The following is an 86,377-nucleotide window of genomic DNA, read 5'->3' on the forward strand; positions in this document are numbered from 1 at the left end:
GGCCGGCTCCCGGCCGCCGCCCCCCCCCCGCCCCCCCCGCCCCCGCGGCCGCGGGGGCGCCGCCCCCCCCCCCCCCCCCGCTTCCGCAAACGCAAGGCCAGTGGCGACGCCCCACCCCAACCCCTCCCCTGAAGGGGAGGGGCTTGCTCGGGATACCCCCATGTCATCTTTCAACCGCTCTATGACCTCGGCCAAGCACCGCCTCCTCATCCTCCTCGCCGTGGCGATCCTCGCCCGCGTGGCCACCTTCGGCAATCCGGTGGTCCATGTGGACGAGGAGTTCTACTTCTTCACCGGCCATTCCATGTGGCAGGGCGCTTGGCCCTTCGTCGATGTGTGGGACCGCAAGCCGATCGGGCTGTTCCTGCTCTATGCCGTGCCCGCCGCATTCGGGTTTCCGGCGGGCATCTGGGCCTATCAGGCGATGGCGCTGGCCAGCGTGGTCGCGACCGGATGGCTGGTCGCGCGGATGGCGGAGCGACTCGGCTGGGGCGCGGGCGCGACGGCGGCGGGCATCGCCTATATCCTGTGGCTCGGCCTGCTCGGCGGACAGGGCGGGCAGGCGCCGGTCTTCTACAATCTGCTGATGATGGGCGCGGCCTGGGCGATCCTGGAATCGGATCGGCGGGGGGTGCGCAGCCTGGGGCTGGCCGCGATGGCGCTGGTCGGATTGGTCCTCCAGATCAAATATTCGGCGCTGTTCGAGGGGATGGTCTTCGGCCTCTGGCTGCTGGGCGGCGAGTGGCGGCGGAGCCGGAGCCCGGTCGCGCTGGTCCTGTACGGCGCGGCGCTGGCCCTGGTGTCGCTGGTCCCGACCGCGCTGGCGGCGGGCGTCTATGCCGCGATCGGCCAGTGGGACGCGTTCCTCTACGCCAATTTCCTGTCGATCTTCCACCGCAACCCCGATCCCCTGCCCGAGCTGGCGGGCAATCTGGCACAGATGGTCCTGATCCTGTCGCCGGTCGTGACGCTGGCGGTGCTGGGCCTCAAGCGCGCGACGCATAATCGGGAGCATGGCTTCCTGGCGGTCTGGCTGGCGGCCGCGATCGTCGGCGTGCTGCTGTTCCGGCCCTGGTTCGACCATTATGGCCTGCCCATCCTGCTGCCCGCCTGCACCGCCGCCGCCGCGATGCTGGGGCGCGAGGACTGGCGGCGGCGCTACACGCCCGCGCTGCTGCTCACCGCCGCGCTGGCCGGGCAGATCGTGCTGGTCGCGCTGCGCCACGAGCGGGGCGGCCTAGCCGAGTTCGCCGCACTGTCCCAGGCGGTCGGCAAGGGGCCGGGATGCCTCTATGTCTATTCGGGCAGCACCATGCTCTATGTCGCGACCGAGCGCTGTACCCTGTCGCGCTATATCGTGCCCGCGCATCTCAGCCGGGCGCGCGAAGCGGGCGCGACCGGCGTCGACCAGGATGCCGAGATCACCCGGATCCTCGCCCGGCACCCCGCCGTGGTCGTGATGCGCCCGCCCTATAATGGCGAGCGTCCCGCCGCCCATGCCCGCATCATGGCGGCGATGGCGGACGGATACCGGCTGGCGGCGAAACTGCCGATGGGCAATGAGATGATCAGCGTCTATAAATCCACGCGATGAAACGCCTTCTCGCCTCGATCCATGACGTGTCCCCCCGGTTCGAGGGGGCGGTCGATGCGCTGTTCAACCGGCTGTCGGGCCATCTCGGCGGGCCGCGCCTGGCCATGCTGGTCATCCCCGACCATTGGAACAGCGCGCCGATCGCGCCTGGCACCCCCTTTGCCACGCGCCTGCGCGACTGGGCGGACATGGGGATCGAGATGTTCGTCCATGGCTGGTCGCACAAGGACGACATGGTCCACACCGATCAGAAGACCGCGCTGAAGGCCAAGCACATGACCGCGGGCGAAGGCGAGTTCGTCGGCTTGCCCCACGCCGAGGCGCTGCGCCGGATGAAGCGCGGCACCGCGCTGATCGAGGACATTATCGGCCGCCGCGCGACCGGCTTCATCGCGCCCGCCTGGCTCTATTCGGATGAGGCGCGGGCGGCGCTGGGCGATGCGGGCTTCGGTCTGGCGGAGGATCATTTCCGCGTCTGGACGCCCGCTGATGGCCGGATCGTCGCGCGTGGGCCGGTCGTCACCTGGGCGAGTCGCTCGCGCGGGCGGCAACTGAGTTCACTCGCCGCCGCCGCCGTACTGCGCCACGGCCTGCGCCCGACGCCCGTCGCACGAGTTGCGGTCCATCCCGGCGACAATGGCGTGCCCGCGCTGCTCGACAGTATCGACAAGACCTATTCGCGGCTGGCGAAGACCCATACACCGTCGCGCTATGCGGATTTGCTGGCGGCCTGACGCCACCAGCCCCCAACCTCCGTTCACGCTGAGCGAAGTCGAAGCGCACGCCCGGCGCTTGCACATAGGGATTCCCGTGGCCTTCGACTACGCTCAGGCTGAACGGGGGTGGGAAAGCGAGCCTCAGGCCGCTGCCCGCTCGCCCATTTCCCCGTCGAGCAGCCGCTGGTAGCGCGCGATCAGCGCCTCGGCATGGTCGCGGTCGCTGAACACCTTGCCCGCCGCGACGCGCGCGGCGTTGCGCAGGACGCGCTGGTCGCGCGACAGGAGCCGCTCGATCGCCTCGGCGCAGGCCGCGCCGTCGCGGGCGCGGAAGGTCTCGGCGAACAGCGGATTGGCGACCTCGGCGCACCCGCCATAATCGGGCACCACCAGCGGCAGGCCCGAAGCCAGCGCCTCCGACGCCACCAGGCCGAACGTCTCGGTCTCGCACCCATGGACCAGCGCGTCGCAGCTGGCCATGATCCGCGCCAGGCGCGGGCGGTCATAGACCGGGCGGAACAGGCGGATATGCGGGCTGCCCGCGATCCGCTTCTCCAGCGCGCGGCTGGCGACGCCGCCGCCGATCAGGACCAGCCCGACCGGACGGCTGGAGGCCACCCGCTCGACCGCGTCGATCACCATTGTCCAGCGCTTTTCGGGGTGATGCCGCCCCAGCCCCAGCAGCAGATGCGCATCCTCGGGCAGCGCGCACTGCGCCAGCAGCGCCGCACGCAGCCGTTCGTCGCGGTGGTCGGGCGAGAAGAAATGCCGCTCGATGCCCAGCGGGATCCCCTCGTCCACCCGCACGCCGCGCTTGCCGAGTCGCTTGACCAGCGCCGGGCCGTTGGACAGCACCAGGTCGTAATGGTCGAGGAAGCGGTTCATGTAGCGGCTGTACCAGCTGAACCAGTCCTCCACCCGCTCCTGCGCGACGATGCCGTCCAGCCAGCGGACCGGATAGGTGCCGACATTGTCGTTGTGCATGAAGAAGACCTTCTTCGCGCGCCCCTGCCAGTTGGCGACGAACCAGGCGGGCTTGGCGGGCGACGACACCTCGACGATGTCGGGGTCCAGCTCGTCGAGCAGGCGGCACACCGGCGCGCCGTCCCAGAACATGCCGTAATTGGTGTCCAGGATCAGGCGCGGCGCCTTGATATAGATGATCTTGCCGCCGCCGGGACGCTCCTCGACCATGTCCTCGGTGCCGGGGGCCAGGACGATCAGTTCATGGCCCATCTCGGCCAGGATCGACATCTTGCGGTCGATATAGGTCCGCACCCCCCCGCCGGTGGGCGAGTAGAATTCGTTGACGTCGACGATACGCATCGTCTTCCCCTTATTCGACCGGGCCGAAGCCGCTCAGGCCCCGCAGATATTGGGCGCGAATGGTCACCGTCGCCACCCCCGACGGCACGTCGATCAGCGCCGATTCGAGCGGCGGCTTGCGGCGGCCCAGCTTGGTGTTGGCCGGGAAGCCCGCGCCGTCGCTCCAGAAGTTGAACTTGTTCTTGCCATCGCGGTCATGCGTGAACAACAGCGCATAGCGGCCCGGGCGCGGCACCCGGATGCACATCGCGATCGGCCCGCCGCCCGTCGGCGTCGGCACCTGGACGCGGCGGAACGTCTTGCCCGCGCGGACCAGCACGCCGTCGTCCGCCAGGAAATCCTCCTCGTTCGCCGGATAGAGTTCGAGCTTCAGATTGCCCTTGCGGTCCTTCAGCCCCTCGATCCGGGCCAGGATCGCCGGGCCGCCGCCGCCGGTGCAGGCCGCCGCATCGCTGCCCAGCACCTGCGCGCCCGCCGCCTGCGGCATCGCCGCCAGCACGACCACCGTCACCGCCATCATCTTCATCACGCGAATCATGCGCGCACCTTCCGAACCAACGCCGTCAAACCGAACCCGGCGATCAGCACGACATGGACCAACAAAGTTAGCGCCGCGGTGAACGCGATCAGTTCGCTCAATTCCTGATCCTGCCCGATCAACAGGATCGCGAAATTGGCGAAAAGAAGGTCCTTGTTGGGCACCAGCGGCAGGCGCGAGACGAGCAGCCGCGCCGCCGACAGGAACAGCCACATGCCGAGCGACACGCTGGGCATCCCGTAATGCCAGGCGAGCGCCACCAGCAGCGAATTGGCGATCAGGCGGACGCAATGGACCATGAAGACCCACCAGAGCGTCCTGCGATCGAGCGAGAAGACCCGGCGCGAGAAGATCAGGAAGGGCAAGGAGGTCGCCATGACGATCGCGATCGATCCCCAGACCAGCCGCAACTGGTCGGCGGTCAGCAATTCGCGCCCGACCGGCAGCGCCAGCCCGATCATCAACAGGGTGATCGCATTGCCCGCGATCGCCGACAGGATGCCGACATCCTTGACCGCGCCGAAGGGCGCCGCGACCATCTTCGCATGGGCGCGCGCCCAGGCATAGAAATAGGCCTCGCCCGAATAGCTGAACGCGACCTCGTTGGCGATCCGCTTGCGGATCAGCGCGGCCATGCCGCTGATCGGAATGCCCCACAGCCGCCGGAAGATGATGTAGTCGCCGATCGGCAGCGCCATGTAGAGGCCGAAAAAGACGACATAGAACATCGGATTGGCCGGCACCGAATGGCTCAGCCCGACCAGTCCGCGCCCCAGCAGCTCATGCCCCAGCCCCACGATCATGGCGAGCGTCAGCGCCCCGCCGATGATGGCGGGCCAGCGGCTCTTCACGGTCTTCAGCGGCTCCAGCGCGGCCATGTCGCGCGCCACCGGTCCGCTCGTCGCAGACGGGATCGCCTGTTGCGGGGTCATGGGATCATCTCGTTCATTCTGCACGTTAGGGAGATTCCTCGGCGGCGGCGCGCCGGCGGCGCCCGCTAACCTCAACACTGCTTTCTCGCACCTGAATAAGAATTCATCTCTGTCCGGTGATTGTGTCCACCATAGGGCTGATCCTGACATAATTGAGCGACAAGCGCCGATTATCGCCGCATCCCATTGTCGCCATCGTCCCCGTGGGAGCCCATGCCAGCCGATCATATCCTGACTTACGCGCTGGCGATGCGCGGCGGCGTGGAAGCGGCGCTGGGCCGGATGTTCCAGGGTTGGCTGGACCGCGGCCGCCGGGTGACGCTGGTGCTGGGCGAGGAAAGCGGCCAGTTCCAGGCGGGCGTGCCGATGGGGGTCGAGACGGTGACGCTGGGGCATCAGAGCTATGCCGGGCTGTGCACCACCCTGCCCGCGATGATCGGGCGGATGCGGCCCGACATCATCTTCTGCCCGGGCAACCATTATACCAGCATGGCGGCATGGAGCCGGTTGCGGCTGGCCGGGGCCTGCCCGCCGATCGTCGCCAAGATGTCGAACGCGGTGGATCGCGGCGACCATCATCCCGTCCTCGCCTGGGGCCAGCGGCAATGGCTGGCGCGGCACCGGCTGTTCCTCGACGCCTTGGTCGCCATGACGCCCGCCACCGCCCGCGCGGCGCAGGATGCCACCGGGCTGTCGGTCGCGGTCATCCCCAACCCGCCCGCCGCGCTGCCCGACCTGTCGCTCGACCGGCCGCGTCCGCCCGGCCGCCGGATCCTGGGCGTCGGACGACTCGAGCCGCAGAAGCGCTGGGACCGGCTGATCACCGCGATGACGCATCTGCCGCCCGACATCGGGCTGACCATCCTGGGCGAAGGCAGCCTGCGGCCTGCGCTGACGGCGCAGATCGCCGCGCTGGGCCTCACCGGCCGCGTGACGTTGCCGGGACACAGCGCCGACGCCCCCGCCGCGATGGCGGCGGCGCAGGTGGTGGCGTTGGCGTCGGATTATGAAGGCGTGCCCGGCGTGCTGCGCGAGGCGCTGGCGGTCGGGACGCCGGTCGTCGCGACCGATTCGAGCCCGGCGGTGCGCGAGATCGTCCGCGACCCTGCGCTGGGCACCGTCGTCGCGCGCGAGGATCTGGCGGGGCTGGTCGCGGCGCTACGCCACTGGCTGGACCCGGTCGCGCCGCGCCCCGATCCCGTGCCGCAGCCGGGGCAGGATTCGCCCGACCGCTATCTGGCGCTGTTCGATTCGATCGTCACCGCCCGGCACAACCGTCAGGCGCTGGCGTCAGGCAATGTCCGCTTCGGCGCGCGCGCTGTCGCCGTCGCGCGCCGCCTCGCGCTCCGACCGGCGCTGTAGCGCGGACTTGGCCATCGCGGTCATCGGGTCGGCCAGCGCCAGCCCGAGGATGCCGAACAGCGCGCTCGCCATGATCTGGGTCGACAGGGTCAGCGCGGGGGGCAGGTCGACCGTCCGCTTGGCGACCATCGGCACCACGACATATCCGTCGAAGGTCTGCACGACCAGATAGGTGCCGATCGCCCAGAAACCGGCATCGGTCCCCGCCGAAAAGCCGACCGCGATCATCAGCGTGCCGGTGATGATCGCCCCGATATTAGGGATGAAGGCCAGGATGCCCGCGATGATGCCGAGCAGCAGCGCCATCGGCACGCCCCCGATCATCAGCGCGATGCCGGTCAGCACCCCTTCCACCGCCATGCCGAGCAGCCGCCCGGCGAGCAGCTTGCGCAGCGTGCCCATGACGCGCGCCTGGGTGATCGCGAACTCGGGGCGCGCGGCGCGCGGGACCATCCATTGCAGGCCGCGCGCATAGCCCTCCGGGTCCATCGCCAGGAACAGCCCGATGATGAGGATCATGAACGCCGAGGTGATCGCCCCGACCGCCGTACCCACCCATGAGGTCAGCCGCCCAATCGATCCCAGCGACTGTTTCACCAGCCCGTTGATGTCCGAGGTGCCGGGCATCAGCCCCTGCGACGCCAGCCATCCGGTCAACCGCCCGACCTGGGTCTCCAGCGTCGAGCGAAGCTGCGTCACCTGCTGCGTCATCTCGACGCCCGTCAGGAAGAAGGTGCCGAACAGGAACGCCGTCACCGCCAGCACGACGATCAGCAGCCGCCAGCCGCGCCCGATCGGCAACACCCGCCCGAGCAGCCGCACGCCGCCATCGAGCAGCGTGGCGAAGACCAGCCCGGCAAAGATCACCAGCAGCGGCTGAACCAGCAGCACCGCGATCGCCATGGCCGCGATCAGCCCCAGCCAGATCGCCGCGCGCGTCAGCTCCCGCCGGACGAAGCCCTCGCGAAACTCGATCGGTGCGGGGGCGTCGGTCAGCGGGGCCGGGTCGGTCATGGCGCTCAGTCCGCCTTGGCCGGATGCAGCGAGGTGCCCGCCCGGCCCGAGCGCAGCGATCCCCACCAGGTCAGCGGGTTCAGCGTCGCATCGCCGTCCAGGCTGAACGTCACGAACTCGGCGCGGCCGCCGATATTCTCATAGGGCACCGCGCCGCCCAGCCCCAGCTCGGCCAGCGAGAAGCGGCTGTCCGCCGAACGGTCGCGATTGTCGCCCATCAGGAAGACATGATTGGCCGGAATGGTGATCGGACCATAATTGTCGCCCGGGCTCCAGCCCAGCTCGACCGTGTCGTAGCGGCGGTTGTTGGGCAGCGTCTCGGTCACGATCGGCAGGTGGCAGACCCATTGGCCGCTCGCAAGCCGCACCTTGGCTCCGTCGCCATAGTCGGACGCGTTGCACGGGCTGTTGGTGTCGACCGGGATGTCGACATAATGGAGCGGCCCGCGCTTCACCGGCTGGCCGTTCAGGATGACGGTGCCGTCGCGCACCTCCAGCCGGTCGCCGGGCAGGCCGATGACCCGCTTGATATAGTCGTTATGCGTCCCCGGCGGGGTCACGATCACCACATCGCCGCGCGTCGGCAGCGAGCCGAAGAGACGGCCATGGATGAAGGGCAGCTGGAAGCTCCAGCTGTCGGTCGGCTGGTGCAGCACGACCGATTTGAAGATCGCCACCGGATTGGGGATGGTCGGCGAGACGAAGGACCAGCCATAGGCGAATTTGCTGACGACCAGCCGGTCGCCGACGCGCAGGCCCGGCAGCATCGATTCGGACGGGATGTAGAAGGGCTTGGCGATGAAGCTGTGGAAGCCCAGCACGATCAGCAGCAGCCAGAACAGCCCCTTGACCTCGGACCACCAGTCGGTGCGCTTCCTGGGTCGGGGCGCGGAATCCGACGGCTGCGGCCCCGGCTGGTCCGTGGGCGAGCCCTGGTTGGTATCCAACACCGCGTCCTTCATGCGGAAACTTCCGGTCTTGCCTCGATCACCACAAAGGCCTGCGCCCAGGGGTGATCGTCGGTCATGGTCAAGTGAATATGCGCGACGTGGCCCGGCGGGGTCATCGCGTCAAGTCGTTCGCGCGCGCCGCCGGTCAGCACCAGCGTCGGCGCGCCGCCGGGCCGGTTGACGACGCCGATGTCGCGCATGAACACGCCCTGCGCGAAACCGGTGCCCACCGCCTTGGAAAAGGCCTCCTTGGCGGCGAAGCGCTTGGCGTAGGTTCCGGCGCGGGTGAAGGGGCGTTTCGCCGCCTTGGCCTGCTCCACATCCGTAAAGCAACGCGCCTCGAACCGGCCGCCATGCCGGTCGAGCGCGGCCTGGATGCGCTCGATATTGCAGAGGTCCGAACCCAGGCCGATGATCACGCCCATTCCTCCCCTGCAAGGGGAGGTGGCAGGGCGCAGCCCTGACGGAGGGGTGTCACGGTCTGCGAGGTCATGCCTCTCTCGCCAGTGGGGACACCCCTCCATGCTTCGCATGGTCCTCCTCCCTTGGCAGGAGAGGAATGGGAAAAGGTGATCACCGCGCCACGTCCATCGCGGCGCGCATCTTGCGGACCACTTCGGGCAGGCCGACGAACACCGCATCGGCGATCAGGAAATGGCCGATGTTCAGCTCGCGCACCTGCGGGATCGCCGCGATGGGGGCGACATTGTCATAGGTCAGGCCGTGACCGGCATGGACCTCGATCCCGTTCTTGGCGGCCAGCGCGGCGGCGTCCGACAGGCGGCGGAGTTCCGCGGTGCGGTCCTCGCCGTCCAGCTCGGCATAGCGACCGGTGTGCAGCTCGACCACCGGCACGCGCAGGGCCAGCGCCGCCTCGATCTGGCGGGGATCGGGTTCGATGAACAGCGAGACGCGGATGCCCGCCTCGCCCAGCTGCGCCACCATCGGGGCCAGCCATTCGCGCTGCCCGGCGGCGTCCAGCCCGCCCTCGGTCGTGCGCTCCTCGCGCTTTTCGGGGACGATGCAGGCGGCGTGCGGGCGATGCTTCAGCGCGATGGCCAGCATCTCCTCCGTCGCCGCCATCTCCAGGTTGAGCGGCACGGTCAGTTCGGCCGACAGCCGCGCGATGTCGTCATCGGTGATATGCCGCCGGTCCTCGCGCAGATGCGCGGTGATTCCGTCCGCCCCCGCCTCGGCCGCAAGCAGCGCCGCCTTGACCGGATCGGGATAGCCCGCCCCGCGCGCGTTGCGCACGGTCGCGACATGGTCGATATTGACCCCCAGCCGCAGATGCCCGCTCATGCCGCCGCGCGGCTCCCCGGCTTGATCGCGGGGATCGCGGCCAGTTCGGGTGGCAGATCGTCGGGGCTGTAGCTGGGCACGTCGAGCCGGATCAGCGGGAAGAAGGGCACGCCCAGATCGGCCGCGCCGTTGGACCGATCGACCAGCGAGGCCGCCGCGATCGTCTGCCCCCCTTCGCGCGCGATGGCGGCGATCGCCTCCCGGCTCGACAGCCCGGTGGTGACCACGTCCTCCATCATCAGCACCTTTTGACCTGCATCAAGCCGGAAGCCGCGACGCAGGTGGAAGGTTCCCTCGGGCCGCTCCAGAAACATGCCCGGCACGCCCAGCGCGCGCGCCATTTCATGGCCGACGATCACGCCGCCCATCGCCGGGGCGACGACCGCGCTGATCTGCGCCCTGATCTCGGCCGGGATCTTGGCCGCCACCGCCTCGCACAGCCGCGCCGCGCGCGCCGGGTCCATCAGGACGCGCGCGCATTGCAGATAGCGGGGGCTGCGCAGGCCCGAGGACAGGATGAAATGCCCCTCGAGGAGCGCCTCGGCGGCGCGGAACTCGGCAAGGACGTCGTCATCGGTCATGCGGGGCAACTCCGGCAGGTCGTTATCAGATGACCCGGCCTCATAGGATCGCGCCTGCGCGGGCGCAATCATGGTCGCGACAGCTATGGGTTGAGGGGGCGCGGTCCCGTGCTATAGTCCATCTAACAAGAACGACATGACGCCCCGCCCGCGACCCGTCGGACCACGATGGGCGGGCGAGGGAGATGGGAGACGAGAGCGGGATGAGCGAGGCCAAGCGCATGTCCGGACCCCGGAGGATGAGGATGCCCAGACGGATGAAGGCGATCGCGATCGCCGCCGGGATGGGATGCGCCGCGCTGTCGGGAACCGCCCTTGCGACTCCGGCCGCGCCCACCCGGCCCGTCCCCCAGGCTGCGGCCGAGGGTGCGGGTGTCGCCAACACCGCGCCGACCAGCGCCGCCGCTCCCGCCACCGCCGCCCCGACCAGCCCGCTGCTGGCGCAGGACGGCGCACCCGCGACCACCATCGACCCGCAGGTCGGCCTGCCGATCGACGGCCGCATCGGGCTCCAACCGCAGGTGACCAAGAACGGCGAGTTCGCGCACTGGATGCACAATGGCGTGCTGGTGCCGGTCATCACCGCGATCTGCGTGCTCGTCCTGCTGCTGCTCGCCTGGGTCGTCTTCCGCTATCGCCGGGCCGCCAATCCGGTGCCGTCCAAGACCAGCCACAACACGCTGGTCGAGGTGCTGTGGACGCTGGGCCCGGTCGTCGTCCTGGTCCTGATCGCCATCCCCTCGATCGGGCTGCTCCAGGCGCAGTTCAAGCCCGCGCCCGCCGGTGCGGTCACGCTGAAGGCGATCGGCAACCAATGGTATTGGACCTATCAATATCCGGATCATGGCGGGATCGAGATCACCGCCAACATGCTGAAGGAAAAGGATCAGGTGGCGCCGGGTGAGCGGGCGCGCACCGATGCCGACGGCCCGCGCCTGCTGGCGGTGGACAATCGCATCGTCCTGCCCGTGGGCGTGCCGATCCGCCTCATCACCACCTCCAACGACGTCATCCATAGCTGGGCGATCCCGGCCTTCTGGATGAAGCTGGACGCGGTGCCCGGCCGGTTGAACGAGACGAGCTTCACCATCGAGAAGCCGGGCCTGTATTTCGGGCAATGTTCGGAACTGTGCGGCGCGCGCCATGCCTTCATGCCGATCGCGGTGCAGGCGGTGCCGCGTGAGCAGTTCGCGGCCTGGGTCGCGGCCAAGGGCGGCAAGATGCCGGGTTCGGCCGCTCCCTCCTCCTCGGTCATTCCACAGCCCGGGGCCGAGGGTTCGGCCGCCGAAGCGGCGCAGGCCAATGCCGCCGACGCGGTGACGGGTCCGGCCGAAAACGCCTCCACGCCCGCCCAGTCCCCCTCTTCCGCGCAAGGCGCCACCGGCAATCCGGCGGGCCCCGGCAACGCTGGACAATAAGCCATGACCGACACCGCACTTCACCCCGGATCGGCTTTCGTCGGTCATGACGACCATCACCACGCGCACCATGACGCCGATCACAAGCCCGGCTTCTTCGCGCGCTGGTTCCTGTCGACCAACCACAAGGATATCGGCACCCTCTATCTGATCTTCGCGATCGTGGCAGGAATCATCGGCGGCGCGATCTCGGGCCTGATGCGTGCCGAACTGCGCGAGCCGGGTATCCAGTATCTGGGCATCTGGGCGGGGATGCTGCACGGCGGCGCGCAGAGCCTCGACCAGTCGCTGCACCTGTGGAACGTGCTGATCACGGCGCATGGCCTGATCATGGTGTTCTTCATGGTCATGCCCGCGATGATCGGCGGGTTCGGCAACTGGTTCGTGCCGATCATGATCGGCGCGCCCGACATGGCGTTCCCGCGCATGAACAACGTGTCCTTCTGGCTGCTGATCCCGGCCTTCACGCTGCTGCTCGCCTCGCCCTTTTTCGGGTCGGGCGCGGGCGTGGGCTGGACCGCATACGCCCCGCTATCGACCTTCGGCGAGCCGGGGCCGTCGGTCGACATGGCGATCCTGTCGCTCCATCTGGCGGGCGCCTCGTCGATCCTGGGGGCGATCAACTTCATCACCACCATCTTCAACATGCGCGCGCCGGGCATGACGCTGCACAAGATGCCGCTGTTCGTCTGGTCGGTGCTGGTGACGGCCTTCCTGCTGCTGCTGTCGCTGCCGGTGCTGGCCGCCGCGATCACCATGTTGCTGACCGACCGCAATTTCGGGACGACCTTCTTCGATCCCGCCGGGGGCGGCGACCCGATCCTGTACCAGCATCTCTTCTGGTTCTTCGGCCATCCCGAAGTGTACATCATGATCCTGCCGGGCTTCGGCATCGTCAGCCAGATCATCGCGACCTTCAGCCGCAAGCCGGTCTTCGGCTATCTCGGCATGGCCTATGCCATGGTCGCGATCGGCGTGGTCGGCTTCGTTGTTTGGGCGCACCATATGTTCGCCACCGGCCTGAGCGTGAACACCAAAATGTATTTCACCGCCGCGACGATGATCATCGCGGTGCCGACCGGCATCAAGATCTTCTCGTGGATCGCGACCATGTGGGGCGGTTCGCTGACCTTCAAGACGCCGATGGTCTGGGCGATCGGCTTCATCTTCATGTTCACGGTCGGCGGCGTGACCGGCGTCGTGCTGGCGAATGGCGGCATCGACGATTACATGCACGACACCTATTATGTCGTGGCGCACTTCCACTATGTCCTGTCGCTGGGCGCGGTCTTCGCGCTGTTCGCCGGATTCTATTACTGGTTCCCGAAGATGTCGGGGAAGATGTATAGCGAGCTGCTCGGCCAGCTGCATTTCTGGGTCTTCTTCGCGGGCGTGAACCTGTTGTTCTTCCCGATGCACTTCCTGGGGCTCCAGGGCATGCCGCGCCGCTATCCCGACTATCCGGATGCCTTCGCGCTGTGGAACAAGGTCGCGACGCACGGCTATGAGATCATGGCGGCGGGCATGGCGATCTTCTTCATCAACCTGATCTGGTCGCTGATCGCGGGCAAGCCGGCGGGCGACAATCCATGGGGTGAGGGCGCGACGACGCTGGAATGGACGCTGTCCAGCCCGCCGCCCTATCACCAGTTCGAAACACTGCCGCGCATCGACTGACCGCCCGGCTCCACGCCGCCCTTGCAAGACCCCGGAGCATCGCCTCCGGGGTCTTTTGCATGTCCGGCATGCCGATATGGACCCCGTGATGCCGCCAGCCGACCCTGGGCTGCGACGAACGGCGGAACCTTTCACCGATTGTTATCCACAGATGCGGCACATATCGTCCTGCCGCGACGGGCGGCGGGTTGGCGGGATAGCGCGGCGATGCAGCGGGACGAACCTACGGTCAGCATCCGACCGGCGGAGGCGACCGGAGAAAGGGACGCGGACTTCCTCCTGTCCGATCATGGGGCAGGCGGGCCGGGTCCGATCGGGCGACACGGCGCGAGCGGCGCGGCGATGCTGCCCCTGCTGGCGCTCGCGGCCTGTGGCGGCGGGGGCGGCGGAAGCACGGGGGCCTCCGGCACCGGCGCGGGCGGTTCGACCACCACGCCGGTCGTCGTCGTCACCCCCTCTCCCACCACCACCGAGGCGAGTCGGTTCCTGGCGCAGGCGACGATGGGCGCGACCCGCAGCGGGATCGATGCGGTCGTGTCGCGTGGCTATGACGGCTGGCTGACCGATCAGTTCGCGATGGCGCGGGCGACCAGCCATTGGGACTGGCTGACCGCGAACGGCTATGACGCGGCGGCCAACCGCAACTCGCTCGCCGGGCTCGACCCGACTCTGTGGCGCCAGATGATCGTCGAGCCCGACCAGCTGCGCCAGCGTGTGGGCATGGCGCTGCTCGACATCCTCGTCGTCGGGGTGGACGGCATCAACGATGCGTGGCGCGCCTTCAGCATGGCGGCCTATGTCGACATCCTGCTCGACAACGCCTTCGGCAATTATCGCGACCTGCTGGGCGCGGTGACGACCAGCTTCGCGATGGGCAGCTATCTGACCTATCTGTCGAACCGAAAGGCCAATGCCGCGACCGGCGCGCAGCCCGACGAGAATTACGCGCGCGAGCTGATGCAGCTGTTCACGCTCGGCCTTTACCAACTCAACATGGACGGATCGCCCCGGCTGAACGGCGGACAGCCGGTCGAGACCTATAACCAGGCCGATGTGTCGGGGCTGGCGCGCATCTTCACCGGGCTGGTGCCCGCGACGAACGACAGCTCGACCCCGGCGCGCTATCGCCAGCCGCTGGTGATGAACGCCGCGCTGAACGAAACCGGCGCGTCCAGCTTTCTCGGCACGACCGTGTCGGGCGGCGGCATGGCGGGGATCAAGGCGGCGCTGGACACGATCTTTGCGCATCCCAACGTTGCGCCCTTCATCTCGAAGCAGCTGATCCAGCGGCTCGTCACCAGCAATCCCTCACCCGCCTATGTCACCCGCGTCGCGACCGCGTTCGCCGACAATGGCCAGGGGGTGCGCGGCGACATGAAGGCGGTGATCCGCGCCATCCTGCTCGACAGCGAAGCCCGCACCCTGTCCAGCGCCACCACCGCGGGCAAGCTGCGCGAGCCGGTGCTGCGGCTGACCGGCTGGGCGCGCGCCTTCGGCGTCACCTCGCCGTCCAATGGCTGGGCGATCGGCGACACCTCCAATCCCGCCAACCGGCTGGGACAGAGCAAGGGCCGCAGCCCCTCGGTCTTCAACTTCTACCGGCCCGGCTACACCCCGGCGGGGACCAGCATCGCCAGCGCCGGGCTGGTCGCGCCCGAGTTCCAGATCACCAACGAACAAAGCGTCATGGGCTATGTGAATTATATGTACGGCCTGATCGCCAACGGCACCGGCGATGTGAAGGCGGACTATAGCGCGATCCTGACCAAGGCGGCCGATGCGCAGGCGCTGGTCGACGAGGTGAACCTGGTCCTCGCCGCCGGGCAGCTCTCCACCACGACGCTGGCCGCGATCCGGGGCGCGGTCGACAGCGTGTCGGCCTCTGCGACCAACGGCGCGATCAACCGGGTCGGCATCGCGATCCTGCTGACCATGGCCTCCCCCGACTATCTGACCCTGCGGTGATGAGCATGATCCACGATCAGTCCCGACGCGCCTTCCTGAAGCGCAGCGCGCTGCTCGGCCTGGCGGGTACGGCCACCCCCTTCGTCACCAGCCTGGCCGCGATCGGCGAGGCGGCGGCGGCCACCGCGTCGGACTATAAGGCGCTGGTCTGCGTGTTCCTGTACGGCGGCAACGACTATGCCAACACGCTCGTCCCCTATGACGAGACCAGCTTCGCGGCCTATCGCGCGGCGCGCGCCAATATCGCCTATCAGCGCGACGCGCTGGCGGGCAGCGTCCTCAATCCCGCCGTCGCGCTGCCGGGGGGCCGCGCCTATGCGCTGTCGCCATCGATGCCCGAGATGAGCCAGCTGTTCGCGGCGGGCAAGATGGCGGTGGCGCTGAACGTCGGCACGCTGGTCGAACCGACGACCAAGACGCAATATGCCAACCGCACCGTCAGGCTGCCGCCCAAGCTGTTCAGCCACAACGACCAGCAGAGCTTCTTCCAGGCCTCGACGCCCGAGGGCGCGACGAGCGGCTGGGGCGGGCGGATCGGCGACGTGTTCCAGAGCGGCAACGGCGCCGCCGCGCTGACCTGCATCAACACCAGCGGCAACGCCGTCTATCTGACCGGGCGGAGCGCGATTCAATATGCGGTGGGCACGGGCGGGCCGGTGGCGCTGCTCGGCGGCAGCCGGACGCTCTATGGCTCGTCATCGGCGCTCGACACGCTGCGCGGGTTGATGACCACCGAGCCGGGCTTTGCCATGGCGAGCGAACATGCCCGGATCAGCAAGCGCGCGCTCGACATCCAGGCGCAGTTGAGCAGCGCGCTGGCCGGGGCCCCCGCCGCCAATTTTCCGCTCTTCCCCTCCGGCAACACGCTGGCCGACCAGCTGAAGATGGTCGCGCGGATGATCGCGATCAGCCAGACGCTGGCGCTGAAGCGGCAGGTCTTCTTCGTCTCGATGGGCGGGTTCGACCTGCACGACAATCTGGTCGCGCAGCATCCGGGGCTGCTCGGCAAGGTGTCGGCGGCGATGAAGGCCTTTTACGACACCACCGCCGCGATGGGCGTCGCCAACCAGGTGACCAGCTTCACCGCCTCCGACTTCGGGCGGACGCTGCAATCCAATGACGACGGCTCCGACCATGGCTGGGGCGGCATGCATTTCGTGGTCGGCGGCGCGGTGCGGGGCCAGCGTTTCTATGGCAAGGCGCCGATCGTCGGCACCAACAGCAGCGACGATGTCGGGCAGGGCCGCCTGCTGCCCACCATATCGGTCGACCAATATGCCGCGACGCTGGCCAGTTGGTTCGGGATCGACTCGGGCGGCTTGCGCACCGTGCTTCCCAATATCGGCAATTACGACGCCTCGACCTGGAACCAGGGATTCATGGGATAGGATCGGGGCCGGGATACCGCCTTTCCCGGCCGGTCCCGGACAATCCCCGCCACCCAAAGCATGGCCGCAAATAGTATAGTGACAATATAACATCCTGCATTCCGGCGATTATCCGATCATCACCGATCGGAAAAACTTGCCCTTCTCTTGGCTGGCACGCGACTCCGCCCGCCCCATATGGGCACCGCGATCCGTCGGTCGCGTCACAGATTTCCAGAGGAGCTTCCATGCCCACTCCCGCCAAGGGCTATGCCGCCCAGTCGGCCGAGACCCCGCTCGCGCCCTTTTCCTTCGAGCGTCGCGATCCGCAGGGCGACGATGTCGCGATCGACATCCTCTATTGCGGGGTCTGCCACTCCGACCTGCACACCGCGCGGGGCGAATGGGCGGGCACCCAATATCCGTGCGTGCCGGGCCATGAGATCGTCGGGCGCGTGACCGCCGTCGGCGATGCCGTGACCAAGTACCGGGTCGGCGATCTGGTCGGCGTCGGCTGCATGGTCGACAGTTGCGGCCATTGCCCGTCCTGCCATGACGGCGAGGAGCAATATTGCGAGACGACCGGCTTCGTCGGCACCTATAACGGCCCCGACCCCGTGCTGGGCGGCCATACCTTTGGCGGCTATTCCGACCATATCGTGGTCAAGGAAGGCTTCGTCCTGAAGATCAACCATGACGACGCCGATCTGGCCGCCGTCGCGCCTCTGCTCTGCGCCGGGATCACCACCTATTCGCCGCTGCGTCACTGGAAGGTCGGGCCGGGGCAGAAGGTCGGCATCGTCGGCCTGGGCGGCCTGGGCCATATGGGCGTGAAGATCGCCGCGGCGATGGGGGCCGAGGTCTATGTCTTCTCGACCTCGCCGAACAAGGCCGAGGATGCCAGGCGGCTGGGCGCCAAGGACCTGATCGTGTCGAAGGACGAGGCGCAGATGGCGGAACACGCCAATAGCTTCGACTTCATCCTGAACACCGTGGCCGCGCCGCACGATCTCGACGCGTTCCTGATGCTGCTCAAGCGCGACGGGACGATGACGCTGGTCGGCGTGCCCGACTCGCCGCACCCGTCGCCCTCGGTCGGCAACCTCGTCTTCCGCCGCCGGTCGCTGGCGGGCTCGCTGATCGGCGGCATCGCCGAGACGCAGGAGATGCTGGACTTCTGCCACCAGCACGGCCTGACCGCCGATATCGAGATGATCGCGATGGACGAGGTCAACACCGCCTATGACCGGATGCAGAAGAGCGATGTGAAATATCGCTTCGTCATCGACATGGCGACGCTGAAGGGCTGAGGCCGGTTTAGGCTACGCCCTCAATGCTGGGCACGCCCCTCCCGCAGGCGGGAGGGGATGGGGGAGGGCAGGCCGCGAGCGATGGTCTCGGTGAGACCTCCGGCCCTCCCCCTGTCCCCCTCCCGCTTGCGGGAGGGGGTGCGCTCTTGGCGGGCGAGTTCATATTCTTCTCCCTTCCCGCAGGCGGGGGAGGGAATGGTCCAGGGGTTGACCTTGATGGGACACCCCCCAGCCCCGACCAAGACGCTTCGATTGCCCCCCTCCCCGCCAAGCCCTATATGCGGGACTCCCATGTCCAGCATTCCCTCCTCCGTTTTCGTGCCCGCCGACTGGCGCGACTTCCTCGCCCTGACCAAGCCGCGGGTGATGACGCTGGTCGTGTTCACCGGCCTGTGCGGAATGCTGGCCGCGCCGGTGGGGGTCGATCCGGTGATCGGCTTCACCGCCATATTGTGCATCGCGCTGGGCGCGGGGGCGGCGGGGGCGCTCAACCAATGGTATGAGGCGGACCTGGATGCGCTGATGAAGCGCACCGCCAAGCGTCCCCTGCCCGCCGGTCGGATGACCCGCGAGTCGGCGCTGCATTTCGGGGTGGGGCTGGCCTGTTTCTCGGTCCTGCTGATGGGGCTGGCGGTCAATTACGTCGCCGCCGGCATCCTGACCGTCTCGATTCTGTTCTACGTCCTCGTCTATACCGTCTGGCTGAAACGGCGGACGCCGCAGAATATCGTCATCGGCGGCGCGGCGGGGGCGTTTCCGCCGCTGATCGGCTGGGCCGCCGCGACCGGCGAAGTGGCATTGCTGCCCTTCCTGCTGTTCAGCCTCGTCTTCCTGTGGACGCCGCCGCATTTCTGGGCGCTCGCGCTGTTCGTGAAGACCGATTACGCCAATGCGGGCGTGCCGATGCTGCCCGTCGTCGCGGGCGAGCGGGTGACGCGGGCCCAGATCGGGCTCTACACCATCCCGATGGCCATCGCCGCCGTCGCCCCCTGGCCGCTGGGGCTGACAGGTGCGATCTATGGCGCGATCGCCAGCGTCGGGACGGCGATCTTCGCCGCCTATGCCGCGGTGGTCGCCTTTCGCCACACCCGGCCCGACGATGCGATGAAGCCCGAAAAGCGGCTGTTCAAATATTCGATCCTCTATCTTTTCCTTCTCTTCGGCGCGCTGGTGGTGGATCGTTGGGCATGACGCCTGACGATTCGAATCGGATTCGCGCCAAGCAGCGCGCCCGTGCCATGGTGATGGCCCTGCTGCTCGGCTTCCTGGTCGTGCTGATCTTCTTCATCACCCTGTCGAAGATCCGGTCGGGGATGCACTGATGCGGCTGACGCGCCAGGCCCGGACGGTCGCGTTCGCGCTGTTCGGCGTGGTGTTCATGACCGGCCTCGCCTTTGCCAGCGTGCCGCTCTACCGCATGTTCTGCCAGGTGACGGGCTATCAGGGCACGACCCAGCGCGGGGCGGCCGCGCCGGGCAGCGTCCACCGCCAGATCCGCGTCGATTTCGACGCCAATGTCTCCTCGCGGCTGGCCTGGACCTTCAAGCCCGAAAACCCGCACGAGACGGTCGATATCGGCGCGCGCGACATGGTGTTCTTCACCGCGACCAACAATGCGAAGGTGCCCGTCACCGGCACCGCGACCTTCAACGTCACTCCCGACCAGGCGGGGCGCTATTTCACCAAGATCCAGTGCTTCTGCTTCACCCAGCAGACGCTGCAACCCGGCGAGACGGCGCGGATGCCGGTGATCTTCTTCATCGACCCCAAGATCCTGAACGACCCGGACGCGCGCGACATCGAGACCATCACCCTGTCCTACACATTTTACCCGGTGGATTCGGGGAAGAAAGCGGGTTAGCCTCCCCCTCAAAAGAGAAACATAGGGACGGGATCATGGCTGGCGCGAAGAACCACGACTATCATATCCTGCCGCCGAGCCCCTGGCCGCTGGCCAGTTCGATGTCGGCGCTGCTCATGGCCTCGGGCGCGATCATGTGGATGCACAGCGCGCCCGGCGGCGGCTGGGCGTTCCTGGCGGGGCTGGCGGCGGTGCTGTTCTGCATGGGCAGCTGGTGGGCCGATGTCGTGCGCGAGGCGCATCATGGCGACCACACCCCCGTCGTCCAGCTGCATTTCCGATACGGCATGATCCTGTTCATCGCGTCGGAGGTGATGTTCTTCGTCGGCTGGTTCTGGGCCTTTTTCGACTTCGCGCTGTTCCCGACCGCGATGAGCTTCGTCGACGGACAGGTGGAGCGCGCGACCGAGGGCGCCGCCGCCATCGCCGCGACCTGGCCGCCCAAGGGGCTGGAGGTGATCGACGCCTTCAAGCTGCCCTTGCTCAACACGCTGATCCTGCTGACCAGCGGCACCACCGTCACCTGGGCGCATCACGCGCTGATCCACAACCAGCGCGGCGGCGAGAAGCGCGGCCTGTGGGGTGTGCTGGGCGTCGGCGACCGGGACGGCGTGCTGAAGGGCCTGTGGCTGACGGTCGTGCTGGGCCTGATCTTCAGTTCGATCCAGGCCTATGAATATGTCCACGCGCCCTTCCCCTTCAAGGGGATCAACTATGGCGCGGCCTTCTTCATGGCGACCGGGTTCCACGGTTTCCACGTCATCGTCGGCACCATCTTCCTGATCGTCTGCCTGATCCGCGCCTATCGCGGCGACTTCACCCCGCGCCAGCATTTCGGGTTCGAGGCGGCGGCCTGGTACTGGCATTTCGTCGACGTGGTGTGGCTGTTCCTGTTCGTCACCATCTATGTCTGGGGTGGCTGGGGCGCGCCGGTCCATAGTGGCTGAGCCTGCCCCGCCGACCATCGCGCAGGCCGCATTCGGGGGGCTGTGTCCGCGTTGCGGCCAGCCCCATTTGTTTGCGGGGCCGCTTTTCTCGAAAGAGGTGACGACCTTCGCCGAAACCTGCGCGGCGTGCGGGCTGGATTTCACCCGCTTCAATGTCGGCGACGGGCCCGCCGCCTTCCTGACGCTGATCCTGGGCACGGTCGTCACCATCGCGGCGATCGCGGTCGAGCTGACGCTGCATCCGCCGCTCTGGCTGCACATGCTGATCTGGCTGCCGCTGACCGCCATCGGCGTCGTCTATACCCTGCGCGTCGCCAAGGGCGCGCTGATGGCCGCCGAATATCGCAACGAAGCGCGCGAGGGCGCGGTCGCCAGCCCCGACGCGGACGACGACGCATGAAGCGGGTGCCCGTCCTGCCCACGCTGGTCGTCGGGCTGGCGGTCGCGGCGATGGTCGCGCTGGGGCTGTGGCAGTTGCTCGACCGGTTGCCGCAGAAGCGGGCCTATCTGGCGCAGCTGGCCGCCAACCTCGCCAGGCCGCCCATCGCCTTTCCGTTGTTCCCCGACGACAGCCTGCTCTTCCGCCGCACCGTCGCCGCGTGCCGACCGCCCGTCACGGTACGCCGCGCCGGGGCCGGGGCGGCGGGGTTCCGGCTGATCGCGACCTGTTCGGTGCAGCACGGCGCGCTGCAGGTACAGCTGGGCACCACCCATGATCCGCGCAAGGCGATCGCCTGGCCCGGCGGCCGGGTGACGGGCTATGTCGCCCACGCCCCCGACGGCCGCTCGCTGATCCAGTCGGCCTTCGACCACCGGCCGCAAGCCATGCTGCTGGTCGCGGACAGCCCAGCCGCCGGACTGGAGCCCAACCCCAGCCCCGATATCGACGCGGTGCCCAACAACCACCTGGCCTATGCCGTGCAATGGTTCCTGTTCGCCGCCATCGCCGCAATTATCTATGCTTTGGCGGTCGTTCGGCGCAATCGAATGGTTGTGGTGACCGACACACACGGTTAAGCCGCACCGCATCATGCGCTATCACAGTACCCGCGGCTCCGCCCCCGTCCTCGATTTCCGGGGCGCGACCCTGGCCGGTCTCGCCAGCGATGGCGGGCTCTATGTTCCCGAAGCCTGGCCGACCCTGACGCCCGAAGAGATTGAGGGGCTGGCGGGCCTGTCCTATGCGCAGACCGCCGCAAAGATCATGGCGCCCTTCGTCGGCGACAGCCTGACCGCCGAGGAGCTTCAGGCGCTGTGCGACGCCGCCTATGGCCGTTTCTCGCACGCCGCCGTCACGCCTTTGGTCCAGCTCGACCATGACCAGTGGCTGCTGGAGCTGTTCCACGGGCCGACGCTGGCGTTCAAGGACGTGGCGCTCCAGATGCTGGGGCTGTTGTTCGAGCGGTTCCTGCGCGGCACCGACACGCGCCTGACCATCGTCGGCGCGACCAGCGGCGACACCGGATCGGCCGCGATCGACGCGGTGGCGGGTCGCGCCAATATCGACATCTTCATGCTCCACCCGGCGGGCCGCGTGACCGAGATCCAGCGCCGCCAGATGACGACGGTGCTCGCCCCCAATGTCCACAACATCGCGATCGAGGGGAATTTCGACGACGCGCAAGCCTTGGTGAAGGCGATGTTCAACGACCGCGCCTTTGCCGATCGCCACACCCTGTCGGCGGTCAACTCGATCAACTGGGCGCGCTTGATGGCGCAGGTCGTCTATTATTTCTACGCCGCCGTCCGGCTGGGCGCGCCGGGCAAAGCCGTCGCCTTCTCGGTCCCGACCGGCAATTTCGGCGACGTGTTCGCAGGCTATGTCGCGGCGCGCATGGGCCTGCCGGTCGAGCGGCTGATCGTCGCGACCAACGTCAACGACATCCTCCACCGCGCGCTGTCCTCGGGCGATTATTCCAAGGGGCAGGTGCAGGCGACCGCGACCCCGTCGATGGACATCCAGGTCAGCTCCAATTTCGAGCGGCTTCTGTTCGACGCGAACGGCCGCGACGGCGCGGCGCTGGCGGCGCAGATGAAGGGCTTCGAATCGTCGGGCGCGATGCGGCTGACCAATGCGCAGAGCCAGAATATCGCCCCGCTCTTCACCAGCGCGCGGGTCGATGCGGACGATATGAGCCGCGCGATGCGCTGGGCCGCCGAGTCGACCGGGCAGATCCTCGACCCGCACACCGCCATCGCGCTGTCCGCCGCACGGGCGAGCGACGTCGCGGTGCCCGTCGTGACGCTGGCCACCGCGCATCCGGCCAAGTTCACCGACGCGGTCGAGCGCGCGACCGGGGTGCGGCCCCCGCTGCCCCCCCGCGTCGGCGACCTGTTCGAGCGCGAGGAACGCTTCACCACCCTGCCCGCCACCTTCGACGCGGTGACGGCCTTTATCGACGGGCATGGTTTGCGCTAACGCGCATCCCATGAAACTCGAAACGATGATCGGCGAGCCCTGGGCGGATTACGGGCTGGTCGACTCCGGCCATGGCCGCAAGCTGGAACGCTATGGCCGGTTCCGCTTCATCCGCCCCGAACCCCAGGCGATGTGGGCCCCGGCGACCAGCGACTGGCGCGCGGCGGCCGAGTTCGTGCCCGGCTCGGACGAGGATGGCGGCGGCCGCTGGAACTTCAATGAGCCGGTCCCGCGCGAGGGCTGGCCGCTGAAGTGGAACGAGGTGCGCTTCACCGCGCAGAACACGCCGTTCCGCCATCTGGGCTTCTTCCCCGACATGGCCCCTGTGTGGAGCTGGATGCGCGAGCAGGTCGACGGCCTCGCCGAGCCCGAGTGCATGAACCTGTTCGGCTATACCGGCGTCGGCACGCTGGCGATGGCGAGCGCGGGCGCCAAGATGGTCCATGTCGATGCGTCGAAGAAATCGGTCGAGGCGGCGCGGAGCAATGCGATGCTGTCGGGCCTGGGCGATGCGCCGGTCCGCTGGATCATCGACGACGCCGCCAAGTTCGTCGCGCGCGAGGTGCGGCGCGGACGGCGCTATGACGGCATATTGCTCGACCCGCCCAAATACGGACGCGGGCCGGAGGGCGAGGTGTGGCGGCTGGAGGAAGACCTGCCCGGCCTGATCGCCAATTGCCGCCAGCTGCTCGACGGTGATTCGCGCTTCCTGTTCCTGACGGTGTATGCGGTGCGCATGTCGGCGATGGCGATCGGCGAGATGATGCGCCAGGTGATGGCCGACCTGCCCGGCAAGGTCGAATGCGGCGAACTCGGCGTGCGCGAGGAAGCGCGCGGGCTGACCCTGCCCACCGCCATCTGGGCGCGGTGGAGCCGGTAAAGACACACCCTCCTGCCCCTCACGCCCCTTCCCAACCTCCGTTCAGCCTGAGCGAAGTCGAAGGCCACGCCCGGTCATAGCGGCGGGGCGTGTGCTTCGACTTCGCTCAGCACGAACGGGGCTGGGGTTATGGAGCGACGATTTCGATCAACGCGACCTCATAGGTCGCCACCGCACCGCCAGCCTCGAACCGCTTCGCGATCCGCCGCATCGCGCCCGGCGGGATCGGACGGTGCCCTTCGCGCGGCGTTCCCGCACCGATCGCCCGGAGCGCGCGCATGAACGCGGCCGCAGAGCCGTGCCGCTGCTCGAACCGCCGGGTCTCGACCGGCCAACCCAGCGACTCGACCGGCGGATAGGCCGGACTCCCCGCCGCGAACCCTTCCGCCGCATGGGCCTCGTGCCAGGCCGCGAACGTCCCCTCGACCAGCGTCGTCACCAGCATCCGCCCGCCGGGGCGCAGCAGGCCCGCCAGCCGCTGCAACCCGCTGGCCAGATCGGCGAACCACTGCACCGCCAGACTGCTGACGATCAGGTCGAACGGCGCTTCGTCGGGCAGGTCGGGATGCTCGCCGTCCATCACCCGCCCCCGCGCACCCGGCTGCCCCGCCAGTCCGCGCGCCAGCATGGCGGGAGCGATGTCGGTCATCAGCCAGTCGGCCCCCTCCAGCCGGGGCCGCACCGCACCGGTCAGGAAGCCGGTGCCGCATCCCACCTCCAGCACGCGCGGGCCGGACGGCGCGACCGCGACGATCCGCTCGGCCAGCCAGTCGGCGACCTGCCGCTGGATCACCGCATGCGCGTCATAGGCCGCCGCCGCGTCGAAGGCCCGCGCGATCACCTGGGCGTCTGCCATGATGTCAGTCCCGCACCGACCGGACCGCCGCCGCCGCCAGCCAGGGTGCCCCCGCCACCAGCAGCAGCGAACAGGCCGCCAGGAGCTTCATCGCCCCCATATCGCCGCCGCCCGCGCCGAAGATCAGCAGCGGCAGGGCGAGCGGCAACAGCAACAGCCCCGCCACGCCGCCCGCGCCGCGCAGCCCGGCGGTCAGCGCGCCCGTCGCCACCGCCAGCGCGGCCAGCCCCGGCGTGCCGAGCAGCAGCCCCGCCTCGACCCGGACCAGCGCCGCGCCGTCCAGCCCGAACAGCCCGGCCGCGAGCAGCGCCGCGAGCATCAGCGGCGGCGCAAAGGCCAGCCAGTGCCCCATGATCCGCACCCCCATGACGAGCGGCAGCGACAGGCCGCGCACCGCGACCTGATCGAACCAGCCCGACTCGCAATCGGGCGCGACCAGCCGCTCGACCGGCAACAGCGCCGCCAGCAGCGCCGCCACCCAGATCGCGCCCGCACCGATCCGCGCCAGCATCGCCCGGTCGGGCCCGATGGCGAAGGGAAAGAGGATGACCGCCAGCAGGAAGAAGCCGCTGACCAGCCCCGCCCCGCCCCCGGCATAGCCGCGCCGCACATCGCGCGCGATCAGCGTGGCGAAGATCGTCATGCCGGCACCCTCTCGGCCAGCAGGATCGGCTCGGCACCGGGCAGGGCGAGCGTCTGATGCGTGGCGAGCAGCACCGCCCCGCCCCCGGCGCGGTGGCGGGCGATGGCCTGTTCGAGCATCGCGACCCCGGCGGCATCCAGCCCGTTGCCCGGCTCGTCCAGCAGCCAGAGCGGCGCATCGGCCGCCAGCACCCGCGCCAGCGCCGCGCGCCGCCGCTGCCCGGTGGACAGCAGCCGCACCGGCACCTCGGCCAGCGCCGCCAGCCCGACCTCGGCCAGCGCCGCGACCACCCGCGCGGATGCCTGGTCGCCGCCATCCAGCTTCGCCCAGAAGGACAGCGCATCGACGAGGCGCTTCTCCAAGTCGAGCGCCAGATCCTCGGCCATCAGCGCCCCCCGCCCGCTTCGCACGACATGTCCCTCGAACGGGGCGATCAGCCCGGCGGCGAGGCGCAGCAGGCTGGACTTGCCGATGCCGTTGGGGCCGGTGACGAGCGCCGCGCCGCCGGGGCCCAGCGCCAGCGACAGCCCGGCGAACAACAGCCGCCCGCCGCGCGTGCAGGCGACCTGGGACAGCTGCAATATCACGCGGCCGGACCGTCCATCGCCTCTTCGAGCGCGTGCATATCCTCGTCCGACAGGCCGAAATGATGGCCGATCTCATGGATCGTCACATGCACGACCAGATCGTCCAGCCGCACCCCGGTCTCGACCCATTCGTCCAGGATCGCGCGGCGATAGAGATGGATGCGATCGGGCAGCGCGCCCGAATCCATGCTGCTCTTCTCGCCCACCGGCCGCCCGTGATACAGGCCGGTCAGGTCGAGCGGATGGTCGAGCCCCAGCGCGGCCAGCGTCTCGTCATCGGCGAACTCCTCGACGATCAGCACCACATCGCCCAGATGCGCCGCGAACGCCGCGGGAAGGCGCGCGATGGCGTCGCGCGCGATCGCCTCGATCACATCGGCCCCCGGTGCCGCGCCGATCCCGTCTTGCCCGCTCATGCGCGTCGTCATACCGCTGTGCCGGTCAAAAGAACAAGAGAAGCAAGGGGACGGCAATGGTGGAGCGGCTGAGCGAGCTGGACCGGGACGAGGCGCTGGACGGCCTGCCCGACTGGGACTGGGACGAGGGACGCGACGCGATCAGCCGCCGTTTCGTCTTCGCCGATTTCAACGAGGCGTTCGGCTTCATGACCCGCGTGGCGCTGCTGGCGGAGAAGGCGGACCATCATCCCGAATGGTCGAACGTGTGGAACCGGGTCGACATCGTGCTGACCACCCATGACGCGGGCGGCCTGTCGGCGCGCGACATCGACATGGCCGAGGCAATCGACGCGCTGGTGGAGTAAGTCCCGGTCCTCCCCATCTCCGATGGGGAGGGGGACCGCCGGGCGATAGCCCGGTGGGGGAGGGGCGATGCCGGACGGTTGCGGTCCTGCCCCTCCACCACCGCTTCGCGGCGGTCCCCCTCCCCAAGCAAGGCTTGGGGAGGAATGGGATCAGCCCACCGTCTGCTCGATCGCGCCGAAGATCGGATGGTGGCGGTCGTCCTCCATCCAGATGCGGACGGTATCGCCCTTCTTCAGAAACGGCGTAACGGGCTCGCCGCCCCGGATCGTCTCGATCATGCGCAGCTCGGCGATACAGCTATAGCCGACGCCGCCCTCGGCGACGGGCTTGCCCGGCCCGCCATCGGCGTCGCGGTTGGACACGGTGCCCGAACCGATGATCGTCCCCGCCCCCAGCGCGCGCGTCTTCGCGGCATGGGCGACCAGCGTGCCGAAATCGAAGGTCATGTCCTGCCCCGCATCCGCACGGCCGAAGGGCTGGCCGTTGAGATCGACCTTCAGCACGCGGTGCAGCTTGCCGTCGCGCCACCAGTCGCCCAGCGACTCGGGCGTCACGAAGACCGGCGAAAAGGCCGAGGCCGGCTTGGACTGGAAAAACCCGAACCCCTTGGCCAGTTCGCCGGGGATCAGCCCGCGCAGCGACACGTCGTTGGTCAGCCCGACCAGCCGGATCGCCGCCAGCGCGTCCTCGCGGCTCGCCCCCATCGCCACGTCGCCGGTGACGACGACGACCTCGCCCTCCAGGTCGCAGCCCCAGCTTTCGTCGGCCAGTGGGATCGCGTCGCGCGGGGCCAGGAATCCGTCCGACCCGCCCTGATACATTAGCGGATCGTGCCAGAAGCTCTCGGGCAGCTCCGCCCCGCGCGCCTGGCGGACGAGCGCGACGTGATTCACATAGGCCGAACCGTCCGCCCATTGATAGGCGCGCGGCAGGGGCGAGGCGGCATCATGCTCATGGAATCGCTCGCGCGGGATCACCTCATGGTCGAGATCGGTCGCCAGATTGGCCAGCGCGGGGGCGACGACATTCCAGTCGTCGAGGGCGGCCTGCAAGGTCGGGGCGATATGGCCCGCATCGGCATACCAGGCGAGATCGCTCGACACGACGACCAGCTTGCCGTCGCGACCACCCTTGAGACTGGCGAGTTTCATGCAGGACTCCTCTTCGCTAACTGGTATCAGATGTAACCATCCGCCCGCGGTTGTCACGCACCGCGACAATGATCCTGCCCGAAACTTGACTTTTCGCAAGGCGGGGCGCACATGCCCACCCGTCGAAGGCGTCCACTTGCAGCGTGAACGGACTCTCCAGTCCCGGCTCCGCCCCGACCCTGTCTCCAGGCTTCCCTTGTCACGCGGGGTGTCATCAACCCCGGCGCCGCCTCTCGCGGCCCTTCGTGACTCGCGCGCCCATGTCAGAAAGTCATTTCATGTCGTTTTCCGAACTCGGCCTTGCCGAGCCGCTCGTCCGCGCGCTCGAAGCCAAGGGCTATTCCGAACCCACCCCGATCCAGCGCGATTCGATCCCGACGCTGCTGGAGGGCCGCGACCTGCTGGGCATCGCGCAGACTGGCACTGGCAAGACCGCCGCGTTCGTGCTGCCGTCGATCCAGCGTCTGGTCGAGGCGAACAAGCGCGTCCTGCCGACCCATTGCCGGATGCTGGTGCTCGCGCCGACCCGCGAACTGGCCAGCCAGATCGCCGAGAATGCGAAGGGCTATGCCAAGTTTTCCAAGCTGGCGGTCGCGACCGTCTTTGGCGGCACCAGCCTGAACAAGAACCGCCAGGACCTGTCGCGCGGCGTCGACATCCTGGTCGCCACGCCCGGCCGTCTGATCGATCTGGTCGAGCAGGGTTTCCTGAACCTGTCGATGATCGAGATCCTGGTGCTGGATGAGGCCGACCAGATGCTCGACCTGGGCTTCATCCACGCGCTGCGCCGCATCGTGAAGATGATCCCGCGCAAGCGCCAGACTTTGTTCTTCTCGGCCACCATGCCCGCCGCGATCCGCGATCTGGCCGACAAGTTCCTCGACAATCCCGCGACCGTTACCGTGACCCCGGTGTCGACCACCGCCGAGCGTGTCGACCAGTCGGTGACGTTCGTGACGCAGCAGGAAAAGCAGGCGCTGCTGACCATCCTGCTCGCCGATCCCGCGATCGAGCTGGCGCTGGTCTTCACCCGCACCAAGCATGGCGCCGACCGCGTCGTGAAGCTGCTGGCGGGCAACGGCATCGCCGCCAACGCGATCCATGGCAACAAGAGCCAGGGCCAGCGCGAGCGCGCGCTGGGCGAGTTCCGCTCGGGCCAGACCCGCGTGCTGGTGGCGACCGACATCGCGGCGCGCGGCATCGACATTCCGGGCGTCAGCCACGTCTTCAACTTCGAGCTGCCCAATGTCGCCGAACAATATGTCCACCGCATCGGCCGCACCGCGCGCGCCGGGCGTTCGGGCATGGCCGTCGCCTTCTGCGCCGAGGATGAGCGGCCCTATCTGAAGGACATCGAGAAGCTGACGCGGCAGAAGATCACCGTCGTGCCGCTTCCCGCCGATTTCGTGAAGCGCGCCGAGACGATCAAGTCGCAGCGGGTCAAGGCGATCGGCGCCGATCCCGCGCCGCGCGTCGACCGCCCGCGCGATCCGGCGCGGCCGCGCGCCACGCATTCCCCGCGCGCGACCGATGCCCGCGCGCCGCAGGGCCGCCAGCCGCGCCGTCGTGGCGGCGGTGGCGGAGCTGGTAGTCCGGGCGGCGGCGGTGGCCGCGGTCGTGGCGGCCGCCCCGGCGGCGGTGCCGGTCGCGGCGCCCAGGGCTGACCGCGTTCTTAGCCCCTCCCGCAGGCGGGAGGGGTTGGGGAGGGCATGGAAGTCTCACCGAGACTGTCGCTTGTGGCAATCCCTCCCCCATCCCCTCCCGCAAGCGGGAGGGGCGTGCCCGGCCCCAGACGCTGGCACCATTCCCGCCTCTCCCGCGTTGATCGCGTAACGATTTCCACGCGTCAGGAGAGATTGCCATGGATATTGCCCACACCCCCGCCGCCGAACGCATCGCACGCGTGCTGTGCGGCCAGCGGCTCAGCGCCAATGCGGGGGGCGATGCCGAGTCCGCCGGGCGTCTCGTCGACGATCACTGGCGCGAGCATATGGCCGATGCGCTGGCGGTGCTGCGCACGCTGCGCGAGCCCGATCAGGCGATGGCCGATGCGGGCGATCCCGCCATCTGGGAAAAGATGATCCTCGTGGCGGTCGAGGCCGCCAAGCCGCCCAAGGTCACGCTATAACCCCCATTCCTCCCCAGGCGAGCCTGGGGAGGAACAGGCCTAGACCGTGACCTGCTCGCCCAGTTCGAGGACCTTGCCCGGCGGAATCCGCAGGAAGTCGGTCGGGTCGCTGGCGTTGCGCTGCAGGAACATGAACACCCGGTCCTGCCAAGGGGGCATGCCCTTTTCCGCTTCGGGCTTGAGCGTGTTGCGGCCGATGAAATAGCTGGTCTTCATCGGGTCCAGCCCCGAATGCCGGGTCTCGACGCCCAGGTCCTTCAGGTCGCGCGGCACGTCGGGCGTTTCCATGAAGCCATAGGTCAGGGTGACGGTCGCGAAATTGTCGTCCAGCCGCTCGACATGCGCGCGCCGTTCGGGCGGGACCACGGGTCGGTCGGCGGTGCGGATCGTCACCACCAGATTCTGCGCGTGCAGGATCTTGTTATGCTTCAGATTGTGGAGCAGCGCGCCGGGGGCCGAGGCGGGGTTGGCGGTCAGGAACACGGCGGTCCCCGCCACCCGCTCGGGCGGCCGCTTGGCGAGCGCGGCGGCAAGGTCGGCGAGCGGAATCGCCTGCCGCTTCTCGAAGGCCGAGACGATTCCCCGCCCGCGCACCCAGGTATGGATGATGAGCCCGACGCCCGCGCCGACCAGCAACGGCACCCAGCCCCCCTCGATCACGCGCAGGATATTCGCGCCGAAGAAGACGAGGTCGAGCGCCAGAAAGGGCAGCAGCGCCGCCACCGCGACGCCGCGCGACCAGCCCCAGCGATGCCGCACCACCAGATAGGCCAGGCAGGTGGTCACGACCATCGTGCCCGTCACCGCGATGCCATAGGCCGCCGCCATCGCCGAGGAGGTCTTGAACTGGATCACCAGCACCAGCACCCCGAACAACAGCATCCAGTTGATCGCGGGAAGATAGATCTGCCCCCGGAAATCCGCCGAGGTCTGGCGGACGCGCAGGCGCGGCAACAGCCCCAGCTGGATCGCCTGCTGGGTCAGCGAGAAGGCGCCGGTGATCACCGCCTGCGCCGCGATCACGGTAGCGAGGCCCGCCAGCACGATCAGCGCGGGGCGCAACGGCTCGGGCGCCATCAGGAAGAACCAGTCCTGGTTGGCGAAGGGCTGGCCGCTCGCCGCCGCCTGTTCCAGCGTCGACAGCGCGAACGCCCCCTGCCCCAGATAGTTGAGCGCCAGCGCGGGCAGGACGAGCGAGAACCAGCCGATACGGATGGGCAGCCGTCCGAAATGGCCCATATCGGCGGTCAGCGCCTCGGCCCCGGTCACGGTCAGGAACACCGCGCCCAGCACGAACAGCCCGACCAGCCCATGGCTCGCCAGGAAGCTGACGCCATAGCCCGGCCAGACGACCCGCGCGATCGAGGGTTCGTCGGCGATATGCCAGACGCCCAGCCCGCCGATGACCAGGAACCACAGGATGCAGATCGGGCCGAACAGCTTCGACACCTGCGCGGTCCCGCGCGACTGGATACAGAAGAGCACGACCAGGATGACGATGGTGCACAGCCGGATGATATTCTCGTCGAAGATCGTCGCGGCGGCGGGAATGGTGCGCAGCCCCTCCATCGCCGACAGCACCGACAGCGCAGGCGTGATGATCGCGTCACCATAAAAGAGCGACGCGCCCGCCGCGCCCAGCACCAGCGCGACGCGCGACCGCACGCCGGTCGCCCGCCGGGCGAGCGCGGCCAGCGCCAGCACCCCGCCCTCGCCCTGATTGTCGGCGCGCATCAGGAAGACGACATATTTGATCGTCACGACCAGGATCAGCGACCAAAGCGCCAGGCTGAGCACGCCCAGAATCTCGCTGGGGTCGATGCCGTCGCCCGCCGACTGGCCCAGCGCCTCGCGAAAGGCGTAGAGCGGGCTGGTGCCGATATCGCCGAAGACGACGCCGATCGCGCCGATGGTCAGCGCGACCAGCGCGGGGTGGGGCGCATGCGACGATGCGCCGCTCTCCGCCGACTCCACGGATGCGGTCTGGATGCCCGTCATATCGGTCGCCGTCCCCGTCATGTCCGCCGGAACCCCCTGTGCCAAAAGGACGGCGCGCTTTACGCTTCTGCGCGCCCGACGCAAGGGCTTTCCCATAGCCTGTGCAATCGCTTGATCTTGCCAGGCGTCAAGCGCATGGACAGGAAATGGTTCCCTTTTCGTTCGGCGGCCAGGCGTTCAAGGCCCTGGCCGATGGCGCGCTGTTCTGGCCCGCGCGGGGCGCGCTGCTGGTCGCCGATCTCCATCTGGAGAAGGCGAGCTGGTATGCCGGGGGCGGGCAGATGCTGCCGCCCTATGATTCGCTCGCCACGCTGACCGAGCTGACCGCGCTGGTCCGCCACACCGGCGCGCGCGAGGTCTGGTGCCTGGGCGACAGCTTTCACGATGCGGAGGGGTGCGACCGCCTGCTGCCCGAGGCGCGCGCGATGCTGCTGGCGCTGACCGGCGCGACGCGGTGGATGTGGATCACCGGCAATCACGATCCCGTCCTGCGCGATCGCTGCGGCGGCGCGGTGATGGACGAAGCGGTGGTTGACGGGCTGATCCTGCGCCACGAGGCCGATCCCGCCGAGACGCGGCCCGAATTGTCGGGGCATTTCCATCCCAAGCTGCGCCTGCGCGTCCGGGGCAAGATGGTCGCGCGCCGCTGTTTCGTCGGCACCGCGCGCAAGCTGGTCCTGCCCGCCTTCGGGGCGCTGACCGGGGGGCTGGACGTCGACCACCCCGCGCTGGTCCAGGCGGTCGGTCGCCCGGCCGAGGCGCTGGTGCCCGTGCGCGACCGGATGCTGCGCTTTCCGGTCGCGGCCTGAAGCCTATCCCGCGCGCGCCAGGTCGGGGAAGCCCGCGCGGAAGCCCGCCACCTTGGGCTTGTCCCAGCGGACGATATAGGGATGGCCGGGATTGCGGTCGTAGAAATTCTGGTGATCCGCCTCGGCGGGGAAGAAACGCCCCTGCTCGATCCGCGTGGTGATCGGCCGGGCAAAGGCATGGGCCTGGCTCAGCTGCGCGATATAGGCGCGCGCCACCCGCGCCTGTTCGGGCGACTGGGCGAAGATCGCCGAGCGATAGCTGGGACCGCGATCGGGCCCCTGTCCGCCGACCTGGGTCGGATCGTGCGCGATCGAGAAATAGACGCGCAGCAGCGTGGCATAGGAAACCTGCGCGGGGTCGTAGGTGATCCGGATCGCCTCGGCATGGCGGGTCCGCTCGGTCGAGACGGCGGCATAGTTGGCATCGGCCGCCGCGCCCCCGGCATAGCCCGCGGTGACGCCGCGCACGCCCTTCACCCGCTCGAACACCGCCTCCATGCCCCAGAAACAGCCGCCCGCCAGGACCGCCACCTGCGGACGCCGGGCGGCAGGCAGGTCGAGCGTCGCCTTGGGCAAGGGCACGGCACGCTCGGCGTGCGCGGGAAGCGAGGACAAGGCGACCGCTCCGAATGCGGTCGCGACCAGGGCGATGCAGAGGCTATTGCGCATCACCGGGATATGGGGTGTCTTTGGGGTTCGGCCAGGGGCCGGCGTTGTAGCGTGGGCTTCGACTTCGCTCAGCCTGAACGGCTGATTGCGTCATGCTTTCCCGGCCTCCGTTCCGCCTGCGCGAAGTCGAAGGCCAGGCCCGTCGCTTAGCGAACCGCCTCGACCGGGGCCGAACCGTAACGGCTGGGCGCCTCGGCCGGGTGAAGCACGATGAGGCCCAGGGCACCCAGCGCAAATCCGCCGGCGAACTGCCACACGAAGCTGGACTTGAGGAGGGCACGCATTCGTCTTCACCTGTCTAAAACGGGTCGCCCCCGAATGGGCGGCGATCTTCCGGGCGCCATCTGGTCGATCCGCGTCCTTCCGACAATGGCATTTATAGAAACACAGCATTAACGGCACGTGGACGTGTCGTTCATGCCACAGTTAGGCCTTATTGCTGCGGCGCACATAGGGATAGGAAAAAGCCCGCAGGTACAGCCTTTTGGCCATACCCACGGGCTTTCGCACCGCCGCAGGGGCGGGAAATTATTTCAGCGCGGCGCAGGCCGTCTGGATGCGGGTGCACGCTTCCTTGAGCAGCGCGTCCGAGGTCGCATAGCTGATTCGCATCGCGGGCGAGAGGCCGAACGCCGCGCCCTGCACCGCCGCGACCTTCGCATCGTCGAGCAGATAGCCGACGAACGCCTCGTCGCTGTCGATCAACCGGCCCGAGGGCGTGGTCTTGCCGATCAGCGGCGCGAAGGAGGGATAGACATAGAAGGCGCCTTCGGGCGTCGGGCAGGTCATGCCGTCGATCGCGTTGAGCATCGACACGACCATGTCGCGCCGCGCCTGGAACGCCAGGTTACGCTCGGCCAGGAAGCTCTGGTCGCCGGTCAGCGCCGCGGTCGCCGCCGCCTGCGCGATCGAGCAGGGGTTGGAGGTCGATTGTGACTGGAGCTTGGCGATCGCCTTGATCAGCCAGGGCGCGCCGCCCGCATAGCCGATGCGCCAGCCGGTCATCGCATAGGCCTTGGAACAGCCGTTGACGGTCAGCGTGCGCTCGTACAGCTCGGGGCAGACCTGCGCGATGGTGGCGAAGCGGAAGCCGTCATAGACGATATGCTCGTACATATCGTCGGCGAAGACCCAGACATGCGGGTGGCGCAGGATCACCTCGCCCAGCGCCTTCAGCTCGTCGGCGGTATAGCCCGCACCCGTCGGATTGGACGGCGAGTTGAGGATGACCCACTTGGTCCTGGGCGTGATCGCGGCGTCGAGCGCCTCGGGGGTCAGCTTGTAACCCTGTTCCGGCCCCGCCTTCACGATCACCGGCACGCCGCCCGCGAACTGGACGACGTCCGGATAGCTGACCCAGTAAGGTGCCGGGATCACCACCTCGTCGCCCGCGTCGATCGTCGCGACCATCGCGTTGAACAGGGTGTGCTTGCCGCCGACATTCACGCTGATCTGGTCGGCCTTGTAGGTCAGGCCGTTGTCGCGCGCGAACTTCTGCGCGATCGCGGCCTTCAGCTCGGGCGTGCCGTCGACGTTCGTATATTTGGTCTTGCCGTCGCGAATCGCCTGGATCGCGGCTTCTTTCACGAAGTCGGGCGTGTCGAAATCGGGCTCGCCCGCGCCCAGCCCGATCACGTCGACGCCGGCGCGCTTCAGCTCCATCACGCGGCTGGTGATGGCGAGCGTGGGGGACGGGCTGATACGGCCGAGCGCGGCGGAGGGCTGCATGGAACGGAACCTTTGCGACAGGAGAGTGCGGGCGCGCTTTAGCGCCCTCCTGCCTCAATCCGCAACCATCTGTGCACGAAACAATCCGCGAAGCGCGTTGCCAAGCAAGAATCCGTCTTGCAGATCGGCACGGGTCAACGGCCCCTCGACCGCGCGGCCGCTCTCGATCAGATGGCCGCGCAGCACGCCGGGCAGCAGCCCCTGCGCCAGCGGCGGCGTCACCAGCTTGTCGCCGCGCGCGACGAACAGCGAGGTATAGCTGCCCTCGGTCAGATAGCCGTCGGGCGTCTCGAACACGACCTCGGCCGTGCCCGCCGCCGCCCGCGCCGAGTCGTAGAAGCCGCGCGCGCTGGTCTTGTGGCGCAGCCGCAGGTCGGACGTGGCGACGGGCAGCGGCACGATCCGTACCGGCACCACCCCGTCGAACGGCGCCGGACGCGGCGCGACCTCGACCACCACCGCGCCGCTGCGCGCCAGCAACAGCCGGATGCGCCGGGTATCGCGCAGGCGGAAGGTCGCCGCCTGCAACTCGTTGCGCGCGTCATGCCGGTCGAAGGTGAAGCCCAGCGCCGCCGCGCTCGCCTTCATCCGGGCGAGATGCTCCTCCAGATGCTGGATGCCGTCGACGGGATCGAAGGCCATGGTCTCGATCAGATCGACATCGCTGCGCCCGCCGTCCAGGAAGGCGGCCTTGGCGAGGCATTCGTCCCACTCGTCCGCCGCCACCGAGTCGGCGACCACCCCCGATCCCAGCCCCAGCGTCGCATGGTCGGCGCCATGCGGCCAGGTCAGGGTGCGGATTGCGACGTTGAACATCGCATCGCCATCCGCGTCGAGTCGCCCGATCGCGCCGGTATAGAGGCCGCGGGGCGAATCCTCGATCTCCGCGATCGCCTGCATCGCGCGGATCTTGGGCGCGCCGGTGATCGAACCGCAGGGGAAAAGCGCGGACAGCACGTCCAGCGCGTCCTGTCCCTCGGCCAGATCGGCGGTGACGGTCGACACCATCTGGTGGACGGTCGGATAGGGTTCGACCGCGAAAAGCGCGGGCACCGCGACGCTGCCCGGCCGCGCGACTCGCGACAGGTCGTTGCGCATCAGGTCGACGATCATCAGATTCTCGGCGCGCTGCTTGGGATCGTCGCGCAGCTCCTGCGCCGCGCGCGCATCGGCGGCGGGGTCGTCGTCGCGCCGCGCGGTCCCCTTCATCGGCCGTGCGGTCAGGCGGCCGTCCTCCAGCGCGAAGAACAGCTCGGGCGACAGCGACAGGATGGTCGCCTCCTCCGTCGCCACCACCGCGCCCCAGCCCGCGCGCGACCGGGCGCGCAGCCCCGCATAGAGCGCCAGCGGATCGCCCGCGACCGGCACCTGCGCGCGAAAGGTCAGATTGACCTGATAGAGATCGCCCGCCGCGATCAGCGCCTGCACCTCGGCGAATTGCCGGGCATGGCGCTCCGCATCGCCCTCGGGAACCAGATCGCCCGCCCAGGCGCCGGCGGGGTCGGGCAGCAGCGCCGCGACATCGACCGTCGCATGATCGCGGAACAGCCCGAACCACAGCAGCGGTCCGTCGACCGCGCGGGCCGCCCCCCCCGGCTCGAACGCCGCCCCCGCCTCATAGGCCAGATAGCCGGCGGCATGCAGCCCCTCTCGCCGCGCGCGGCGGAGCGCGGCCAGCGCGGGGGCGACCTGTTCGGGGCGATGCGCGGTCACGATATCGACCGGCGCGGTATAGAGACGCGCGGCCGCTCCCCCGTGGCGGGCATCGTCCAGCAGGACGAACGGAGGGGCGTTCACGATCATGAAGGGCCATGCATGCACGGCCCGCCCCCGCACATGCAAGTATCGATTGGCCGATCCTGTGCCATTGCCTATCTCGGGGGGATGACCGACCCCTTGCAAAATCCGCCGCTGCGCGCCGCGATCGTCCCCGTCACCCCGCTTCAGCAGAATTGCTCTATCGTCTGGTGCACCGCGACGATGAAGGCGGCGGTGGTCGATCCCGGCGGCGACCTGCCGCGCATCCGGGATGCCATTGCCAAGACCGGCGTGACGGTGGAAAAAATCCTGCTGACCCATGGCCATATCGACCATGCGGGCGGCGCCAAGGCGCTGTCCGATACGCTGGGCGTGCCCGTGGAGGGGCCGCAGGAGGAAGATCGCTTCTGGCTGGCGCGGCTCGACGAGGACGGCCAGGCTTATGGCATCCCCGCCCAGGTGCTGGAGCCGACCCGCTGGCTGTCGGAGGGCGACACGGTGACGATCGGCGACCTGACGCTCGATGTGTACGAGACGCCGGGGCATACGCGCGGGCATGTGATCTTCCACCATGCGCCGTCGCATTTCGCACTGGTCGGCGACGTGCTGTTCCAGGGCTCGGTCGGGCGCTCGGACCTGCCCGGCGGGGATCACGACACGCTGATCCGCTCGATCGTCGAGAAGCTCTGGCCGCTGGGCAACGAAACCGCCTTCATTCCCGGCCATGGCCAGCCCAGCACCTTCGGGCATGAGCGGCAGAGCAACGCCTTCGTGGCGGACCGGGTCCTGGGGCTTTGACCCGTCGCCCCAGCGCAGGCTGGGGCCTTTGTCATTTGGGGTGAGGTGGGGGCGTGGGCTTCGACTACGCTCAGCCTGAACGGGGTTTGGGGTAAAAGCTCACCCTACCCCCGTTCAGCCTGAGTGACGTCGAAGGCCAAGGGAATCACTTCCGCTCCGCAGCACTCTCCGCCCGAATCGCCTTGAACTCGGACCCCGCACGCCATTCCGGCCAGTCCCGCCCATCGGCCAGATCGCGCCCGATCCGGTAGAACAGGCCGACATCCGCCGCCGCACCGCGCAGATCCCATGTCGAATCCCAGGCGTCGCACGTCTGGTGGTAGCAGCGCATATAGGCGTCGAGCCATGCCTGCCCCGCCGGACGCCCTCCGGCCACCAGATCGGGCGCGCCGCTGATCGCCATCAGCAGCAGCGTCGGCACGCCGCGCCGCGCGACCGAGAAGTGATCGGCGCGGTAGAACAGCCCGCGCTCGGGCAGCGCCTCGGGCGTCACCGTGCGTCCTTGCGCGGCGGCGGCGACCTTCAGCCGGTCCTCCAGGTCGTTCTGGCCGTCCCCGACCAGCATCACGTCCCGCGACGGTCCCGCCGTCTGGAGGATGTCCAGCGTCAGGTTCGCGACCGTCTTGGCCAGCGGCGTGACCGGGTTCACCGCATAGGTCTCGGACCCCAGCAGGCCGCGCTCCTCGCCGGTCCACAGCGCGAAGACGAGGCTGCGGTCGGTGCGTGGCGCCGCCTTGAACGCGCGCGCCAGTTCCAGCACGCCCGCCACGCCCAGCGCATCGTCATTGGCGCCCGGCCGGATCACCCGGCCCTGCGCGTCCGGCGCGCCCTTGCCATAGGCGTCCCAATGCGCGCCGAACATCACCACCTCGTCGGGGCGCGTCCTGCCGGGCAGCCTGGCCAGCACGTTGCGGCTCTCCGCGCGCACCGTCTTGACCGGCAGATCGGCGGAGAATCGCTGCCCCTCCAGCGTGACGGGGCGGAAATCGGCCCGCCGCGCACGGGCGCGCTGCTGCGCCAGGTCGAGCCCGGCGGCGGCGAACAGCTTCGTCGCCGCCTCGCCCGACAGCCAGCCCTGAAGCAGCACGCGCGAGGTCGGATCGGCGCGGACGATATCGTAATTCTCGCCCGCCGGGGCCGTCACCGTCGCCCAGCCATAGCCCGCGCCCGGCGTGTCATGGACGATCAGCGCGCCGATCGCGCCCTGTCGCGCGGCTTCCTCATATTTATAGGTCCAGCGGCCATAATAGGTCATCCGCCGGTCGCCGAACTTCCCCTTGGCGTCGTCGCCGGGGGCGGCCTCGAAATCGGGATCGTTGACCAGGAAGACGGCGATCTTGCCCTTCAGGTCGACGCCCTTGAAATCGTCCCAGCCGCGCTCGGGCGCATGGACGCCGTACCCGACGAACACCATCGGCGCGTTCGCGATCGCCACCCGGTCGACGGGCCGCACGGTCGAGACATAGACGCCCTGCCCCTGGACGAGCGGCATCGTGCCCGCGCGCATCGTCCCCTGCCCGATCTGGGTGCGGATCAGCGGCACCGGCTGGGTCCATTGTCCGTTCGGACCGCCGGGTTGCAGCCCAATCGCCTTGAACTGCGCGACCAGCCAGTCGACGGTCTTCGCCTCGCCCGGAGTGCCCGGCGCGCGCCCCTCAAAGGCGTCGGAAGCGAGCGTCTTCACATCCGCCGACAGCCGCGCGGGCGAGATGGGGTCGGGGGCGGCGGCGGTCAGCGCGACGGCGGCCAGGCCGATTAGGGGAAGGCGAATCATCAGCGGTCGATCCTCACGACGGTGGTGGTCGCGACAGGCACGGCCTGCGCGGTATAGACGATCCCGATCGCCCAGCCGGCCAACAAGGCCAGGATCGCCCAGGTTCCGATCGCCCCGCCCGCGCGACCGACATTGGGCGCGGGCCGCGTCATGCCCCAGCCATGGCCGATCCGCGCGACGACGAACGCGCCGCCCAGCACCCACAGCCAGAAGCGCGCGCCGCCCGCCAGCTCGATCAGCCCCATCAGGATCAGGACGAAGGGCGCATATTCGACGAAGTTGGCCTGGGCCCGCATCCCCGCCACGAGTCGCGAATCGCCCCCGTCGCCGATCAGGATCTTGCCGCGAAACCGCCCGACGACGATTCGCAGCGCGAGCCACAGATTGACCAGCGCGGCGGCCGCCGCGATGCTGAGCGTGACCGGCAGGACCATAAGCGCCATATTCTCCGTCGATTGAACCCGAACACCGCGTGCCATTCTGCGGCGATGCTTGCAACATCGGCAAAACTCGCTATAGGCGCGGGGCTTCGCGATGCGTCCGGCTGGGTGCTCACGCGGCCGGGTCTTCGATCCGGGCGCGCAATGGGTGCTGACCGTGGCGTATTCCACCCATTGTTCGAATTGATAAGGTGCCGCAATGGCCGTCCCCAAGAGAAAGACTTCGCCCTCCAAGCGCGGCATGCGCCGTGGCCACGACTCGCTGTCGATCGCCGCGTTCCAGGAATGCCCGAATTGCGGCGAGCTGAAGCGTCCGCACAATCTGTGCACCGCTTGCGGCCACTATAACGGCCGTGAGGTCGTGTCGGTCGAGGGCTGATCCCCTCTTCCTGGCAATAACGACCGTTAGAGGAACGCATGGCCGATAACGCCTGGATCGCCGTCGATGCGATGGGCGGCGACGACGGGCTGGCCGTGATGCTGGCCGGTGTCGCCAGAGCGCGACGCCGCTTCGAAGGCATGCGCTTCCTGCTGGTCGGGGACGAGGCGCAGATTGCGGAGGGGCTGAAGTCCCATCCCAACCTGTCCGCCGCGTCCGAGATCGTGCACGCACCCGAGGTCGTCGGCTCGAGCGACAAGCCGAGCCAGGCGATCCGGCGCGCGCGCGTCACGTCGATGGGCCTCGCCATCGATCTGGTGAAGCGCGGCCGCGCCGCCGCCGCCGTCTCGTCGGGTAACACCGGCGCGCTGATGGCGATGGCCAAGCTGTCGCTGCGCACCCTGCCCGGCATCGACCGGCCCGCACTGGCCGCGCCCTTGCCCACGCTCGGCGACAATGACGTCGTCATGCTCGACCTCGGCGCGAATACCGAGTGCGATGCGCGCAACCTCGTCCAGTTCGCGGTGATGGGCGCGGCCTATGCCCGCACGCTGCTCGAACTCGACAATCCGCGCGTCGCGCTGCTGAACATCGGGTCCGAGGACCAGAAGGGCACCGACGAGATTCGCGACGCCGCCGCCGTGCTGCGCGGGCAGAGCCATCTCCCGCTCAACTTCACCGGCTTCATCGAGGGCAACCAGCTTGCCCGTGGCGAGGTCGATGTGATCGTGTGCGACGGCTTTGCGGGCAATATCGCGCTCAAGACCGCCGAGGGCACCGCGCGATTCGTCGGCGACCTGCTCAAGCGCGCCTTCCGCTCCTCGACCCGGTCGAAGATCGGCTTCCTGATCTCGCGCCCCGCCACCGAATTGCTGCGCGACCATCTCGACCCCAACAACCATAATGGCGCGGTCTTTCTCGGCCTGAACGGGCTGGTGGTGAAGAGCCATGGCGGCGCGACCGAAGTGGGCGTCGCCACCGCGATCGGCAATGCGGCCAAGATGGTCCGCGCCGACCTGACCCGGCGGATCGCCGAGGATCTCCTGAACTTCGAGGCTGCGGCATGATACGCTCGATCGTCACCGGCACGGGCTCGGCGCTTCCCACCCGGCGGGTGTCGAACGCGGAACTGGCGCAGGAGGTCGACACTTCCGACGAGTGGATCGTCGAGCGGACCGGCATCCGCTTCCGCCATATCGCAGGCCCCGAGGAGACGACCGCGACGCTGGCCGCCGACGCCGCCAAGGCCGCGATCGCCGCCGCCGGCCTGTCGGCGCAGGACATCGACCTGATCGTCCTGGCCACCGCCACCCCCGACCAGACCTTCCCCGCCACCGCGACCAAGGTCCAGGCGATGCTGGGCATCAACGACTGCGTCGCGTTCGACGTCGCCGCCGTCTGCTCGGGCTTCCTCTATGCGGTGCAGGTCGCCGACGCGATGCTGCGCAGCGGCGTGCAGCGTCGCGCGCTGGTGATCGGCGCGGAAACCTTCAGCCGCATCCTCGACTGGGAGGATCGCACCACCTGCGTCCTGTTCGGCGACGGCGCAGGCGCGATGGTGCTGGAGGCACGCGAGAGCGACGACGCCCAGGGCCGCGGCATCCTGGCGACCCGGCTGCATGCCGACGGCCGCCACAACGGCCTGCTCTATGTCGATGGCGGTCCCTCGACCACCGGCACGGTCGGCAAGTTGCGGATGAAGGGTCGCGAAGTCTTTCGCCACGCCGTCGTCAATCTGGCCCAAGTCATGGAAGAAGCACTGGATCTTGCCGGTCTGTCGTCGTCCGATGTCGACTGGGTCGTGCCGCACCAGGCCAATGCCCGCATCCTCGACGCGACCGCGCGCAAATTGGACCTTCCCGCCGGAAAGGTTGTCGTCACGGTCGACCAACATGCCAACACCTCCGCCGCCTCGGTTCCGCTGGCGCTGGATACGGCGGTCCGGGACGGACGCATCAAGGAAAATGATCTGATCGTTTTGGAGGCAATGGGCGGCGGCTTTACCTGGGGGGCAGCGGTAATCCGCTTCTGAACAATCGATTTTGCTTAACCGAGATAAATCCCTTTCGGTCTCATATTGCGCTGTGTTAGGCGCAATGTGAGACACCATTGGGGGATGGACATGACTAAAACCGGAACTTTGACCCGCGCCGATCTTGCCGAGTCGCTTCATCAGGAAGTGGGGCTCTCGCGCTCCGATTCCGCCGAAGTGGTCGAACAGATCCTCGTCGAGATGTGCGATGCCCTGTCGCGCGGCGAGAATGTCAAGATTTCCGGTTTTGGCACCTTCGTGCTGCGTGACAAGGGAGAGCGGATCGGCCGCAATCCCAAGACCGGGATCGAGGTGCCGATCGCACCCCGCCGCGTCCTGACCTTCCGCGCCAGCCAAATGATGCGCGATCGCATTGTCGCGGCGGGATAGACCCGAGCGTCCTTCCGACGGCGGAAAGGCCGATGGTGCCCTGCGCACCATCGGTGAGGCGTCGCGCGAGACCGGCGTGGCGCAGCATGTGCTGCGCTATTGGGAAGGCCGCTTCCCACAGCTCAAGCCGGTGCAGCGGGCGGGCAATCGCCGCTATTATCGCCCCGACGACCTGACGCTGATCCGCCGGATCGACCGGCTGCTCAACCAGCAGGGCTATACCGTGCGCGGCGTCCAGCAGCTGTTCGAGGGCGAGGCCAAGGCGAAAGACGATCCCGCGACGATGCTGCGCGCGATTCGCGACTCGCTGGCCGAGGGATTGGCCTGGGACGACCGGGCGGAGCGCTAGGCGTCGGGGCGTGGGCTTCGACTTCGCTCAGGCTGAACGGATAATCGTACCTTATCCGAAACCCCGTTCAGGCTGAGCGAAGTCGAAGCCCACGCCCTACCCTAAACTCAAGCGGAGCCGACCACCCCGCCCTGCTCGCCCAGCAGCAGGTCCCGGCATGCCCGGTTATAGGCGTGCGCCCGCCACCAGAACCATCCGCCATTGCCCACGCCCCAGGCCGCGACGCCCAGCGCCGCCCAGGGCACCGCGCGCGCCACGCGGCCGCCGCGCGCCGCGACCCGGCCCGCCGCCAGCCCGCCCTGGCCGATCCGCCGCGCCGTCTTGGCGAGCTTCCCGGCTGCTCGCGCCTGCGACAACAGGCCGGAGCCGCCGCGCAGGTCGCCCAGGATCGCGGCCGGGCCGACAAAGCCCTTGAGCTTGCCGACGATCTCCTGCGCCTCGATCGCCATGCCGGGTTCCAGCTGACGCCGCTGCGCGCCGGTCAGGGCATAGGCGTCGGCGATCTGGTCGATCGTCTCGGCCAGGCTTTCGGTACCGATGGTCAGCGCCTTGGCCCCCGCCTTCAACGCGCGGCGGCGGATCAGCTTCTCATTGGCCTCGAAGGTCGCTTCGATCGCGGTACGGTCCATAATGGGTCCCTGTTCGTGCATGGACCGTTGAAGCCGCGAAACGGCCCGCCGGTTCCCTTATCGTTCGCGCGTCGCGAGGAAACGGACCTTGGGATAGCGATCGGCGACATAGCCGACCTCCCAGGCGCTCTTGGCAAGGAAGACGGGGTTGTCGTCGCGATCCTTGGCCATGGCCGAGCGGTTCAGGTCCATGAACGCCTTCAGGTCGGCGGGGTCCTCGGCGGTGATCCAGCGCGCGGTGTCGAACGGCGCAGGCTCCAGCCCGGCCGCGACCTTATATTCCGCATCCAGCCGCGACAGCAGCACGTCGAGCTGGAGCTGCCCGACCACGCCGATGATCCAGTTCGACCCGATCTCCGGGTAGAAGACCTGGGTCACCCCCTCCTCGGCCATGTCGTCCAGCGCCTTGCGCAGCTGCTTGGTCTTGGTCGGGTCCTTCAGCGCGACGCGGCGCAGGATTTCGGGGGCGAAATTGGGCAGGCCGGTGAAGCGGACATCCGCCCGCTCCGACAGCGTGTCCCCGACACGGAGCGTGCCGTGATTGGGGATGCCGATGATGTCGCCCGGAAACGCCTCGTCCGCGACTTCGCGATTCTGCGCGAAGAACAGGATCGGCGAATGGACCGCGATCGGCTTGCCATGGCCCGTCGGGGTCAGCTTCATGCCGCGCTTGAAGGTGCCCGAGCACAGCCGCATGAACGCGATCCGGTCGCGATGCTGCGGGTCCATGTTCGCCTGCACCTTGAAGACGAAGCCGGTGACTTCCTTATTCTCCGGCGCGACGGGGGCGGGCTCGGCGGGCTGGGGCCGGGGCGGCGGCGCGTGGCGGCTGAGCGCGTCGATCAGCTCGGCGACGCCGAAGTCCTTCAGTGCGGAGCCGAAATAGACGGGCGTCAGGTCGCCGTTGCGATAGGCTTCGCCATCGAACGCGGCATAGCCCGCCTGGGCCAGCTCGACCTCCTCGGCGATCTCGGCGGGCAGCGTCGGCGCGTCGTCCACCTTGCCCAGGAACGCCCGGCTGTCGCCCTCGGGACGGCTGACCTTGCCGGTGGTCAGGTCGAGGATACCCTCGAACAGCCCACCCATGCCGACCGGCCAGCTCATCGGCGCGACGTCGAGCGCCAGGATGTCGGCGATCTCATCGAGCAGCTCGAAGGGCGGACGGCCCTCGCGATCGACCTTGTTGACGAAGGTGATGATCGGCACCGAGCGCAGGCGGCACACCTCGAAGAGTTTCCGCGTCTGCGCCTCGATACCGCGCGCCGCGTCGATGACCATCACGGCCGAGTCGACCGCGGTCAGCGTGCGATAGGTGTCCTCCGAGAAATCCTCGTGGCCCGGCGTGTCGAGCAGGTTGAAGGTCACGCCGTCCTTCTCGAACGTCATGACCGACGACGTGACCGAGATGCCGCGCTGCTGCTCGATCTTCATCCAGTCCGACCGCGCACGCCGATTCTGGCCGCGGGCCTTGACCTCGCCCGCCAGATGGATCGCGCCGCCGAAATAGAGCAGCTTTTCGGTCAGCGTCGTCTTGCCGGCGTCGGGGTGCGAGATGATCGCGAAGGTACGGCGGGGGGAAGTCATGGGCGGCTCTGTCGAATAGGGAATTGGCGCATCCGAGCGCCCGAGATGATCCGCCTGTTACAGCAAATTGTGGCACAAGACAGGCCCCGGATTTTGGGGCCTTTGATTCCGAAGATCATATATGCACCCCACCCCGGCGAAAGCCGGGGTCCAGTTGCTGCGACCTTTACAGTGGAGACCTATGCGCCAGCCACGGGCCTACTGGCAACTGGACCCCGGCCTCCGCCGGGGTGGGGTGGAAGGAAGGGTGGAGCCCTTACCCCGCCAGCGTCACCGTCATCTGCATGACCTTTTCGCCGCCCACCGGCACGACGAAGACGCCGGGCTTGTCGACGAACTCGCCGTCGAATCCTTCCGGGTCGGCGATGCCGTGCCAGGGCTCGACACAGACATAGGCAGCACCCGGCTTGGTCCAGATGCCCAGCTTGTCGGTGTCGGGGAAGGCGATGCGCAGCTGCGGCGCGCCGTCCGCGCCATAGGTCACCGAATCGCTCTCGACCGGGTCCCAGACCAGCGCGTCATTGGTGAACAGATCATCCGCCAGATGCAGCACGCGCCCGTCGAGCGGGCTGTCGCGGAGCGGCTTGGCGATCAGGCCGTTGGGTGCGATTTCCCGCAGCCGGGCGGGCTCTTCCTTCTCGAAGACGATCCGGTGCTCGGCGCGTGCCTGGCCATAGGGCAGCGGCCAGGCGAAGGCGGGGTGGAAGCCGAAGCTGGCGGGCATCGCCACCTCGCCCCGGTTGAGGACACGGACCTCCATCACCAGCGTCGCCTCTTCCAGCCGGAACTCCGCCTCCAGCCGGAAGGCGAAGGGATAGGAGGCGCGGGTTTCCTCGCTGTCGCCCAGCGAGAAGACCGCACGGGTGGCCTCGTGCGTCACCAGCTCGAACATGGAATGGCGAGCGAAACCGTGCTTGGCCATCGGATAATGCCGCCCGTTCAGGCGGATGCCGTCGCGGGTCACGCCGATCACCGGGAACAGCAGCGGCGCGCGGCCGGTCCAGAAGGCCGGGTCCGCATTGGTCATCAGCTCGCGGCCCGCTGCGTCCTTCAGCGAGGACAGCTCCACGCCGAACGGATTGATCGCCGCCGACAGATGGTCGTTGCCGATCCGGACCCAGTTTTCCTCATTAGCCACGGAGTTGCGCTCCCTGCTTGGCGGCCGCCGCGACGATCTTGTCGGCGATGGCCTTCAGTTCCTCGTCGGTGAAGCTCTTCTGCGAGGGTTGCAGAAGCACCTCGACCGCGACCGACTTGTGCCCCTCGGGCACGCCTTGTCCGGCGAACACGTCGAACACGCGCGCGGCGGTGATCGCGGCCTTGTCCGCGCCGCGCACCGCGCGGATCAGTTGGTCGGCCGCCAGATCGGTGGGGACCAGGAAGGCGAAGTCGCGCTTCACGGACTGCAACGCCGGGGGCGTGTAGGCCGGGCGCATGAAGCCAGTGGCCCGCTTGGGCGGGATCGCGTCGAGATAGAGTTCGACCGCCGCCACCGCGCCGTCGAGGTCGAACGCCTTGAGGACCGAGGGGTGGACCATGCCGAACGCCGCCAGCACCGTCTTCGGCCCCAGCCGCAGCGTGCCCGACTGGCCGGGATGCCAAGCCTCGCCCGCCTCGCCCATCACCTGGAGATTGTCGACCGGGGCCCCCGCCTGCGCGAGCAGCGCGATCGCCTCGGCCTTGGCATCATAGGCGTCGAAGCCCTGCGCCTTGCCCGAGCGCCAGTTGCGCGGCGCCTTGTCGCCCGCCAGCACCACGCCCAAAGTCGGCCGCTCGGCCTCTTGCAGATAGCGGCGGCCGATCTCGAACAGCCGCACGCTGGTCGCACCGCGCTTGATGTTGCGCTCGGTCGCGGCGAGCAGGCCGGGGAGGAGCGAGGGCCGCATGACCTTCAGATCCTCGCTGATCGGGTTGGCGAGCGTGAAGGCGCCGCCGCCGAAGGGCGCGGCCTGCGCCTCGCTGATGAAGCTCCACGTCACCGCCTCGTCCAGACCGCGCGCGGCGGCGGCGCGGCGGGCGCGACGCTCCAGCTTCTGCTGCGGCGTGGCGGTGGGACGCGCGACGCCGGGGGTGCGGGGGAGTGCCACCGGGGGAACATGGTCGATCCCCTCGATGCGGATGACTTCCTCGACCAGATCGGCGGGGCCGTCCACGTCGCGCCGCCAGCTCGGCGCCGTGACCTGCCAGTCGGCGGTGACGGTGAAGCCCAGCGACTCGAGGATCGCCTTCTGACGGTCGGCCGCGATGGCGAGGCCGCCCAGCGTCTCGGCGAGGTTCGGATCATAGGCGATGGTCTTCGCCACGACCGGCGGCTGGCCCGCGCGGGTCACGCCGCTGGCCGTGCCGCCGCAATATTCCAGGACCAGGAAGGTCGCGATGGCGAGGCCGTCGTCCAGGAACGCCGGGTCCACGCCCCGCTCGAACCGGGTGCGCGCGTCGGAGGTCAGGCCAAGCTTCTGCCCCGTCCGTGCGATCGCCTCGGGCGCGAAATAGGCGCATTCGATGACGACGTCGGTGGTCGTCTCAGACACGCCCGAATGCGCGCCGCCCATGATGCCGCCGATGTCGTGCACGCCCGCGTCGTCGGCGATGACGGTCATGCCTTCCGACAGGCTATAGGTCTTGCCGTTGAGCGCCTCGACCGTCTCACCCTCACGCGCCTTGCGCGCGACCAGACCGCCCGACAGCTTGGCCTTGTCATAGACGTGCAGCGGGCGACCGAGATCGACCGTCATATAGTTGGTGATGTCGACCAGTGCCGAGATCGGCTTCTGCCCGATCGCGGTCAGTCGCTGGCGCATCCATTCGGGGGCCTCGCCATTGGTCAGGCCCGACACGCCCTGCGCATAGAAGGCCGGGCAGCCTTCGGCATCCTCGATCCGCACATCGGGACCGGCGCCCTCACCCGCAACCGAAGGAACGGTCGGCGCGATCAGCGTGCCGAGACCGGCGGCGGCCAGGTCGCGCGCGATGCCGTGGACGCCCATGCAGTCCTGGCGGTTGGGCGTGATCGACACGTCGATGACCGGATCGTTGAGGCCCGCATAATCGGGGAAGGAGGTGCCGATGACGGCATCCTCGGGCAGTTCGATGATGCCGTCATGGCCCTCGCCGATCTGCAACTCACGCGCCGAGCACATCATGCCGTTCGACTCGACGCCGCGGATGGCCGCGACCTTCAGCGTGACGTCGAGGCCGGGGACATAGGCCCCCGGCGCGCCGAACACGCCGACCAGCCCGGCGCGGGCGTTGGGCGCGCCGCACACGACCTGCATCGGGCCGTCGCCCGCATCGACCGACAGGACCTGCAACTTGTCCGCCTGCGGATGCCGCTCGGCCGACAGGATGCGCGCGACGCGGAAGGACGACAGCGCCTCGCCCGGATTGTGGACGCCCTCGACCTCCAGGCCGATACGGGTCAGCCCCTCGACGATGGCGTCGAGCGAGGCGTCGGTGTCCAGATGGCTCTTCAGCCAGCCCAGGGTGAACTTCATGCGCCGACTCCTCCCGACAGCGTGGGTACGTCGAGGCTCGCGAACCCGTAATGCTTCAACCAGCGGATATCGCCGTCGAAGAACGCCCGCAGATCGTCCATGCCGTATTTCAGCATGGCGAGGCGATCGATGCCGCAGCCGAAGGCGAAGCCCTGCCACTCGTTCGGATCAAGCCCGCATGCCTCGATGACCTTGGGGTGCACCATGCCGCTGCCCAGCACCTCCATCCAGCCGCCGCCGGAACCGCCGATGACGCGCTTGCCCTTCTCGATGGTGTAGCCGACATCGACCTCCGCCGAGGGTTCGGTGAAGGGGAAATAGCTGGGGCGCAGGCGCAGCACGATGTCGTCGCGCTCGAAGAACGCCTTGAGGAAGGTCTCCAGCGTCCATTTCAGATGGCCGAGCGTGATGCCCTTGTCGATCACCAGCCCCTCGACCTGGTGGAACATCGGCGTGTGCGTCGCATCCGAGTCGGAGCGATAGGTGCGGCCCGGCGCGATGATGCGGATCGGCGGCTTCTGGTCGAGCATGGTGCGGATTTGCACCGGCGAGGTATGGGTGCGCAGCACGCGGCGGACCGTCCGCTCGTCGCCGCCCGGCTCGACACCCGCCAGATAGAAGGTGTCGTGCATGGCGCGCGCCGGATGCGTCTCCGGAATGTTGAGCGCGGTGAAATTGTGCCAGTCGGTCTCGACCTCCGGCCCCGTCGCGACCGCGAAGCCGAGGTCGGCGAAGATCTCGGCCAGTTCGTCCATGACCTGGCTGACCGGATGAACGGTGCCGAAGCCGCTTCCCTCGACCGGCAGGGTCATGTCCAGCCGTTCCGAGGCGAGGCGCGCGTCGAGCGCCGCCTGTTCCAGCGCCGCCTTGCGGGTGCCGAGCGCCTCGGTCACCGCCTCGCGCAGCGAATGGATTTTGGGCCCTTCGACCTGGCGTTCCTCGGGGCTCATCTTGCCCAGCGTCTTCAACAGCTGGGTGATGCGACCCTGCTTGCCCAGCGCGTCGACGCGGATCGCCTCCAGCGCGTCGAGCGCGGGCGCATCGGCGATGGCGGCGAGCAGAGGCTCACGCATTTGTTCGAGTTCGTTGCTCACTCTTCACTCCGTCGGCCCCATCGGCCGCGCTGACGGGGCATCATCCGCCCCTTTGCGATATCGCGCCCGCCGTAGCGGCTGGGGGCGGCCGGGATCAATCCTTCGTGACGAATCGCGTGCGATCGGATCGTCCACGGCCCAAAAAATCCGATTCGGCCCCAATGGACCGAGGAGCGAAATGATTTTCTAAGCTCTGTCGTGCTAGGCCCCGGTCGCAACGGCCCGACATGTCGATCGCGCCAGCCATGAGATGGGAATGCTCGCGCTCGATATCGCCAGTCTGCAGGTCGTGGGGGCGTTCAGCAATCTGCTGTCCGGGGCGATCCATCTGATTCCCGGCGTCACCGGGTCCGAACGCCGCAAATGGACGCTGTACTGGGGCAGCGGCAAGCTGCTGATCGGGGTGTCCAACGTGCTGATCCTGGCGATCGGCAACGGCAATACCGCGTTCTGCGAGCGGCTTCTCAACATCGTGATGATGATCGGCCTGTGCCTGAGCCTGCACAGCGTCGCGGTGTTCGGCGAACGCGCCGTACCCCGCCTGCTGGTCGCGATACTCGCCGCGCTGATGCTGGGCGCGGTGGCGCTGACGATCGGCGATGCCCAGGAATTCCGCTGGACCTTCGTCACGCTCGGGCTGACGCGCGGCCTGAGCTATCTGGGGATCATGGCGCTGGCGATCGGCATCGCGCGGCGCGAGCGGTTGCGGACCGGATGGATCATGGCCGCCCTGTTCGCCGCGGTCGCGCCGGTCTTCCTGCTGCGCGCGGGCACGTTGATGGTCACGCTGATCGTGCCGTCCTGGTCGATTGAGGGCGAGCTGGTCGAGGAATGGATGATCGGCGTCGGGCTGATCCTGCTGACGCTGACCCATTTCTCGCTGCTGCTGATGGAGTCGGAACGGACCCAGGCCCTGTTGCGCGAGCAGGCCAGCCGCGACAGCCTGACCGGCGCGCGCAACCGGTTCGCATTGGGCCGGATCGAAGCGGGGTTGCAGGGCCCCTGCGCGCTGGCGCTGATCGACATCGATCATTTCAAGGCGCTCAACGACGGACAGGGGCATGCCACGGGCGACGCGGTGCTGCGCCTGCTCGCCGATCTGGCGCAGCGCGAACTGGGCGAGCGGGGCATGGTGATCCGGCTCGGCGGGGACGAGTTCGCCTGTATCCTGCCGGGGGCGCCGCAGGCGGCGGCGCAATCCGTCGCCGCGCGGCTGTCGGCCCGGTTCGACCGGGCGGTGGCGGCGACGGTCGACGGGCCGCTCTACCCCTCGCTCAGCATCGGGGTGGTCGCAGGGCTGGTCGACCGCGACCTGGACCGGCTGATGGCCGAAGCGGACCGCGCCATGTACGCCGTCAAGCGCGCCCGCCAGCCTGCCCGCCAGCCCGAATGCCGGCGGATGGCGGCGGCGGGCTGATCGACCCGCCGCCGCCAGGCATCACACCGCCTTGGCCGAACCCGGCGTGTTGACGCCCATGGATTGCAGATAGCGCTTGATGTTGCGCGCCGCCTGGCGAAGCCGCTGCTCGTTCTCGACCATGGCGATGCGCACGAAGCCCTCGCCATTCTCGCCATAACCGACGCCCGGCGCGACCGCGACCTTGGCCTCGGTCAGCAGCTGCTTGGAAAATTCCAGGCTGCCCAGATGCGCGAGCGCCGGGGGCAGCGGGGCCCAGGCGAACATCGAGGCGCGGGGAGAAGGAATGTCCCAGCCCGCGCGGCCGAAGCTCTCGACCATCACGTCGCGGCGCTTGTGATAGAGCTGGCGGTTCTTCTCGACAATATCCTGCGGCCCGTTGAGCGCAGCGCAGGCGGCCGCCTGGATCGGGGTGAAGGCGCCGTAATCGAGGTACGACTTCACCCGCGTCATCGCCGCGATCAGCTTGCGGTTGCCGACCGCGAAACCGATTCGCCAGCCCGCCATCGAATAGGTCTTGGACAGCGAGGTGAACTCGACCGCGACGTCCTTGCCGCCCTTCACCTGCAGGATCGAGGGCGTCGGGTTCCCGTCATAATAAAGCTCGGAATAGGCGAGGTCGCTCAGCACCCACAGCTCATGCTTCTTCGCAAAGGCGACCAGCCGCTCGTAAAAGGCCAGGTCGACTGTCTCGGCGGTCGGGTTGGACGGGTAGTTCACGACCAGCACCGAGGGGCGCGGCACGGTGAAGTGCATCGCCCGCTCGAGGCTCTCGAAATAGGCTTCGTCGGGCGTCGTCGGCACCGCGCGGATCGTCGCGCCCGCAATGATGAAGCCGAAGGTGTGGATCGGATAGGAGGGATTGGGCGCCAGGATCACGTCGCCCGGTGCGGTGATCGCGGTGGCGAGCGACGCGAGGCCTTCCTTCGAGCCCATGGTGACGACCACCTCGGTTTCGGGATCGAGATCGACGCCGAAGCGGCGGCCATAATAATTGGCCTGGGCGCGGCGCAGGCCGGGAATCCCCTTGGACTGGGAATAGCCGTGCGCGTCGGGCTTCTTGGCCACCTCGACCAGCTTGTCGAGGACATGGTCGGGCGGCGGCAGGTCGGGATTGCCCATGCCCAGGTCGATAATGTCCTCGCCGCCCGCGCGCGCCGCGGCCCGCATCGCGTTGACTTCGGCGATGACATAGGGCGGCAGGCGCTTGATGCGGTAGAACTCTTCGGACATGGGTCCCTCTGTGTAACGATTTGGGACCCAGACCTTAGCGTCTTTCGTTTCCCGACGCGACCCGACATGATGGCGCAATATCCTGACGCCAATAGGGCGCATGACGAACAAGAGGATGCGATGACGGCCCGCCCCGCGACAGCCCCCACCCTGCCCACATTGGAAGAGTTGCAGCACTGGACCTGGGTGATGGGCCGCGCGCAGCAGATGATGATGGAGGCAGCCCTCTCGCCCCCGCCGCAGGGGGTGCCGGTGGTGCCGGGCTTCAACGACCCCGCGACGATCGACCGGGTGCGCGACTTCTGGTCCGATTCGATGAAGCTGTGGCAGCGATTCGTCGACCCCGCCGCCGAGCCGAGCGTCGCCCCCAAGCCGGATCGCCGGTTCAAGGCCGAGCAGTGGCAATCGCCGCTCTTCGACTGGATCCGGCAAAGCTATCAGGTCATCTCCGACCATATGCTGCGCGGCGTCGATGCGATTGAGGGCGTGGACCCGAAGCAGAAGGAGCAGATCCGCTTTGCCGCGCAAGGGTTCATCGACGCGATGAGCCCGACCAACTTTCCCGCGACCAATCCGGAGGTGCTCGACAAGATCGTCGAGACGCGCGGCGAGAATCTGCTGAAAGGTCTGCAGAACATGCTTGCCGACCTGGGGCGCGGCCAGCTGACCCATAGCGACGCGCGGGCGTTCGAGGTCGGGCGCAATCTCGCCGCGACGCCGGGCAAGGTGGTGAAGAGGACCCCGCTTTACGAACTGATCCAGTACACGCCCACCACCGACCGGGTGGCGGCGGTGCCGATCCTGATCTTTCCCCCCTGGATCAACCGCTTCTACATCCTCGACCTCGCGCCCGAGAAGAGTCTGATCAAATGGCTGGTCGACCAGGGGTTCAGCGTCTTCATGGTGTCGTGGAAATCGGCCGATGCGACGATGAAGGACGTGATCTGGGACGATTACGTCACCGCGCAGGTCGAGGCGGTCGACACGGTGCGCGATCTGCTGTCGGTCGAGTCGGTCCACACGGTCGGCTATTGCGTGGCGGGCACGACGCTGGCCGCGACGCTCGCCTGGCTCGCCGCGCAGGGGCAGGCGGAGAAGGTCGCCAGCGCCACCTTCTTCACCGCGCAGGTGGATTTTTCCAAGGCGGGCGAGCTGCTCCACTTCGTCGATGACGAGCAGTTGAAGCTGATCGGCACGCTGTCGCCCGAGGGGTATCTGGACGGGCGCTATCTGGCGATGACGTTCAACCTGCTGCGCGGGCGCGACCTGATCTGGAACTACGTCACCAACAACTATCTGCTGGGGCGCGATTATGTGCCGTTCGACCTGCTCCACTGGAATGGCGACGTCACCAACCTGCCCGCCAAATGGCATCTGAGCTATCTGACCGACCTGTACCGCGACAATCTGCTGGTGAAGCCCGGCGCGATGGCGGTGGCGGGCGTGCCGCTCGACCTGAGCCGGGTCACGACCCCCGCTTATGTCCAGGCGGGGCGCGAAGACCATATCGCCCCGCCCGAAAGCGTGTGGAAGATCACCGACGCCTTTACCGGCCCCTTGCGCTTCGTGCTCGCCGGGTCGGGGCATATCGCGGGGGTGGTCAACCCGCCGGCGGCGGGCAAATATCAATATTGGACCAACGACCAGCCCGCCGCGACGCTCGCCGAGTTCGTCGCGGGGGCCCGCGAAACCAAGGGCAGCTGGTGGCCGGACTGGGCCGGATGGCTGCGCGAGCGCGACTCGGCGACGGTCGATGCGACCGGCGCGCGCATACCCGGCCAAGGCCCCCTGCCCGCGCTGGACGACGCACCGGGACGCTACGTCCGACAGCGCTAAAATCGATTGCTGCACTGCACAAAGGCTGTTGATAACTTCGACCGAAACCATTATTGTGCAGCGCAGCAAATCGGGAGAGTGGTGTTGGATAAGAGCAAGCCGACCGTTCCCGCCGCCAAGGCGGCGGCAAAGCCGCGTCGCACGGCCAAGCCGGTCGCGGCCAAGACACTGCCCGGCCTTCCCTCCGACACCGCCATCGACGCCCCCGCCGCCAAGCCGGTGGTCGCCGCCCCCAAGGTCGCGGTTCGGGCACCCAAGGCTCCGACGGTCGCCCAAGCGCCCAAGCCCGTTCCGGTGACGCCCGAACCGGCTCCTACGGCGGTCGCCCCCGAGGCTCCGGCCGAAGCGCCCGCGCCCGCCCCGGCGGAGCCCGCGCCCGACGCCGCGCCGACCGCTTCTGTTTCTTCCCCGACCGCCGCGGTTTCGGCGGACTCAAAGCCCAAGGAAATCATCATGGACGCCACGAGCACCATCGAAAACGCGACTGCCAAGACCCAGGCGATGTTCGGCGACGCCCAGGCCCGCACCCAGGCCACCGTGGAGAAGAGCGCCAAGCTGTTCGAGGACATGGTCGCCTTCAACAAGGGCAATCTGGAAGCGGTCGTCGAATCGTCGAAGATCGCCGCCAAGGGCGCCGAGACGCTGGGCCAGGGCGCGGCCGACTATGCCAAGCGCGCGTTCGAGACCGCGACCCAGACGCTGCAGACGCTGTCGTCGGTCAAGTCGCCGACCGAGTTCATGAAGCTCCAGTCGGACTTCGCCCGTTCGTCCTTCGACTCGCTGGTCGCCGAGACCTCGCGCTCGACCGAGCACATGATCAAGCTGGCCGGCGAGATCGCCCAGCCGCTGAGCAACCGCTTCGCGGTCGCCGCCGAGAAGATGAAGACCGTCGCGTAAACGCTGCGGTTTCCTTTGCGGAATGGAAGGGGGCGGTCGCTGCGGTGGCCGCCCTTTTTTCGTGCTGTTCGAGGCGGCATGGCCTGGGGCCTTCCCTCCCCCACCCCCTCCCGCCTGCGGGAGGGGAGCGGCAAGATCAGACGGCGCGGCCAATCCGCGAACGCCGTCCTTGGCACACCCCTCCCGCAAGCGGGAGGGGATGGGGGAGGGTAAAGGGGTCTCACCGAGACCAACCCGTCCCCACTGGCGTCCCAGGCCCGCAACGCCTATCTTCCCCCGCATGTCGTTCTTCGGCCGCTTCTCGCCCGTCCGCGCCATTCGCGACCTGCGCCTGTTCCTGTCGCAACGGCATCCCTATGAACTCGTCTTCCTGATGATCGCGGTCGGCATCACCGGCTTCTTCATCTATGCCTTTGCGCGCGACGATTATGTCCCGGTGCCGTACAAGCCCGACATCATCTATGTCGAACAATGGCCCGCCGACCGCACCGATGTGCAGATCAAGGCGCAGCAGAAGATCGACTATGTGAAGAAGAAACAGCGGATCGCCGAGGAAAAGGCCGCCAGGGATCAGCGCCAGGCCGAGTTCAAGAAGGTCGACGACGCGCTGAACAAGTGGGGCATCTGACCGATCATCGCTGGATGGGGGCGGCGCTGGCACTGGCGGATCGCGGTGTCGGACGGACCGCGCCCAATCCCAATGTCGGCTGCGTGCTGGTTCGCGACGGGCGGGTCGTCGGGCGCGGCTGGACCCAGCCGGGCGGCCGCCCCCATGCCGAGGCGATGGCGCTGGCACAGGCGGGCGCGGCCGCACGCGGCGCGACGGCCTATGTCACGCTGGAGCCTTGCGCGCATGTCTCGACCCGTGGCCCCGCCTGCACCGACCTGCTGATCGTCGCCGGAGTCGCGCGGATCGTGGCGGCGATGGGCGATCCCGATCCGCGCACCGACGGCATCGGCTTTGCCCGCGCCCGCGCCGCCGGAATCACCGTCACGACGGGCGTGCGCGAGGCGGAGGCGCGGGGCATGATCGCGGGCTTCCTGACCCGCCGCGCGAAACGCCGCCCCTTCGTCACGCTCAAGCTCGCCACCTCGCTCGACGGCCGGATCGCCCGGCCCGATGGCGAGAGCCGCTGGATCACCGGGCCGCAGGCGCGCGCGCATACCCATATGGAGCGCAGCCGCCACGAGGCGATCCTGGTCGGGCGCGGCACGCTGGAGGCCGATTCGCCCCGGCTCGACGTCCGCCTGCCCGGCCTCGAGCCGCGCAGCCCGCGCCGCATCCTGTTGTCGCGCACGCCCGCGCCGGGCTGGGAGACCATTGCCTCCCCCCATGCCATCGCCGATCTGGCGGGTGTCGACCGGCTGATGGTCGAGGGGGGCGCGCAGACCGCATCCGCCTTCCTCGCCGCCGATCTGGTCGACCGGCTGCTCCTGTACCGCGCACCGATCCTGATCGGCGAGGGCCGCGCGGCGATCGGCGCGATCGGACTGGGCCGGCTGGCCGACGCGCATGGCCGCTGGCGCATGGCAGACTCGCGGATGCTTGGCAGCGACCGGTTGGAGGTCTACGAGCGCGGCTGATATGTTTACCGGGATCGTCACCGACATCGGCTCCGTCACCGCCGTCGAGGCGCGCGGCGACACGCGAGTCGTCATCGCCACCGCCTATGATACGGCGACCATCGACCTGGGCGCGTCGATCGCCTGTTCGGGCGTCTGCCTGACCGTGGTCGAGAAGGGCCCCGACTGGTTCGCGGTCGACGTCTCGGCCGAGACGATCGGGCGCACCGCCGACCAGTGGACGCGCGGCCGGCGGCTGAACCTGGAACGCGCGATGAAGCTGGGCGACGAGCTGGGCGGCCATATCGTCACCGGCCATGTCGACGGCGTGGGCACCGTGGTATCGGTGGCGGAGGAAGGCGGATCGCACCGCGTCTTCGTGACCGTGCCCACCGACCTCGCCCCCTTCATGGCGACCAAGGGGTCGGTGACGGTCGACGGCGTCTCGCTGACCGTCAACAGCGTCGAGGACGGCTCCGACGGCACGGTCATCGGCCTGAACATCATCCCGCACACCGCCGCCGTCACCACCCTGGGCGGCATCGCCGAGGGCCAGCGCGTCAATATCGAGATCGACGTGCTCGCCCGTTACCTGCAGCGCATGGAGCATTATCGTGGCCGCTGATCCCGACGCCTTGGCCGGTCTGCGGCGTGGGTTCCTCTCTAGCCCCGAAGAGATCATCGACGAGGCGCGCAACGGCCGCATGTTCATCCTGGTCGATGACGAGGACCGGGAGAATGAAGGCGACCTGGTCATCCCCGCGCAGATGGCGACGCCCGAAAAGGTCAACTTCATGGCGCGGCACGGGCGCGGGCTGATCTGCCTGGCCATGACGCGCGAGCGGGTCGACACGCTCGGCCTGCCGCTGATGAGCCCGAAGAACGGGACGCGGCACGAAACCGCCTTCACCATCTCGATCGAGGCGAAGGAAGGCGTGACCACCGGCATCTCCGCCGCCGACCGCGCGCGAACCATCGCGGTGGCGATCGACGCCAGCCAAGGCCCTGAGTCGCTGGTGACGCCGGGCCATGTCTTCCCGCTGGTCGCGCGCGACGGCGGCGTGCTGGTGCGCGCCGGCCATACCGAGGCGGCGGTCGATGTCGCGCGCCTCGCCGGGCTGAACCCCTCGGGCGTGATCTGCGAGATCATGAACGAGGACGGGACGATGGCGCGGATGGACGACCTCGTCTCCTTCGCGCAGCTCCATAACCTGAAGATCGGCACGATCCGCGACCTGATCGCCTATCGCCGCCGCTACGACCATCTGGTCGAGTTGCAGTCCGAGGCCACCTTCGAGAGCGAATGGGGCGGCACCTGGACCGCGCGCGCCTATCGCAACAAGGCGACGGGCACCGAGCAGGTGGCGCTGGTCAAGGGCAAGCTCGACACCGCCCAACCTGTGCTGGTGCGGATGCACGCGCTGTCGCCCTTCGCCGATGTGTTCGGCGAGGCGGGATCGCGCGGCGCGCTGCTCGCCAAGTCGATGCGGATGATCGCCGAGGAAGGCTCGGGCGTGATCGTCGTCATCAACCGCCCGCGCACCGACGCCTTCACCACCGCCGTCCGCCTGAAAGCCGGTGAGGAGGTGCAGATCGACATGGAGGAACTGCGCGATTACGGCGTCGGCGCGATGATCCTGGCCGAAATGGGCGTGCAGGACATGGTGCTGCTGACCAACACCCATCACACGCTGATCGGGCTCGACGGCTATGGCCTGTCGATCGTCGGCGAACGTCGCATCGCAAATTTTGAGGGAGACGCCTGATGGCGCATGTGTTGATCGTCGAGGCACGCTTCTACGAGCATCTGAACGACCTGCTCCTGTCGGGCGCACGCGCCGCGATCAAGGAGGCGGGCCACAGCCATGAGACGATCACCGTCCCCGGCGCGCTGGAGATTCCCGGCGCGGTGGCGATGGCGGCGGACACGGGCCGCTACGACGCCTTCGTCGCGATCGGCGTGGTGATCCGCGGCGAGACCTATCATTTCGAGATCGTTTCGAACGAGAGCGCGCGCGGGCTGATGGCGCTGACCATGGATGGCCTGCCGATCGGCAACGGCATCATCACCACCGAGAACGAGGCGCAGGCGCTGACCCGCGCCAAGCCGGACGAGAAGAACAAGGGCGGCGAGGCGGCCAAGGCGGCACTCGCCATGCTGGCGCTCAAAGGCCGATTCGGGTGACATCCCCCGTCCTCCACACCGAACGGCTGATCCTCCGGGTCCCTTCGGCGGAGGATTTCGAGGCCTGGGCGGCCTTTCATGCCGAGGAGGACACGATGCGCTTCCTGGGCGGCGTTCAGGCGCGCGGCGCGGCGTGGCGAAGCCTGTGCACCATGGTCGGCGCGTGGAGCGTGCGCGGCTTTGCGATGTTCTCGGTGATCGAGCGCGACACCGGCCGCTGGGTCGGGCGGATCGGGCCATGGCAGCCCGAGGGCTGGCCGGGGCGCGAAGTGGCCTGGGGCGTGGCGCGGGAATTCGCCGGGCGCGGCTATGCCCATGAGGCGGCGGTCGCGGCGATCGACTATGCGGTCGATGTGCTGGGCTGGGACCATGTGATCCACACCATCGACCCGGAGAATATGGGCTCGATTCGGTTGGCGCAGCGACTGGGCGCGGTGAATGAGGGGCCGGTCCGGCTGCCCGCACCGCTGGAGAGTTTCCGGGTGGACGCCTGGGGCCAGAGCGCCGACCAGTGGCGCGCCCGGCGGGGTACGGCCACCGCATGACCGACATGCCGCCCACCCGCTTTCGCGTCGTCGAGCGGGGCCGGCGGCTGGAGGTGATCGACACGCAAGGCGGCAAGCCGGTGCGCAGGACCGGAACGCCACGTCCGGCCACCATAGCAGGAAAACCGCGCTTCCGGCTGCCGCAGAAGTTGCGCTTCGACGGCGGGGGAAGCTGGGCGACCGACAGCTTCTACGACGCCAGGGGGCCGCGCACGCTGACGCTGGATTCAGGCGCGATGCGGAAGCTGCGCTATGCCGGGGCCGGGTTGGTGGCGATGATGGTCATCTGGGTGGTACTGGCATTCGCCATCCCCATCGTCTGGGGAGCACCGCTGCTGCTGTTCAATCCCAAGACCCGCGAGACGGTGCGCGATCAGGTGACCGCCTTTCTCGACGGGCTGGATAGCGCCGAATAACCCCCATCCCCGTTCGCGCTGAGCGAAGCAGGGAATATAGGTCAGTTGAGATGCTGCGGGGGCGGGAGGATTGCCCCCCCGCCCTCGTCCATCACGCCGCCCGTGCGGTCTCTTCGAGCGTGGGGTAATCGATATACCCCTCCGGCCCCTGGCTGTACCAGGTCTTCATGTCGCTCTCGTTCAGCGGCGCATCGGTGCGCAGCCTCTCGGGCAGGTCGGGATTGGCCAGGAAGGTGCGGCCGAACGCGATCCCGTCCGCCACACCCGAATCGAGCGCGGCTTGCGCCTTTTCCCGGCTGTCGAAGTCGCTGTTGAGGATCAGCGGACCCTGGAACGCCTGGCGGATCTGCGGCGACAGCTTGGGCACGTCGGTGCTGCCATAGGTACCGTCCGGGCCGATCTCACGCAGTTCGAGGAAGGCGATGCCGAGGTCCGACAGCATTTTCGCCGCAGGCACGAAGACCGAGGCCGGATCGCTGTCGTCCACGCCCTGGCTGTCGCCATTGGGCGACAGGCGGACGCCGACGCGCTCCTTGCCCGCGACCGCGATCACCCGCTCGGTGATCTCGCGGAGCAGGCGGATGCGGTTCTCCGGACTGCCGCCATATTCGTCCTCGCGATGGTTCGCACCGTCGCGCAGGAATTCGTCGATCAGATAGCCGTTGGCGGCATGGATCTGCACCCCGTCGAACCCGGCGGCCAGCGCGTTGCGGGTCGCATGTTCATAATCCTCGAGCAGACGCGGAATCTCGGACAGTTCGAGCGGCCGTGCGGTCTCGAAATCCTGCTTGCCCTCGAAGGTATGCGCCTGCCCCTCGGTCCGGGTCGCGGAGGACGACACCGGCTGCATCCCCGTCACCGAGCTGTGCACTTGGCGGCCCATATGCCAGAGCTGCGCGACGATCCGGCCGCCCGCCTTGTGCACCGCCTCGGTCACCGGCTTCCAGGCCGCAACCTGCTCGTCGGTCCACAGGCCCGGCGCATAGGGCCAGCCCAGGCCTTCGCGGCTGATGCCGGTCGCTTCGGAGATGATGAGGCCCGCGCTCGCGCGCTGGGCGTAATATTGCGCCATGATCGGCGTCGGCACCGCCTGGCGGGTGGCACGGGCGCGGGTGAGCGGCGCCATCAGGATACGGTTGGGGGCGTGGATCGCCCCGAGATCGATGGGATCGAACAGCGTTGGCATCAAAATGCAATCCTTCTGCGGCCTTTCCGGCCTGACGCAACGCAGATAGGGCGTTAAGGGAGCCCATGCCCGTGTCCGCCCCCGCAAGAAAAAGTGAACAGACTGAAAGCGATCGTCTGTCGGACCGGTCCGGAACCAATGCGCCCGCGCCGCTGGCCTTCGCCGCCGTCATCCTGGCCAATGTCGCGCTCGCCTTCGGCCCGCTGCTGGTGCGGATGGCCGATACCGGGCCGGTCGCCTCCGCCTTCTGGCGCATCACCCTGGCCGCGCCGGTGCTGGCGCTGGTCGCGCTGATCGGCCCTGCCCGCCCCCGTATGCCGGGCAAGGCGCAGGCGGGGCTTTGGGGGCTGTTGCTGATCGGCGGCATCGCCTTTGCGGGCGATCTGGGCGCCTGGCATATCGGCATCCGCCAGACGACGATGGCCAACGCCACGCTGTTCGGCAATTCGGCGACCTTCATCTTCCCGCTCTATGGCTTTCTGGTCGCGCGCGCCTGGCCGTCGCGGAGCCAGGGGATCGCGCTGATCCTGGCGGCGGCGGGGGCGGGATTGCTGATGGGGCGCAGCTATCAGGTCGATCCGCGCCATCTGGTCGGCGATCTGCTGTGCGTGCTCGCGGGGGTGCTCTATGCGGTCTATTTCATCCTGATGTCGCGGGTGCGGGTCGCGATGCCGCCGATGCCCGCGCTCGCCTGGTCGACCATGGCCAGCATCGTGCCGCTGTTCGTCTTCGCGGTCCTGCTGGGCGAGCGGGTATGGCCCGATCATTGGAGCCCGCTGATCCTGCTGGCGCTGGGGAGCCAGATCATCGGCCAGGGGTTGATGATCTATGCGCTGGGGCTGCTGAGCCCGCTGGTCGTCGGCCTGGCGCTGTTGGTCCAGCCGATGGTGGCGACGGCGATCGGCTGGATCGTCTATGGCGAGACGCTGGCGCTGCCCGATCTGGCGGGTGTGGCGATGGTGGCGGCCGCTCTGGTATTGGTGCGGCGTGGATCGGCCAGGGCGGTGGCCCGGCCGGACGATAGGAACGACGGGAAACGCATATGACCGAGGCTGCCATGACCGATGTTCAGGACCTGACTCTCGACGAGGTGCGCGTCGCTCTGGCGGAGGGCATCGCGTCCAATGCCGCGTTCGACGGATGGGGCGACGAGGCGCGCGACATGGCGGCGGATGCGGCAGGTATCGACCGCGACATCGCGCGACTCGCTTTCAAGGACGGCGCGGTCGCGATGGTCGACGCCTGGTTCGCCCGGATCGACCAGGCGATGGTCGCGGCCGTCCCTGCCGAACAGGCCGCCGCGATGAAGATCCGCCAGCGCATCACCGCGCTGGTCGAGGCGCGGCTGGCGGCGGTCGCCCCGAATCGCGAGGCGCTGCGCCGCGCGCTGACGATCCTCGCCATGCCGCAAAACGCCGCGAGCGGGGCGCGACTCGGCTGGCGGACGGTGGATGCCATCTGGGCGCAGGCGGGCGACACCGCCACCGACTATAACCACTACACCAAGCGCGCGACGCTGTTCGCGGTCTATGGATCGACCATCGCGGTGTTCCTGAACGACGATAGCGAGGGTCATGCCGACACCCGCGCCTTCCTGGCCCGCCGGATCGAGGGGATCATGCGGTTCGAGAAATGGAAGGCGGGCGTCGCCAAGCGGGGCGAGAATATGCCCAGCCTGTCGCGCTTTATCGGGCGGTTGCGCTATCCGGCGGTGTGATGGGTGGGGGGGGGATTCCCTTGGCCTTCGACTTCGCTCAGGCTGAACGGAGGTGGGGGGTGCCAAGCTTCCAAACCTCCGTTCACACTGAGCGAAGTCGAAGTGCACGCCCCGAACCCCGCCTCAAGCCTGCCCCCCAACCAAACACCCATTTCATCAACGGGTAATTGATAATCAATCGCATGGCGGTTATGTATCGTCCATGGCGATGCTCAGCAGTCTCGAAACCCTTCCCCGGCGGCAACCGGCGACCGTGGCCGCGATCGACTGGACCCAGCTGGCGCTGCCCGAGGCGCGCCGCCTGCGCGAACTGGGCTTTGACGAGGGCGTGGGGGTCGAGGTGCTGCACCGCGCCTCGCTGGGCGGTGGTCCCATCGCCTGCCGGATCGGCCGGATGACGGTGGCGCTGCGTCGCCGGGTCGCCGCCTCGATCCGTGTCGCGACCGGCGCCTGAATTTTTGAGGTTCGCCTGATCTGATGAACGCCGCACCGCTGGTCGCGCTCGTCGGCAATCCCAATGCCGGCAAAAGCGCCTTGTTCAACGCGCTCACCGGCGCGCGGCAAAAGGTCGGCAATTATCCCGGCGTCACCGTCGAGCGGCATTCGGGCCGCCTCGTCCTGGACGATGGCCGCCCGGTCGAACTGGTCGACCTGCCCGGCGCCTATAGCCTGGACCCCGGCAGCCTGGACGAACAGGTCACGCGCAACGTCGTGATGGGGTCGCAGGCGGGCGAGCGGCGTCCCGACGCGCTGGTCGTGGTGGTCGATGCCGCCAATCTCGACAATCACCTGCGCTTCGCATTGCAGCTGATCGCGCTGGGCCTGCCGGTGGTGGTCGCGCTCAACATGGTCGATCTGGCCGAGCGCGACGGCCTGACGCTGGATGCCGACATACTGGCGCGCGAGCTGGGCGTGACGGTGATCCCGACCGTGGCGGTGCGCCGCCGTGGGCTCGATACGCTGAAGGCCGAGATCGACCGGCTGGTAACGCAGGAACGCGCGCACGCCGTCGCCGCCCCCGACCGGATCGACGACATCGTCACGCTGCAACGCCGCGCCCGCCAGATCGCCGCAGCCGCGACCGTCGCGGAGACGCCGACCCGTCGCTGGACGCACATGCTCGACTCGGTCGCGCTGCATCCGATCTTCGGCCCCGTCCTGCTGGTCGGCCTGCTCTTCATCATGTTCCAGGCGGTCTTCGCCTGGTCAGAGGCTCCGATCGGCTGGATCGAACAGGGCTTTGTCTGGCTGGAGGCACAGGTCGGTGCCGCCTTGCCGGAAGGCTGGTTGCGCAGCCTCATCACCGACGGCCTGATCGCCGGTGTCGGCGCGGTCATCGTCTTCCTGCCGCAGATTCTGATCCTGTTCCTGTTCATCCTGGTGCTGGAGGCGAGCGGCTATATGGTCCGCGCCGCCTTCCTGATGGACCGGCTGATGGCACAGGTCGGCCTGTCGGGCCGTGCCTTCATCCCGCTGCTGTCCTCCTTCGCCTGTGCGGTGCCGGGCATCATGGCGACGCGGACGATCGATGACGAGAAGGACCGGCTGACCACCATCCTGATCGCGCCGCTGATGACCTGTTCGGCGCGGCTGCCGGTCTATACCATCATCATCGGCGCGTTCATCCCGGACCGGCAGGTCCTGCCCTTTGTCGGGCTACAGGGGCTGGTGCTGCTGGGCCTGTATCTGATGGGCATCGTCGGCGCGTTCGTCGCCGCGCTGCTGCTGCGCCGCACCGTCACCAAGGGCGCGTCCTCGGGCTTCATGATGGAGATGCCCAAATATCAGTGGCCGCATATCCGCGACGTGCTGCTGGGGCTGTGGAGCCGCGCGCTGATCTTCCTGAAGCGGGCGGGCACCACCATCGCGCTGACCACGGTGATCCTGTGGGCGCTGCTCTCCTTCCCCAAGCCGCCCGAGGGGTCAGGCATCTCGCCGGTCGACTATTCGATCGCGGGCCGCATCGCCAACGGCATCGAGGTGGCGGTGCGCCCGATCGGCTTCAACCGCGACATCGCGCTGGCCCTTGTCCCCGCCATGGCGGCGCGCGAGGTGGCGGTGGCCGCCATCGGCACCGTCTATGCCATCGATGATACCGAGCATGAGGGCGGGCAGAAGGCGATGACCGAGAAGCTGAAGCGCAACTGGTCGCTGCCCACCGCGCTCGCCTTCCTGATGTGGTTCGTCTTCGCCCCCCAGTGCATCTCGACCATCGCGGTGACGCGGCGCGAAACCAATGGCTGGAAATGGCCCGCCTTCATGGTGGGGTACCTTTTCGTGACCGCATATGTCATGGCGGGCATCACATATTGGCTGGCCGTTTTCGCCGGCCTCTGAACCAAGCACGGGACTGAATACATGGCGGGCAGCGTCAACAAGGTGATTCTCGTCGGCAATCTGGGACGCGATCCCGAGAGCCGCTCCTTCCAGAATGGCGGCAAGGTGGTCGAACTGCGCATCGCCACGTCCGAATCGTGGAAGGACCGCAACAGCGGCGAGCGCAAGGAAAAGACCGAGTGGCACACGGTCAAGATCTTCAACGAGGGCCTCGCCAACGTCGCCGAGCGTTTTCTGCGCAAGGGTTCCAAGGTCTATATCGAAGGCGCTCTGACCACCCGCAAGTGGCAGGACCAGCAGGGGAACGACCGTTACTCGACCGAGGTGACGCTGCAGGGCTTCAACTCGGTGCTGACCATGCTCGACGGCCCCGGCGGCGGTCAGGGCGGCGGCGGCGGCCGTGGCGGCAGCGACTTCGGCGGTGGCGATGATTTCGGCGGCGGCGACTTCGGTGGCGGGTCGAGCGGCTTTGGCGGTGGTTCGTCGGGCGGCGGCTATGGCGGCGGTGCGCGCGGCGGCGGCTCGGGCAATCAGGGCGGCGGGAACGGCGGCAATCGTGGTGGGTTCGGACAGGGCGGCGGCTTTGCCGACGATCTGGATGACGACGTGCCGTTCTGATCGGCCGCGTCCATGAGCCACGGTGCGAGGGATGGACGAACAGGAGTTTAGGACCAGCGCGTTCACGGCCCAGGAGGATGGCGAGACCCGAATGCTCCATCCCCTGGCCTGTACGGAGACGCAGCGCACCGAAGTGATCGGGGCCTATGACCTCGCCGGCTATCGCGAAAGCGGCGGGCTGGACGATCTGGCCGCCTTCGCCGCCGAGCTGTGCGATACCCCCGTGGCGCTGGTCAGCCTGGTGGAAGCCGACCACCAGCAGTTTCTGGCGGCGGTCGGCTTCGACCAGCCGCAAACGGGCCGCGACACGTCCTTTTGCGCCCAGGCGATGATGGCCGCCGATCCGGTGACGGTGGTCCCCGACGCGCGCGAGGATGCGCGGTTCGCCGGTTTCTCGCTGGTGGTCGGCGCCCCCCATATCCGTTTCTATGCCGGTGCGCGGCTGCTGTCGCACGAAGGCGTGCCGCTGGGCGCGATCTGCGTCATCTCGCCCGAGCCGCGTCCGCAGGGCCTGACCGATTTTCAGCGGCGCGGGCTGGAAATACTGGCGACCGCCGTGATGGGCCGGTTGCAGGATCGCCGGGCGCAGCGCGAACATCTCCAGACGGTCGAGGAATCGGACGCGCGCATCGCCGACAGCGAGCGGCGCTTCCGCACCCTGGCCGACACCATGCCGCAAATGGTGTGGTCGACCCTGCCCGACGGCTATCACGATTATTACAATGCCCGCTGGTACGACTTCACCGGCATGCCCGACGGATCGACCGATGGCGCGGCATGGAGCGGCGTGTTCCATCCCGAGGATCAGGACCGGGCGCGGGCGCGGTGGCAGCACAGCCTGGCCACGGGCGAGCCCTATCAGATCGAATATCGGCTCCGGCACCGGGACGGTACCTATCGCTGGGTGCTGGGTCGCGCGCTGCCGATCCGCGACGCCCAGGGGCAGATCACCCGCTGGTTCGGCACCTGCACCGATATTCACGAACAGAAGCTGGCGCTCGAGGAACGCGAGATCGTCAGCCAGGAACTCAGCCACCGGATCAAGAACATCTTCGCGGTGATCTCCGGCCTGATCGGTTTCGCCGCGCGCAGCCATCCGGGCTTTGCGGGCATCGCCAGCGACCTGCGCGACCGGATCACGGCATTGGGCCGCGCGCACGACTTCGTCCGGCCGCACAGCGAACAGTCGCGCCCCCGGTCGCGGCAGGATTCGCTCCACGGCCTGCTGGACGATCTGTTCGAGCCCTATCGCGGCCGGAGCGAGACGCGCATCCGCGTGTCGGGCGACGACGTGCTGGTCGACGACCGGTCGGCGACGCCGCTGGCGCTGCTGTTCCACGAACTGGCGACCAACGCCGCCAAATATGGCGCGCTGTCGGTGATGGCGGGCATGGTCGACCTTGAGGTTCAGCGGCAGGGGGACATGGTGCAACTCTGCTGGATCGAGCGCGACGGCCCGGTGCTGGAGGCCGCGCCGGTCCATGCGGGCTTCGGATCGCAGCTGGTCGAGCTATCGGCGGTGCGCCAGTTGGGCGGCGAGGTCGAGCGGGACTGGAACCCGACCGGGCTGGTCGTCACGATCCGGGTGCCGCTGGCCTCCTTTCGCCGCCCGTAGGGGACGGGGCCCTGCCGTTGACGGCAAAAGGGCTGCCGGACCCTGGTCGCGGCAGCCCCCTGATCGTCAGACCGGCCTGGTCAGCCGACCATCCCCAGCGGGATGACCTCCTCCCGCGCCTCGGCCTGCCCGCCGGTCGCCATGGCCGCCGCCGCCAGGATCGCGCGCTCGCTGAACGGCTTGCGGATATAGCCTAGCGCCTCGACACCGGCATCGATCTGCGAAGGGTTGGCGGTGACGAAGACCACCTTCACCCCGTAATCGGCGGCGATCCGGCGCGCGATCTCGGGGCCGGTCGCGCCGTCGCGCAGGTTCACGTCGACAAAGGCGAAGGCGCAGCCGGGTGCGGTCTCCATGGCGGTGCGGCTATCTGCCGCTATGCCGGCCACTTGGTAACCGGCGTCGGTCAGGATGCGCTCCAGATCAAGAGCCACGAATATCTCGTCTTCCACGATCAGCGCGGTTCGGCTCATGTCAAAATCCCGTCACTTTCCCGCACAACAAGCTTGATCCAGATAAAGTTCCGAAATGGATACGATATTGTCGTCAGCGCCGTAACAGAAATACGGCATGCTCGGCCCGGAAGTTCGCCGCCGCCGCGCTGGTCGGACGGCCGCCCGAGAGGAACCAGCTGCCCTCCACGGTGATCCGCCGTTCGCGGACGAAGGCGCGGAAATCGTCGATCGTCACATGGTGGATGTTGGGGGTGTCATACCATTGTTCGGGCAACAGCCCCGTCACCGGCATCCGCCCGCCCCACAGCAGCGACAGCCGCACCCGCCAATGCGCGAAATTGGGGAAGGAGACGAAGGCGCGCTTGCCGATCCGCAACAGATGGTCGAGCACCTGGTCGGGCGCGCGCGCGGTCTGGAGCGTCTGGCTGAGGATCGCATAGTCGAAGCCCTTGTCGGGATAGCCCGCCAGATCGACATCGGCGTCGCCCTGCACCACCGCCAGCCCGCGCGCGACGGCGGCGGCGACATTGGCGGGATCGATCTCCAGCCCGCGCCCGTCGACCGCCACCCGGTCGCGCAGCGCCGCCATCAGCTGCCCGTCGCCGCATCCGACATCCAGCACGCGCGCGCCGCGCGCGACATGGTTCGCGATGATCGCCAGATCGGGGCGCAACGTCGTGTCGGTCATGGCTCGGCCCGCAGGAAGCCGTCGATCACCCGGTTCATCTCGGGCGCTTCGAGCAGGAAGGCGTCATGGCCATAGGGGCTGGACAGCTCGACGAAGCTCGCCGCCGCGCCCGCCGCGTTCAGCGCCTGGACCACGGCACGCGACTCGGCGGTGGGATAGAGCCAGTCGGTGTCGAAGCTGACGATGCAAAAGCGCGTCCTCGTCCCCCGGAAAGCATTGGCGAGCAGTCCGCCATGCTCCTCGGCCAGATCGAAATAGTCGAGCGCGCGGGTGATGTAGAGATAGGAATTGGCATCGAACCGATCGACGAACGCCAGCCCCTGGTGCCGCAAATAGCTTTCGACCTGGAAATCCGCATCGAAGCCGAAGCTCTTGGCCCCGTCCGGCCGGTCGGGCCGCGCCTGGAGGCGGCGCCCGAATTTCTCGGTCAGCCCCGCCTCGGACAGATAGGTGATGTGCGCCGCCATCCGCGCCACCGCCAGGCCCGCCGCGGGGGGATCGTTGGCCTCGTAATAGGCGCCGCCGCGCCATTTCGGGTCGGCCATGATCGCCTGGCGCCCGACCTCGTGAAAGGCGATATTCTGCGCCGAATGCCTGGCGGTCGAGGCGACCATGACGCAGGCGCGGACGCGGTCGGGGCAGGTCGCGGCCCAGCTGATCGCCTGCATCCCGCCCATCGACCCGCCGACCACCGCCTTCAGCTGTCCGACGCCCAGATGGTCGAGCAGCATAGCCTGCGCACGCACCATGTCGCGGATGGTGAGGACCGGGAAGCGCATCCCCCAGGGCTCGGCGGTGGAAGGGTCGATCGTCGCGGGGCCCGACGACCCCATGCAGCTGCCGATGACGTTGGAACAGATGATGAAGTGCCGCGCCGGGTCGATCGGCTTGCCCTCGCCCACCAGGCGCGTCCACCAGCCGGGCTTGCCGGTGCGGGGATGGGGCGAGGCGACATGCTGGTCGCCGGTCAGCGCATGGCAGATCAGGATCGCATTCGACCCCTCGGCATTCAGCGTGCCATAGGTTTCATAGCCGATCTCGACCGGCGATAGCAGCCCGCCGCCGTCGAGCCGCAGCGGCCCCGGCAGCACGACATGGCGCGACAGACCGAAACGCCGGTCGTCGCTGGGGGGAGAAGCGGAAACGGAAGCGGCCATGGAGCCCTCTCCGCTAGGCCGCGATGCTTGGCAACGCAAGGCCATGGCCGCTATGGCGTTCGCCATGACCGAGCTTACCGCCCCCGAACCGATCTCCTGGGTCAAGGCGATCGCGCCTTACGTCCCCGGCCGCGCGACGACCGATGACGGTCGCAAGGTCGTCAAACTGTCGTCCAACGAGAATCCGCTGGGCACCAGCGACAAGGCCCGCGCCGCCTTCGCCGCCGCCGCCAACCATCTGGAGCGTTACCCGGACGCGGGCGCGACCGCGCTGCGCCAGGCGATCGGCGAGGTCCATGGGCTCGATCCGGCGCGAATCATCTATGGCACCGGCTCGGACGAGATCCTGCATTTGGCGGCGGGCGCGTTCGCCGGACCGGGGGACGAGGTCATCCATGTCCGCTACGGCTTTGCGGTCTATGAGATCGCGACCCGGCGGGTGGGCGCGGAGCCGGTGGTGGTCGCCGACCATGACTATGCCACCGATGTCGACGCGATCCTGGCGGCGGTGACCGAAAAGACCAAGCTCGTCTTCGTCGCCAATCCCAACAATCCGACCGGCACCTATGCGGGCGCGGACGAGATCGCGCGGCTCCATGCCGGGCTGCCCCCGCATGTCCTGCTGGTGCTCGACCAGGCCTATGCCGAATATCTGGCCGAGGGCGAGGACGATGGCGGGCTCGCGCTGGCCGAGCGCGCGCCGAACGTGCTGGTCTCGCGCACCTTTTCCAAGATCCACGGCCTGGCCGCCGAGCGGATCGGCTGGGGCTATGCCGCCGCCCCGATCATCGACGCGCTGCACCGCATCCGCGCGCCGTTCAACGTGACGATCGCCGGACAGAATGCCGCGATCGAGGCGATCCGCGACCGCGCCTTCGTCGAGTCGTCGCGCGCGCACAATGCGACGTGGCTGGCCTGGTTCGAGGCGCAGATCGCGGCGCTGGGCAATGCGGGGCTGCGCTGCGTGCCGTCGCGGGCCAATTTCTCGCTAGTGCTGTTCGAAGGGCCGCTGACCGCCGAGCGCGCCTATCACGGGCTGATGGACGCCGGGTACATCGTCCGCTGGCTGCCGGGCCAGGGGCTGGGCCAGGCCCTGCGCATCACCATCGGCACCGAGGACGAGGTGAAGGGCGTCGTCGCCGCGCTACGCCGGATGGTCGAGTCCGAGGCAAAGGGGGCCTGATGCTGCCCTTTGCGCGGATCACCATCATCGGGCTCGGCCTGATCGGCTCCTCGGTCGCGCGCGCGGTGCGTGCGAATATGCCCACGGTGAGGATTACCGGCTACGACGCCGATGCAGGCGTGCGTGAGACGGCAAGGCGGATCGACCTGTGCGACGATGTCACCGACAGCGCGGGCACAGCGGTGATCGATGCCGATCTGGTGATGCTGTGCGTGCCCGTAGGTGCCATGGCGGCGGTCGCAGCCACGTTCGCTGACGATCTGCCCGCCGAGGCGATCGTCAGCGATGTCGGCGGGTCGAAGGACAGCGTGGTCGCAGCGCTGCGTTCCGTCTTGCCGGATGCGATCTTGGTACCCGGCCATCCGGTGGCAGGCACGGAGAATAGCGGCCCTGAAAGCGGTTTCGCGACGTTGTTCCGCGGCCGCTGGTGCATCCTGACTCCAGAGGAAGATTGCCCCGAAGCCCCCGTCGCCCGGCTGCGCGCCTTCTGGGAAGCATTGGGCGCGAATGTCGAGTTGATGACACCGCGCCATCACGACCTCGTCCTGGCGGTGACCAGCCATGTGCCGCACCTGATCGCCTATTCGATCGTGGGCACCGCTTCGGACTTGGAAGACGTGACGCAAGGCGAAGTCATAAAATTCTCTGCTGGCGGCTTTCGGGACTTCACGCGGATCGCCGCCTCCGATCCGACGATGTGGCGTGACGTGTTCCTCAACAATCGCGAGGCAGTGCTGGAGATCCTGCAACGCCTGACAGAGGATGTGACGATGCTCCAGCGCGCGATCCGCTGGGGCGATGGCGATACCCTGTTCGACCTGTTCAGCCGCACCCGCGCCATCCGCCGCTCGATCATCGACCAGGGCCAGGACGATGCGCGCGAGGATTTCGGGCGCAACCACGAAGGCTGACGATCCTCCCCGGCAACGGGGAGGGGGACCATGGCGATAGCCATGGTGGAGGGGGATCGCCACAGAGGACACATCTTGCGGAAGCCCCCCTCCGTCAGGGCTTACGCCCTGCCACCTCCCCGTGCCGGGGAGGATTCCAACGCATTCATCGCCGCATGGACCCGCGCCTCCGCCTCGGCGCGCGGCAGGCCCGGCGGGATCACCTCGCCGAAGCGCAGCGTCACGACCCCCGGCCGCTTCAGGCCCTTGCGCGGCCAGACCAGCCCCGAATCGGTCGCCACCGGCACCACCGGCAGGCCCAGCATCCGGTAAAGCCCCGCGAAACCGGGCTTGAGCGGCGGCGTCTCGCCGGGCTTCACCCGCGTGCCTTCGGGAAAGATCATGATCGCGCGGCCCTGCTCCACCGCCACCTTGGCGTCGCGCATCATGCCGCGCATCGCCCTGGCCGAAGCATTGCGGTCGACCACGATCGCGCCGTATTTGCGCACCGCCCAGCCCCAGATGGGGATATTGGCCAGCTCGCGCTTCAGGACCATGGCGGGCGCGCCCAGGATGCGTTGCAGCTCCATCGTCTCGAACATCGCCTGATGCTTGGCCGGATAGAGCGCCGGCGTCGTCGGCCGCGTCCCCTCCACCACCACGCGGATGCCCAGCAGATAGCGGGTGCAGACCCGGTGGAGCCGGGTCCAGCTCGTCGCCCAGTGGATCACCGCGCGCCGCCCGCTCAGCGCGATGACCGGCGACAGCAGCGCCATCACCGCCGACAGCGGATAGAAGATCGCCACGAACACGATGTTGCGAAGAAGAATCACGCGCCAATCCCCGTCCAAAGCGCGATCCGTCGCAGGATCAGCTTGTTATATTCATTGACCAGCGTGCCCAGCCGGGGCTCCGACGGCACGCCGTCGCCCAGCACCAGCACCTGTTTGCCCAGCGCCGCGGTCAGCTCCATCCGGGCGCGCGGCAGATGCCAGTCGGAGGTGACGAGCCGCACCGTGCGATAGCCATGGGCGCGCACCCAGTTCGCCGTTTCCTCGGCATTGGAGCGCGTGTCGACCGCCTCGCCCCCCAGATCGATGCAGCAGGCAAACAGCGCGGGCGAGGTGCGATAGGTGCGCGCCAGGTCGATCGGCCGCACGCCGGGCGCGACCCCGGTGACCAGCATCCGCTTGGCCTGGTGCGCCTGGAGCAGCGCGATGCCGCGATCGATGCGCCCCGGCCCGCCGGTCGGCACCACGATCGCATCGGTGGTGTTGTGCGCCAGCGGGTGCGGCAGGGTCAGCATGAAGGCCGCGAAACCCAGGCACCAGCTCAGCGCCGCCAGTCCGATCAGTCGCACCATCACAGCATCCGCCGCATCTGCGCCAGCACCGCCGCGCGCGCCGCCACCACCGCCAGCAGGACGAAGGCGAAGGGCAGCAGGACCAGCATCCCCATATCCCCCGCCCCCAGCCGCAAATTGCCGAGCAATTCAGATTCGAGCGCGCCGACCTGTCGCGCGATCAGCAGGATCGCCCCCGCCGCCGCGATGCCGCCCACGGCCGCGCCGATCCCCGCGTCCAGCGCGATCCGCCGCTGGAACAGCCGCGCGACCTGCCGATCGGTCGCGCCGAGCATGTGGATGACCTCGATCGTGCCGCGATGCGCCTCCAGCCCTGCGCGCGCGGCCAGCATGACGACCGCCGTGGTCGCCCCCAGCATCAGCAGGATGATCGCCCCGGCCAGCCAGGCGGCGGTGTCGAGCAGCCGCCCGACCGGCCCCAGCCAGGTCGCATGCGCATCGACCCGCGCCGCCGGGCTGGCCCGCGTCACCGCCGCCCCGACGCGGGCGATCGCGCCCGAATCGTCGCTGGTCAGGTCGACATCGATCAGCGCGGGCACGGGCAGCCCCGCCGCCTCGGCATCGGTGCCCAGCCAGGGTTGCAGCATCCGCGCGAGTTCGGCCTGCGGCACCGGCGTCGCGCGCGCGACATCGGGCAGCCGGCGCAGCACCGCCAGCACGCGCGCGGCGGCGGCATCGCGGCGTCCGGCCTCGCCCTCGACGATCTGCACGGTCAGCCGCCCCGCCATCTGGCGGTCGAGCGACCCCGCCGCGCGCGCCGTCGCCAGCCCCGCCGCGCCCGCCAGCAGGGTCAGGAACAGCATGATCGCGATGACCCAGCTCATGACATGCGCGCCGCCGACATCGTCCAGCGCCCGCGCCTCCGCGCCCCCGCGCCCCCGCGCCCGCGTCACAGCCCGCTCCGCACGATCGTCGAGCGGCGCGGCTCGGGCGGCGGGGGGGCGGGCTCGGGCGGAACGGTCGGGTCGACCAGCCGCCCGCGCTCCAGATGCATATGCTGCGCGTCCGGCACCCGGTCCATCAGATGCCAGTCATGCGTCGCCATCACCACCGTCGTCCCCAGCCGGTGGAGCGAGTGGAACAGATGGAGCAGCCGCTCGGCCATGACCGGATCGACATTGCCCGTCGGCTCGTCGGCGACCAGCAATTCGGGGCGCGCGATCACCGCGCGGGCGATCGCCACCCGCTGCTGCTCGCCGCCGGACAGCGTGGCGGGGCGGGCGCCCGCGCGCTCGGACAGCCCGATCCAGGCCAGCATCTCGCGCACCGCGCGCGCAATCTCCGATTCGGCCATGCCCGCGACGCGCAGGGGCAGCGCGATATTGTCGGCGGCGCTGAGATGCGCGATCAGCCGGAAGTCCTGGAACACCACCCCGATCCGCCGCCGAAAGCCGGGCAGCCGGTCGCGCGGCAGGATCACCGCATCCTCGCCGAACAGCCGGATGATGCCCCGGCTGGGGCGCTGCGACAGATAGAGGAGGCGCAGCAGCGAGGTCTTGCCCGCGCCGCTCGCGCCGGTCAGGAAATAGAATTGCCCCGGTCGCAACGCGAAGCTGACGTCGCACAGGGTTTCCTCCCCGGCGCCGTAGCGCAAGCCGACATTCTCGAACTGGACGATGTTCGCCATGCCCGCATGGCCTTGGCATGGCCCGCCGCGCGCTTCAAGTTCCACGCTTCAAGCTTGCCACGGCCATGGGCGGCGTGCTTACTGGCCTTTCATGGGGACCTGAACCGGATGGTCCCGTCCACCGACCCTTTCCATCCGTTGAAGTGCCGTTCCGCATGATCCTCGAATGCCCTGAATGCCGCACCCGCTATCTGGTGCCCGACAGCGCGATCGGGCTGGAGGGACGCACCGTGCGCTGCGCCAATTGCCGGCACAGCTGGTTCCAGTCGCCGCCCGATCCCGACGAGGTCGCCGCGCCGGAGCCGGACGTCGCGGTGGAACGCGACAGGGCCGAGGAGCCGGTCGCCGAACCGCCGCCCCCGCCGCCGCCCGTCATCGCTCCCCCGCCCGCACCGCCGATCCTGAAAGCGGACGAGCCCGAATTCGACGCCTTCGCGCACCGCCCGCCCTTTCGCGCGCGGCGCAATCCGGTGCGTCGCTGGACGATCGGCGCGGTCGCAGCGTGCCTGGCGCTGCTGGCGGCGACGGCGGCGATCCTGTGGACCGGCATGCCGGGCATCGGCGGCTGGCTGGGGTTCGGCACCACCGAATCGCCGCTGGAGCTGCGCTCCAACCCGATCGAGCGGCGCGAGCTGGAGAACGGGTCCGAACTGTTCGCCATTTCGGGACAGATCATCAACCCGTCCTCGGGCGCGCAGCGGGTTCCCGACCTGCGTGCCGAGCTGAAGGATGCGCAGGGCCGCGTCGTCTTTTCCTGGGCGATCGCGCCGCAGCAGCGGACGCTGGGCCCCGGCGCGTCGATGGACTTCAACTCGGCCAAGCTCGACGTGCCGCCCAGTTCCAAGCGGCTGGACCTGAGCTTTGCGGGCGAGGCTAACCCGGCGAACTGATTGCCGACGTGTCGGCGTGGCCTTCGACTTCGCTCCGTTCAACCTGAGCGAAGAAGGCCACGCGAAGCCCGCAACCGCCGCGCGACGATCGCGAAGCGCGATCCGTGCAGGACGGCGGCGACCAGCATCCCCGCGCCCGACGCCCAGGCGAGCGCCGGGGCGCCCCATCCGGCGTCGACCAGCCACCAGCCGACCCCGCCGGTGACGATGAAATAGGCGATGATGCTGTTGATCCCCGCCGCCACCTGGTCCCCCAGCGAGCGCAGCGCATAGACCAGCACCACCTGCATCCCGTCGAACAGGATGAAGGGCGCCCAGATCACCAGCATCGCCACCGCCACCGCTTTCGCCTCGGGCAAGGCCGGGAACAGCCCGACGACCGCGCCGGGCCAGAGCGACAGCGCCAGGCCGCACGCCCCCATGGCCAGCGCCGCCAGCCCGACCGCGACCAGCGTGCGCGGGACCGCGGCCCAGGCCGCCCCCTCGCCCACCGCATTGCCCGCGCGCACCCCCGCCGCCGATCCCAGCCCGAGCGCCAGCGCGAAGGTGACATTGTGGAGCGAGAAGACGATCTGGAAGCCATGCGCGGTCGCATCGCCCAGCCGGGTCGACAGCGCGATCAGGATGGCGAACCCCGCCAGCTCCAGCCCCGAGGCGATGGCGGGGACGAAGCCGAATCGCGCCAGTTCCACCGCCCCCGCCAGCGTGGGGGTCCAGGCGGCCCGGTCCAGCCGCCGCACGCCGCGCGCCGCACCGCGCGGCAGCGTCACCGCGCTCGCGACCATCGCGACCGCTCCCAATGCCGAGGCGATCACGGTGGCCAGCGCCGCCCCGACCGCTCCCAGCGCGGGCAGCCCCATCTCACCACCCGCCAGCCCCCAGGCGAGCAGCGCGTTGATCGGCAGGATCGACAGATTGACCATCGTCACGCGGCGCGGACGGCTGATCCCCTCCAGGAAGAAGCTGGCGGCGATCAGCACCATCTGGAACGGATAGCCCAGCGCCATGACCGTCACGACCCGCGCGCCGGGCACGACCAGCCCCGGCGCCACGCCGATCCCGCGCAGCAGCGCCGCACCGCCCAGCCCCAGGATCAGCATCGCCGCGACGCCCAGCACGACACCCAGCACCAGCCCGTCGCGCAGCGCCTGCCCGGTGGCGGGCAGGTCCCCCGCGCCATCGGCCCGCGACGCACGCACCAGCACGCCCGACAGCCAGGCCAGCCCGGTGACGATCGCGACATAGGTCAGCGACCGGCTGGCCGAGAGCGCCGCCACCTCATGCTCGCCGACCCGGCCGACGACGATCACGTCGGTGACGTGCAGGATCGTCCAGTTCAGGCTGGTCAGCATCACCGGCCAGGCCAGCGCCAGCAGGCGACGCACCTCGTCACGGTCGAGGATCGGGGCGTGGCGGGGGAAAAACGTCATGGCCCCTCCCCTATTCGCGATGAATGACGCGCGATAGCGCCGCATCCCGCCAAAAAGGCCATTGCGCAGTCCCCGGCGCTTTGCTAGGGGCACCCGCCTACCAGCCCTCCGGCTTGCCGGTGGTGACTATCGAGTGCGGTCGTGGCGGAATTGGTAGACGCGCAACGTTGAGGTCGTTGTGGCCGAAAGGCCGTGGAAGTTCGAGTCTTCTCGACCGCACCAGATTTTCCCAGGCGTCCCGATCGGTCGACGCCCTCCCCCCATCCGAAAGCTCATACGTCCCGACGCGGCTCAGCGCCGCGCGACGATCGCCGCGAGCGTGTCGATGGGCAGCGGCGAGACGAAGCGGAAGCCGAAGCGGCCGTCCTTCACCCAGCAGATCGTGCCGAAGATCGGCGTGCCCATCGGGCGCAGGATGATCTGGCCCGCCAGACCCGGCTGGACCGGATGCGCGGCGGCCAGCTTGGCGCCGCCCGCCGACACGTCGACCATCTCGGCGGCGAACTTGCGGTCGCCCAGCCGGACATCGGCGGCCAGCGTCACCGGAAAGCGCGGCGGGCGCGGGATCGTGCCGTCGGCATTCTCGGTCGAGAAGATCTGCTCATAGGGCTGGGGCGAATCGAACTGGATGCCCGCCTTCTTGCCGCGCACCCAGCGGACCGTGCCGCGCGCCGGGGCCAGCCCGCGCACCTCGACACAGATCGAGTCGCCGACCTGCGGCGGATCGACGAACCGCGCCATCAGGCCATGGGTGGAGATATTATGGACCAGGCACACGCCGGGCACGTCGCCGCACAGCTTGCCCAGGAGGAGGACGGCCGAATGCCGCTTGCCCACCCGCCGCTCGGCGGTCGCGCCCTGCTGCTGCTCGACCTGTTCCATCGTCGTCCTTTCCGCCACCTTCTCCCCCGAGGATGGCATCCCGCCCTACTACCGGAACCGGTATAAAAAATTAAGACCGGCATTTCAGGCCGAACCGCTTCGGCGCGGCGCCTTTGGCCGGGGCGTTCAGCGGCGCGCAAGCCGCCATCGGGCATCGGCGGCTTGTGGTCATGTTCAAAGCCCTGTAATTCGCGATCCGTCCCATGCCTCGCGCGTCGTCTTCCCGGTCCCCCCGGCCCCGCTCGTCCAAGCCCCGCTCTCCCTGGCGGCGCCGGATCGTCGTAACCCTGCAGATCCTGATCGGCCTGGCCGTGCTGGCGGTCGGCGCGCTGGCGATCGCGGTGTTCGTCGCGAAGTCGCAACTGCCCAGCTTCGACGAACTGAAGTCGTCGCCCAACGGCCAGATGATCCGCGTCCATGCCGCCGACGGCACGGTGATCGTGTCGCTCGGGCCGAGCTATGGCGAATGGCTGCCCTATGACCGGATTCCCGAGGTCATGCGCGACGCGACGATCGCAGTCGAGGATCGCCGTTTCCGCCAGCATCCCGGCGTCGATCCGATCGGCATCGCCCGCTCGGTCGAGGTCCGGCTGGAAAAGGGTCGCTGGAAACAGGGCGGCTCGACCATCACCCAGCAGATCACGCGCACCATCTTCCTGAACAACCAGAAGAAGTTCGGCCGCAAGGTCCGCGAGGCGATCCTGGCGCTGGCGATGGAGCTGAAATTCTCGAAGGACCAGATCCTCGAGCTGTATCTGAACAAGGTCTATTATGGCGGCGGCGCCTATGGCATCGACGCGGCCAGCCGGAAATTCTTCGGGCATGGCGCGGACCATCTGAGCCTGTCCGAGGCGGCGGTGATCGCCGGGCTGGTCAAGGCGCCCTCCAACTATTCGCCGACCGCCGATGCCGCCGCTGCGGTGGGCCGCGCGGGCGTGGTGATCGACCAGATGAAGCGCAACGGCTTCATCACCGCCGACCAGGCGGCGAATGCCGACCCGCAGACGCTGAAGCTGGCACCCGAGCCCAGGCAGAATTCGGTGCGCTACTTCACCGACTGGGCACTGCCCCAGCTCGACATGCTGATCGACGAGCAGACCGCGCCGCTCGACGTGTGGACCACGCTCGACCTTAACATGCAGCGGGCGGCCGACGCGGCGATCCGCGCCAATGCGCCCGAGGGGACTCAGGGCGCGCTGGTCAGCCTGGACCGCGACGGCGCGGTGCGCGCGATGGTGGGGGGCAAGGATTATGTCTCCACCAACTATAACCGCGCGGTGACGGCGGTCCGCCAGCCGGGTTCGGCGTTCAAGCTGTTCGTCTATCTCGCCGCGCTGGAGGCGGGTCACAAGCCCGAGGACCAGGTGGTCGACGAACCCGTCACCATCGACGGCTGGTCCCCACGCAACGATTCGCGGCGCAATTCGGGCAGCGTCAGCCTGCGCACCGCCTTCGCCTATTCGCTTAACACCGTCGCGGCGAAGCTGGGCCAGGAAGTGGGCTTCCAGACGGTCGCCGACATGGCGCGCCGCTTCGGCATCACCACCCCGGTCAACACCCACCCCTCGATGGTGCTCGGCACTTCGGAAGTGCGGGTGATCGACATGACCAGCGCCTTTGCCAGCATCGCGAACAAGGGGGTGAAGGTGACGCCCTATGGCATCACCAAGGTCGTGGCGAACGGCCAGATCATCTATACCCATGAGGTCGACCGCAGCCATGTGCTGGTCGCCCCCTATATCGCCGCCGAGATGACCGACCTGCTCCAGACCACGGTCAACACCGGCACCGGCCGCGCCGCGCAGATCGGGCGGCCGGTCGCGGGCAAGACGGGCACGACGACCAGCCTGAAGGACGGCTGGTTCCTGGGCTTCTCCAGCGGGATCACCACCGGCGTGTGGATGGGCCGCGACAATGCCAAGCCGGTGGCGGGCCTGCATGGCGGCGCCGCGCCCGCCAAGGCCTTTGCCGACTATATGAAGGTCGCGGTCGCCGACCGCCCGATCGAGCAGTTCGACACCCAGGTCACCCTGCCCGAATGGCAGCTGGAGCCCGACGAGGAGAGCTATTTCGGCCAGCCCGACAATGGCACGGCCGGGGTCGATGCCGACGGCAACCCGCTGCCCGCCCCCGTTCCGGGCGAGTCGCAGCCGGGTGACGAGACGATGGAGATCCCGACCCGTCGCGATCCCGCCACGCCGCCGCAGCCGCTCCAGCAACCCGTGCCCGGCACGACCACGCCGCAGGCGCCCGCACCGGTGGTGCCGCAGCAGCGGCTGGATCAGGCGTGGATCGACCGGGTGACCGGACGGGGCGGCGCAGGCGCAGCGCGCGATCCCCGCGCCGCCGCCCCCCCGCCGCGTCCGTCAGCGCGCGACCGTCAGGACCGTCAGGACGACCGGCCGTACCAGTGAAGCCCCGCGCCATGCTGCCGCAGCCAGGCGGTGGCGGGCGCGGGATCGGCCCCCAGCAGCTCGGCGACCAGCGCGTGGAAGGCGGGGGCGTGGTTCATATGGACCCGGTGCGCGACCTCATGCGCCACCGTCGCGCGGCGGACAAAGGCCGGGGCCAGGATCAGCCGCCAGCTATAGCGGATCGCCCCCGACGAGGCGCAGCTGCCCCAGCGCGCCTTGGGATCGGCGACGCTGACCCGCGATACCGCGACGCCCGCGGTGCGTGCGATCTCCGCCGTCTCGCGCGACAGGGTTTCCAGCGCCTGCCGTTTCAGCCAGGTCTCGACCCGGCGGTTCAGCGTCTCGATCGGGCCGGAGGCGGACAGGCGATCATGCTCGCACTGGATCACCCGGCGGCTGCCAGGCTCCCAGACCAATGTCAGCACCGTGTCGCCGAACGGGATCAGCGCGCCGGGGACGAAGGGGCGCGGTTCGGGCAGGCGCGCGCGCTGGTCGGCAATCCAGTCCTTCTTCTCCTCGGCCCAGGCCAGCGCGGTCTTCAGCGGCGCGCGCTTGGGCACCACCAGCCGCGCGGTCCCGGTGGCGGGATCGACGCTCAGCCGGATGCGCTTGGCAGTCGGGTGACGCACCACCTCGTCGATCACAATTCCCGCTCCACGATATGATTCTCGAAATCGCCCGCATCGTCCTCGCTGATCGTCCAGCCGCGGACCGATTGCCCGGCGCGGTGCACCGCCTCGCGGTCGCCGCAGACCAGATAATGCCATTCGGGCAGCGCCTCGCCCGCCGCGCGCAGGCGATAGGCGCAGGTCGAGGGCAGCCAGTCGATCGAGCGGACATTGCCCATGGTCAGCCGCACGCACTCGCTGACAAAGGCGCGGCGGTGGCGATAGTTGGAGCATTGCCCGCTGCGCCGGTCGAGCAGGCGGCAGGCGACATTGGTCGGCACCAGCTCGCCCGTCTCCTCATCCTCCAGCTTGTGGATGCAGCATTTGCCGCACCCGTCGCACAGCGCCTCCCACTGGGCGCGGTCGAGGCTTTCGATCGGCTTTTCCCAGAAACGCTCCATCAGCGCACCCACTGGTCGAGCGTGGCGGCGACCGCCTGCGGCCCCTGGTCCGACGGCAGCAGCGCCATCGGCTTGCCGTCCGGGTCCATCAGATAGGCCTGGTTGCTGTGGTTGACGAGATAGCCGCCGCCCGGCGACGGCGCGCCCTTCTGCGCCCAGACGGCATAGGCCTTGCGCGCCGCATCGACCTGCGCCGGGGTGCCGGTCAGCCCGACGAAGCGCGGGTGGAAGGTGGTGGCGAAGCGGCCGACGATGGCGGGCGTGTCGCGCTCGGGATCGACCGTGACGAAGATCGGCACGATCTTCGCGGCCTTGGCGGGCGCACTCGCCTCCAGCGCCTTCAGCCCGGCGCCCAGCACCTGCATGTCGGTCGGGCAGACATCGGGGCAGAAGGTATAGCCGAAATAGACGATGCGGTAGCGCCCGGCAAAGTCGCGATCGGTGACGGTCTTGCCGGTGGCATCGACCAGCCGGAACGGGCCGCCGACCCGCGCCCCCGCCAGCGGGGGTTGCGCCTGGGGATCGGACGCGCCGCACCCGGCCAGCGCGACCGCCAGCGGAACCAGCAGGGACAGATATAATCGGGTCATGACGCCGACAGCCTTGCTGTGATAAATCGCCGGTTGCAAGCCATGCTCCATTGCTCAGGATCGATCCCCATGTCCCTTCGCCCCCTGCTCGCCGCCGCGCTTCTGGGCGCCATCGCCACGCCGGTCGCGGCGCAGATGATGCAGTCGGAAAGCTACAAGTTTCTCCAGGCGGTGCGCGAGGCCAAGGGCAATGACGTCACCAACATGCTCGACCGTCCGGGCGCCAGCATCATCAACACCCGCGACGTGACCAGCGGCGAGGGCGCGCTGCACATCGTCATCAAGCGCGGCGACGAGACGTATCTGCGCTTCCTGCTGCAAAAGGGCGCCGATCCGAACCTGCGCGACGGGCGCGGCAACACGCCGCTGCTGCTGGCGGTGGCGGGGGGACAGCCCGAGATGATACGCATCCTGACCGCGGCCAAGGCCAATCCCAACCTGCCCAATGCGGCGGGCGAGACCCCGCTGATCCGCGCGGTGCAGCGCCACGACATGGCGATGGTGCGCGAGTTGATGAATGCGGGCGCCGATCCCGACCAGCCCGACAATATCGCCGGCCTGTCGGCGCGCGATTACGCGACGCAGGACAGCCGCAACGTCGCGATCGCCAAGCTGTTCGCCGAAACCCCCAAAAAGGCGCGCGCGGCGGTGGCCGGGCCGAAACTCTAAGCACTGGGCACGAATCCTCCCCTGCAAGGGGAGGGGGACCATGCGGAGCATGGTGGAGGGGTGTCCCCGGCGGCGGTCGTCGACCAACCTCTCCCACCGGGACACCCCTCCGTCAGGCCTTCGGCCTGCCACCTCCCCTTGCAGGGGAGGAAAATCATGAGCGACCCCTAGATCAGCCCCAGCTCGACCAGCTTGCCGACCAGCACCGGCGGCATCGTCTCGATCCCCGTCGCGGCCCCGCTCAGGTCGGGCGGGGCATCCCCCGCCTCCAGATAGCGCCAGCCCTGATGCGCGCGGCGCGGCAGCGCCTGGACCAGCACCAGCGCGGGGTCGATATGGATGGCGCAGCGCCCGCCCTCCGCCTCGCCGAACGACAGGATCGGCGAGCGCGCGACCAGCTGGTGCTTCAGGATCCAGAACAGCGAGCCCTGCCCCGCCACCTCCTCGTGCCGCTTGGGCAGATAGCGGGTGGTGAGGAAGACCGGCCCGTCCTGCGCCCGCATCGCCAGTCGTTCGGCCAGGTGATCGATACTGGCCGCCCCGAACGCGACCTTGGTCAGATGAAGCGCCATGTCGGGGGCCCATGTGGGGGCGCGCGGGCGGCATGGCTAGGGCGGAGAGCCCCGAATTGCGCCGCGTCATCCATGGGCGAAGTCGCTGATCGCAAAAGCCCTTCCTGCTTTCGATACTGACTTGCAATAACAGACCGCCACTCCTAGGACGCGCCGCATAACAGGGAGTCCCCGAATGCCGTTCTTGATGACGCTGGTCGCCAATGCTGCCGCCATGGCCGCACCCTTGCCGTCCACCGTGCCGGTGGCGACCGATCCCCAGACCCCGCGCGACGATATCGTGGTCACCGGCCAGCGGACCGAGGGCTCCGACGACTATACGATCGGGGGCCAGACGACCGCGACGCGCATCCCGCTGACGCTGCGTGAGACGCCGCAGTCGGTGAGCATCGTCACCCGCCAGCAGATCCAGGATTTCCAGCTCAACGACGTCAACCAGCTGCTGACGACGGTGCCGGGCATCAACGTCCAGGCGAACGAGACCGACCGCGTCTATTATTCGGCGCGCGGCTTCGACATCCAGACCTTCCAGATCGACGGCATCGGCATTCCCTTCGCCTTCGGAATCCAGACCGGGTCGATCGACACCGCCATTTACGATCATATCGAGGTGGTGCGCGGCGCGCCCGGCCTGTTGTCGCCGACGGGCAATCCCTCGGCCGTCATCAACTTCGTCCGCAAGCGCCCGACCAAGGACCTGCAGGCGAGCGCCAGCGCGCAATATGGCTCGTTCAACAGCCTGCGCCTGGATGCGGATGTCAGCACCCCGCTGACCAGGGACGGCCATGTCCGCGCCCGCGTCGTGGGCGTCCTTTCCGATGCCGACAGCTATCTCGACCGCTACAGCCTGCGCCGCTGGACCGGGTATGGCGTGGTCGAGGCCGATCTGGGCCCCGACACGGTGCTGAGCGGCGGCTATGGCCATCAGGATCACCAGAGCCACGGCGCGATGTGGGGCGCACTGCCGCTGACCTATACCGACGGCACGCGTATCGACATGCCGCGATCGACCAATGTCGCGCCCGAATGGGCGGGCTGGAACGTGATCGACCGGCAGATCTTCGGCGACCTGACCCATCATTTCGACAATGGCTGGGTCGCGCGGATCAGCGCGGTGCGCCGCGCGACCAGCGAGGCGGACGAGCTGTTCTACGTCTATGGCAATCCGGTGCGCGGCGCGACCAACGGCATCGCCCCCGACCCCGCCAATCCCGGCCAGTTCCTGGGCATCAAAAGCTATCCCGGCGCCTTCCGCGCGCAGACGCGCAACCTGACCGTGGAGGCCTATGCCACCGGTCCCTTCTCGCTGTTCGGGCGCGAGCATCAGCTGATGTTCGGCGTCAACCGCAGCGCGCAGGATTACAAGCAGCAATCCTCTTACGACTATTCGCAGGTCGACCTGACCCTGCCCTTCCCGGATCTGTTCCAGGGGGCCTTCCCCAAGGTCAATTTCCCGACGACCTTCTCGACCGACTATGCGTCGAGCCAGAATACCCAGACCCGGCGCGAAACCGCCTATGGCCTGGTCCGCTTCAGCCTGGCCGATCCGTTGAAGCTGATGCTGGGCGGCAACGTCACCCATGCGCGCAGCGTCGGCTTTTCCTACGGCGTCGACACCAATTTCGATAATACGCGCTTCTCGCCCTTCGCGGGCGTCACCTATGACCTGAACCGCGCGCTCAGCCTCTATGCGAGCTATACGACGATCTTCAATCCGCAGGACGCGATCGGTCAGGACGGGCGCATCCTGGCCCCCATCAGCGGCAAGAATATCGAGGCGGGGATCAAGGGCGACTGGTTCGGCGGACGGCTGAACGCCAGCGCCGCGATCTTCCGCGTCCATCAGAACAACACCGCCGAGAGCATCGGCTTCTTCAACGGCCGCACCCTCTATCGCGGGGTGAACGCCCGGTCGGAGGGGATCGAGTTGGAGATCGGCGGTCGCCTGGCCGAAGGAATGCAGGTGACCGGCGGCTATACGCTGATGCGGATCGAGGATCAGAAGGGCGATCCCGCGCGGCTGTTCGTGCCGCGCAACACCGGGCGGCTGAACATCGTCTATGCCCCGCCCGCCCTGCCCGCGCTGAAGCTGGGTATGTCGACCCAGTATCAGAGCGTGATCTATACCCAGACCCGCTCGGTACGACAGGACGGCTATGCGCTGGTCGACCTGATGGCGAAATACAACATCACGCCGCGCGTCGCGGTGTCGGCGAATCTGCGCAACCTGACCAACGCGAAATATCTGACCGCGCTGACCTTCGACGGCGGCTATTATGGCGCGCCCCGCTCGATCCTGGGGACGATCAGCGTCCGGTATTGAGGCCGCCCCATTCCTCCCCTGCAAGGGGAAGTGTTCACCCCGGACTCTGCAGGCGTTTTCTGGCGAGGAATATGTCGAGGGTGACCTCGAGCATGTTTTGGGTCTTGGAGGCGCGCTTGGTTCGGCGGTTGAAGCGGGCCAGCATGTCGCGGAACGAGGCGTTTGACGATTCGATCAGATGCGTCTGCGCCTTGGTCTGCTGGTGGGGTTCGGGAGCGCCGATCCGCTGGAAGGCGAGGTGGTAGCAGGAGTTGGCGTCGGTGAAGATGGCGCTGATCTGACCGACGGCGGCCTTGGCCAGCGGGAGTGTCAGGAATTTCGTGTGCGGGCGGGCATAACGGGAAAGAAGGAGCCCGATATGTCCCGACGCAAAGAGCCTGCGATACCGAATGAGCTT

The 86,377-nt window shown here is 68.5% G+C and carries 89 protein-coding genes and 1 tRNA gene; 49 read left to right on the forward strand and 41 right to left on the reverse strand.

Going from position 1 to position 86,377, the window contains the following annotated elements:
• Positions 1-160: 160 nt before the first annotated feature.
• Together ABIC44_RS11855 and ABIC44_RS11860 are read left to right on the forward strand one after the other, a co-directional pair.
• Positions 161-1,594, forward strand: a complete 1,434-nt coding sequence (locus tag ABIC44_RS11855) for a glycosyltransferase family protein (RefSeq protein ID WP_354295615.1) — start codon at positions 161-163, stop codon at positions 1,592-1,594.
• Positions 1,591-2,328 carry a DUF2334 domain-containing protein gene (locus ABIC44_RS11860; protein ID WP_354295617.1) on the forward strand — a complete coding sequence of 246 codons (738 nt, stop codon included), beginning with the start codon at positions 1,591-1,593 and terminating at the stop codon, positions 2,326-2,328. Before ABIC44_RS11855 ends, ABIC44_RS11860 begins: the two co-directional genes overlap by 4 nt.
• 123 nt (positions 2,329-2,451) lie before the next feature.
• Here ABIC44_RS11860 and ABIC44_RS11865 read toward each other — a convergent pair whose 3' ends face one another.
• From ABIC44_RS11865 to ABIC44_RS11875, 3 genes are read right to left on the reverse strand one after another with little or no spacing between them, the layout of a single operon-like run.
• Positions 2,452-3,636: a glycosyltransferase gene (locus ABIC44_RS11865; RefSeq protein ID WP_309690923.1), complete on the reverse strand. Its 1,185-nt coding sequence runs from the start codon at positions 3,634-3,636 to the stop codon at positions 2,452-2,454.
• A 10-nt stretch (positions 3,637-3,646) separates the two neighbouring features.
• A complete protein-coding gene (locus ABIC44_RS11870) occupies positions 3,647-4,174 on the reverse strand; it encodes a DUF2141 domain-containing protein (protein ID WP_354295619.1) in 528 nt (175 codons plus the stop codon).
• Positions 4,171-5,106: a hypothetical protein gene (locus ABIC44_RS11875; protein ID WP_354295620.1), complete on the reverse strand. Its 936-nt coding sequence runs from the start codon at positions 5,104-5,106 to the stop codon at positions 4,171-4,173. Before ABIC44_RS11875 ends, ABIC44_RS11870 begins: the two co-directional genes overlap by 4 nt.
• Before the next feature lie 213 nt (positions 5,107-5,319).
• Here ABIC44_RS11875 and ABIC44_RS11880 point away from each other — a divergent pair, with 213 nt between their 5' ends.
• Complete coding sequence (locus tag ABIC44_RS11880; RefSeq protein ID WP_354295622.1) at positions 5,320-6,468, forward strand: glycosyltransferase; 1,149 nt, start codon at positions 5,320-5,322, stop codon at positions 6,466-6,468.
• On the opposite strand, the gene ABIC44_RS11885 is transcribed toward ABIC44_RS11880, so the two are convergent.
• The 5 genes from ABIC44_RS11885 to pyrE all read right to left on the reverse strand — a co-directional run bounded on the left by ABIC44_RS11885 (position 6,397) and on the right by pyrE (position 10,315).
• A complete protein-coding gene (locus ABIC44_RS11885; RefSeq protein WP_354295624.1) occupies positions 6,397-7,482 on the reverse strand; it encodes an AI-2E family transporter in 1,086 nt (361 codons plus the stop codon). The genes ABIC44_RS11880 and ABIC44_RS11885 overlap by 72 nt on opposite strands.
• 5 nt (positions 7,483-7,487) lie before the next feature.
• Positions 7,488-8,444: a signal peptidase I gene (gene lepB, locus ABIC44_RS11890; protein ID WP_309690930.1), complete on the reverse strand. Its 957-nt coding sequence runs from the start codon at positions 8,442-8,444 to the stop codon at positions 7,488-7,490.
• Positions 8,441-8,851, reverse strand: a complete 411-nt coding sequence (gene acpS, locus ABIC44_RS11895; protein WP_309690932.1) for a holo-ACP synthase — start codon at positions 8,849-8,851, stop codon at positions 8,441-8,443. The genes lepB and acpS overlap by 4 nt, the downstream gene beginning before the upstream one ends.
• Positions 8,852-9,005: 154 nt before the next feature.
• On the reverse strand, positions 9,006-9,734 hold the full coding sequence (locus ABIC44_RS11900; protein ID WP_354295627.1) for a pyridoxine 5'-phosphate synthase: 729 nt from the start codon (positions 9,732-9,734) through the stop codon (positions 9,006-9,008).
• Positions 9,731-10,315 carry an orotate phosphoribosyltransferase gene (gene pyrE, locus ABIC44_RS11905; RefSeq protein WP_354295629.1) on the reverse strand — a complete coding sequence of 195 codons (585 nt, stop codon included), beginning with the start codon at positions 10,313-10,315 and terminating at the stop codon, positions 9,731-9,733. The genes ABIC44_RS11900 and pyrE overlap by 4 nt, the downstream gene beginning before the upstream one ends.
• A gap of 257 nt (positions 10,316-10,572) precedes the next feature.
• On the opposite strand from pyrE, the gene coxB reads away from it, so the two are divergent.
• The 13 genes from coxB to ABIC44_RS11970 all read left to right on the forward strand — a co-directional run bounded on the left by coxB (position 10,573) and on the right by ABIC44_RS11970 (position 24,159).
• Positions 10,573-11,733 (forward strand): cytochrome c oxidase subunit II, encoded by a 1,161-nt coding sequence (gene coxB, locus ABIC44_RS11910; protein WP_354295630.1) that lies wholly within the window; start codon positions 10,573-10,575, stop codon positions 11,731-11,733.
• 3 nt (positions 11,734-11,736) lie between these two features.
• The gene (gene ctaD / locus ABIC44_RS11915; RefSeq protein WP_309690941.1) at positions 11,737-13,410 is read left to right on the forward strand and encodes a cytochrome c oxidase subunit I; all 1,674 of its coding nucleotides are present in this window, start codon (positions 11,737-11,739) and stop codon (positions 13,408-13,410) included.
• Positions 13,411-13,617: 207 nt separating this feature from the next.
• Complete coding sequence (locus ABIC44_RS11920) at positions 13,618-15,375, forward strand: DUF1800 domain-containing protein (RefSeq protein WP_354295632.1); 1,758 nt, start codon at positions 13,618-13,620, stop codon at positions 15,373-15,375.
• Positions 15,376-15,380: 5 nt separating this feature from the next.
• Positions 15,381-16,763, forward strand: coding sequence for a DUF1501 domain-containing protein (locus ABIC44_RS11925; protein WP_354295634.1), 1,383 nt, complete (start codon positions 15,381-15,383; stop codon positions 16,761-16,763).
• A gap of 227 nt (positions 16,764-16,990) precedes the next feature.
• Positions 16,991-18,052: an NAD(P)-dependent alcohol dehydrogenase gene (locus ABIC44_RS11930; RefSeq protein WP_354295636.1), complete on the forward strand. Its 1,062-nt coding sequence runs from the start codon at positions 16,991-16,993 to the stop codon at positions 18,050-18,052.
• Positions 18,053-18,343: 291 nt separating this feature from the next.
• Positions 18,344-19,243, forward strand: a complete 900-nt coding sequence (locus ABIC44_RS11935; RefSeq protein ID WP_307101514.1) for a heme o synthase — start codon at positions 18,344-18,346, stop codon at positions 19,241-19,243.
• A complete protein-coding gene (locus ABIC44_RS11940; protein WP_307101516.1) occupies positions 19,240-19,374 on the forward strand; it encodes a cytochrome c oxidase system small membrane protein in 135 nt (44 codons plus the stop codon). The genes ABIC44_RS11935 and ABIC44_RS11940 overlap by 4 nt, the downstream gene beginning before the upstream one ends.
• The gene (locus tag ABIC44_RS11945) at positions 19,374-19,913 is read left to right on the forward strand and encodes a cytochrome c oxidase assembly protein (RefSeq protein ID WP_307101518.1); all 540 of its coding nucleotides are present in this window, start codon (positions 19,374-19,376) and stop codon (positions 19,911-19,913) included. Before ABIC44_RS11940 ends, ABIC44_RS11945 begins: the two co-directional genes overlap by 1 nt.
• Positions 19,914-19,948: 35 nt before the next feature.
• Positions 19,949-20,860 (forward strand): cytochrome c oxidase subunit 3, encoded by a 912-nt coding sequence (locus ABIC44_RS11950; RefSeq protein WP_307101520.1) that lies wholly within the window; start codon positions 19,949-19,951, stop codon positions 20,858-20,860.
• Positions 20,820-21,260 carry a DUF983 domain-containing protein gene (locus tag ABIC44_RS11955; protein WP_354295639.1) on the forward strand — a complete coding sequence of 147 codons (441 nt, stop codon included), beginning with the start codon at positions 20,820-20,822 and terminating at the stop codon, positions 21,258-21,260. Before ABIC44_RS11950 ends, ABIC44_RS11955 begins: the two co-directional genes overlap by 41 nt.
• Positions 21,257-21,877 carry an SURF1 family cytochrome oxidase biogenesis protein gene (locus tag ABIC44_RS11960; RefSeq protein WP_354295641.1) on the forward strand — a complete coding sequence of 207 codons (621 nt, stop codon included), beginning with the start codon at positions 21,257-21,259 and terminating at the stop codon, positions 21,875-21,877. The genes ABIC44_RS11955 and ABIC44_RS11960 overlap by 4 nt, the downstream gene beginning before the upstream one ends.
• 13 nt (positions 21,878-21,890) lie before the next feature.
• Positions 21,891-23,279, forward strand: a complete 1,389-nt coding sequence (thrC, locus tag ABIC44_RS11965) for a threonine synthase (protein WP_354295642.1) — start codon at positions 21,891-21,893, stop codon at positions 23,277-23,279.
• A gap of 10 nt (positions 23,280-23,289) precedes the next feature.
• Complete coding sequence (locus tag ABIC44_RS11970) at positions 23,290-24,159, forward strand: class I SAM-dependent methyltransferase (RefSeq protein WP_307101528.1); 870 nt, start codon at positions 23,290-23,292, stop codon at positions 24,157-24,159.
• A gap of 127 nt (positions 24,160-24,286) precedes the next feature.
• Here the strand turns inward: ABIC44_RS11970 and ABIC44_RS11975 are convergent, their stop codons facing one another.
• Genes ABIC44_RS11975 through ABIC44_RS11990 form a run of 4 tightly spaced genes read right to left on the reverse strand, consistent with a single transcriptional unit; the run spans position 24,287 to position 26,661 of the window.
• The gene (locus ABIC44_RS11975) at positions 24,287-25,015 is read right to left on the reverse strand and encodes a methyltransferase (RefSeq protein ID WP_354295644.1); all 729 of its coding nucleotides are present in this window, start codon (positions 25,013-25,015) and stop codon (positions 24,287-24,289) included.
• Between the two features lie 4 nt (positions 25,016-25,019).
• Positions 25,020-25,658: a heme exporter protein CcmB gene (locus tag ABIC44_RS11980; RefSeq protein ID WP_354295645.1), complete on the reverse strand. Its 639-nt coding sequence runs from the start codon at positions 25,656-25,658 to the stop codon at positions 25,020-25,022.
• Entirely contained in the window at positions 25,655-26,245 is a 591-nt protein-coding gene (ccmA, locus tag ABIC44_RS11985; RefSeq protein WP_354295647.1) for a heme ABC exporter ATP-binding protein CcmA, read from the reverse strand. Before ccmA ends, ABIC44_RS11980 begins: the two co-directional genes overlap by 4 nt.
• The gene (locus tag ABIC44_RS11990; RefSeq protein WP_307101537.1) at positions 26,242-26,661 is read right to left on the reverse strand and encodes a metallopeptidase family protein; all 420 of its coding nucleotides are present in this window, start codon (positions 26,659-26,661) and stop codon (positions 26,242-26,244) included. The genes ccmA and ABIC44_RS11990 overlap by 4 nt, the downstream gene beginning before the upstream one ends.
• Here ABIC44_RS11990 and ABIC44_RS11995 point away from each other — a divergent pair.
• Positions 26,631-27,008: a 4a-hydroxytetrahydrobiopterin dehydratase gene (locus ABIC44_RS11995; RefSeq protein ID WP_307101539.1), complete on the forward strand. Its 378-nt coding sequence runs from the start codon at positions 26,631-26,633 to the stop codon at positions 27,006-27,008. The genes ABIC44_RS11990 and ABIC44_RS11995 overlap by 31 nt on opposite strands.
• A gap of 150 nt (positions 27,009-27,158) precedes the next feature.
• Here ABIC44_RS11995 and ABIC44_RS12000 read toward each other — a convergent pair whose 3' ends face one another.
• Positions 27,159-28,160 (reverse strand): fumarylacetoacetate hydrolase family protein, encoded by a 1,002-nt coding sequence (locus tag ABIC44_RS12000; RefSeq protein WP_354295649.1) that lies wholly within the window; start codon positions 28,158-28,160, stop codon positions 27,159-27,161.
• A 278-nt stretch (positions 28,161-28,438) separates the two neighbouring features.
• On the opposite strand from ABIC44_RS12000, the gene ABIC44_RS12005 reads away from it, so the two are divergent.
• Both ABIC44_RS12005 and ABIC44_RS12010 read left to right on the forward strand, forming a co-directional pair.
• A complete protein-coding gene (locus ABIC44_RS12005; protein WP_354295651.1) occupies positions 28,439-29,824 on the forward strand; it encodes a DEAD/DEAH box helicase in 1,386 nt (461 codons plus the stop codon).
• Between the two features lie 197 nt (positions 29,825-30,021).
• Positions 30,022-30,288, forward strand: coding sequence for a hypothetical protein (locus ABIC44_RS12010; protein ID WP_307101545.1), 267 nt, complete (start codon positions 30,022-30,024; stop codon positions 30,286-30,288).
• Positions 30,289-30,327: 39 nt separating this feature from the next.
• Here the strand turns inward: ABIC44_RS12010 and ABIC44_RS12015 are convergent, their stop codons facing one another.
• Positions 30,328-32,286, reverse strand: a complete 1,959-nt coding sequence (locus tag ABIC44_RS12015; RefSeq protein ID WP_309704095.1) for a potassium transporter Kup — start codon at positions 32,284-32,286, stop codon at positions 30,328-30,330.
• Between the two features lie 146 nt (positions 32,287-32,432).
• Here ABIC44_RS12015 and pdeM point away from each other — a divergent pair, with 146 nt between their 5' ends.
• Positions 32,433-33,095 (forward strand): ligase-associated DNA damage response endonuclease PdeM, encoded by a 663-nt coding sequence (pdeM, locus tag ABIC44_RS12020; RefSeq protein WP_354295652.1) that lies wholly within the window; start codon positions 32,433-32,435, stop codon positions 33,093-33,095.
• A 3-nt stretch (positions 33,096-33,098) separates the two neighbouring features.
• On the opposite strand, the gene msrA is transcribed toward pdeM, so the two are convergent.
• The 4 genes from msrA to pabB form a co-directional block, all read right to left on the reverse strand.
• Positions 33,099-33,764, reverse strand: coding sequence for a peptide-methionine (S)-S-oxide reductase MsrA (gene msrA, locus ABIC44_RS12025; protein WP_354295714.1), 666 nt, complete (start codon positions 33,762-33,764; stop codon positions 33,099-33,101).
• A 146-nt stretch (positions 33,765-33,910) separates the two neighbouring features.
• Entirely contained in the window at positions 33,911-34,048 is a 138-nt protein-coding gene (locus tag ABIC44_RS12030) for a hypothetical protein (protein ID WP_307101551.1), read from the reverse strand.
• 244 nt (positions 34,049-34,292) lie between these two features.
• Positions 34,293-35,492 (reverse strand): pyridoxal phosphate-dependent aminotransferase, encoded by a 1,200-nt coding sequence (locus tag ABIC44_RS12035; protein ID WP_307101553.1) that lies wholly within the window; start codon positions 35,490-35,492, stop codon positions 34,293-34,295.
• Between the two features lie 54 nt (positions 35,493-35,546).
• Complete coding sequence (gene pabB / locus ABIC44_RS12040) at positions 35,547-37,295, reverse strand: aminodeoxychorismate synthase component I (RefSeq protein WP_354295653.1); 1,749 nt, start codon at positions 37,293-37,295, stop codon at positions 35,547-35,549.
• An 81-nt stretch (positions 37,296-37,376) separates the two neighbouring features.
• Between pabB and ABIC44_RS12045 the strand changes: the two genes are divergently transcribed.
• Positions 37,377-38,048: an MBL fold metallo-hydrolase gene (locus ABIC44_RS12045; protein WP_309700214.1), complete on the forward strand. Its 672-nt coding sequence runs from the start codon at positions 37,377-37,379 to the stop codon at positions 38,046-38,048.
• 145 nt (positions 38,049-38,193) lie between these two features.
• Here ABIC44_RS12045 and ABIC44_RS12050 read toward each other — a convergent pair whose 3' ends face one another.
• On the reverse strand, positions 38,194-39,822 hold the full coding sequence (locus ABIC44_RS12050; protein WP_354295654.1) for a M28 family metallopeptidase: 1,629 nt from the start codon (positions 39,820-39,822) through the stop codon (positions 38,194-38,196).
• A complete protein-coding gene (locus ABIC44_RS12055; protein WP_354295716.1) occupies positions 39,822-40,256 on the reverse strand; it encodes an MAPEG family protein in 435 nt (144 codons plus the stop codon). The genes ABIC44_RS12050 and ABIC44_RS12055 overlap by 1 nt, the downstream gene beginning before the upstream one ends.
• Positions 40,257-40,461: 205 nt before the next feature.
• Here ABIC44_RS12055 and rpmF point away from each other — a divergent pair, with 205 nt between their 5' ends.
• The 5 genes from rpmF to ABIC44_RS12080 all read left to right on the forward strand — a co-directional run bounded on the left by rpmF (position 40,462) and on the right by ABIC44_RS12080 (position 43,412).
• A complete protein-coding gene (gene rpmF, locus ABIC44_RS12060) occupies positions 40,462-40,641 on the forward strand; it encodes a 50S ribosomal protein L32 (RefSeq protein ID WP_230482852.1) in 180 nt (59 codons plus the stop codon).
• Between the two features lie 38 nt (positions 40,642-40,679).
• Positions 40,680-41,708: a phosphate acyltransferase PlsX gene (plsX, locus tag ABIC44_RS12065; protein ID WP_354295656.1), complete on the forward strand. Its 1,029-nt coding sequence runs from the start codon at positions 40,680-40,682 to the stop codon at positions 41,706-41,708.
• Positions 41,705-42,673 carry a beta-ketoacyl-ACP synthase III gene (locus ABIC44_RS12070; protein WP_354295658.1) on the forward strand — a complete coding sequence of 323 codons (969 nt, stop codon included), beginning with the start codon at positions 41,705-41,707 and terminating at the stop codon, positions 42,671-42,673. The genes plsX and ABIC44_RS12070 overlap by 4 nt, the downstream gene beginning before the upstream one ends.
• Before the next feature lie 90 nt (positions 42,674-42,763).
• Entirely contained in the window at positions 42,764-43,063 is a 300-nt protein-coding gene (locus ABIC44_RS12075; protein WP_307101566.1) for an integration host factor subunit alpha, read from the forward strand.
• Positions 43,047-43,412 carry a MerR family transcriptional regulator gene (locus ABIC44_RS12080; RefSeq protein WP_307101568.1) on the forward strand — a complete coding sequence of 122 codons (366 nt, stop codon included), beginning with the start codon at positions 43,047-43,049 and terminating at the stop codon, positions 43,410-43,412. Before ABIC44_RS12075 ends, ABIC44_RS12080 begins: the two co-directional genes overlap by 17 nt.
• Before the next feature lie 107 nt (positions 43,413-43,519).
• On the opposite strand, the gene ABIC44_RS12085 is transcribed toward ABIC44_RS12080, so the two are convergent.
• The 5 genes from ABIC44_RS12085 to pheS all read right to left on the reverse strand — a co-directional run bounded on the left by ABIC44_RS12085 (position 43,520) and on the right by pheS (position 50,192).
• Positions 43,520-44,041 carry a hypothetical protein gene (locus tag ABIC44_RS12085; protein WP_354295660.1) on the reverse strand — a complete coding sequence of 174 codons (522 nt, stop codon included), beginning with the start codon at positions 44,039-44,041 and terminating at the stop codon, positions 43,520-43,522.
• A gap of 57 nt (positions 44,042-44,098) precedes the next feature.
• Positions 44,099-45,625, reverse strand: coding sequence for a peptide chain release factor 3 (locus tag ABIC44_RS12090; RefSeq protein WP_307101571.1), 1,527 nt, complete (start codon positions 45,623-45,625; stop codon positions 44,099-44,101).
• A gap of 256 nt (positions 45,626-45,881) precedes the next feature.
• The gene (locus tag ABIC44_RS12095; protein ID WP_354295662.1) at positions 45,882-46,763 is read right to left on the reverse strand and encodes an aldose 1-epimerase family protein; all 882 of its coding nucleotides are present in this window, start codon (positions 46,761-46,763) and stop codon (positions 45,882-45,884) included.
• The gene (pheT, locus tag ABIC44_RS12100; RefSeq protein ID WP_354295664.1) at positions 46,756-49,119 is read right to left on the reverse strand and encodes a phenylalanine--tRNA ligase subunit beta; all 2,364 of its coding nucleotides are present in this window, start codon (positions 49,117-49,119) and stop codon (positions 46,756-46,758) included. Before pheT ends, ABIC44_RS12095 begins: the two co-directional genes overlap by 8 nt.
• Entirely contained in the window at positions 49,116-50,192 is a 1,077-nt protein-coding gene (gene pheS, locus ABIC44_RS12105) for a phenylalanine--tRNA ligase subunit alpha (RefSeq protein ID WP_354295665.1), read from the reverse strand. The genes pheT and pheS overlap by 4 nt, the downstream gene beginning before the upstream one ends.
• 277 nt (positions 50,193-50,469) lie before the next feature.
• On the opposite strand from pheS, the gene ABIC44_RS12110 reads away from it, so the two are divergent.
• A complete protein-coding gene (locus tag ABIC44_RS12110; protein ID WP_354295666.1) occupies positions 50,470-51,630 on the forward strand; it encodes a GGDEF domain-containing protein in 1,161 nt (386 codons plus the stop codon).
• A gap of 21 nt (positions 51,631-51,651) precedes the next feature.
• Here the strand turns inward: ABIC44_RS12110 and ABIC44_RS12115 are convergent, their stop codons facing one another.
• Positions 51,652-52,863: an LL-diaminopimelate aminotransferase gene (locus ABIC44_RS12115; RefSeq protein ID WP_307101582.1), complete on the reverse strand. Its 1,212-nt coding sequence runs from the start codon at positions 52,861-52,863 to the stop codon at positions 51,652-51,654.
• Between the two features lie 120 nt (positions 52,864-52,983).
• On the opposite strand from ABIC44_RS12115, the gene ABIC44_RS12120 reads away from it, so the two are divergent.
• The 9 genes from ABIC44_RS12120 to ABIC44_RS12160 all read left to right on the forward strand — a co-directional run bounded on the left by ABIC44_RS12120 (position 52,984) and on the right by ABIC44_RS12160 (position 60,305).
• A complete protein-coding gene (locus ABIC44_RS12120) occupies positions 52,984-54,699 on the forward strand; it encodes a PHA/PHB synthase family protein (protein WP_354295668.1) in 1,716 nt (571 codons plus the stop codon).
• An 81-nt stretch (positions 54,700-54,780) separates the two neighbouring features.
• Positions 54,781-55,596, forward strand: a complete 816-nt coding sequence (locus tag ABIC44_RS12125; RefSeq protein WP_354295670.1) for a phasin family protein — start codon at positions 54,781-54,783, stop codon at positions 55,594-55,596.
• A gap of 280 nt (positions 55,597-55,876) precedes the next feature.
• Positions 55,877-56,224, forward strand: coding sequence for a hypothetical protein (locus ABIC44_RS12130; protein WP_307101588.1), 348 nt, complete (start codon positions 55,877-55,879; stop codon positions 56,222-56,224).
• A gap of 14 nt (positions 56,225-56,238) precedes the next feature.
• Positions 56,239-57,180 (forward strand): bifunctional diaminohydroxyphosphoribosylaminopyrimidine deaminase/5-amino-6-(5-phosphoribosylamino)uracil reductase RibD, encoded by a 942-nt coding sequence (gene ribD / locus ABIC44_RS12135; protein WP_354295718.1) that lies wholly within the window; start codon positions 56,239-56,241, stop codon positions 57,178-57,180.
• A gap of 1 nt (position 57,181) precedes the next feature.
• Positions 57,182-57,784, forward strand: coding sequence for a riboflavin synthase (locus ABIC44_RS12140; protein WP_354295672.1), 603 nt, complete (start codon positions 57,182-57,184; stop codon positions 57,782-57,784).
• On the forward strand, positions 57,774-58,925 hold the full coding sequence (gene ribB, locus ABIC44_RS12145) for a 3,4-dihydroxy-2-butanone-4-phosphate synthase (RefSeq protein ID WP_309691063.1): 1,152 nt from the start codon (positions 57,774-57,776) through the stop codon (positions 58,923-58,925). Before ABIC44_RS12140 ends, ribB begins: the two co-directional genes overlap by 11 nt.
• Positions 58,925-59,344, forward strand: coding sequence for a 6,7-dimethyl-8-ribityllumazine synthase (gene ribH, locus ABIC44_RS12150; protein WP_354295674.1), 420 nt, complete (start codon positions 58,925-58,927; stop codon positions 59,342-59,344). The genes ribB and ribH overlap by 1 nt, the downstream gene beginning before the upstream one ends.
• Positions 59,341-59,889, forward strand: a complete 549-nt coding sequence (locus tag ABIC44_RS12155) for a GNAT family N-acetyltransferase (protein WP_354295676.1) — start codon at positions 59,341-59,343, stop codon at positions 59,887-59,889. The genes ribH and ABIC44_RS12155 overlap by 4 nt, the downstream gene beginning before the upstream one ends.
• Entirely contained in the window at positions 59,886-60,305 is a 420-nt protein-coding gene (locus ABIC44_RS12160) for a hypothetical protein (RefSeq protein ID WP_354295678.1), read from the forward strand. The genes ABIC44_RS12155 and ABIC44_RS12160 overlap by 4 nt, the downstream gene beginning before the upstream one ends.
• 91 nt (positions 60,306-60,396) lie before the next feature.
• Here ABIC44_RS12160 and ABIC44_RS12165 read toward each other — a convergent pair whose 3' ends face one another.
• Complete coding sequence (locus ABIC44_RS12165; protein ID WP_354295680.1) at positions 60,397-61,491, reverse strand: alkene reductase; 1,095 nt, start codon at positions 61,489-61,491, stop codon at positions 60,397-60,399.
• A 65-nt stretch (positions 61,492-61,556) separates the two neighbouring features.
• Here ABIC44_RS12165 and ABIC44_RS12170 point away from each other — a divergent pair, with 65 nt between their 5' ends.
• The 6 genes from ABIC44_RS12170 (at position 61,557) to ABIC44_RS12195 (ending at position 67,778) form a co-directional block, all read left to right on the forward strand.
• Positions 61,557-62,537 carry a DMT family transporter gene (locus tag ABIC44_RS12170; RefSeq protein WP_309691081.1) on the forward strand — a complete coding sequence of 327 codons (981 nt, stop codon included), beginning with the start codon at positions 61,557-61,559 and terminating at the stop codon, positions 62,535-62,537.
• Positions 62,534-63,208: a COQ9 family protein gene (locus tag ABIC44_RS12175; RefSeq protein ID WP_354295682.1), complete on the forward strand. Its 675-nt coding sequence runs from the start codon at positions 62,534-62,536 to the stop codon at positions 63,206-63,208. The genes ABIC44_RS12170 and ABIC44_RS12175 overlap by 4 nt, the downstream gene beginning before the upstream one ends.
• A 202-nt stretch (positions 63,209-63,410) precedes the next feature.
• A complete protein-coding gene (locus ABIC44_RS12180; RefSeq protein WP_373424655.1) occupies positions 63,411-63,662 on the forward strand; it encodes a FeoA family protein in 252 nt (83 codons plus the stop codon).
• Between the two features lie 23 nt (positions 63,663-63,685).
• Entirely contained in the window at positions 63,686-65,545 is a 1,860-nt protein-coding gene (feoB, locus tag ABIC44_RS12185; protein ID WP_354295683.1) for a ferrous iron transporter B, read from the forward strand.
• 21 nt (positions 65,546-65,566) lie between these two features.
• Positions 65,567-66,163 (forward strand): single-stranded DNA-binding protein, encoded by a 597-nt coding sequence (ssb, locus tag ABIC44_RS12190; RefSeq protein WP_354295685.1) that lies wholly within the window; start codon positions 65,567-65,569, stop codon positions 66,161-66,163.
• 91 nt (positions 66,164-66,254) lie between these two features.
• Positions 66,255-67,778, forward strand: a complete 1,524-nt coding sequence (locus tag ABIC44_RS12195) for a sensor histidine kinase (protein WP_354295687.1) — start codon at positions 66,255-66,257, stop codon at positions 67,776-67,778.
• Between the two features lie 80 nt (positions 67,779-67,858).
• Here the strand turns inward: ABIC44_RS12195 and ABIC44_RS12200 are convergent, their stop codons facing one another.
• The 3 genes from ABIC44_RS12200 to metX all read right to left on the reverse strand — a co-directional run bounded on the left by ABIC44_RS12200 (position 67,859) and on the right by metX (position 70,078).
• Positions 67,859-68,251: a response regulator gene (locus ABIC44_RS12200; RefSeq protein ID WP_309691094.1), complete on the reverse strand. Its 393-nt coding sequence runs from the start codon at positions 68,249-68,251 to the stop codon at positions 67,859-67,861.
• 73 nt (positions 68,252-68,324) lie between these two features.
• Positions 68,325-68,921: a methionine biosynthesis protein MetW gene (metW, locus tag ABIC44_RS12205; RefSeq protein WP_354295689.1), complete on the reverse strand. Its 597-nt coding sequence runs from the start codon at positions 68,919-68,921 to the stop codon at positions 68,325-68,327.
• The gene (gene metX / locus ABIC44_RS12210) at positions 68,918-70,078 is read right to left on the reverse strand and encodes a homoserine O-acetyltransferase MetX (protein WP_307101615.1); all 1,161 of its coding nucleotides are present in this window, start codon (positions 70,076-70,078) and stop codon (positions 68,918-68,920) included. Before metX ends, metW begins: the two co-directional genes overlap by 4 nt.
• 64 nt (positions 70,079-70,142) lie before the next feature.
• Between metX and hisC the strand changes: the two genes are divergently transcribed.
• On the forward strand, positions 70,143-71,261 hold the full coding sequence (hisC, locus tag ABIC44_RS12215; RefSeq protein WP_354295691.1) for a histidinol-phosphate transaminase: 1,119 nt from the start codon (positions 70,143-70,145) through the stop codon (positions 71,259-71,261).
• The gene (locus ABIC44_RS12220; protein WP_354295693.1) at positions 71,261-72,172 is read left to right on the forward strand and encodes a prephenate/arogenate dehydrogenase family protein; all 912 of its coding nucleotides are present in this window, start codon (positions 71,261-71,263) and stop codon (positions 72,170-72,172) included. The genes hisC and ABIC44_RS12220 overlap by 1 nt, the downstream gene beginning before the upstream one ends.
• 101 nt (positions 72,173-72,273) lie before the next feature.
• Here ABIC44_RS12220 and ABIC44_RS12225 read toward each other — a convergent pair whose 3' ends face one another.
• The 4 genes from ABIC44_RS12225 to ftsE are packed head-to-tail and all read right to left on the reverse strand — an operon-like array spanning position 72,274 to position 75,141.
• Positions 72,274-72,984 (reverse strand): lysophospholipid acyltransferase family protein, encoded by a 711-nt coding sequence (locus ABIC44_RS12225; RefSeq protein WP_354295694.1) that lies wholly within the window; start codon positions 72,982-72,984, stop codon positions 72,274-72,276.
• Positions 72,981-73,517, reverse strand: coding sequence for a YdcF family protein (locus ABIC44_RS12230; protein ID WP_307101622.1), 537 nt, complete (start codon positions 73,515-73,517; stop codon positions 72,981-72,983). Before ABIC44_RS12230 ends, ABIC44_RS12225 begins: the two co-directional genes overlap by 4 nt.
• On the reverse strand, positions 73,514-74,407 hold the full coding sequence (locus tag ABIC44_RS12235; protein ID WP_354295696.1) for a cell division protein FtsX: 894 nt from the start codon (positions 74,405-74,407) through the stop codon (positions 73,514-73,516). The genes ABIC44_RS12230 and ABIC44_RS12235 overlap by 4 nt, the downstream gene beginning before the upstream one ends.
• The gene (ftsE, locus tag ABIC44_RS12240; RefSeq protein WP_309691113.1) at positions 74,404-75,141 is read right to left on the reverse strand and encodes a cell division ATP-binding protein FtsE; all 738 of its coding nucleotides are present in this window, start codon (positions 75,139-75,141) and stop codon (positions 74,404-74,406) included. Before ftsE ends, ABIC44_RS12235 begins: the two co-directional genes overlap by 4 nt.
• A 155-nt stretch (positions 75,142-75,296) precedes the next feature.
• Here ftsE and ABIC44_RS12245 point away from each other — a divergent pair, with 155 nt between their 5' ends.
• Positions 75,297-76,031 carry an MJ0042-type zinc finger domain-containing protein gene (locus ABIC44_RS12245; RefSeq protein ID WP_307101628.1) on the forward strand — a complete coding sequence of 245 codons (735 nt, stop codon included), beginning with the start codon at positions 75,297-75,299 and terminating at the stop codon, positions 76,029-76,031.
• Between the two features lie 38 nt (positions 76,032-76,069).
• Here ABIC44_RS12245 and ABIC44_RS12250 read toward each other — a convergent pair whose 3' ends face one another.
• Positions 76,070-77,461: an MATE family efflux transporter gene (locus tag ABIC44_RS12250; protein ID WP_354295698.1), complete on the reverse strand. Its 1,392-nt coding sequence runs from the start codon at positions 77,459-77,461 to the stop codon at positions 76,070-76,072.
• 135 nt (positions 77,462-77,596) lie between these two features.
• On the opposite strand from ABIC44_RS12250, the gene ABIC44_RS12255 reads away from it, so the two are divergent.
• A tRNA-Leu gene (locus ABIC44_RS12255) sits at positions 77,597-77,683 on the forward strand.
• 69 nt (positions 77,684-77,752) lie between these two features.
• Here the strand turns inward: ABIC44_RS12255 and ABIC44_RS12260 are convergent.
• Positions 77,753-78,343 carry a PilZ domain-containing protein gene (locus ABIC44_RS12260; RefSeq protein ID WP_354295700.1) on the reverse strand — a complete coding sequence of 197 codons (591 nt, stop codon included), beginning with the start codon at positions 78,341-78,343 and terminating at the stop codon, positions 77,753-77,755.
• Between the two features lie 203 nt (positions 78,344-78,546).
• On the opposite strand from ABIC44_RS12260, the gene ABIC44_RS12265 reads away from it, so the two are divergent.
• Positions 78,547-80,757, forward strand: a complete 2,211-nt coding sequence (locus ABIC44_RS12265; RefSeq protein WP_354295706.1) for a transglycosylase domain-containing protein — start codon at positions 78,547-78,549, stop codon at positions 80,755-80,757.
• Here ABIC44_RS12265 and ABIC44_RS12270 read toward each other — a convergent pair.
• The 3 genes from ABIC44_RS12270 to ABIC44_RS12280 are packed head-to-tail and all read right to left on the reverse strand — an operon-like array spanning position 80,733 to position 82,416.
• A complete protein-coding gene (locus ABIC44_RS12270) occupies positions 80,733-81,401 on the reverse strand; it encodes a M48 family metallopeptidase (RefSeq protein ID WP_309700147.1) in 669 nt (222 codons plus the stop codon). The two genes, ABIC44_RS12265 and ABIC44_RS12270, sit on opposite strands and share 25 nt — an antisense overlap.
• Complete coding sequence (locus tag ABIC44_RS12275) at positions 81,398-81,826, reverse strand: YcgN family cysteine cluster protein (protein ID WP_309691131.1); 429 nt, start codon at positions 81,824-81,826, stop codon at positions 81,398-81,400. The genes ABIC44_RS12270 and ABIC44_RS12275 overlap by 4 nt, the downstream gene beginning before the upstream one ends.
• Positions 81,826-82,416, reverse strand: a complete 591-nt coding sequence (locus ABIC44_RS12280) for an SCO family protein (RefSeq protein WP_354295707.1) — start codon at positions 82,414-82,416, stop codon at positions 81,826-81,828. The genes ABIC44_RS12275 and ABIC44_RS12280 overlap by 1 nt, the downstream gene beginning before the upstream one ends.
• 69 nt (positions 82,417-82,485) lie before the next feature.
• Between ABIC44_RS12280 and ABIC44_RS12285 the strand changes: the two genes are divergently transcribed.
• Positions 82,486-83,085 carry an ankyrin repeat domain-containing protein gene (locus ABIC44_RS12285; RefSeq protein ID WP_307101643.1) on the forward strand — a complete coding sequence of 200 codons (600 nt, stop codon included), beginning with the start codon at positions 82,486-82,488 and terminating at the stop codon, positions 83,083-83,085.
• A gap of 167 nt (positions 83,086-83,252) precedes the next feature.
• Here ABIC44_RS12285 and ABIC44_RS12290 read toward each other — a convergent pair whose 3' ends face one another.
• Positions 83,253-83,657 carry a DUF1489 family protein gene (locus ABIC44_RS12290; protein WP_309691140.1) on the reverse strand — a complete coding sequence of 135 codons (405 nt, stop codon included), beginning with the start codon at positions 83,655-83,657 and terminating at the stop codon, positions 83,253-83,255.
• 175 nt (positions 83,658-83,832) lie between these two features.
• Here ABIC44_RS12290 and ABIC44_RS12295 point away from each other — a divergent pair, with 175 nt between their 5' ends.
• Positions 83,833-85,980 carry a TonB-dependent siderophore receptor gene (locus tag ABIC44_RS12295; protein WP_354295710.1) on the forward strand — a complete coding sequence of 716 codons (2,148 nt, stop codon included), beginning with the start codon at positions 83,833-83,835 and terminating at the stop codon, positions 85,978-85,980.
• A 34-nt stretch (positions 85,981-86,014) separates the two neighbouring features.
• On the opposite strand, the gene ABIC44_RS12300 is transcribed toward ABIC44_RS12295, so the two are convergent.
• Positions 86,015-86,377 (reverse strand): hypothetical protein (locus ABIC44_RS12300; RefSeq protein ID WP_354295712.1); only part of this gene is annotated, 363 nt, incomplete at its 5' end.

Source organism: Sphingomonas sp. 1185 (genome assembly GCF_040544655.1).
GTDB lineage: Bacteria > Pseudomonadota > Alphaproteobacteria > Sphingomonadales > Sphingomonadaceae > Sphingomonas.

Coding starts and splice junctions, on each gene's coding strand:
- ABIC44_RS11955 (WP_354295639.1), top strand. CDS start 20,820: ATGTCTGGGGTGGCTGGGGCGCGCCGGTCCATAGTGGCTGAGCCTGCC.
- ABIC44_RS12000 (WP_354295649.1), bottom strand. CDS start 28,160: ATGAAACTCGCCAGTCTCAAGGGTGGTCGCGACGGCAAGCTGGTCGTC.
- ABIC44_RS11935 (WP_307101514.1), top strand. CDS start 18,344: ATGTCCAGCATTCCCTCCTCCGTTTTCGTGCCCGCCGACTGGCGCGAC.
- ABIC44_RS12200 (WP_309691094.1), bottom strand. CDS start 68,251: ATGAGCCGAACCGCGCTGATCGTGGAAGACGAGATATTCGTGGCTCTT.
- ABIC44_RS12045 (WP_309700214.1), top strand. CDS start 37,377: ATGACCGACCCCTTGCAAAATCCGCCGCTGCGCGCCGCGATCGTCCCC.
- ABIC44_RS12015 (WP_309704095.1), bottom strand. CDS start 32,286: ATGACGGGCATCCAGACCGCATCCGTGGAGTCGGCGGAGAGCGGCGCA.
- ABIC44_RS12075 (WP_307101566.1), top strand. CDS start 42,764: ATGACTAAAACCGGAACTTTGACCCGCGCCGATCTTGCCGAGTCGCTT.
- ABIC44_RS12175 (WP_354295682.1), top strand. CDS start 62,534: ATGACCGAGGCTGCCATGACCGATGTTCAGGACCTGACTCTCGACGAG.
- pheT (WP_354295664.1), bottom strand. CDS start 49,119: ATGAAGTTCACCCTGGGCTGGCTGAAGAGCCATCTGGACACCGACGCC.
- ABIC44_RS12010 (WP_307101545.1), top strand. CDS start 30,022: ATGGATATTGCCCACACCCCCGCCGCCGAACGCATCGCACGCGTGCTG.
- ABIC44_RS12110 (WP_354295666.1), top strand. CDS start 50,470: ATGCTCGCGCTCGATATCGCCAGTCTGCAGGTCGTGGGGGCGTTCAGC.
- ABIC44_RS11940 (WP_307101516.1), top strand. CDS start 19,240: ATGACGCCTGACGATTCGAATCGGATTCGCGCCAAGCAGCGCGCCCGT.
- ABIC44_RS12180 (WP_373424655.1), top strand. CDS start 63,411: ATGGCGATGCTCAGCAGTCTCGAAACCCTTCCCCGGCGGCAACCGGCG.
- hisC (WP_354295691.1), top strand. CDS start 70,143: ATGACCGAGCTTACCGCCCCCGAACCGATCTCCTGGGTCAAGGCGATC.
- ctaD (WP_309690941.1), top strand. CDS start 11,737: ATGACCGACACCGCACTTCACCCCGGATCGGCTTTCGTCGGTCATGAC.
- ABIC44_RS12290 (WP_309691140.1), bottom strand. CDS start 83,657: ATGGCGCTTCATCTGACCAAGGTCGCGTTCGGGGCGGCCAGTATCGAT.
- ribD (WP_354295718.1), top strand. CDS start 56,239: ATGGGGGCGGCGCTGGCACTGGCGGATCGCGGTGTCGGACGGACCGCG.
- ABIC44_RS12050 (WP_354295654.1), bottom strand. CDS start 39,822: ATGATTCGCCTTCCCCTAATCGGCCTGGCCGCCGTCGCGCTGACCGCC.
- ABIC44_RS12285 (WP_307101643.1), top strand. CDS start 82,486: ATGTCCCTTCGCCCCCTGCTCGCCGCCGCGCTTCTGGGCGCCATCGCC.
- ABIC44_RS12195 (WP_354295687.1), top strand. CDS start 66,255: ATGCTCCATCCCCTGGCCTGTACGGAGACGCAGCGCACCGAAGTGATC.
- ABIC44_RS12295 (WP_354295710.1), top strand. CDS start 83,833: ATGCCGTTCTTGATGACGCTGGTCGCCAATGCTGCCGCCATGGCCGCA.
- ABIC44_RS12030 (WP_307101551.1), bottom strand. CDS start 34,048: ATGCGTGCCCTCCTCAAGTCCAGCTTCGTGTGGCAGTTCGCCGGCGGA.
- ribH (WP_354295674.1), top strand. CDS start 58,925: ATGGCGCATGTGTTGATCGTCGAGGCACGCTTCTACGAGCATCTGAAC.
- ABIC44_RS12055 (WP_354295716.1), bottom strand. CDS start 40,256: ATGGTCCTGCCGGTCACGCTCAGCATCGCGGCGGCCGCCGCGCTGGTC.
- feoB (WP_354295683.1), top strand. CDS start 63,686: ATGAACGCCGCACCGCTGGTCGCGCTCGTCGGCAATCCCAATGCCGGC.
- ABIC44_RS11945 (WP_307101518.1), top strand. CDS start 19,374: ATGCGGCTGACGCGCCAGGCCCGGACGGTCGCGTTCGCGCTGTTCGGC.
- ABIC44_RS11860 (WP_354295617.1), top strand. CDS start 1,591: ATGAAACGCCTTCTCGCCTCGATCCATGACGTGTCCCCCCGGTTCGAG.
- ABIC44_RS12120 (WP_354295668.1), top strand. CDS start 52,984: ATGACGGCCCGCCCCGCGACAGCCCCCACCCTGCCCACATTGGAAGAG.
- ABIC44_RS11880 (WP_354295622.1), top strand. CDS start 5,320: ATGCCAGCCGATCATATCCTGACTTACGCGCTGGCGATGCGCGGCGGC.
- ftsE (WP_309691113.1), bottom strand. CDS start 75,141: ATGGCGAACATCGTCCAGTTCGAGAATGTCGGCTTGCGCTACGGCGCC.
- ABIC44_RS12070 (WP_354295658.1), top strand. CDS start 41,705: ATGATACGCTCGATCGTCACCGGCACGGGCTCGGCGCTTCCCACCCGG.
- ABIC44_RS12220 (WP_354295693.1), top strand. CDS start 71,261: ATGCTGCCCTTTGCGCGGATCACCATCATCGGGCTCGGCCTGATCGGC.
- thrC (WP_354295642.1), top strand. CDS start 21,891: ATGCGCTATCACAGTACCCGCGGCTCCGCCCCCGTCCTCGATTTCCGG.
- ABIC44_RS11875 (WP_354295620.1), bottom strand. CDS start 5,106: ATGACCCCGCAACAGGCGATCCCGTCTGCGACGAGCGGACCGGTGGCG.
- ABIC44_RS12160 (WP_354295678.1), top strand. CDS start 59,886: ATGACCGACATGCCGCCCACCCGCTTTCGCGTCGTCGAGCGGGGCCGG.
- ABIC44_RS12140 (WP_354295672.1), top strand. CDS start 57,182: ATGTTTACCGGGATCGTCACCGACATCGGCTCCGTCACCGCCGTCGAG.
- ssb (WP_354295685.1), top strand. CDS start 65,567: ATGGCGGGCAGCGTCAACAAGGTGATTCTCGTCGGCAATCTGGGACGC.
- ABIC44_RS12115 (WP_307101582.1), bottom strand. CDS start 52,863: ATGTCCGAAGAGTTCTACCGCATCAAGCGCCTGCCGCCCTATGTCATC.
- ABIC44_RS12245 (WP_307101628.1), top strand. CDS start 75,297: ATGATCCTCGAATGCCCTGAATGCCGCACCCGCTATCTGGTGCCCGAC.
- ABIC44_RS11870 (WP_354295619.1), bottom strand. CDS start 4,174: ATGATTCGCGTGATGAAGATGATGGCGGTGACGGTGGTCGTGCTGGCG.
- pheS (WP_354295665.1), bottom strand. CDS start 50,192: ATGCGTGAGCCTCTGCTCGCCGCCATCGCCGATGCGCCCGCGCTCGAC.
- ABIC44_RS11975 (WP_354295644.1), bottom strand. CDS start 25,015: ATGGCAGACGCCCAGGTGATCGCGCGGGCCTTCGACGCGGCGGCGGCC.
- metW (WP_354295689.1), bottom strand. CDS start 68,921: ATGACCGACACGACGTTGCGCCCCGATCTGGCGATCATCGCGAACCAT.
- pyrE (WP_354295629.1), bottom strand. CDS start 10,315: ATGACCGATGACGACGTCCTTGCCGAGTTCCGCGCCGCCGAGGCGCTC.
- ABIC44_RS11855 (WP_354295615.1), top strand. CDS start 161: ATGTCATCTTTCAACCGCTCTATGACCTCGGCCAAGCACCGCCTCCTC.
- ABIC44_RS11970 (WP_307101528.1), top strand. CDS start 23,290: ATGAAACTCGAAACGATGATCGGCGAGCCCTGGGCGGATTACGGGCTG.
- pdeM (WP_354295652.1), top strand. CDS start 32,433: ATGGTTCCCTTTTCGTTCGGCGGCCAGGCGTTCAAGGCCCTGGCCGAT.
- ABIC44_RS12275 (WP_309691131.1), bottom strand. CDS start 81,826: ATGGAGCGTTTCTGGGAAAAGCCGATCGAAAGCCTCGACCGCGCCCAG.
- ABIC44_RS12130 (WP_307101588.1), top strand. CDS start 55,877: ATGTCGTTCTTCGGCCGCTTCTCGCCCGTCCGCGCCATTCGCGACCTG.
- ABIC44_RS12265 (WP_354295706.1), top strand. CDS start 78,547: ATGCCTCGCGCGTCGTCTTCCCGGTCCCCCCGGCCCCGCTCGTCCAAG.
- ABIC44_RS11930 (WP_354295636.1), top strand. CDS start 16,991: ATGCCCACTCCCGCCAAGGGCTATGCCGCCCAGTCGGCCGAGACCCCG.
- ABIC44_RS12005 (WP_354295651.1), top strand. CDS start 28,439: ATGTCGTTTTCCGAACTCGGCCTTGCCGAGCCGCTCGTCCGCGCGCTC.
- lepB (WP_309690930.1), bottom strand. CDS start 8,444: ATGAAGGACGCGGTGTTGGATACCAACCAGGGCTCGCCCACGGACCAG.
- ABIC44_RS11960 (WP_354295641.1), top strand. CDS start 21,257: ATGAAGCGGGTGCCCGTCCTGCCCACGCTGGTCGTCGGGCTGGCGGTC.
- ABIC44_RS11980 (WP_354295645.1), bottom strand. CDS start 25,658: ATGACGATCTTCGCCACGCTGATCGCGCGCGATGTGCGGCGCGGCTAT.
- ABIC44_RS12250 (WP_354295698.1), bottom strand. CDS start 77,461: ATGACGTTTTTCCCCCGCCACGCCCCGATCCTCGACCGTGACGAGGTG.
- plsX (WP_354295656.1), top strand. CDS start 40,680: ATGGCCGATAACGCCTGGATCGCCGTCGATGCGATGGGCGGCGACGAC.
- ABIC44_RS11885 (WP_354295624.1), bottom strand. CDS start 7,482: ATGACCGACCCGGCCCCGCTGACCGACGCCCCCGCACCGATCGAGTTT.
- ABIC44_RS12165 (WP_354295680.1), bottom strand. CDS start 61,491: ATGCCAACGCTGTTCGATCCCATCGATCTCGGGGCGATCCACGCCCCC.
- msrA (WP_354295714.1), bottom strand. CDS start 33,764: ATGCGCAATAGCCTCTGCATCGCCCTGGTCGCGACCGCATTCGGAGCG.
- ABIC44_RS11950 (WP_307101520.1), top strand. CDS start 19,949: ATGGCTGGCGCGAAGAACCACGACTATCATATCCTGCCGCCGAGCCCC.
- ABIC44_RS12280 (WP_354295707.1), bottom strand. CDS start 82,416: ATGACCCGATTATATCTGTCCCTGCTGGTTCCGCTGGCGGTCGCGCTG.
- ABIC44_RS12035 (WP_307101553.1), bottom strand. CDS start 35,492: ATGCAGCCCTCCGCCGCGCTCGGCCGTATCAGCCCGTCCCCCACGCTC.
- ABIC44_RS11920 (WP_354295632.1), top strand. CDS start 13,618: ATGCAGCGGGACGAACCTACGGTCAGCATCCGACCGGCGGAGGCGACC.
- ABIC44_RS12085 (WP_354295660.1), bottom strand. CDS start 44,041: ATGGACCGTACCGCGATCGAAGCGACCTTCGAGGCCAATGAGAAGCTG.
- ABIC44_RS11925 (WP_354295634.1), top strand. CDS start 15,381: ATGATCCACGATCAGTCCCGACGCGCCTTCCTGAAGCGCAGCGCGCTG.
- metX (WP_307101615.1), bottom strand. CDS start 70,078: ATGGCCGCTTCCGTTTCCGCTTCTCCCCCCAGCGACGACCGGCGTTTC.
- ABIC44_RS12170 (WP_309691081.1), top strand. CDS start 61,557: ATGCCCGTGTCCGCCCCCGCAAGAAAAAGTGAACAGACTGAAAGCGAT.
- coxB (WP_354295630.1), top strand. CDS start 10,573: ATGAAGGCGATCGCGATCGCCGCCGGGATGGGATGCGCCGCGCTGTCG.
- ABIC44_RS11865 (WP_309690923.1), bottom strand. CDS start 3,636: ATGCGTATCGTCGACGTCAACGAATTCTACTCGCCCACCGGCGGGGGG.
- ABIC44_RS11900 (WP_354295627.1), bottom strand. CDS start 9,734: ATGAGCGGGCATCTGCGGCTGGGGGTCAATATCGACCATGTCGCGACC.
- ABIC44_RS11990 (WP_307101537.1), bottom strand. CDS start 26,661: ATGAGCGGGCAAGACGGGATCGGCGCGGCACCGGGGGCCGATGTGATC.
- rpmF (WP_230482852.1), top strand. CDS start 40,462: ATGGCCGTCCCCAAGAGAAAGACTTCGCCCTCCAAGCGCGGCATGCGC.
- ABIC44_RS12090 (WP_307101571.1), bottom strand. CDS start 45,625: ATGACTTCCCCCCGCCGTACCTTCGCGATCATCTCGCACCCCGACGCC.
- pabB (WP_354295653.1), bottom strand. CDS start 37,295: ATGATCGTGAACGCCCCTCCGTTCGTCCTGCTGGACGATGCCCGCCAC.
- ABIC44_RS12260 (WP_354295700.1), bottom strand. CDS start 78,343: ATGGAACAGGTCGAGCAGCAGCAGGGCGCGACCGCCGAGCGGCGGGTG.